A 113048-nucleotide genomic window follows, 5' to 3' on the forward strand; every position below is an offset into this window, starting at 1 on the left:
GAGGCGAAGGTACCCTGCGCCCAGCCGAGCAGCGCCGACAGCATCTGGCCGGTCTGGTTCGAATCGTCATCGATCGCCTGCTTGCCGACGATGATCAGGCCGGGCTGTTCGGCTTCCGCCACACCCTTGACGATCTTGGCAACCGCCAGCGGCTCGACCTGATCGTCGGTCTCGACGAGGATGGCGCGGTCGGCGCCCATGGCAAGGGCGGTGCGCAACGTCTCTTCGGCCTTGGCCGGACCGACGGAAACGACCACCACTTCCGAGGCCTTGCCGGTTTCCTTCAGCCGCAGCGCTTCCTCGACCGAAATCTCGTCGAACGGGTTCATCGACATCTTCACATTGGCAAGCTCCGGTTTCCTTCAGCCGCAGCGCTTCCTCGACCGAAATCTCGTCGAACGGGTTCATCGACATCTTCACATTGGCAAGCTCGACGCCCGAACCATCCGGCTTCACCCGGATCTTCACGTTGTAGTCGACAACACGTTTGACCGTTACAAGCAGTTTCATCGGAGATCCTCAGGCAAGCGTATAGGCGGTTTTGACGGTTGTGTAGAATTCGGCGGCGTAGCGGCCCTGTTCGCGCGGGCCGTAGGAGGAGCCCTTGCGGCCGCCGAAGGGCACGTGGAAATCGACGCCGGCCGTCGGCAGATTGACCATGACCATGCCGGCTTCCGAATTGCGTTTGAAATGGGTGGCGTGCTTGAGGCTCGTCGTGGCGATGCCCGACGAAAGGCCGAAGCTGGTGTCGTTGGCGACGGCCAGCGCCTCGTCATAATCCTTCACGCGGATGACGGCGGCGACGGGGCCGAAGATTTCCTCGCGGGCGATGCGCATGTCGTTCGTCGCCTCGGTGAAGAGGGCGGGGGAGAGGTAGAAGCCGGGGGCTTCCCGCTGCAGCCGTTCTCCGCCGAAGGCGAGCTTCGCACCTTCCGAGCGGCCGATGTCGATGTAATCGGCGTCCTGCTTCAGCTGGCTTTCGTCGACCACCGGGCCGATATGCGTGCCGGCCTTCAGCGCGTCGTCGATGACGAGGCCCTTCAGGCGCTCCGTCAGCGCGGCGACGAAACGGTCATGGATGCCTTCGGTGACGATCAGGCGCGAGGAGGCGGTGCAACGCTGGCCGGTCGAGAAGAAGGACGAATTGGCTGCCGCCTCGACGGCGACGGCAAGATCGGCATCGTCGAGCACGACGAAGGGGTTCTTGCCGCCCATTTCGAGCTGGAATTTGCGGTTGTGCTCGACCGAGGCGAGCGCCACACGCTTCCCGGTGCCGACCGAGCCTGTGAAGCTCAGAGCGTGGACATCGGGGCTGTCGAGCAGCGTCTGGCCGACGATGCTGCCGCGGCCCATGACGAGATTGACGACGCCGGCAGGCGTGCCGGCACGATGGAGGATATCGACGAGCGCCCAGGCGGAGCCCGGCACGAGATCGGCGGGCTTCAGGACGACGGTGTTGCCGTAGGCGAGCGCCGGCGCGATCTTCCAGGCGGGGATGGCGATCGGGAAATTCCACGGCGTGATGATGCCGACGACGCCGACGGCCTCACGAGTGATCTCGACGCCGATATTCGGGCGCACCGAAGGGAGCACCTCGCCGGAAAGACGCAAGGTTTCACCGGCGAAGAAATCGAAAATCTGGCCGGCGCGCGTCACCTCGCCGATCGCTTCCGGCAGCGTCTTGCCCTCTTCGCGGGCAAGCAGGCGTCCCAGCTCTTCCTTGCGGGCGATGATTTCGTCGCCGGTCTTCTTCAGGATCGCATGGCGCTCGAGGATGCCGGAGCGCGACCAGGCCGGAAAGGCGGCCTTGGCGGCGGCGATGGCGGACTGCGTGTCCTCAGCGCTTGCACGGGCATAGTCGCCGACGACGTCGTTGGTGTTGGAGGGATTGATGTTCGCCGAGGCGTCGCCGGAGATCCATTCTCCGGCAATCAGGTTTTTGTGCAGCATTGTCTTTTCCGTTCAGTGCAGGCCGAGATAGGCTTTGCGGACGTCTTCATTGTCGAGGAGGGCGGCACTTTCGCCGGAGAGGTGGATGCGGCCGTTGACCATCACGTAGGCGCGCTTCGACAGTTTCAGCGCGTGGTTGGCGTTCTGCTCGACGAGGAAGATCGTCTTGCCCATGGCAGCGATCTCTCGCAGCACCTCGAAGACACGCTTGACGACGAGCGGCGCGAGACCCAGCGATGGTTCGTCGAACAGGATCAGCTCCGGCCGGGCCATCATGGCGCGGGCGATGGCGAGCATCTGCTGTTCGCCGCCGGACATGGTACCGGCGGTCTGGTTGCGGCGCTCCTTCAGGCGCGGGAAGAGCTCGAACATGGTCGCCCGGTCTTCTTCGAAATGCGCCATGCCGATAGGCGTCGTGCCCATCATCATATTTTCCTCGACGCTCATCTCCTGAAAGATCTGCCGCCCTTCCGGTACCAGCGCGATCCCGCGGCGTGAAATCCGGTTGGTCGGCACGCGGGAAATATCCTCGCCGCGATGCAGAATCTTGCCCGAGGATGCCCGCGGCGAGCCGAAGATGGTGGACATCAGCGTCGTCTTGCCGGCGCCGTTGGCGCCGATCAGGCTGACGATCTCGCCCTTGAAGATATGGACGTTCACATCCTTCAGGGCCTCGACGGGGCCGTAATGGGCGCGAACGCCGGAAAATTCGAGCAGGGGTGCCTCGCTCATGCCTCAACCTCTTCTTCGCTGACGCCGAGATAGGCGGCGATGACGGCGGGGTCGTTCGCCACATGCTCGGGCGTGCCGTCGGAAATCACCTCGCCATGGTCGAGCACGACGACGTGGTTGGAAATGCGCATCACCAGCCCCATGTCGTGCTCGATGACGAGCACCGTCTGGCCGTGCTCGCTGCAGAGCCGCTGGATGACTTCGGAAAGCTCGCGCGTTTCCGACGGGTTGAGGCCGGCGGCCGGCTCGTCGAGGCAGATGAGCTTCGGTCCCGTGCACATGGCGCGGGCGATTTCTAGCCGCCGCTGGCGGCCATAGGGCAGTTCGCCCGCCAGCCGGTTGGCGTCCTCGACGAGGTTCATTTCGCCGAGCCAGTGATAGGCCCGGTCGATGGCTTCGCGCTCGGCCCGGCGGAAGGCGGGAGTGCGGAAGATGCCGCTGACGAGGTTGTTGGCCGTCACCAGATGCTGGGCGACCAGCAGGTTCTCGACGACTGACATTTCCTTGAACAGGCGGATGTTCTGGAAGGTGCGGGCAATGCCGGCGCGGGTGACGAGATGCGAGCCGCCGGTGATCGGCTTCGTCATCAGCGCGCCGATATCCTGCGGACCTTCGCGTCCGTTGAGCAGAATCTGGCCTTCGCTGGCGCGGTAGAAGCCGGTGATGCAGTTGAACATCGTCGTCTTGCCGGCGCCGTTCGGGCCGATCAGGGCCGTGACGCCGCCGCGTTCGACGCAGAAGCTGACATTGCGGTTGGCGACGATGCCGCCGAAGCGCATGGTGACATCGCGGACGTCGAGCAGGGGCGCGGTCATCGGGCTGCCTCCGGGCTTGCGGCAAGCGGAGCGGTATCGCTGTCCTTGACCGCAGTGCTCGGGAAGAAGGCCGGGCGCTGGATGCGAACGAGGCCGCGGGGTTTCCAGATCATCATCACCACCATCAGCACGCCGAAGATCAGCACGCGGTATTCGGCGAAATCGCGCAGCAACTCCGGCAGGATCGTCAGCACCAGCGCAGCGGCGATGACGCCGACGGTGGAGCCGAGGCCGCCGAGCACGACGATGGCGAGGATCAGGGCGGATTCGAAGAAGGTGAAGGAAGTCGGGTTCACGAAGCCCTGGTGGACGGCGAAAAACACGCCGGCCAACCCGCCGGTCGAGGCGCCGAGCATGAAGGCGGTGAGCTTGGTGAAGACATGGTTGACGCCGAGCGAGCGGCAGGCGATCTCGTCTTCGCGCAGCGCCTCCCACATGCGGCCGAGCGGCATGACGCGCAGGCGCTCGACGGCATAGACGACCAGGCAGACGACGAGGAACAGCACGGTATAGATGAACCAGAACTTGTAGTCGGCGCTGTAGGCGATGCCGAAATAGTCGTGCAGCGGCACGCCGCCCTGCTTGGCCGTGCGGGTGAATTCGAGGCCGAAAAAGGTCGGGGTGGGGACCGGCGCGCCGTTCGGCCCGCCGGTGAACTCCAGCCAGTTGTTGAGCACGAGGCGGATGATCTCGCCGAAGCCGAGCGTGACGATGGCAAGGTAGTCGCCATGCATCTTCAGAACCGGGAAGGCGAGCACCATGCCGCAGAGACCGGCGAGGAACGGGGCGATGACGAGCGCGCTCCAGAAACCGAGACCGAGATATTGCGCGCCGAGCGCCAACAGATAGGCCCCGACCGCATAGAAGGCGACGAAGCCCAGATCGAGCAGGCCGGCAAGGCCGACGACGATGTTGAGCCCGAGGCCGAGCAGACAGTAGATCAGCGCCAGGATGGCGATGCCGAGGAAATATTTGTCGGCGAAGAAGGGCAGGGCAAGGCCGGCAACGAAGATCAGCGCGAGGATGAGGACGGGCGATTTTTCTCTGCCGGTCATGACGGTGACGCCGCTGCCGTTTCCGGCGGCCTTGCCGGCGATGCTGCGGCCGAAGGCCGTCATGCCGACCAGCGACAGCGCGATGCGGCCGGCGGTGACGATGGCGGCCAGCAGTACGGCGCGCGTCAGTTCGTTGCGGAAGGAGAAGCCGTCCAGCACCAGGCCGGAGATAGGGCCGAAGAGCACCAGCGAGACGGTGAAGGTGAGGAGCGCCTGCTTGAGAAGCGTCAGGAAGCGGTTCTGTTCCATGGGTCTCCTCCTCACACTTTCTGGATTTCCGGCCGGCCGAGCAGGCCGTAGGGGCGGAAGAACAGGAGGACGATGAGCAGCGCGAAGGCGAAGACGTCCTTGTAGTCGGTGCTGACATAGCCGGCGAACAGCGCTTCCGTCAGCCCGAGCAGCACGCCGCCAAGCACCGCTCCGGGCAGCGAGCCGATGCCGCCGAGCACGGCTGCGGTAAACGCCTTGATGCCCATGACGAAGCCGATGAAGAAGTTGAACGAACCGTAGTTGAAGGTGACGAGCGTGCCGCCGACGGCGGCCGTGGCGGCGCCGATGACGAAGACGGTCGAGATGATGCGGTCGGTGTTGACGCCGAGCACAGCCGAGATGCGGATGTTCTGCTGGGTCGCCCGGCACTCGCGGCCGATGCGCGTGTAGTTGATCACATAGGTCAGGATGCCCATGGCGATCAGCGAGGCGAACAGGATGACCGTCTGCATGTAGGTGATCTGCGCGAAATGGGTGTCGTTGCCGAAGCGGAAGGCGCCGCTGATGAGGGTCGGCACGCCCTGGTCGCGCGCCCCTTGCGAAATCTGCACATAGCTTTGCAGCATCAGCGAGATGCCGATGGCCGAGATCAGCGGGGCGAGCTTGGTCGAACCGCGCAAGGGCCGGTAGGCGACGCGCTCGATGGCCCAGCCATAGACGGCGGTGATGGCGCAGGTGATCACCAGCACCGAGATCAGCGCGAAGGGCACCGACTGGATGCCGAAGAAGCTGAGCACGGCAAGAGTGATCGCGGCGATATAGGCGGAGACCATGTAGACGTCGCCATGGGCGAAGTTGATCATGCGGATGACACCGTAGACCATGGTGTAGCCGACGGCGATCAGGCCGTAGATCGTGCCGAGCGTGATGCCGTTGAACAGCTGCTGGATGAGGATGTAGACATCCATACGAGAACCCCCTGACGTTCAGGCCCCGGAATTCGGGCAAGGTGAGGCCAGCCGGACGACGGCCCGGCTGGCTTGGGCGGATTGCCCTTACTTCACGAGAACGGGGGTTCCCTTGTCGTCGAAGTTATAGAAGACGAACTTGAAGTCCTTGATGTCGCCCTTCTCATCCCAGGTGATCTTGCCGATGGCGGAATCGACCGTGTTGCCGCGCAGCCAGGCGGCCTGCGCATCGAGGTCTTCGCCGGCCTTCAGCGCCGCGACGACCGCCTGCGCATTGGCATAGCCGTAGAGGACGTAGTTGGCCGGGGTGATGTTGGCCTTGGTCAGCGTGTCCTGAACGCCCTTGGTCGAGGGGTCTGCGAGCGGATCGGGCGTTGCGGAGTAGTAGACGTCCTTCAGGTTGGCAGCGCCGCCGGCAGCCGCGACGAGTTCGGCCTGGGCGAAGGAGTCACCCGAGACGAAGACCACGTCGACGCCCTGTTCCTTGAGCTGGCGGATAAGCGGGCCGCCTTCCGGAATGAGGCCGCCGAAATAGACGGCGTTGGCGCCGGTGCTCTTGATCTTGGTGACGAGCGCGTTGAAGTCGCGTTCGCCGCGCGTCAGGCCTTCATAGAGAACCGGCTGGACGCCGCGGGCTTCCATGGTCTTCTTGACGGCATCGACGAGGCCTTGGCCGTAGGTATCCTTGTCATGGATGAGGGCAATCTTGTCGCGCTTCAGCGTGTCGAGAATGAAGCCGGCGGCGACGACGGCCTGCTGGTCGTCACGGCCACAGCCGCGGAACAGATTGTCGAAGCCGCGGTCGGTGACGGCCGGATTGGTGGAGGACGGCGTCATTTCGAGGATGCCGGCATCGTTGTAGATTTCGGACGCCGGGATCGTGCTCGACGAGCAGAAGTGACCGATCACCGCCTGAACCTTGTCCTGATCGACGAAGCGGTTGGCGACGGCCACAGCCTGCTTGGGTTCGCAGGCGTCGTCGCCCTTTACCAGCTCGACCTGCTTGCCGTTGATGCCGCCGGCCGCATTCACCTCGTTCACATAGGCGGAGACGCCGTTATAGACCTGCTCGCCGAAGGTGGCGTTTGCGCCGGTATAGGGGCCGGCGACGCCGATCTTGATCGTATCGGCGGCAAAGGCCGGCGCAAGAAGCAGGGAGGAGGTGAGTGCAGTCGCCGCCAGGAATTTCGAAATGTAGGTCATGTGGGCTTCCCTCTGGTTAAGCCATTAACGTTCTCAGCGGATGCGGTTTGGTCCGCATCTCTTGTCGTTGCAGGGGCAAGCGCGGTCATTTCGCTCTGCGCTGACCCTTGGAAGGACGGGAAAACAGGAAATCACGACGTTTCCGTCCGATTTGCGCCCCACACGCGCGGTGTGGGATCGCCTCCAAGTCTTGTCGCCACTGAAAGGAGTATATGGGCTGGCCAGTCACGGACCTGCGTAAGAAATTCAGTCGATCGACAAGCTATCCTTGACAGATCGACGATCTCGAAAGGGCTTGAACGATGGGGAAAAGCGCGGCAGATCCCACGGCCGACGGGCGCGCAGGAGCGCGGCGCATCCGGCGGATACACGGACGCTTTGTCAAAGGGCGCCTTGTCCTTCAACCGGCAACGAAAGGGTCAGGCTTTCGCTTTGCTGCCTGCCGGCTCGGCCAGCGTGGTGCGGTAGCGGTTGAGGCTTTCTTCCAGATGGGCGGAGAGCGCCTGTTTCGCGGCCTTGGCGTCGCCCTGGGTGATCGCCGCGAGGATGGCGGCGTGTTCCTTGTTGATCTTCTTCAGATAGGCATTGTAGGAGCGGCCGGACTGGCTGTGCTTCAGCACGAGATCGAAATTGATCTCGCCCATCACCGCTTCCAGAAAACGCGGGAAATGCGGATTGCGCGTCGCCTTGGCGATGGCGAGGTGGAATTCGAAATCGGCGCGCGCCTCGATCTCGGCGTCATCCGTGTCGAGGTTTTCGATATGATCGAAGGCACGGGCGATCTCGGCCAGCGCCTCGGGCGTGCGGCGCTGGGCGGCGAGTGCCACCGACTGCATCTCCACGCCAAGCCGCAGCTCCAGGATCTGCATGGCCGAGCGGATGTCGTCGATGCGGCTGATTTCGAAATTCAGCGTTCTGGCATCCTTTTCCGTCACGTAGACGCCGGCGCCCTGGCGGGTGATGACGCGGCCGGCGACCTTCAGCGAGGTCAGGGCCTCGCGGATGACGGTGCGGGAAACGCCGAATTCCTCGCAGAGCAGCGCGCTTGACGGGATTTTTTCGCCGGGCACGTAAAGCCCGTCGTCGATGCGTTCGGCCAGCTTGGCGACGACGATTTCAGCGAGATTGCCGCGCTGCGTTATGACCGACATTGCGATACAGCCTCTGGATCATACTTCAAATTCATCACATATCATACGTGGTATCCCTACCCAAGGGAAGCGCCGCGTTCTCTTGCAGGACGGCGCGGATCACCTGAAGCGGATGGGGAAGCCGGCGTCCCTCCATCAGCTTGGCCTGCGACCGGCAGGAATAGCCCGTCGCCATCACCACATCCGCCACGGTCGCGGCAAGCGCCGGCTGCCAGCTCATGGCGTAGAGCGTTTCGGACAGCCCGCGGTTGCGCACCTCGTGGCCGAAGGTACCCGCCATGCCGCAGCAGCCGGTTTCGCCGGTCGCGAGGTCCATGCCTAATCTGGCGAAAACGGCCTGCCACTGGCCGGTAGCGGCCGGCGCGTTGCTGCGCTCGGTGCAATGGGCCATGAGCAGGACGCGCTTTTGTTTTCCATTTTTGAGGGAGGGCAGGCGGTCGAGCATGGCGACCAGCCATTCCTGCGGCAGGAGGACACGGGTTTTCATTCCGGTGCCGGAATATTCGCTGCGGAAGGTGAGGGTCATCGACGGATCGATGCCGACCAGCGGTACGCCGGCTTCCGCCAGTCGATCGATGGCTGCGGCGGTGCGGCGGGCGGTTTTTTCGAAGCGGCCGAGATAGCCGTGCACATGCAGCGCCTTGCCGTTGACCAGCGGCGGCGCGATGAAGGGAGAAAGCCCGAGCAGCCGCGCCACCGCCACCGCATCGAGCAGCACCTGCGGATCGAAATGCTCGGTAAAGGCATCCGGCACGAAGACGACGGCTCTGGCCCGCGCCGCCGCATCGAGGCGCGACAGCTCCGCCGGCGTTGCGACGGGCACGTTCTGCCCGGCAAGCGTGCGGCGCAGGGACAGCGGCGGAAGAACGGGCATCGCCGTGAGGCCGGCCCGGCGCATCAAGGCCTGCCCCACCTGCGAACCGGCAACGACATTGTGGAGCGGCCGCATCCGCGCCATCAGCGGCAGGGTAGTTTCGATGGCGGCGACCAGCGGGTCCTTCAGCGGCCGCAGATAGCGCTGATAGTAGAGCGCGAGGAACTTGGCGCGGAAGGCTGGTACGCTGACCTTGACGGGACATTGCCCGGCGCAGGCCTTGCAGGCGAGGCAGCTGTCCATCGCCGCGCGCACCTCATGGGAAAAATCATCGCGATTGGCGGGGTTGAGGCTGTTCCACAGCTGGTACACCCATCTAAGCGGATGCTGCCGCGCGGCCTCGCGGCGCGGATCGATGCCCTTCTCCGCAAGCCGCCGCAACCATTCGCGCATCAGGGAGGCGCGGCCCTTCGGGGATTGGCGCCGGTCGCGCGTCGCCTTGTAGGAGGGACACATGAGGCTGTCGGCATCGAAATCGAAGCAGGCGCCGTTGCCGTTGCAATAGGCGGCATTGTCGAAGGCGGCGCGGATGTCGTTGCCGATCTGCCGGTCGAGCGTGCCGCGCAGCGGGATTTCGTCGATCTTCGGCAGCGCCTTGCCGGCGGGGGCGACGATCTTGCCGGGGTTGAGCTGGCCGAGCGGATCGAAGGCGGCCTTGATTTCCTGCAGGCGCGGGTAGAGCGGCCCGAAGAATTCCGGCACATATTCCGAACGCACGCCCTTGCCGTGTTCGCCCCAGAGCACGCCGCCATATTTGCGCGTCAACGACACAACGGCATCGCTGATGCGGCGGACCAATGCCGCATGCTCGAGACGGGTGAGATCGAGTGCCGGGCGCACATGCAGCACGCCGGCATCGACATGGCCGAACATGCCGTAGGTAAGGCCTTCCCCATCGAGAACCGCCCGGAACTCGCGGATATAGGTGGCAAGATTTTCCGGCGGAACGGCGGTATCCTCGACGAAGGGTACGGGCCGGACCGGGCCATCGACATTGCCGAGCAGGCCCACCGCGCGCTTGCGCATCGTCCAGACGGCCTCGATCTCCGCCTTGCCCAGCGTCGTCGTAAAACCCTTGCGGCCGGCAAAGGGGCTGCTTTGAAGCGCCACCGTTACGGCCGAAAGCTTTTCTGCCAGTTCCTGCGGCGTATCCGCCAGTATTTCGGTGATGTTGATGCCGTTTGCCGGACCATCGGCATCGTCGGGAAAAAAGGCAGCGATGCGGGGCCAGACGATATCGCCCTTGGCAAGCCGCAGCACCGTTTCGTCGATGGTCTCGACCGAGGCGACATCGAGCGCCACGAGATTGCGCGCGTCTTCGAGCGCGGCATTGAAGTTGTCGTAGCGGATGTTGACGAGCGCCGCGCAAGCCGGGATCGGCAGCAGGTTCAGCTCCGCCTCGGCAATCATCGCCAGTGTGCCCTCGGAGCCGCAGAGCACGGCGTTGAGGTCGAACCGGCCATCCTCGCGGACGAGGTGGGCAAGGTCGTAACCGGTCATGAAGCGGTTGAGTTTCGGGAAGATACGCTCGATATCGGCGCGGTCGTCCGTGGCGATGCGCGCGAGGGTGCGGTGGATCTCGCCGATCCGGTCGGGCCGGGTTTGCAGCGCCCGCAATTCCTCCTGGCACACCGGCCGGGAGGAGAAATCGGTGCCGTCGGTCAACACGACGCGCAGCCCCAGCACATGGTTGCTGGTCTTGCCGTAGAGGCACGAACCCTGGCCGCAGGCATCCGTCGAGATCATGCCGCCGATCGTCGCCCGGTTGGAGGTCGAAAGCTCGGGCGCGAAGAACAGGCCGTGCGGCGCCAGCGCCTTGTTGAGCTGGTCCTTGACAACGCCGGCCTCCACCCGCGCGATGCGGCGCACGGGGTCGATGTCGAGGATGCGGTTCATATGCCGCGAGCAATCGACGACGATGCCGGATGTCAGCGACTGGCCGTTGGTGCCGGTGCCGCCGCCGCGCGGCGCAAGCGCCACACCGGAAAATTCGGGCACGGCAAGCGCCTGCGCAATGCGCTTCAGATCGGCAACGTTCTTCGGAAAGACAATGCCGGCCGGCTCGACCTGATAAATGGAATTGTCGGTGGAAAAGACATGACGGTCCGCCGCCGACGTGCCGATGTCGCCTTCGAAGCCGAAGCCCGGCAGAGAGCGCAGGAAAGCCTCGTTTGGCGAGAGCGCGCGTGGTTCGGTTCCAAGGCGGGGGATCATGGCGAGGTCCAAAAAAGGGCTTGTGCTTCACTTAAGTTGGCATATAAGTGATAACATGCCAATATGGTGGCGCAACCGAAAATCGCGAGGTCGGAAACGTGAAGAACCAGTCTGTTGTCATCGTCGGCGGCGCGTCCGGCCTCGGGCTCACCACGGCGAAGCTGATGATCGCGCATGGCGCGACGAAGATCGGCCTCATCGACCGCAACGAGGCGCTGCTGGCCGCCTCCGCTGCGGAGCTTGAGGCGCTGGGGGCGCAGGTCGCGACCGCCGTTGCCGATATTTCCCGCGCCGAAACGGCCCATGGCGGCTTCGAGGCGGTGGCCGCCAGGCTCGGCCGCATCCATGCGCTGGTCAACAGCGCCGCGATCTATCCGCGGAAAGCCATCCTTGAGATTTCCGACGAGGACTGGGACCTCGAAAACGCCATCAACATCAAGGGCACCTATCACATGATGGTGGCGGCCGTGCGCCATATGCGCCAGTTCGTCAACGCGCCCGAAGTGACCGGCCGCATCGTCAACGTCACCTCCGTCGATGCCTTCAAGGCGCATCCGCAGAATGCCCATTATGCCGCCACCAAGGCCGCCGTCGTCAGCCTCACCAAGTCCTTCGCGCAGGAATGCGCCGCGGACCAGATTCTGGTGAATTCGGTCGCACCGGCCGGCTTTGCCACCGACCGCGCCAAGGAACTCGGCTTCCTTCCGGAGCTTGCCAAGGCAAGCGCGCTCGGCCGCGCCGCCGAGCCCGTCGAAATGGCCGAATGGATCGTGATGATGGCATCGAGCCGCAACACCTATGCCACAGGCGAGAATGTGGTGATCAGCGGGGGCTACATCTATGTCTGACGCCTATCGCATTGCCGTCGTCACCGGCGCCACCAGCGGCATCGGCAAGGCCATCGTGCCGACCCTGCGCGCGCGCGGCCTCACCGTTTATGCCGTCGGCCGCAACCAAGCGCAGCTTGCCGAGCTTGCGGACAAGACCGGCGCGATCCCGGTGCAGGCGGACGTGCGCGATACCGCTGTTATTGCGCAGGCGCTCGAGGGTGTCGAGGTCGACGTGCTCGTCAACAATGCCGGCATCCTCTCGACCCGCGCCGCGTTTCAGGAGATCGATCCGGCCGAAATCGACGCGATGATCGACGTCAATCTCAAGGCGCCGCTGCATCTGACGCGTGTCGTGCTGCCGGGCATGGTGGCGCGCAAGCGCGGCCACCTCATCTATATCGGCTCCAGCGGCGGTCAGGCGCCCTACCCGAACATGGGGGCCTATGGCGCCTCCAAGGCCGGCCTCAGCCTGTTCTGCGACAACCTGCGCTGCGATCTGCTCGGCACCTCGGTCCGCGTCAGCGAAATCGTGCCCGGCCGCGTGCAGACGGAGCTTTATCGCAGCTCCATCGCCAACAATCAGGCGCAGGCCGTGCTGTATGACGGCTATCGGCCGATCCAGCCGGAGCATATCGCCCGTATCGTCGATGACGTGATCGCACTGCCGGTCTATGTCGACATCGCCCGCGTCGAGGTTTTCCCGACCGATCAGGCGACAGGCGGCGGAACGATGGTGAAATTCGAAGCGGAGTGAGACACGGCGGGCCGCATTCGCTATACCGGACGGGAAGGGAGGGCGCGCCATGGACAAGGACGCTGAAAAGCAGAAACACGACGGTAAGCCGGATCTCCTGCGGCATTATCGTCCTGTCGGGATACGCTCCGTCGTTGCCGCCCAGGCGATGATCCCGCGGCCCCGGCCGGACGCCACCTTTGAGGAGACCGCGCCGGAGATGGGCTTTGCGCTTCCCGCCGGTTTCCATAGTCCACCGGAGGATTGAGATTTGACATTCGGCTTTGTCGGCACGGGCAATATTACCGAGGCGATCGTAGCGGGCATTCTTGCCGGCGAAGGGCAAGGCCCGGATATCGTCGTATCGCCGCGCTCGGCGGCGACGGCGGCGCGGCTTGCGGCGCTTTCTCCGAAGGTCCTCGTCGGCGAGGACAACCAGCATGTCGTCGATGCCGCCGACATGGTCTTCCTCGCCATCCGGCCCGATGTCGCGGAAGCGGTGGTGCGGGCGCTTCGATTCCGGCCGGGACAGCGGGTGGTGAGCCTCGTGGCAACCGTCGATCATGCCGCCCTGCGGTCGTGGATCGATGTCCCGGTCGAGGTTGTGAGGGCCATCCCGCTGCCATTCGTGGCGACGCGCAGTGGCGTGACCGCGATCTTCCCGCCCGACCCGGCGGTGGAAGCGCTGTTTTCCGATCTCGGCACGGCGGTCGCCTGCGAGACGATCGAGGAATACGACCTGCTGGCGACGGCGAGCGCGCTGATGGGCTCCTATTTCGGCATCATGGATCACGCCGTCGGCTGGCTCACGGCAAGGGGCATGCCGGAGACAAGCGCGCGGGCCTATCTCGCCTCGCTGTTTTCCAGCCTCTCGACGGTCGCGAAGCGTGATGCGTCAAGACCGCTGGAGGATTTGCGCCACGAATATTCGACCAAGGGCGGCCTCAACGAACAGATATTCACGCAGTTTCGCGAAGGTGGCGGTCTCGATGCCCTGACGCGGGGGCTGGACAGTGTCCTAGACCGTATTCGCACGAACGCGGCAAGGGCAAAGGAATAAGGCATGTCGCGCAAAAGCGTGCTGCGGTTTTGCGGTACGACGGGCGCGAAGCCGGATGAGGTGAAGTGCGCTAGGATTGCAAAGTGACCAACCAAAACGCTGTCGCCGTCGCCCGGTATGACGTATTGACCATGGTGGCAAAAACGAGAGCTTGAGGAGAAGGCCGCCATGGCAGAAGAGCAGGACCCCCGCCGCCTGGAAATGACCGTGCTGATGACGCCCGACATGGCCAATTTCAGCGGCAAGGTCCATGGCGGGGCGCTGCTCAACCTGCTCGACCGGGTGGCCTTTTCCTGCGCCTCGCGCTACTCGCAGCAATATGCGGTGACGCTGTCGGTGGATCAGGTGATGTTCAAGGAGCCGATCCATGTCGGCGAACTCGTCACCTTCCGCGCCTCGATCAACCACACCGGCCGTACCTCCATGGAGGTCGGCATCCATGTGGAGGCGGAGAATATCCGCTCCGGTTATCGCCGGCACACCAATTCCTGCTATTTCACCATGGTCGCCGTTGACGATGCCGGGCGTCCCGTGCGGGTGCCGGAACTGAAGCCGACCGGCCCGGTGGATATCCGCCGCTACAAGGCGGCCGAGCTTCGCCGGACGCTGCGGCGCGAGTTTGCCGAGCGGCTGGAAACGGTGGCTGCGACGGGGAAGGATGTCGAGAGGGATGGGGAGTAAGTGGCTGGTTGCTCCCGATTTCGAGCATCTTCACCCTCCGTCGTCATCCTCCGGCCTGACCCGAGGACTTCACAGCCTCTCGCCAAAATGGGAGGGTGACGGATGCTCGGGTCAGAGCGTTCGCTTGACGGCATTGTCGATCCCGGCGCGGAGGCGGTGGTGCGGATGTTCGAAGCGCTCGCCGCGCGGTAGGCTTCTCAAATATCGGGATCGTCGAGCACGCGGGCGAGCGTGCTCCTGCCAAGCATGGCCATCGCCGGGTTGCTGAGGCGGTAGTACCAGACCAGTCCCATGGCCTGCTGGAAGGCCCAGGCGGCGCCACGGCTCCACTCGACATCGCCCGCGCCGAGCAGGGTGCGGATCATGCCGCGGCGCGTGCGGTCGAAGAGGTGCCAGGCCGCGACGAGATCGAGCGCCGGGTCTGCCGGCGCAAAGCCGCCGGTGTCGAGCACGCCGACAAGGGTTTCTCCGCGCACCAGCAGGTTTGCCGGGATGAGGTCGCCGTGGGTCATGCAGTCCGGACCGGCGCGCGGCAAGGTGCGCAGGCGGCTCCACAGCGCGCGAAGGCGCGGCACGTCAAGGAGGTCTCCGCTCTTCTGGAAACAGGTTTCCATCCAGGCATCGTGATCGGGAAGGTGGCCGCCCCGGCCTTTTCCCGAAAAGCGCAGGCTCCCGGTATCGACGCGGCGCAGATGCGCGATCAGGCTGGCGATATCCCGCGCGAAGACATCCGAAGAGCAAAGGCCGTCCGGCGTCGCGACGTCGCCCTCCAGCCAGCTCTGTAGCGACCAGGGCAGCGGGTAGCGAAGCCCCGGCGCGCCGATGCCGAGCGGCAGCGGAGCGGCGAAGGGAGAATGTCGCGCAAACGCGGCCATGGCCTCGGCCTCGCGGCGCAGGATCGCCGCGCAGGCTTCCGGCTCGGCGTCGCGCAGCGGAAACCGCGCCGCGACCTCCCGGCCGACCCGAAAAATGCCATTCGTGGTACCGCCCGAGGCAAGGTGAACCACCGGCGCGTCGGCATAGTGCGGAAACTGGTCGCGGATCATCGAACGCGCGATGTCGGCGTCTATGGGCAGCTGGTCGTCATGCATCTTAGGCGGGACATTCGACCACGCGGAGGCCGAATGCAAGCTGCAACCCGGCAGGCGCCTGCGGGGCATGGATAACGGCACCCAACAAGTTGTTTCTAATTTTAATGATTGCTTAAATGAAGCCTGCAACGCTGATGCCTTCTATCCTCCCGAACAGCAAGGCATTCCGATGCAGATATCGACGAAACTGGGTGCGGTCACGCTCTTCCTGACGCTGCTGCTCGCCGGCGCGATCCTGTCCACCTATCTCGTTCTCAACACCATGTCGGCCGCAATGGGCACCATCGTCGTTGACCGGCTGGTTCCCGCCGCAAGCCTCAAGAAGGTCGGCGATCTCTATGCGGTCAATATCGTCGATACCGCCCACAAGGTGCGCAGCGGCGCGGTTTCCTGGGAGGACGGCTACCGGCTGAACACCGAGGCCGTCGCCGAGATCCAGAAGATCTGGGACGCCTATGCTGCCACCTATCTCACGGATGAGGAGCGGGGCCTGGCAAAGCAGATGACGGAGGAAATGCACAAGCAGGCCGGTAGCATCAACGACCTGCTGGCGATCATGCAATCGAAGGATCAGGCGGCGCTCGATACCTATGTGCGGACGCGGCTCTATCCGACGATCGATCCCATCGGCGCCCATGTCTCCGCGCTGGTCGATCTGCAGATCCGCGTCGGCGAGGAGAAATTCGCCGATGCCAGCGCCGCGAAGGAACAGAACCTCATCCTGCTCATGATTTTCGGCGCCGTGGCGCTCACCATGGCCGGCATCTCCTTCTGGATCATCATTGCCGGCGTGTCGCGGCCGCTCCAGGCCATTACCCGGATCATGCAGACGCTGGCCGAGGGCGCCACGAATTTCGAGGTGCCGTTCCGCAGCCGCAAGGATGAGATCGGTCGGATCGCCGGAACGGTGGAAGTGTTCCGCCAGTCGGAAATCGCCAAGGTGAGGCTGCAGCAGGAGGCTGAGGCCGCCCGTCTGCAGGCCGAGAAGGACCGCGTACGCCTGCAGGAAGAGGCCGAAGCAGCCGCCCAGAAACGCCTGCTGCAGGCAACCTCCGGTCTTGCCGGCGGCCTGCGCCGCCTTGCCAATGGCGAGCTGAGCTTCGAGCTGACCGAACCCTTCGCGCCCGATTTCGAGCAGCTGCGCAGCGACCTGAACTCCGCCGTGGCCGAGCTTGGCCAGACGTTGCGCGCCGTCTCGCAGGCGGTCGACGAGATGGATACCGGCACCCGCGAAATCAGCATCGGCGCAGACCAGCTTTCCAAGCGCACGGAACAGCAGGCCGCCTCGCTGGAAGAGACCGCCGCCGCCCTCGACCAGATCACCGCCAACGTCGCCAACTCGACGCGCCGCGCCGAAGAGGCCCGCTCGGTCGCCGTCGAGGCGAACGGCAGCACGGTCCATTCCGGCAGCGTCGTCGCCAATGCCGTCGATGCCATGCAGCGCATCGAGCAATCGTCCAGCCAGATTTCGTCGATCATCGGCGTCATCGACGAAATTGCCTTCCAGACCAACCTGCTTGCGCTCAATGCCGGCGTCGAGGCGGCGCGGGCAGGGGAGGCTGGCAAAGGCTTTGCGGTCGTCGCGCAGGAGGTGCGTGAACTTGCCCAGCGCTCGGCGAAGGCCGCGAAGGAAATCAAGGACCTGATCCGCAATTCGGAGATCGAGGTGAAGAGCGGCGTCAAGCTCGTCCGCGAGACCGGCGAGGCCTTGCAGGCGATCGGCGGCCATGTCGCGACGATCAACCAGCACATGGAAGCGATTGCCGTCTCGGCCCGCGAACAATCCGTCGGGCTCTCGGAAATCAACACCGCCGTCAACCAGATGGACCAGACGACCCAGCAGAACGCCGCGATGGTGGAGGAAACCAATGCCGCCTCCGCCACGCTCGTCACCCAGGCCGACCGGCTGCGCGCTCTGATCGATCGCTTCTCGCTCGGCCAGGCCCCGCGCCAGCAACAGGCCCACGCCGCCGCGCCGCGTCCGGCGCAATCCCGCCCGCGCGTGGTGGGCAACACGGCGCTGAAGATGGAGAACTGGGAGGAGTTCTGAACCCAGATTACGCAATGAACACAGGCCGCCCGGAGCGATCCGGGCGGCTTTTGCGTGCGTGCGGAGGAAACGCCCATTCTCGTTTCGGCAACGCATCGTTGCGAAATCGGTCATGGACGGCAATGTCGGAAAATATAATCATGCGCGAAGGATGAGGGGCAGGACGCGACATGCGTGTGGCCAAAAGGGAGGACGAGCATGAAAACGACCCGGCGTGACATCTTCAAGGCCATCGGCGGCGTTGCCGTTCTGGCCACGGCGGCTTCGCCGCTTCTGGCCAAGACCGCGGCTGCGGCGGCCAAGAAGGATGGCGATCTGCTGAAAGTCAAGCTGCTGCTGAACGGCGGCATCTCCGGCCCGCATGCTTTCTTCTGCCTTGCCCATGAGCGCGGTTATTTCAAGGAAGCGGGGCTGGATGTTGAGTTCTCGCCCGGCGACGGCGCGGCTTCCGTGGTGACGCTGATTGCCCAGCAGGGCTTCGACGGCGGCTATGGCGACATGAACGCGCTGATCAAGCTTGCGGCTCTGCGGCCGAACGGCTGCCCGAAGGCGGTATTTGTCGCTTTCAACACCACGCCGCTGACGATCGGCGTGCGCAAGGGCGGGCCGATCAAGACGGCGGCCGACCTCAAGGACAAGGTGATCATCGGCCATCCGATCGATGCGGCGATCGAGGCGTTTCCGCCCTATGCCAAGCTCGGCGGCATCGATCCCGACGATGTCCACATCCTGCGCTCCAATGCCAGCATGGCGGCCAATGCGAAGGAAGTTGTGGACGGTGATGTCGACGGCGTCTTCGGCTTCGTCAACACCATCATCGCCGCCCTGCGCGGCATCGATATCGACGGGCGCGACAAGCTGGACTTCCTCGAATATCAGGACCTCGTGCCGGAATTCTACGGCAACGCCCTGATGATGAGCCCCGATTTCATCGCCAAGCATCCCGATGCGGTGAAGGGGCTGGTCGCGGCCGTCAATCGCGGCATCATCGAAACCTTCAAGGACCCGGATGCCGCCCTCGATGCGGTCGCGAAGATGGCGCCGAAATTCCGCCGCGAGGTCGATGGGCCGCGCATGATGGGCACGCTGAAGGTGGAGATGGGGCACCCGGAAGGGGCGGTCCACGGCATCGGCGATGTCGATGACAACAGGATCGACCGCTCGATCAGCCTGATGGTCGATGCCTGCCGGCTGCCGCGCACGCCGAAGCCGGAAGACATCTTCACCCGCGAATTCCTCCCGCCGCTCGACGAGCGCGCCAAACCCGTCAAGCTGTAGCGAGCGGGCTACGGCAAACTGGGCCGCGCAAGGGGAAACCCTTGCGCGGCTTTTTTATGTCCGGTTTGCGAGGACGACGCCGAGGGTGATGGCGCCGACGCCGAGTGCGATCGCCGGGGTGAGGATTTCGCCGAGCAGCGGAACCGCGCCGAGGCTGGCGAGCACCGGGGCAAGCGAGCCGATGACGGCACTGCGGGCCGGCCCGAGCTTGGCGATGGCGGTCGCATAAGAGAGCGTCGAGACGACGCCGACACCCAGACCCTGCACCAGCAGGAAGGGCATGGCCTCGTGCACGCCGAAATGGGTGGTCACCAGCCCGCAGGCGAAAAGTACCGACAGGATGACGAAGGACGGCAGCGTCACCAGCAGGGTGCAGCCGATGGCATCGAGCCCGGTGCGGCGCAGGCCGATCGTGTAGGCGCCCCACAGCAGGCTTGCGGTGAGCAGCATCGTCACGCCCCAGCCGATGCTGCCGTGGCCCGTCTGCGACTGGGCAAAGCCGAGCACGGCGACGCCCGCAACGATGACGGCGAGACCGCCCATGCGCCGCAGGGGAATGCGGGTGCCGGTCAGCAGGAAGCCGACCAGCGCGACGGAAATCGGCACGGTGCCGGCGATCAGGGCGCTGACATGGGCGGTGGAGGTGGCGGCCCCGCCGGCCGCGGCGATCCAGAAGAAGGGAAGCCCCGCGCCGGCAAACACCATCAGCGCGTCGGTGAGGCTCACCCGGCGCAGCATGGCCCAGCGCGACGGGATGAAGGGCGCGAGCAACAGCGCGGGCGTGCCGTAGCGGATGAGCGCGACATCGGCCGTAGAGAGCCCGGAAGCCCCCATCGCCCGGATCGACAGGGCAAAGCCCGCCCAGATGGTGACGGCCACCGCGATGGCCGCATAGCCGGTGAGCTTGCTCGACGAGGCCGGGGAGAAAAGGCCGGCGCCGGTTTCGGTGATCGTAGACATCGTGACATCCTCTGTTGTAAGCAAGATGACACGGGCAAAGAGGCAGGTTCTTGCGAAGATTGCCACTCGCCGCTTCAAAATTGGCAGAATCTACCAATCGGCGTGACAATGGATGACAAAGACAGGCAGATCGTCGCGGCGTTGCAGGACAATGGCCGGCTGACGAACCAGGAGCTTTCCGAGCGGGTGAATCTCTCGCCATCACCCTGCCTGCGGCGGATGCGGCTGCTGGAGGAAAGCGGCGTCATCAAGGGCTATACCGCCGTCGTCGACGAGGCGACCTACGGGCTGCCGATCACCGCCTTCGTGCGCATCCGGCTGGAGCGCCACAGCCAGGCCGCCATCGCGGCCTTCGAGCGCAAGGTGCGCGATATCGATGCGATCATCGATTGCTATGTGATGACCGGGGATGCCGACTATCTGCTGCGGGTGCTCGTGGAAAGCCTGCAGGATTACGAGGTTTTCGTGCGCTCGCGGCTGCACATGATCGAGGGCATCGCCTCGATCGACACCAGCTTCGCCTATGGCACGGTCAAGCGGGCGACCCGCTTTCCGAAAGTGTGAGATCGGCGGCGGCCGCTTTTCCGGCCGTTATCCGCCGCGCATCTCCGTCAGCACGTCGGCCATGGTGCGGGCAAGGGCGCGGGCGGCGAGCGTCGGCTGTTTGTCGGCGTGGCGAATGGTCAGCGACGAGCCGGGGAGCGGCGGCAGGAAGCCGCCGGCCGGGGCGGCGCGGACGCCGCTGCCGATATCGCCTTCCGTCACCACAGCCACGGCAAGCCCGGCGCGCACCACGGCAAAGACGCCCTGCAGGCTGGTGCAGGTGACGATGCATTTCCAGGGCATGCCGTTCTGCTCAAGTGCTGCAAGGGCAGCACCCCGATAGGCGCAGGGGCCGCGCACCAGCGCCAGCGGCACGATACCGTCCTCCGGCGGCACCCAGTTCGGCGCGGTGATCCAGACGAGGTTTTCGGTGCAGAGCACGTCGCTGTCCTGCGCCGCCGGCACGTCGCGGATGACGGCAAGATCGATGTTGCGCTGGCGCAGGTCACGCATCAGGTCGCTCGACAGACCGCCGCGGATCTCGACGCCGACGCGGGGCTTTTCCGACATGAATTTCTTCAGCGCCACGGTCAGCGGCACGAAGAGATAATGATCGTCCGGCACGCCGACGACCAGCGTGCCGCTCAGGAGATCGGGCTTGAAGCTCTGCTCCATCTCCTCGACGGAACGGACCACGCGGGTCGCATGCTCGATCAGCTCACGCCCGTCCGAGGTCAGGGTGCAGGTGCGGGTGGTGCGCTCGAACAGCTGCTTGCCGAGATGGGTTTCCAGCCGGGCGATCTTGTGGCTGACGGTCGATTGCGTGAGGTTCAGCCGTCCGGCAGCCTCCGAGAAGCTTTGCGTATCCGCAACCGTGAGAAAGCAGGTGAGCAGCGACGTATCCATGCCGCCGACGATATATGAAGTTTATCGTTCAATCCATGGTCAAATATCGCTTCCATCGATTAGCCTTTTCGGTCAACCTGTCTGCAAGGGAGAAGATGAATGACGGATTCTGGATGGACGCGGCTCGACTGTGCGCTCGATGGCGGGCCGGCGGCCCGCGCCGCCATCGGCCTCGTCGTGTTGGCCAACGACACGGTCATCGAACCCGAGGTCCGGCGGTTTCTGCCGATGTCCGGCGTCGAGGTCTATTCCAGCCGCATTCCGATGGCGCGGGATGTCTCGCCGGAAAGCCTTGCGGCGATGGCCGAGGCGCTGCCGCGGGCGGTGGAACTGCTGCTGCCGGACGACCGGCTCGATGTCGTCGCCTTCGGCTGTACCTCGGGCTCGATGATCATCGGGCCGGAGCGGATCGCCGGGATTATCGAGACGGTGCGGCCGGGGGTGAAGGTGTGCGATCCGGTCTCGGCCAGCCTTACCGCCTTCGCAGCGCTCGGCGTGCGGCGCATCGGCCTCGTCACGCCCTATCGCGCCGAGGTCAATGCCCGCGTCGAGCGGTTCTTTTCCGGGAACGGCCTCGATATCGCCGCCCGCGCCAGCTTCGACCAGCAGAGCGATGTTTCCATCGCCCGCATTCGGGAGGACGATATCCTGCGGGCGGCCGTGGAGATCGGCCGGCAGGATGTCGAGGCGGTGTTTCTGTCCTGCACGGCGCTGCGCTGCTTCGGCATCATAGATGCCGTGGAGGCGGCGACGGGCAAGCCGGTGGTGACCAGCAATCAGGCGCTTGCCTGGCATGCGCTGCGCAAGGCGGGCGTGATGCAAACCGTGCCCGGTGCCGGGCGCCTTTGGATGCAACAGGAGAAACAGTCATGACGGATACCAGCGAACAGCCCGATTCCAGCGCCGCGATGGACGGCGAAATCGGCATTCTCGCCCGCCGCAAGATCGAGGCCGGCATTATTGCGCCGATCTATGAGGAGATGCGCCGGCAGGTCGGCGAGGAGAAGGCGCAATCCATCCTCGATACCGCCATCCGCAAGGCGGCGATCAAGGCCGGCCAGGATTTCGCCGCCAAGACGCCCGGCGGCACGATGCTGCGCACCTTCCAGGAGTTGCAGGACCTCTGGACGCAGGACGACGCCCTCGTCATCGAGGTTACCAAGGCGACCGACGAGGAATTTCATTACAACGTCAAGCGCTGTCGATACGCCGAGACCTATCGCGAGATGGGTCTCGGCCATATCGGCCACCTGCTGTCGTGCAATCGCGACGGCGTGTTCTGCACCGGCTACGATCCGCGCATCACGCTGGAGCGCACCCAGACGGTGATGGAGGGCGCGTCCCATTGCGACTTCAAATACCGCTTCCACGAGACCCCGCAGGAGAGCGTGGAATGACGGCGACCCCGCTTTCGGTCGATGGCGACCGGCTGTGGGCCGACATCCTGTCGACCGCCCGCATCGGCGCCTATGGCGAAACCGGCATGAACCGGCTGGCGCTCAGTGCCTCCGACGGCGAGGTGCGCGGCTGGTTTGAGGCGGAATGCCGGGCGCTCGGCTGCACCGTCGAGGTCGATGCCATCGGCAATATGTTTGCGATCTTGCCCGGCACCGAGCCCGGCCTTGCCGCCATCGCCGTCGGCAGCCATCTCGATACCCAGCCGGCCGGCGGGCGTTTCGATGGCATTCTGGGCGTGCTGGCGGGGGTGGAAATCCTGCGGGTGCTGCATGCGTCCGGGGAGAGGCTGCGCCATCCGTTCACGGTGATCAACTGGACCAATGAGGAGGGCTCCCGCTTCTCACCGGCGATGATGGGTTCCGGGGTCTTCTGCGGCGTGCACGATATCGAGACCATTTATGCCCGCGCCGACAAGGAGGGCGTGACGGTGGGCGAGGCGCTGGAGGCGATCGGCTATCGCGGCCCGCATGCGCCGGGGCATCTGCCGATGGCGGCCTATCTGGAACTCCATATCGAGCAGGGGCCGGTGCTGGAGGCGGATGGCAGCGCGGTCGGCGTCCTCAGCGGCGTGCAGGGGCTGCGTTGGCTCGATGTCCGCATCCGCGGCACGGAGGCCCATGCGGGCGCTTTCCCGATGAACCTGCGCGAGGATGCGCTGGTTTCGGCGGCAAAGGTCGTGCTGGCTACGCAAGCCGTTGCGCTGAACCATCCGCCGGGCGTCGCCACGGTGGGCTATATCCATGCGGGGCCGAATTCGCGCAATGTCGTGCCGGGCGAGGTGCGCCTCGAAATCGACATGCGCCATCCCGAGGAGGAGGGGCTTGCGGCGATGGAGACGAAACTGACCGCCGAGATCGGCCGGCTCGTGCCGGGGGCGGAGGTTTCCGTCGTCTGGCGCAAGGCGCCGGTCGCCTTCGATGCAGCCCTGCGCGGGGCGATCCGGCAGGAAGCGGAGGGGCTTTCGCTGTCCGCTATCGACATGGTCTCGGGCGCTGGCCACGATGCAGCCCATGTAGCCGGCAAGGTGCCGACGGCGATGATCTTCATCCCCTCGCGCGAAGGCCTGTCGCACAATGAGCGCGAATATTCCTCCCCGCAGCAATGCGCAGATGGCGCGAACCTGCTATTGCGAAGTGTGCTTCGCGCCGACCAACTTTCCTGATCAACAACGGACCCGAACGATGGCTTCCTCTTCCGACACCAAGACCGGCCTCAGCGCCGTCACGACCACCGATGCGCCGGCCGCCATCGGCCCCTATTCGCAGGCGATTGCGGTCAACGGACTGCTCTTCGTCTCCGGCCAGTTGCCGATCGATCCCGCCACCGGCGCTTTCGCCTCCGAAGATCCGGTCGAGCAGGCGCGCCAATGCCTGCGCAACATCGCGGCCATCGCCCGCGCCGCCGGCACGGATATCGCCCGCACCGTCAAGACCACCGTGCTGGTGCGCGACCTCTCGCGTTTTGCCGAGATCAACGCCGCTTACGGCGAATTCTTCTCCGCGCCCTATCCGGCTCGCGCCACCTTCGAGGTTTCCGGCCTGCCGAAGGATGCGCAGGTGGAGATCGAAGCCGTCATCGCGCTCGGTGAGGATTGAGCATGTCTGCTGCCCCGTTTCCCGCGCCCGATTGCGCCGACCGCGCCTGGGCGCGCCATGCCATCGGTATTCTGGAAGGCGACGCCCGCCGCTCGGCCGATACGCATCTCGTCAATCCCGTCTTCAAGGGGCTGAAGGGCATCTCGGTCTATCTCAAGGATGAGAGCACCCACCCGACCGGCAGCCTCAAGCATCGCCTTGCCCGCTCCCTGTTCCTCTACGGCATCTGCAACGGGCGGATCAGCAAGGGCACGACGCTGGTGGAAGCCTCGTCCGGTTCCACCGCCGTCTCCGAAGCCTATTTCGCCAACCTGCTCGGCCTGCCCTTCATCGCGGTCATGACACGCAGCACCAGCAAGACGAAGATCGACGTGATCGAACGTTTTGGCGGCCGCTGTGCCTTCGTCGATCGCCCGGTCGAGGTCTACGAGACCGCCGCCCGCATCGCGGCGGAAACGAACGGCCATTACCTCGATCAGTTCACCAATGCCGAGCGGGCCACCGACTGGCGCGGCAACAACAACATCGCCGAAAGCATTTTTGGCCAACTGGAGCGCGAGGCGCATCCGGTGCCGAGCTGGGTGATCATGGGTGCCGGCACCGGCGGCACCTCGGCCACCATCGGCCGCTATATTCGCTACCGCAACCTTGCGACCCGGCTCTGCGTGACCGATGTCGAAAACTCGGTGTTTTACGACGCCTGGAAGAACGGCGATGCGGAAACGACCTGCACCACGCCGTCGCGCATCGAAGGCGTCGGCCGGCCGCGCGTCGAGCCGTCCTTCATCCCGACGGTCATCGATCACATGATCAAGGTGCCGGATGCGGCCTCGATTGCTGCAGCCCACGTGCTGTCCGACCGGCTGTTCCGCCGGGTCGGCGCGTCGACGGGCACGAATTTCTTCGGGCTGCTGTCGATTGCCGACAGCATGATGAAGGAAGGCCGCGAGGGTTCGCTGGTGACGCTGATCTGCGACAGCGGCGACCGCTATGCCGGCACCTATTTCAATCCGGACTGGCTGGCCCAGAACGGCATCGATATCGACCCCTGGCGCCGCACCATCGAGACGTTTTTGGATACGGGAACGTTCGAGCTGGCTTGATTTCGAGTGTGCTGCTTTTACCCCCCTCTGCCCTGTCGGGCATCTCCCCTCAAGGGGGGAGATCAGCAGGTGGCGGCCTCTCGGCCCAATCTCCCCCCTTGAGGGGGAGATGTCAGCGCAGCTGACAGAGGGGGGTGCGGCGGCAAACTCAGAGTATGCCTATAGGGCCGCTTTCGGTCCTACCCACCACGCGGCATGCGCACGCTCTTCGTGATCGCCTCGGCGAGCGTTTCCGCAGCCCGCGACGGTTTGTTGCGGGGGTAGGCGATGTGGAAGAGATCCTGGAAGATCATGCGTTCGGGGGCAAGCACGCGCAGCCGCCCGGTGCGGACCCATTCGTCGGCGTAGTGATCCGGCAGGAAGCCGATATAGGCGCCGGATAGCAGCAGCAGCAACGTGCCCTCCATGTGTGGCGTCGAGGCCGCCCAGGTGAAGTTCACGCCGCAGATCGTCTCGTTCAGCATATAGGTGCGGCCGGCGAAGGACTGGGTTTCGAGAAGCGCGTCGGTGATATCGGCATCGGGGCGGGCAAAGAGCGGGTGGCCCTCGGCGCAGTAGAGTTTCTGCACCTCGGAAAACACCGGCTGGCTGCGGAAATTCGGCATGACGCTGCCGACCGAGGGCATCAGCACCACCTGATAGGAGCCGTTCAACAGCCCCTGATGCAGCACCTGCGGCGCCGCGACATCGATTTCCAGATGCACGCGCGTCGCTTTCGCATGGAAGCTGGCGAGCGCGCCCTGAAGATCGAGGTCGCGATTGGTGATCATCGCATCGACGGTGCCGAAGCTCAGATTGCCCGTCAGCTCCCCCTGCGCCTCGCCTATGCGGCTCTGGAACTGCTCCATCGAGCCGAAGAGTTCCAGCGCCGCATTGTAGACGAGCCGACCCTCGTCCGTCAGCAGGAAGCCGCCGCGGCCCCGGCTGCACAGGCGAAGCGCTAGCCGCTCCTCCAGATGCCGCATATGGGTGGAAATCGTCGCCTGCGTCATGCCGAGCGCCGATTGCGCGGCGGAAAAGCCGCCATGCTGCACCACCGACGCGAAGACGCGCAGCAGCCGAAGCTCGGCATCGCCGAGCGACAGATTGAGGACGCGATGCCGGACCTTGTTGATCATTCATTGATTAATGCATAAGTGAACATGCAATCATAGATGCTTTTAAATGTTTTGGTCTTTGGCACACTTCCTTCCACTTTTGGAGGAGGGCACATGACCAGCAATTCCTATGAAACCGGACGTTTGAACCTGCCGTTCGTCGGCATCTGCACCTTCGGCAAATATCCCTACCAGCCGGATTGGGACAAGATCGACGCCGACGTGGCGATCCTCGGCGCGCCCTTCGACTGCGGCACCCAGTGGCGCGCCGGCACCCGCTTCGGGCCGCGCTCGATCCGCGAGGCCTCCACCCTGTTCTCCTTCGGCCACGGCGGCGCTTACGACCACGAGGACGACGTCACCTATCTGCCGAGCGGCGAGGTCTCCATTGTCGATATCGGCGATGCCGACATCGTTCATACCGACACGATGAAGAGCCATGCCAATATCGAATTCGGCGTGCGCAAGATATTGGAAGCCGGCGCCTTGCCGGTGGTGCTCGGCGGCGACCATTCCGTCAACATCCCCTGCGTCAACGCCTTTGCCGAGGATTGCGAAAAGAACGGCCCGATCCACATCGTCCAGATCGACGCCCATCTCGATTTCGTCGACGAGCGCCATGGCGTGCGCTACGGCCACGGCAACCCGATGCGCCGTGCGGCGGAAAAGCCCTATGTCAGCGGCCTGTCGCAACTCGGTATCCGCAACGTCTCCTCGACCGCCAAGGAAGGTTATGAGGACGCCCGCCGCATGGGCTCCGACATTCTCTCCGTCCGCCAGATCCGGGCGCTGGGCACCGAAGGCGTGGTGGACCGCATTCCCGCCGGCGCACGCTATTACGTCACCATCGACATCGACGGTTTCGATCCGTCGATTGCGCCGGGCACCGGCACGCCGTCGCATGGCGGCTTCATCTATTACGAGGTGCTGGAAATCCTGGCGGCGCTGGCCAAACGTGGCGATATCGTCGGCATCGATCTGGTCGAGGTCGCACCGGATTACGACCACACCGGCGGCACCGCGATTCTGGCAGCGCAGGTTCTGATGAACCTCATCGGCCGCGTCATCGATGCGAGAGCCGAAAAGCGCTGATCGAAGACCCCGCAAGGGCCGGTACGCCTGCGGCGGCCGACGAGGAGGAAACACCATGGACGCAACCGTCCGCAATTATCTCGATCAATACGGCGTCAGCGATGCGACCCGGCGGTTTCTGCAAAAGCCGCAAAAGATGTTCATCGGCGGTAACTGGGTCGATAGCAGCAACGGCGCGACCTTCGACATTTTCGAGCCCTCCACCGGCGGCCTGATCACCCGTGGCCCTTCCGGCACGACGGACGATCTCGACCGGGCCGTTGCGGCCGCTCGTGCCCAATTCGACGGCGGTGAATGGCGTCGCCTGAAGCCGCTTGAGCGTGAGCGCATGCTGCATCGCCTTGCCGATCTCCTCGAAACCCATGCCGACGAGCTGGCCGAGATCGAAGCGATCGATATGGGCAAGTCGGTGACCTTTGCCCGTGAGATCGATATCCAGGGCACGATCGATACCTTCCGCTATTTCGCGGGCTGGCCGACCAAGCTGCACGGCCGCACCGTCGAGCCGTCCATCCCCGGCAATTATCTCGCCTATACCCGCAAGGAACCGCTCGGCGTCGTCGCCGCCATCGTGCCGTGGAATTTTCCGCTGCAGACCATGGCATGGAAGCTTGCGGCGGCACTGGCAGCCGGCTGTACCGTTATCGTCAAGCCGGCGGAACTGACCTCGCTTTCCACCCTGCGCTTTGCCGAACTGGTCGAGGAAGCCGGCATTCCCGCCGGCGTCGTCAATATCGTCACCGGCAAGGGCAGCGTCATCGGCGCGGCCATGTCGACCCACCCCGGCATCAACAAGGTCACCTTCACCGGCTCGACGCCGGTCGGGCAGGAAGTCGGCCGCACGGCCGTCAGCAATCTGAAGCACGTGACGCTGGAACTCGGCGGCAAATCGCCGGTGCTGGTGCTCGACGACGCCGATCTGACGAGCGCTGCCCGCGCCGTGGCAAACGGCGTGTTCTTCAATTCGGGGCAGGTCTGCGATGCCGGCACCCGCGTCTATATCCAGCGCTCGGTGCATGACGCCTTCCTCGAAGAGCTGATCGCCGTCACCCGCGAACTGAAGATGGCGCCGGGCCTCGACCGCGATTGCTACATCGGCCCGATGGTCTCGGCCCAGCAGAAGAAGGTCGTCGCCGGCTATATCGAGTCCGGTGTGCGCGAGGGTGCGAAGCTCGTCCATGGGGGGAAAAATCTCGAAGGTCCGGGCCATTTCATCGAGCCCGCGATCTTCGCCCATTGCACGCCGGACATGAGCATCGTGCGCGAGGAAATCTTCGGGCCGGTGCTGGTCACCAGCCCCTTCGATACGCTTGAGGAAGCGGTTGCGCTGGCAAACGACACGCCCTTCGGCCTCGCTGCCGCGATCTATTCCAACGATCTCGCCCGCGTGCACACGCTGATCCCGCAGCTGCACGCGGGCTCCGTCTACGTCAATGCGCACAGCACCATCGATCCCTCCATGCCCTTCGGCGGCTTCAAGGATTCCGGCTTCGGCAAGGACCTAGGGCCAGAACAGCTCGATTATCTGATGGAGACCAAGGCGGTGTGGATCACGCTGCCGTAAGCCCTGCCGGCCGCCGCCCATGGGCGGCCGCGTCACGACCACCGGCGGCCGATGGAGCCGCCTTTCGTCGCGGAAAGACGCCGAAGGCGCGACGCGACAGGGGAACCGAACATGGAAAACGATATCGCCTGGCAGAACGAACTGGGACGCCGCGCCCGCATCTATGAAGACATCGAGACGGGTCACCGCTTCGAAGGCACGATGACCGTCATCGACTATGCCGGCATGGCCGCGCTGATGCTCGTGCTGGTCCTCGGCTTCTGGATCTGGGGGGCTTGAGATGACCGATCACGTCGCCACCGGCGGGCTTGCCGCCGCAGAAATCCAGGGGCAGGAAGCCTCCGCCAATCGCGCCGCCGCCGAACGCGGCGATGCGCCGCTTTTGCCCTCCGAACGCCTCTGGGGCTTCTGGGAATTCACCTATGCCAATTCGGCGCTTGCCATCGCCACCTGGGCCTTTCTCATCGGCGGCGCCGTCGGCCTGTTCGTCGGGCCGAAGGAAGGCATCGCCGCCATCATCATCGGCAATATCGTCGGCGTCGTGCTGACGGCGCTATCCACCACGCCGCTTGCCGGCCGCTACGGCATCGAGCAGTTCGTCGCCCTGCGCAGCCAGTTCGGCTATAACGGCAGCCGCCTCGTCTATATCCTGGCCGTGGTGGTGCTCACCATGGGCTGGCTTGCCGTCCTGGCCATGATGTTCGGCCGCTCGATCGATGGGCTCACGGCGCTCAGCGCCGGCGAGGCCGCCAATCCGACAGGCATCAAGATGATCATCGCCGCCGTCGGCGCCATCCTCGTCACCTGGTTCATCGTCGCCAAGGGGCCGACCTCGATCAAGTTCTTCAACATGGTCGTGTCGCCGGCGCTGGTGATCCTGATGATCGTCATGCTCTACCTCATCCTCCAGCACCGCTCCTTCTCCGAGCTGCTGGCGATGCCGGCGCTTTCCCCGCCGTTCGAGGACAACACGCTCAATTTCATCATCGCCATCGAAGTGAACCTTGCCGCCGGCTTCTCCTGGTGGCCCTATATCGGCAACCTCGCCCGCCTGACCAAGAACGAGCGCACCGCCTTCTGGCCGAATGTCGTCGGCATCTTCGGCGCCGCAGCTCTCGGCGAAATCGTCGGCCTGCTCGCCGCCGTCGCACTCGGCGACAGCGACCCGACGATCTGGATGACCAAGATCGCCGGTCCGATCATCGGCATCATCGCGCTGCTCTTCGTCGCCTTCGCCAACATGACCTCGATGGCCAACATCCTCTACACCTCCATCGTGGGCTTGAGGCAGGTGGGAACGGCGTCGATCCGGGCCATTTCCTGGGGGGCGATCCTGTTCCTGTTCTGCGTCATCCCGCTCGGCCTCGTTGTTTTCTATCCGCAGATGTATGACGGCTTCTTCATCTTCCTCGTCTGGACTTCGGCGCTCAATTCCGCGCTCGCCGGCATCGGCATTGCCGATTACTTCTTCCTGCGCGGCCAGAAGCTCGACATGCGCAGCCTACATGCCCCGCAGGAAAACGGTCCCTACCGTTTCTGGGGCGGCTTCAATCCCATCGGCCTCTTCGCGCTGGCTGTCGGCTTCGGCGTCTACGTGCTGGTCTTCAATCCGCAGACGCTCGAGAGCCTACCGATCTTCAAATACATCACCGCCTCCGTGCCGTCCTGCCTTGCGGCCGGCACGGTCCACTATGTCCTGACCCGGTTGTTCGCCCGCGGGCGCGGCTGGGGCCTTTATCCGTAACATCGGGATATCAGCCATGAGCGAGACCTACGACTACATCATCATCGGTGCCGGATCGGCCGGCTGCGTGCTTGCCAACCGTCTTTCGGAAGATCCGGCGACCAAGGTCCTGGTGCTCGAATATGGCGGCAGCGACAAGTCGATCTTCATCCAGATGCCGACGGCGCTGTCCATTCCGATGAACGGCACCAAGTACAATTGGAAATACATGACCCTGCCGGAGCCGGGCCTCGACGGCCGGCAGGTCCATTGCCCGCGCGGCAAGGTCATCGGCGGTTCCTCCTCGATCAACGGGCTCGTCTATATGCGTGGCCATGCCCGCGATTTCGACGAGTGGGAGGAGCTGGGCGCACGCGGCTGGCGCTATGCCAATTGCCTGCCCTATTTCCAGCGCGCCGAAAGCTGGCAGGACGGCGGCGACGCCTATCGCGGATCGACCGGCCCGCTCGCCACCAATGCCGGCAACAAGATGAAGAACCCGCTTTACGGGGCCTTCGTCGATGCCGGCCGCGAGGCGGGCTATATCACTACCGAAGACCCGAACGGTCATATGCAGGAGGGTTTCGGCCCGATGCACATGACCGTCAAGGACGGGGTGCGCTGGTCGACGGCCAATGCCTACCTGAAGCCGGCGATGAGCCGGCCGAACCTCACCGTCATCACCCACGCCATGACGCGGCGGGTGGTGCTGGAAGGCAAGCGCGCCGTCGGTGTCGAATATGAACTCGGCGGCGAACGCATCGTGGCGAAGGCGAGCCGCGAGGTGTTGATCTCCTCCGGCCCGATCGGCTCGCCGCACCTGCTGCAGCGCTCCGGCATCGGCCCTGCCGCCGTTTTGAAGAAGGCCGGCGTCGAGGTGCTTCACGACCTGCCCGGCGTCGGGGAGAACCTGCAGGATCACTCCGAGGTCTATATCCAGTACGCCTGCAAGGAGCCGATCACGCTCAACGGCAAAATGGGCCTCCTCAGCCGCGCTTTGATCGGGGCGGAATGGCTGTTCTTCAAGAAGGGGCTTTCGGTCTCCAACCATTTCGAGAGCGGTGGTTTCATCCGTTCCGACGCCTCGCTGCAATGGCCGGATATCCAGTTCCACTTCCTGCCGGCGGCGATGCGCTATGACGGCAAGAAGCCGCTCGACGGCCATGGCTTCATGGTGCTGACCGGGCCGAACAAGCCCAAGAGCCGCGGCTATGTGCGCCTGCGCTCGCCGGAGGCGCATGAGCAGCCGGATATCCTGTTCAACTATCTCGACCGCGAAGAGGATCGCGAAGGCTTCCGCCGCTGCCTGCGGCTCACCCGCGAAATCGTCGCCCAGCCGGCCTTCGACCGCTTCCGCGGCGACGAGATCGCGCCGGGCAAGGATGTGCGCAGCAATGACGAGATCGATGCCTGGGTGCGCGAGACCATGGAAAGCACCTATCACCCCTGCGGCTCCTGCCGCATGGGCGAGGATGACATGGCCGTCGTCGACAGCGAACTGAAGGTGCGCGGCATCGGTGGCCTCAGGGTCATCGACAGCTCGGTCTTCCCGGCCGAGCCCAACGCCAACCTCAACGCCCCGACGATCATGCTGGCCGAACGTGGCTCCGACATGGTGCGCGGCAAGCCGCTGCTCGCCGCGTCCAATGCCGAAGTCGGCACTGCCCCCGGCGTCGGCACGACCCAGCGCAGCGGCAAGCCGCTGCGGGCCTTCCAGCACTGAGGCCGCGATGCTGCGCACGATCGGCTACGTGATTGCCCGGCGGGATCTGGATGGTCCCGATGGGCGGCAGGATTGGGCTCTCCTCATCGAGAGCCTTTTCCGCCGGCTGGCAGTCGGCCTCGGGCAGGAGCTTCAGACCTCCCGGCTGTCGAAAAGATACATCTGAAAGCCGGAGCCATCCGGCGCAAACAGCCGGCGGTCGGCGGCGGCCGCTTGCCCCTCGGGACTTGCGAAGGCCGTCCTGATCGCCGCGAGATCGTCGAAATGCAGCGTGCCGATCCGGTGGATATCGGGAAAGCCGGCCGGGGTGGCGATCGGGCCGCGGCTGATCTCGTATTTGCGCAGGCCCGGCAGCGTTTTCGCCAGCGGCACGTGGATGTCGAAATAATGCCGGTCGAATGCCTCGATATCCTGCGGCGTGCGATAGATCACCATCATTCTGGCCATGGTCGTTCTCCTCGTTTCAGATACGCCAAGGACGATGCGGCGGGCGCAAACGGATCGCGGCCGTCACGTTTTTTTCGGGAAGGGCGTTCAGGCCGGTGTCAGCCGGGCTTTTTATCCGGGACCGGGGGTTTATCAGAAAGGAATCGATATGCCTTACGTCCGCAATACGCTTGCAGCCCTTGCCCTGATCTGCGTCGCTTCGCCCGCCTTCGCCTCCACCGTCAAGGTGGTGGAAGGCGGCGAGGGCGGCGGGCCGATGACGCTGACGCTCGACCAGCCGACGGTCAAGGCCGGCGAGACGACGTTTCTCGTGCACAACGATGCGATGACCGAGGAGCACGAGATGGTGCTGGTCAAGCTGAAATCCGCCGACCAGAAGATCGATGTCGTCACCGGCAAGCACCGGGTCGATGAAAAACAGCTGAAGAGCCTCGGTGAGGTTTCCGAACTGAAACCCGGCATGGACGGTCAGCTGAAGGCAAAGCTGAAACCCGGCTCCTACCTTCTCCTCTGCAACATCAAGGGCCACTTCGAGGCCGGCATGCACGCCATGCTGACGGTGACGGATTAATCGATACGGACGCCTTCCGGAGAGAAGGCTCAATGCTGTGGCGATGGCGCGCCTCGGGGCACGCCATCGCCCATCTGTATTAACTTTAAATTGTTTTTTTTGGTGATTCATCCTATGGGAGTGCTGCGTCGATCCGGTTGCGACGCCGGCTGCACAGGATCAGGTCGCCGTAATGAAGATTGCCTACCTCACCAATATCCCGTCGCCCTATCGCACCGTCATGATGGAGGCGTGGGCAGCGCGGCTGGGGCGGGAGCTTTCGGTGGAGCTTGCCGTCTATTTCACCGATGAGGACGACCAGGGGCGCGGCTGGAGCACCGCCGCCGCCCGCGACGTGCGCGAGGAGCGGTTGCCGACGATCGTCCGGGTTCCCGGCTATGGCCGGTTGAACCGTGGGCTATGGCGCATGGTAAGGGATAACGACATCGTCATGATCGGCGGTTTCGAGCAGGCGAGCTATATCGCCGCCGCCTGTCTGGCGCGGTTGATGGGCCGCAAGGTCATCCTGCTATTCGATGGTTTCAGCCCGAAGCGGATCGGCCGGGACGCGGTGCCTGTGAAGTTTGTCAAATGGCTGACGGGCAAGCTCTCCCACGCCTGTTTCGCCAATGGTCGCGTCGGCCGCGACGTCATGCTGCGCATGGCCGGGGCGCGCGACGAGATGATCTTCAACCAGTATCTCAGCGTTTCCAGTTGTCATATCGACCGCGAGCGGCAGCTTCAGCCGGATAAGGACCGGTTGCGGGCGGAGCTTGGCCTGCCGGCTGGGAGGCCGGTCGCTGTCTTCTGCGGCTACCTCATCGCCCGCAAGCGGCCGGAACTGATCCTTGAGGCGGTGGCGGGGCTCGATGCACGTCCGGTCATGCTGTTCATCGGCCGCGGGCCATTGCAGGATGCGCTGGAGCGGCAGGCAAGGGCGCTCGGCGTTGAGACGGTCTTTTGCGGTTTTCGCGAAGGGGCCGATCTGGCGCGGCATTATCTCGTCTCGGATTTCCTCATCCTGCCTTCCGACGATGATCCCTGGGGGCTGGTCGTCAACGAGGGCATGGCGGCGGGATTGCCGGTCATCGCCAGCGATGCCTGCGGTGCGACCCCCGATCTGGTGATCGACGGCATCACCGGCTTTTCCTTCGCGGCCGGCGACGCGGCCGATCTGCGCCGGGCGATATCGGCCATGCTCTCGGCCGACCGGCCGGCGATGGGCGAGACCGCGCGCGCCCGCATCGCCGAATGGACGCCGGAGCATTCGGCGCGCTCGCTCACGGCCTGCGTGCGATACGTGCTGGAAGGCTGACGGCCTCGCCGGGATTTTTGAGTTTCAACCTTAAATGGATATTTCCCTAAAGGCGCCGCCGAAATGCCGGCAACTTTGGCGTGTGCATATCTTTGCGAAGTGTATCGGCTCCAGAAGCGCTGTTCCGCAGCGATTTGGCGAAAATAGTTCATTCTTTTCCATGAATACATTGGTTAACGCCATGTTTATTTATACAGATCGCAATTGAATAAAACTTTAGCGATTAACCGATTTTTAAAGATAGATTTGTCATCATGCAACTTAAATGAGAATAACTAAAGCACGTGATAACCCTGAGTTAGGAAACGTTATGCGTGTAGCAGTTATTCATGATTGGCTTTACGTGGTGGGCGGCGCGGAGCTGGTCTTAAAGGAAATTCTCGCCTGTTATCCGCAAGCGGACGTGTTCACCCTGTTCGATTTCCTGAGCCCGGCGGACCGCCGGAAAATCGGGCTGGGAACCACGACGACGAGCTTTCTGCAGAAGTTGCCCTTCATGAAGACGCATCACCGTTCCTTCCTGCCGCTGATGCCGATCGCCATCGAGCAGTTCGATCTTTCCGGCTACGATCTCGTCATTTCCAGCAGCTGCGCGGTGGCCAAGGGCGTGCTGACCGGGCCGGATCAGGTGCACGTCTCCTATGTGCACTCGCCGATGCGCTATGCCTGGGACCTGCAGCACAGCTATCTCGACCAGAGCGGCTTCAAGGGCCTGAAGGCCGCCGCCGCCCGCTATCTGCTGCATCGGCTGCGCATCTGGGACAGTCGCACGGCGGCCGGGCCGAATGTGATGCTGGCCAATTCCGCCTTCATCGCCCGGCGCATCCGCAAGGTCTATTCGCGCGAGGCAAGCGTCGTCTGCCCGCCGGTGACGCTCTCCACCCGCGATCCCGTCACGTCGCGGGGCAACCACTTCCTCGCCGCAAGCCGGCTGGTGCCTTACAAGAATATCGAGCAGATCGTCCGCGCCTTCGCGCTGTTGCCGGACCAGCAGCTGATCGTCGCCGGCGACGGGCCGGAGGCGGCGCGGCTCCGGGCCATTGCCGGGCCGAACGTCTCCTTTGCCGGCTATGTCGGCAATGAGGAGCTGCGCCGGCTGATGGCGACGGCCCGCGCCTTCGTCTTTGCGGCCGAAGAGGATTTCGGCATCATCACGGTCGAGGCGCAATCGGAGGGAACGCCGGTCCTGGCGCTCGGCCGGGGCGGCTCGCGCGAAACCGTGATCGAGGGCAGCACTGGGCTGTTCTTCGACGAACCGACGCCGCAGGCGATCGCCCGCTGCGTCTCCGATTTCATCGAGATCGAGCAGGGTTTTTCGCCGCATGACTGCCGCCGCAATGCCAGCCGGTTTTCGGCCCGGCGTTTTCGCCGCGAATTCACCGAGGCGGTGCAGCAGGCCGTTCGGCAGGGGGCGAAGGAACGGGGCGAGGTCGCCTTGCCCGTCGCCTTCGCCGGCCTGATCGGGGCAGGTGGCCTATGAACAGCGCGGTCTTTGCCGAAAGCCCGGCGGGCACCGGGCGGCTCGCGGGCGGCAATCCGCTGGTGATCGTCTGGCGCCGCCGCGGGTTGTTTATCCTGGCCGCGGCCGTGGTTTTTGCCGCTGCGATGCTGGCGCTGGTGACGCTGCCGGTGCGCTATCTCGCCTCCGGCTCGATCATCGTCGCGGAGCCGGAAACCGGGCTTTCCTATCCGCCGGCCGGCTGGGCGCAAAAGGTCGGCGATCCCGCCGATCTCGAAAGCCAGCTGTTGATGGTGCGCTCGCCACGCATCCTGCGCAAGGTGATGGACGCACCCGGCGTCGCCGATCTGGTCGCGACCGAATGTGCCCACAGCTTCAAAATCCCCTTCGTCGGCACGCCCTGCAGCGCCTTGCAGCCGGGCAGTGCGGAGCTGCTGGATTACCTGCAGGCGCGCTATTCCTTCATCGGCGCCGGCCGCTCGCGGGTGATAACTATCGGTTATTCCTCCTTCGATCCCGATATCGCGCGGGATATGGCCAATGTGCTGATCAACGTCTTTCTCGAAGACCATCGCCGCGGCCTGATGGAAAATCGCAGCACCGCCGCCAAGAGCTTGGAAGAGGAAATGCTGCGGCTCGATGGCGAGATCGCCAGGGCCGATGCCGAAATCCAGGCCTATCGCAGCGAAAAGGGCCTGATGCAGGGCGCCAATGCCTCCGTGACCTCGGAGCGGCTGACGACCATCAGCCAGCAGCTTGCCAGCGCCGAGACGGCACGGGATGCGGTTGAAGCCATTCTTTCGACCGTGAAATCGGGAGGCAATGTCGCGGCGCTACCGGCGGTGCTTGAAAGCCGCGCGGTCGCCGATATCAAGCAGCGGCTCGCCATGGCGAGCGAAGAGGCCGAGGCCGCCGCCGTCGTGCTCGGGCCGCGCCATCCGCGCCTGCGCTCGCTGCAGGGGCAGGTGGCGACGCTGAAACACGGGCTCGATGCGGAAATCCGTATCGTCGTCGCCAGCGCCGAAAAGCGTTTCGATGCCGCGAGCGAAACCGCAAAGGCCCTGCGCACGCAGATGGACAAGGCGAAAACCGATGTCTCCGCCTCCCTCGGCGACGAAACCGCCATCGAGCAGATGGTTCGCGATGTCGGGGTCAAGCGCGCGCAATATGCGGCGCTCTACGACAAGCGCAAGGGGCTGGAATCCGAAGAGCGCGCCATGCTCGGCAGCACCCGTCTCGTCAGCCTTGCCGAACGCCCGCTGAAGCGCTTCTTCCCCAAAACCGCGCCCTTCGTCGCCGGCGGCGCGGCGCTGGCGCTGATGGCAGGCGTTGGCGCGGCGCTGCTGCGCGACCGCTGGCAGCCGGCCGCGCCCGACGGCACGCGCCCGGTCGGGCCCGCGATCATCGCCCGCTTTCCGAAAACCGCCGGTACGGGCGATCTGCGCTACGATCTCGCCGCCGCAGCCGATAATCCCACCGTGCAAGTGGCGCTGAAGCGGCTGCTGGCGGATATCGAAGGGCGCTGCCGCTCCGTGCTGCTGCTCTCGGCCTTTGCCGGGCAGGGGCGCAGCTTCACGGCCATGGCGCTTGCCACCGCTGCCGCCGATGCCGGCCGCCGCGTGCTGCTGGTCGAGGGCGATATGCGCGCCCCGCAGCTTGGCGATGCCTTTGGCGTCCACCCGCGGGTGGTGTTGCAGGATGTGCTCGAAGGCCGCGCCGTGCCGCAGGCGGCGTTGATCCGGCTCGATGCACCCGGTGTCGACGTGATCGCCGCCGGCCCAGCCGCGACCGATCCGGCGGACCTGCTGGCAGGCCCCGGCATGGCCGGCCTGCTGGACTGGGCGAAAAGCTATGACCTCGTCGTCTTCGATAGCCCGGCGCTCGACCGCCACATGGATGCCGGCCTCATCGCCGTCCGTGTCGATGGCGTTCTCTGCTGCACCGGCGAAGACGACCTGCGTTCGGCCGAAATGATCGTGCGCCGGCTCGGAAATCTCGGCGCCAACATGCTCGGGCTGGTCTCGACACAGGCGCGGCTTGCCGAACGTGAAATTCCCCAATCGATGGAAACCGGCCACAGGAGGCGGATGTGAAAATGCCAAGCGTCTTGTTCACCAGTCATTCGCCGGCGATCTCGGGGGCCGAGGTCGTGTTGCTCGAACTTCTCGAACAGGGGGCAGGGGCTTCGGCCTTCGTCTTCCAGCAGGGGCCGCTTGCCGATGCGTTGACGGCCCGCGGTGTCAGCGTCACCGCCTCGCGCTGGGGCGGGCGGCTGGGTGCGGTCAAGCGCGACCGGTCGCTGCTGCGCGCCCTGCCGTTGGCATGGCCGATTGCGGCAATCGTCGTCGAACTGGCCCGCCTCGTGCCGCGCTACGATATCGTCTATGCCAATTCGCAGAAGGCCTTCATCCTCTCTGCCATCGCAACAGCCGTCTCGAAGCGGCCGCTGATCTGGCATCTGCACGATATTCCCGACCGCAGCCATTTTGGCGCAACGCAACTGAAGTTGCAGGTGGGGCTTGCCAACCGGCGCGCGGCCCGCGTCGTTGTGCCGTCGCGGGCGGTGGCGGATGGGTTCATTGCCGCCGGTGGCCGGGCGGATCTGGTCCGTATCGTGCCGAACGGCGTGACCGCCTCTGAGGCGGGCGATATCGCCTCGGGGGCGGCGTTGCGGGCGATGCTCGGGCTCAGGCCGGGGCCGGTGATCGGCGTCTTCAGCCGGCTTGCCGCCTGGAAGGGGCAGCATGTGGTGCTGCGGGCGCTGGCGACCCTGCCTGATGTCTCACTGGTCATTGCCGGCGATGCGCTGTTCGGCGAGGAGGCCTATGCCGCGCATCTGAAGCGCCTCGCCGAAGAGCTTGGCGTTGCCGACCGCGTCTTCTTCCTCGGCCAGCGCAGCGATGTGGCGGAGCTGATGCGGGCCGTCGATATCGTCGTGCACCCCTCGACATCGCCCGAGCCGTTCGGGCTGACGATCGTCGAGAGCATGTTTGCGGGAACACCGGTCGTCGCGACCGATATCGGCGCCGCGCCGGATATTCTCGATGGCGGCGCGGCCGGCACCATGGTCGCGCCCGGCGACAGCGATGCGCTGGCGGACGCGATCGAGCATCTGTTGTCGCACCCGGCCGAGCGGCAGGCGAAAACCGCGTTGGCGCTGCAGCGGGCGCGGGATCACTACACCGCCAAGCGCATGCGCAGCATGATCTTCGGCCTGATCGGCGGCGTCGGCGTCGAGGCCCCATGAGAGGCGCGGCCGAAGCGAGGACGGGTTTTGCGCTTGCCGTGCCCGGCTGGCTGGCGGCGGGCCTGCTGTTTGCCGGCGTGCTGGCGATCGCGCCGGTGGCCGGGTCTCTGGCGCGTTTCGTCTTCATTCTCGGCTGTGCCGGTGTGGGCTGGCATGCGTGGCGGCAGGGGCGGGCGGCACACCTGCAAACCATGCTCGTGCTGTTTTCCTTCGCGCCCTTTGCCCGGCGTATCGTCGATTTTTTCAGCGGGTTCGATCAGGGCGGCATCATGCTGGTCGGGCCGCTTCTGGCGCTTCTTGCGGCGGTGCCGGCGCTTCTGCCGCTGCTCGATGGCCAATCCGATCCGCTCGGTGGGGGGCGTGCGCCGCTCACCATCGTTTTCGGCTGTGTGGTCTATGCGGCGCTGTTGTCGCTGTTTCAGGGCGGCTGGGGCGATGCCTCGGCCGGTGCGCTGAAATGGGCGGCGCCGCTTCTCTATGGGCTGGCGCTGATCGAGACGGGGGAGCGCGACCGGCTGGTGCAGGCAGCGACCTCGGCCTTCATGGTCATCCTGCCCGTCATCGGTCTTTATGGGGCCTTCCAGTATGTCGATCCGCCGGAATGGGATCGCTACTGGATGCAATTCGCCACCGCCGTCACCGCCGGTCTGCCGGAGCCCTATGAGGTCCGCGTCTACAGTATGCTGAACGGGCCGGCGAGCTTCGCCACCTTCACGGCGGCGGGGCTGCTGCTTGTGTCGTTCCTGCGGCCTTTGTGGGTGTCCTGCCTGGTCTGCGGCCCGGCGCTGCTGGCGCTGATGCTGTCGCAATATCGCACGGCGTGGATTTCGCTCGCGGTCGGGCTGCTGTTTTGCGTGTTCTTCGTGCGCACCCGGTTCCGGGCCGGCACGATCCTGTCCGCTATGGCCGCAGCAGGGGCCTTCGCCGCGACGATCCCGCCCTTCAGCGACGTGCTGGAGGAGCGGCTGGCGACGCTTGGGCAGGGTAGCGACGACGGCAGCTTTCAGGAGCGGCTGGCTCAATTCGTCACCCTCTGGAACCTGCCGGACAGTTCGCTGTTCGGCACCGGCTTCACCACGGCTGATGCCGGTGTCGCCGGCCAGATGCCGGTCGATGGCATGCTGATCGCCTGCTGGCTGATGATGGGCGTCTTCGTCGGGCTGATCTGCCTTGCCGCCTTCGTCTGGGCGGCGGGGCGGATGATCGCCGGTGCGGTTGCGGGCCAGACGCCGGAGGCAATCGTGCTGGGCGGACTGGGCTGCGGTGCGCTGTCGCAAATGCCGCTCGCCAGCCTCGCTTCGGGCGAACTCGGCTTCCTGTTCTGGAGCTTCGCCGCCATCGCCTGCCTGCCGGAAAAGGGGGGACGGCGATGGTAGATGCCCCGGCAGATCCCGTGGCGGGCCATTCCATCCTGCGGCTGATCGTCCGGCTGATGAGCGGCGCGCTCTTGAGCAAGATGCTCGGTTTCGTCCGCGAAATCGTCATGGCGCTGATCATCGGCACGGCGCTTGCGGCGGATTCGTTCCGCACCGCGATTACCGCGGTGCTGCTGCCGATCTCGTTTTTCCAGGCCGAAACCGTGCCTGCGATCCTCATTCCCATGCAGAAGGAGCGGCTTTGCCGCGGTGCAGCTCCGCAGGGGCTTGCGGCGCTGACGCTGGCGCTCGGCGGCATCAGCGTGCTGATCATGTTTGCAACGCAGCTTGCCGCAGCGCCGCTGGTGGATGTGCTGGTCGGCGGTTTCAGCCCGGAGGGCAAGGACCTCACGGTGCGGTTCGTCGAGATCATGGCGCTCGCCATGCCCGCTTCGGTGATCCTCAATTGCCTGGCGGCCGGCGAGATTGCGCTTGGCCGGGCGCGCGTCTCCAATGCGCGGGCGGCGATGCAGAACATGAGCGTGCTCATCGGCCTTGCAGCCGTCGCGCTCGGCGCGCCGGTGATCGTGCTCGCCTGGGCGTTCAGCCTGTCGTTCAATGCTCTGACGCTGGTGGCGATCCTGATGCTGCGGCGCGAGGGCAATATCGATTTCAATGCGGCCCGGCCGCACGACATCATCGCGACGATGCGGGAGTTCTTCCGGCGTCTCGGGCCGCTGCTGCCGCTGCCGATGGCCGAACAGCTCAATATCTGGCTGGAGCGGCTGCTCACCTCCCGTCTGCAGGGCGGCGCGGTTGCCTCGCTCGACTATGCCCGCACGCTGACGGAAAGCTTTCTGCTGCTGATCAGCCAGCCGGTCGGGCTTGCGGTGCTGTCGAGCGGGGGGGTAGGAGGGAGGCTGCACTTTCCATCTTCTCCCCAGCGGGGAGAAGATGCCCGAAGGGCAGATGAGGGGGTGTCTCCGCTTGCTCCGAGCGAGCCATCCCCCTCATCCGGCGCTGCGCGCCACCTTCTCCCCGCTGGGGAGAAGGGAGGGCAGGCACCCTCCGCGCAGGAAGCACAGGCCAGAACCATCGTGCGGGTGGTGCTAGCCTTCTCGCTGCCGGCCTCGGCTTTTCTGTTCCTCTTCGCGGAGGATATCGTCACCGTCGTCTTTCATCGCGGCGCTTTCGGCGCGACCGGCGTGATGCTGACCAGCCATGCGCTGGAAGGCATTTCGCTTGGCCTCTGGGCTTCCACCCTCGGCTGGATACTGCTGCGCCTGCTCAATGGCGCGGGCCGCAGCGGACGGGCCGCCTTTATCCTTGTTCTCGCCTATGCCGCTAATATGGCGTTCAACACCGGGGTCGCGCATTTTCATGGCGGTGAACTGCCGGGGCTGGCCTGGATCGGGTTCGGCGAAAGCGTGCGGGCACTGGTGCTGCTGGCCGGCGTGCTCCTGTCGCTACGGCTGAAGGTCGGCTTCTGGGCCGCCTTCTGCCTGGCGCTCATCCCCGCCGGTCTGGTGCTGGCCGGCGGGGATGTCCTCGAAGGTTATATCGACGGCGTGTTTGCGCGGCTGCTGGCCGGTGGCGCCGTGCTGGGTCTGGGCTGGCTGCTGGCGGCGGCGCTGCTGGTGCCCGGTCTTTTCCGGTTCGTGCTCAGGCGGCGTTTTCGGGTATCGCCGCGCGTTTGACCTTCCAGCGCGGCAGCCGCTCGTTGAGATAGCGATCGGCAAACCACGACAGGAAGACCAGAACGATCGACATCTCGATCAGCCCCAGCGTGGTTGCCGCAAGGCTCGACAGGATCAGCAGCGGGAAATGCAGCACGTAAAGCCCAAAGGAAATCGAGGCCACCACGGCGGCCGGTTTTTCGACCCGCCGTGCCTTTCCCGCAAGCCACGCGCCAAGCGGCCCGAAGCCGAGGATTACAGTGAAAAACGCCACGACGAAATGGCGCAGTTGCAGGAAGGGATAGACGCCCAGCCCCTGAAACCCCTGCCGCCAGACATCCACCGCCGCGACCGCGCAGAGCAGCGCGAGCCATGTGAGCGGCACCCGCAGCGCGGCAAGGCGACGCTTGCCCTCCAGATAGGCCTCGGCCGCCATCGCGCCGGTCCACCACACGCCGTAATAGGCCAGCACCAGAGTCCAGTCATTGGGCGCCAGCGTGAAGCTGAGATAGGAGAGGCAACTGACGAGGCCGACCAGATGGCTGGTCCGCGCGCCGAATTCGCGCCAGGCGATCGTCGCGAACGGATAGAGCAGGTAGAAGAAGATTTCGTAGGAGAGCGTCCACAGGGCCGCATTGCCGAGGAACGGATCGACGATCACCCCCGGCTTCAGGGCGGCGATGTCCTGCAGGGCAAACAGCGTTCCGAAAAGCTGCGCCATGCTGAAGGTCGAGGCGAGCCGGCCATCGATGAAGGCGACGGCGACTGAAACCAGCATGGCGAAGATCAGCGTCGGATAGATGCGCCGGATGCGGCGGAAAAAATAGCCGAACCCTTCCGTCGCGCGGTCCCGCTCATTGGCATGGATGACGAAGCCGCTCAGCAGGAAAAACAGGATCACCGCTTCCTGCCCGAAGCGGAAGAGGAGCCCGATCTCCCCCGTCCAGCCGCGCTCGACCGCGACATGATAGAGCACGACGTAAACCGCCGCCGCCGCTCGGGTCAGATCGAGCAAGGCGACGGTTTTCCTGCCGAGACGGTTTTGCATGAACGGGCTCCCATGGTCCGGGCGGGACACGCTATCACAATCTATAAGTTGTGTTCGTCGTGCCGGAACGATTCTCGGCGCCACGACTCACGCTCCAATATTGCGTATCATAGATTGTATATTCGGGGAAATATGCAAAAAAATACAAACTATGGGCGCGTACATTAGGGTTTTGGTAAATGCGCCGTGGTGAAGTGTACACGGAAAGATTGTCGATGGGCCGTTGCCGATCCGGTCCTTTAGAAGAGGTGATCCATGACGAAACAGACCTATACGAGTGATCTGCTCGCCGCGGCGAAACTCGCCGCTGCCAGGGAAAACGATCCTTTTCTCGTCTACCTCATCAACATGGCGATCGAACGCGCCAATGTCGCGCAGCCCGTGGAAGCCCAGAAGCCTAACTGACCCCCCGCTCATCATGGAGTTTTCCCGATGCCAGGCACCGCGCCCAAGCAGAGTATCGTCGGCCTGCATTATCTGAGGGCGCTGGCCACCGTGCTGGTCGTCGTCAATCACTCGATCGACACCGCCTCGTTCCCGAAATATTTCGGTCCGGGGGCGCTGACCTCTTTCTTCGAGGGCGGCGCCGGTGAGATCGATTTCTTCTTCATCATGAGCGGGCTGATCATGGTGTCGTCATCGACGGATAAGGTGACCGGCCGGCCGAAGCTGACGGCGGGCCAGTTCCTGCGCCGCCGGGCCGAGCGGGTCGTTCCGCTGCTCTGGTTTGCCGTCATCCTGTTCAATATCGCGCTGTTCAGCGCCTTCGGCCGGATCGATGTGATGGGCAGCCTCAGGACGATCAGCTTCTGGCCGGTCGGCGATGTCGTGCCCTTCGTCGCCTGGACGATCCGTTACGAGGTGGTGTTCTATCTCGTCTTCAGCCTTTGTTTTCTCTGGCAGCCGCGGCTCTGGCCGCTGATGCTGCTCTGGAGCGGGGCCTCGCTCGCCCGCCTTGTGCTGGGCGACGGCGTCTCCTTCGATGACGGCACCTTCGTCGGCTTCCTGTTCAGCCCCTACAATATCGAGTTCGGCTTCGGCATTCTGATCGGGCTTGCCATGCGGCGCTGGCGCGGCATGGTGGAACTGCCGGGCCAGCTGACGATCCTGATCGTGCTGGTGCTGGGGCTGCGCGCCATCGTGCAGTATTTCGACCTGAAGATGGGAAGCCTCGCCATGATCCTGTCGATCGCGCCGCTGACCATCGGCATCACGCTCATCGCCGCCTATACGACGCCGCCGCGGGTCTCGCGGCTGATGATGGCGTTGGGCGACGCTTCCTATTCGATCTTCCTGCTGCACCCGATCTTCATGTCGCCGATCCTGCTGCTCCTGACCAAGATCGCCCCCGGCCTGTCCACCAGCTATGCCGCGCTGATGACGGCGGCCATCTCGACGGCGCTCGGATACTGGGGCCATGTGGCGGTGGAAAAGCGGCTGGCGAAAATCCCGTGGTCGACGCTGCTGTCGCCGGCGGCGGCCTCGCGCGATCCTTCGGCGTGACAAAAAAACGGCCGGCCCCTTTCGGAGCCGGCCGCTGTTTTGGGCCGGAAGCGCTTACTTGGCCGGGTTCGGGCCGATGGTCTTGCCGTGGGTGACGCGTTCCTCGCCTTTGTGGACCATGGTGACGGCATAATCGATGCCCATGCCGTAGCCGCCAGAATGCTCCTTCACCAGGCCGGTGACGGCATTGTAGGTTTCCTTGTGCGCCCAGTCGCGCTGCCATTCGAGCAGCACCTGCTGCCAGGTGACCGGGATGACGCCGGCCTGAACCATGCGGTCCATGGCATACTTGTGCGCATCGACGGAGGTGCCGCCGGACGCATCGGCGACCATGTAGATTTCATAATCCGAAACGTCATGGAGTGCCGAAAGCGCGAAGGTGGTGTTGCACACTTCGGTCCAGAGGCCGGAGACGACGATCTTCTTGCGGCCGTTGGCGGCGTTCTTCGCCAGGGCGTCTCGAACGTTCTGGTCGTCCCAGGAGTTCATCGAGGTGCGCTCCAGAATGTCGTTTTCCGGGAAGACGGCGAGCAGTTCCGGGTAGGTGTGGCCGGAGAAGGACAGGGTTTCGACCGTGGTGATGGTGGTCGGGATGTTGAAGATCTTGGCGGCCTTGGCGAGGCCGACGACATTGTTCTTCAGCGTCTGGCGGTCGATCGACTGGACGCCGAAAGCCATCTGCGGCTGCTGGTCGATGAAGATGAGCTGGCTGTTCTTGGGGGTCAGGACTTCGAGCTTCGACATGGTCTTCTCCTCTCTCGGGTGGGGTGGCAGGGCGGGGTTTTTGGCCTCGTTCCTGCCGTTTCTGCGGTGATGTCTTCGATGGAGATAGGTGTAGCGGCTTCGAGCTTATTGCTGAATTGCAACAATATTGTCGATTGAATTGCGAATATCGAAATAATCGGCTGGCACCGTTTCTCCTCCATCATGGGTGGATCGATATTGCCCCTGCGCGGCTTCCGGCTCTTGTCGGAAATATCCGTCTTTTGAACAGTCTCTCATGTTTCCGGCCCTGACGCTCCTGCCTGCACGCCGGCCATGAAAAATTCATCATCGCTATGTTAGCAACCCTTGACAGACGCCGGTGGGTTGGGTATCTGAGTAAACGTTAACCCAAGTGGGAGAGGCAGGGGTCTTGGCAACATCGCTTTCCGACATCGCGGAACGGGCGGGCGTCTCGGTGAAGACGGTTTCCGGCGCGTTGCACGGCGGCTCTGCCCGCATGTCGGACGATACGCGCCTGAAGATCAAGACCATCGCGGAAGAACTCGGCTATGTCACCAATCTTGCGGCGCGCGGCGTGCGCCAGGGCTGGTTGCCGCTGGTGGGCGTCGTGTCCGATGGCCTGATCACCTCGCCGTTCGCGACCGAGATCGTCCGCGGTCTCGATGGCGCGGCGCGCAGTGCCGGCATGGCGGTGTTTGCGGTCAACCACAGCAGCGGCCAGTCGATCGGCGCGGTGCTGGACGAAGTGCAGCAGTTCCGTCCGCGGGCCGTGGCCTATGCGGCGATGTATCACAAGGATGTCGCCTTGCCGGGTAAGCTGACCGGCGCCGTCGGCGTCATGATCAACTGCCGCGAGACCGACGGCCGCGTCACGTCGCTGGTACCGGACGAAGAGGGTGGCGCCGAGGAAATCGTGCGCTATCTCCTTGCCGCCGGCCGCCGCCGCATCGCCTTCATCAACCTGCCGGGCATTCTGGCCGGCGAGCTGCGCGAGAAGGGCTTTCGCAAGGCATTGGGCGAGGCGGGCATCGCGCCCGTAGGCGTCTTTCCGGCCGTGCGCCGCAGCGTCTACAGCGACCGCGCGCCGACCCTTGTCGCCTCCCATATGGAGGCGCTCCTGAATTCCGGTCAAAAGCCGGATGCCATCCTGTGCGGCAACGACCGCGTGGCGATGGAAGTCTATGCGGCGCTGGCGCGTGCCGGTCTTCGCATACCCGACGATATCGCGGTGGCGAGCTTCGACAACCAGGTCGAGCTTGCCTCGCGGCTGGACCCGCCTTTGACGACGATGGCCCTGCCGCACCGCGCCATGGGCCGCCTTGCCATGGAGATCCTCCTGGCAGAGCAGCCCGAACCACCGCATCTGCGGAAACTGCCGTTCCATCTGGTCGAACGGGCATCCGTCTGAACATTTACTAGCGTCCCAACAGGAGGAGAATACCAATGAGGACAGCAATGGGTAATCGTTTACTTTCGACGCTCTTCGCGTCCGCCGCGCTTGTGGCGACCGCCGGTTTCGCTGAAGCGAAGACCGTCATCCACGTCATGCACCAGGGCGATCCCGGCTGGGTGAAGGCTTACGGCGACGTCGCCACCCGCTTCGAGGCCGCCAATCCCGATGTCGACATCGAGATGATCTACGCGCCGCATGACGCCTATAACGAAAAGTTCAGCGCCGCCGTCATGGCCAAGCAGCTGCCGGATATCATGGAACTGGACGCGCCGTTCCTGGCCAACTACGTCTGGTCGGGCTATTTGCAGCCGGTCAAGCCGCTCATCGACAAGGACCTGCTCGATGACATGACGGATTCCAACATCGCCCAGGGCACCTATCCGATCGACAAGGACCTCTATGCGATCGGCCTCACGGACTCCTCGGTCGTCCTCTACGGCAACAAGAAGTATCTCGAAGCCATCGGCGCCCGCATTCCGAAGTCGGTCGACGACGCCTGGACCCGCGAGGAATTCGAAGGCTATCTCGAAAAGCTCTCCAAGCTCGAAGGCGTGAAGTGGCCGATCGACACCTTCCGCGGCTACGGCATCAAGACCGAGTGGATCACTTACGCTTATGGCCCGCTGCTCGAAAGCGCCGGCTGCGACCTGATCGACCGCAAGACCTGGAAGGCCGGCGGCACGCTCGACGGCGAAGCCTGCGTCAAGGCGCTGACGATGATGCAGGATTGGGTGAAGAAGGGCTGGGTCGTGCCGACCTCGTCCGGTACCAACCAGTTCTACGCTGAAGGCCAGCCGGCAGCGCTCGCCATGGGCGGCCACTGGTTCTACGCGGAAGCATCGGCGGCCATGAAAGACAATATTGTCGTCATGCCGCTGCCGAAGATCGGCGAGAAGGGCGTGAGCCCGAACGGCACCTGGATCTGGGGCATTTCCGCGACCTCGGAAAACCCTGAGATTGCCGGCAAGTTCCTGAGCTTCCTGTTGAAGGACAAGGAATATCGCGACTACGCCAAGACCCAGTCCGCCTATCCGGGTCTGAAGAGCTTTGCCGCCGAATCTCCGCTTTATGCGGAAGGCGGCGCGCTCGCCATCGCCTTCGAGCAGGCATCGAAGACCGCCGTTGCCCGTCCGCCGCACCCGGCCTATCCGACGATCACCTCGGCCTTCATGCAGGCCGTCGACAAGATCTTCAACGGTGGCGACGCGCAGGAAGCCCTGACCGCCGCCGCCCAGAAGATCGACGAGGATATCGAAGACAACGCCGGCTACCCGCCCTTCGACGAACAGAAGTAAGGCGATGAGGAATGCGGCATGTTCGGACCATGCCGCACACCCCCTCTGTCAGCAAGGCTGACATCTCCTCCTCAAGGGGGAGATCGGGAAAGAGAGGCTGACCCCAGCCAATCTCCTCCCTTGAGGGGGATATGCCCGACCGGGCAGAGGGGGGTAGAGCGGCAATCTCCGAATGTGCCGAGAGACCCCCCTCATCCGGCCCTTCGGGCCAACTCTCCCCGGCGGGGAGAAGGAACCGAGCGGCGACCCCTACAAAAACGTTCCAATTCCATCCTGGGAGGATGACCGATGAGGAGGAGACAATGACTTTGCAACAGACCTCGGTGCCCGCTTTGCGGCGTCCGGCGAAACGCCGCGACAAGCAGCGGCTCTGGCAGGAAATGGCGATGATCGCCCCTGCCGTTCTGCTTCTGGCGATATTCCTGATCACGCCGTTCCTTCTGTCCTTCTGGACGGCGATGACCAACCAGCCGCTCGTGCCGCGCCCGACGCCGGTGCGCTTCGTCGGCCTTCTGAATTTCGAGCGTGTCTTCACCGATCCGCTGTTCTGGACGTCGCTGTGGAACGTCACCCGCTTCACCGTCTGGGTGCTGCCGGTGCAGTGCGGCCTCGCCTTCCTCACCGCGCTGCTGCTTCATCAGAAGCTGCCGATGCAGAACCTGCTGCGCGGCCTGTTCTTCCTGCCGGCGATCACCTCCATGGTGGTGGTCTGCGTCATCTGGGGCACGCTGTTCCAGTATCCGAGCGGGCCGCTCAACCAGATCGTCAGCTTCCTGTCCGGCGGCACCATCCAGCCGATCGACTGGCTCGGCGATCCCAACTGGGCGATGTTCTCCATCGTGCTGCTGTCGGCCTGGCAGGCCTACGGCTTCCAGATGATCATCTACCTCGCCGGCCTGCAGGGCATTCCGGAAGAACTCTACGATGCCGCCCGCATCGACGGGGCAAGCGCGCTGCGCCGCTTCTGGCACGTCACCATGCCCGGCCTTCGCCCCACCCATGTCTTCGTGCTGGTCATCACCACCATCCAGGCCTTCAAGCTCTATACCCAGGTGGCGATCCTCACCCAGGGCGGCCCGAAGGAAAGCACCGAAACCGTCGTCCACTACATGGTGCGCGCCGGCTTCGAGGAGCAGAAACTCGGCTATGCATCGGCCGTGTCCGTCATCCTCTTCGTCATCGTTCTTCTGATCGCGCTGTTGCAGCGCAAACTCCTGAGGCGCTTCGATGTCTGATCTCGCTTTGAGCCAGTCCGCCCCGCTGGCAATCCCTAGGGGCAATGGCAAGAAAACTCTGCGCATCGTGCAGAGCCTCTGCATCCTCGTCATAGCGCTGGTGATGATCTCGCCGCTGTTCATGCTGCTGATCGCCAGCCTGAAGGACGACCGCTTTCGCATCCTTGCCGACATGGGCAGCTTCCGCGCCTTCTGGGTCAGCGATCCGACGCTGTCGAACTATAAGGAGATCGCCCATTTCTCCGGCGAACTCGCCTACGGTCGCTATCTCTTCAACTCGCTGGTGATCCTGGTTTCCACCGTGCTCGGCGGCCTCGTCATCAATTCCATGGCCGGTTTCGTGCTGGCCTGGGGGTCGCTGCGCGGCAAGGCGGTGCTGCTCGCGCTGGTCGTCGCGCTCTATGTCATCCCGCAGGAAAGCATCATCATGCCGCTGGTCGTCATGATGTCGCGGGCTGGCCTCACCGATACGTTCGCGGTGCAGATCCTGCCCTGGGTGGCAAGCCCGCTCTATGTCTTCCTCTTCTACCAGTTCTTCGCGCAGCTGCCGAAGGAGCTTTATGAAGCGGCGGAAATGGACGGTGCGTCCGCCTTCCGCATCTACCGGTCGATCTATATGCCGCTCAGCCTGCCGGCGCTCGCCACCGTGTCGATCCTGATGGGCATCGAAAGCTGGAACCAGTACCTCTGGCCTACCCTCGTCACCCAGACCGACTATGCCCGGCCGATTGCGGTGGCCATCGCCACCTTCTTCGGACAGGACAGCATCTACTGGGACCGCGCCATGGCCGCCTCGGTGCTGATGATGATCCCCGTCCTCATCCTCTACCTGGCATTCCAGCGCTGGTTCGTCAGTTCGTTCGTCGGCTCCGCCGTGAAAGGTTGATCATGTCTCTGCAAGCAAAATCCGTAAACCAACAGCTTGAAACCATTCAAGCCGAGCTGCCTGCAGGCACGGTGCTGCATCTCTGGCTGAAGGCGCGCACCGCCGGCGGCCAGGCGAAGCTCTCCATCGCCGTCGATGGCGGCGATGCGGGCGAACCCTCCACCCGTCGTAGCGCCGAGTTCGAGTTCTTTGCCGTGACGCTGGCAAAGGGCGGTTCCGCCACGCTTTCCTATGATGCGGCCACCACTTCGCTCTCCGTCGCCTATGCATTCCGGCCGGAAACCGTGATGGAGGAGGGCATCCGCCTCCTGCACAGCGATGCCCGCACCGCCGCGCCCGAGGTGCCGGACAGCTACCACTTCCGCCCGCCGTTCGGCTGGATGAACGATCCGAACGGTTTCGGCCGCTTCGGTGGAAACGCCCATCTCTTCTACCAGCATTATCCGCACGAGTTGCGCTGGAACACCATGCACTGGGGCCATGCCGTCTCGAAGGATTTCCTCCGCTGGACGCACCTGCCGATGTTCCTCTTCCCGGCGGATCATCTGTCGGAGGATGACGACGGCCGTGGCGGCGCCTTCTCCGGCTCGGCCATTGCTGTCGGCGAGGACATCCGTGTCTTCTACACCGAGCATGTCCGCGACCGGCAGCCGGAAGAGCAGATCCAGCTTTCCGCCGTCAGCCGCGACGGCATCGTCGCCGGCCCGTCGGAAACCGTGCTGCCGCTGCGCCCGGAAGGCCTCGATCTCACCACCGATTTCCGCGACCCTTACGTCTTCAAGGGACCGGACGGCCGCTGGAAGATGCTGCTCGGCAGCCGTGACAAGACGGGTGGCGTCGTGCTGCTCTATGAAACCGCCGCCGCTGACGGCGCTGACGGCTGGACCTTCCTCGGGATCATCCACCGCGAGGACGGTTTCGGCATGACCGCGGCGGAATGCCCCTGCATGGTGCCGCTGACGGCCAGGAACGGGGAAACACGCTGGGCGCTGATTTTCGGCCTGCTGACGAGCCGCGATCCGGCCACCGGCCGCCGCAACCTCACCTCCGTCATCGTCGGCCGTTTCGATGGCCGCACGTTTACGGCGGAGTTCGAGCAGGAACTGGATTTCGGCTCGGATGCCTATGCGTTCCAGGCCTTCGTCGACGGTGACGAGCCGGTCGGCATCGCCTGGCTCGCCAACTGGACGGATTTCACCAAGAAGGACGATTTCCCGACCGCCATGACCCTGCCGCGCCGCGTGCTTCTGGAGGGCGACACGGTGCTGACACCGCCGGTCGCAGCCGCGGAAAGCCTGCGTCACCAGTTGCTCGACGACACTGCCCTTGCCGCCGGCAAGACCGTGCCGCTCGGCACCGGCGCCGTCGAGATCGTGCTCGATCTCACCGCACCGGGCGCGGCATTCGAGCTTGCCTTCGATCACCCGGATGTCGATCTCGGCGTGAAACTCGACGGGGACGGGCTTGCGATCGTCTTCGACGCCCGCACCGGCAAGACGCCGCCGCGCTACATCGCCGCCGGTGCGAAGCCTTCGAGCCTGCGCATCTTCCTCGATGCCGGCTCCATCGAGGTCTTCGCCGACAACGGCCGATGGGCGGGGTCGAAACGCATTCCGGGCTTTGCCGCCGCACGGTCGGCGACGCTCACCGGCACTGTCGCCAAGGCAAGCGTCTGGCAATTGAAACTTTGAGGGAGGAAAAACAATGGCATCGGTAGCAGTCGACAGGGTTCTGAAACAATACGGCGCGGCATCGGTCATCCACGGCGTTTCCGTGGATATCGAGGACGGCGAGTTCGTCACGCTCGTCGGGCCGTCCGGCTGCGGCAAGTCCACGCTTCTGCGCATGCTGGCGGGGCTGGAGGATATCAGCGGCGGCGAAATCCGCATCGACGGCCGCGTCGTCAACGACGTCGCGCCGAAGGAACGCGACATCGCCATGGTGTTCCAGTCCTACGCGCTCTATCCGCACATGACGGTGCGCGAAAACATGGGCTTTGCCCTGAAGCTGCAGGGGCGCGACAAGGCGACGATCGACAAGCTGGTGGGGGAGGCGGCCGGCATCCTCGCGCTCGAACCGCTGCTGGAGCGTCTGCCCAAGCAGCTTTCCGGCGGCCAGCGCCAGCGCGTCGCCATGGGCCGCGCCATCGTGCGGCACCCGAAGGTGTTCCTGTTCGACGAGCCGCTCTCCAACCTCGACGCCAAGCTGCGTGTGACCATGCGCAGCGAGATCAAGGAACTGCACCAGCGCCTCGGCACCACCATCGTCTACGTCACCCACGACCAGATCGAGGCGATGACCATGGCCGACAAGATCGTCGTCATGCGCGCCGGCCGCATCGAGCAGATCGGCAAGCCGCTCGATCTCTATGATCACCCGAACAATACCTTCGTCGCCACCTTCATCGGCTCGCCGTCGATGAACCTGTTCGAGGGCGGCGTCGGCGAGGGTGGTTTCCGTATCGAGGGCGATGTCGCGCTGCCGCTGCCGGCCGATACGGTCAAGGGCGAGGCCCGCACCTACGGCATCCGCCCGGAAGATCTCGACCTCTCCGACACGGGCATTCCCGCCACGGTGCTGACTGTCGAGCCGACGGGGGCGGAAACCCACCTTCTGGTGCGCGTCGGCACGCAGACGGCGGTCGTGGTTCTGCATCGGCGGGTGGACCTGAAGCCCGACCAGCAAATCCATCTTTCACCGAAAAACCGGAAAATCCATTTGTTCTCCGCCGAAGGCAACCGGATCAACTGATCCCGCCTTTGGCACCTCCCGCTGAACCGCGTCCGTCTTCATCGACGGGCGCGGTTCGGTTTTTGGGAGGGGGGTAGAGCGGCAAATTCCAAACCAACGATCCCTCACCCAATCCCCTCTTCCCAATAGGGTGGATCGCCAAAAGCCGTCTCCAGATGCTCGGCCAGCGCCCGCAGCTTGGCCGATGGCCGCCGTCCCTCGGGATGGGCGAGATAGATGAATTCCGCCGCCGGCTTCACCCCGACATCGATCATCCTTAACAGCCCGGCGCGCAAATCGGGCCCGGCGATGAACAATGGCAGCAGCGCAATGCCGAGGCCGGCAACCGCCGCATCGCGGATCATGTCGCCATTGTTGACCCGGAGCCCCACCCGCGCGCGGACGATCTCCACACCATCCGGGGTCGCGAAGCGCCAGTCGGTGGCACCCCGGTTGGTGTAGAAAATGCCCCGGTGTTCATCGAGTTCGGCCGTCGTCTTCGGCACGCCGTGTTCGGCGAGATAGGCTTCGGAGGCGACCAGCACGCGCCGGCTCTGCGCCAGCCGCCACACCATCAGCCGGTTGTCCTCGATGGCTCCGTGGCGCACCACCCCGTCATAGGCGCCCGAGGCGATATCGACGCGGCGGTCGTCGAGATCGAGCGCCATCTCGATCTTCGGATTGGCCTGCAGGAAAGGATAAAGCGCCGGCCCCAGATGCAACCGGCCGAAGGTGACGGGCGCTGAAAGCCGCATCGGTCCCGCCAGCGCGCCGCGCCGCTCGGCAAGATCGGTTGCCGCTTCCGAAACTTCGCGTAATATCCGCCGCGCCCGTTCCAGAAAGGCGGCGCCATCCTCCGTCACGGACATGCGCCGCGTGGTGCGATGAAGCAGCGTCGCGCCGAGACTGCGTTCCAATTCCGCCAGCCGCTCGCTGACAACCGATTTCGAAAGCCGCAACATGCGCGCGGCTTCGCTGATCGAGCCCGCCTCCGCCACCGCCACGAAACTTGCTATGCCGTCGAGTTTCATCGTTCGGATTTCCCGGAAAATAGGTTCACCTTAAGCATTATAGTGCGAACGAGAACTTTGCGCCATATTCCCTTTCAACAACTCAACCCGAAAGGAACACGATCATGGACAGGCTCAAGGACAAACGCGCCCTCATCACCGGCGGCACCAGCGGTATCGGACTGGAAACGGCCCGCCAGTTTCTGGCCGAAGGTGCCCGCGTCGCGGTGACCGGCACCAATCCCGAAACGCTGGAAGCCGCCCGCAAGGAACTCGGCGACGGCGTTCTGGTGATCAAGGCAGATGCCGCCGATGTCGCCGGCCAGAAAGAGGTCGCAGCCGCGATCGAAAAGGCCTTCGGCGGCCTCGATATCGTCTTCGTCAATGCCGGCATCGCGCTTTTGAAGCCTATCGATGCCTGGGATGAGCAGACCTTCGACCGGGTCTTCGACATCAATGTCAAGGGTCCGTATTTCCTGATCCAGGCGCTGCTGCCGATCCTCGCCAATCCGACCTCGATCGTCATGAACACTTCGGTCAACGCTCATATCGGCATGCCGAATTCCAGCGTCTACGGTGCCTCGAAGGCCGCGCTGCAATCGCTGATCCGCACACTGTCGGGCGAGTTGATCGGCCGCGGTATCCGCCTCAACGCCGTCAGCCCCGGCCCGGTCTCGACGCCGCTTTACGGCAAGCTCGGCTTCAGCGAAACCGACCTGAAGTCGGTCGCCGAAAGCATCAAGGGCCTGGTGCCCGCCGGTCGCTTCGGCACCCCGACGGAAGTCGCAAAGACCGTGGTCTTCCTCGCCTCCGACGAGGCCGCCTATATGGTCGGCAGCGAGATCATGATCGATGGCGGCATGGGCACGTTGTAGTCAGCGGATAAAAATAAGCCCCATGCCGATCACGACGAGGAGCGCGCCCGCCCAGGCACCGGCGGCGGGCCGCTCCCCGGTTCTCAGCCACAGCATCGGCAGGATCATCACCGGCGAGGTCGCCGACAGCGTCGAGACGATGCCGACCTTGCCGCCGGAAAGCGCAAAGAGCAGCAGCGTCATGCCGACGCCGAGCCCGAGGAAGCCGGTGAGACCGGTCATGAAGGCGATCTTCGGCGTCAACGGTCCGCGCGGCTTGATCGAGGGGATCGGCAGCTGCATGAACGCGGTCAGGCAGCAGGCGGCAATGCCGACGCGCAAGAGCGAGGCGACGATCGGGTCAATGCCGGTCTCCATCACCGGCCGCGCCAGGATAGCCCCGACGGCCTGACCGGTCGCCGCCCCGAGGCCGAGCAGCACGCCGACCGCCAGCGGTCCCTTGATCTTTTCCCATTCGTGCATCTGCGCCCGGCGCTTGCCGAAGACGATGGCAAGCAGCACGCCGCCGGCCGTCAGCGCGATGCCGGCGATGGCGGAGGTCGGCAGGTCCTCGCCCAGCACCAGCCAGCCGAGCAGAGCGGCGATCGGAGCGTTGAGCGCAAAGAGAATACCGGAGCGGCGTGGGCCGAGCCGGTTCAGCGTCGAAAACAACAGCGTATCGCCGATGAAGATGCCGATGAGGCCGGACAGCAGCAGCGGGCCGGCATTGTCGAGGTTCAGCTCCCGCCACGTGCCGGTCGCCAGTGCGTAGATCAAGAGCAGCGCGCTGACGAAGATCTGGCGCAGCCGGTTGAAGGCGGGCGCGCCGAGATGGCCGGCCGGTATGGCCGAGATCAGCCCTGTCAAGGCCCAGCAGGTCGCAGCGCCGAGGGCGGCTAGTTCGTGGATTGGCATGGTCTTCCGATCGGTCGGCTGGGGGGACGAGATTCGCCGCAGTGTCCCGTTAGAGCGCGATAGGGTGGGGGCGTCCAGAGTGGTTGGATGGCAATCAACTGTTTCTGTACGCGGGAAAAGACCCCTCCCCAACCCTCCCCACAAGGGGGAGGTGGCCTACTGAGCAAGGTTTGAACTCATAGGTTCGGCAAACGCGATAAACTCCCTCCCCCTTGTGGGGAGGGTCGGGGAGGGGCCTTTTCCTACTCGCACAGCCGATCGATCCCCGCCCGCACCCGCGTTATCCCCTCGGGAATATTGGCGCTCGGGATCGACGAATAGCCCATGCGGAAATAGCGGCAGGGCTCGTCGCTGCGCGGAAAGAACGGCGAGCCGGATTCGATCAGCACGCCGTCCTGCCGCAACTCCCGCACCAGTCGGTCGGCATCGAGCCCCGCCGGACCCTCCATCCAGAACGAGGTGCCGCCGAAGGCGGACGAGCCGGCGACCGTCAGCTTCGCCTCCTCCAGGGCCGCCGCCATCAGCACATGGCGCTTGTGGTATTCGCTGCGCATGCGGTGCAGTACTGCGTCGTAATGGCCGAGTGCCAGGAAATAGGCGGCGGTGCGCTGCAGGTGGCCCGGCGGGTGGCGCAGCATCAGCGAGCGCAGCGCCCGCGCCTCGCGGATGAAAGGCGCCGGCGCCACCAGATAGCCGAGCCGAAGGCCCGGAAACAGCGATTTCGAGAAACTGCCGATATAGAGCACCCGCCCCGTGGTATCGAAGGCCTTGAAGGAGGGCGAGGGCGGGGCAAGGAAGCTGATCTCGAATTCGTAGTCGTCCTCGACGATGACGAAATCCTTCTCCTGGGCCGCCTGCAGAAGCTGCATGCGGCGGTCGATCGGCATCGTCGCTCCGGTCGGGGAATGATGGCTTGGTGTGACGAAGACGGCATCGACCTTGCCCGGCAGCCGATCCGGCGGCAGGCCCTCGCCATCGACGTCGACGGGCGTCACCATGGCGCCGCTCAGGAGAAGCGAGGCGCTGATATCGGGATGGCAGGGGTTTTCGCAGACGGCGCTCGTGCCCTTTCCGAGGATCAGCCGGGTGACGATCCACAGCGCGTTCTGCGCCCCCACGGTCACCAATATCTCGTCGGGACTGGCATGGATGCCGCGGCGCGGCAGGGTGCGGGAGCAGATGTAGTTGACCAGCCGCACATCGTCGGCGGCGGCGAAATCGCTGGCCATCAGGATGAAATCCTCGCGCGCCAGCGCGCGGCGGGCGCAGTCGCGCCACGCATTGAGATCGAACAGCGACGGGTCCATCTGGCCGTAGAGGAAAGGGTAGGGGTAGCGTCGCCAGTCCAGCGGCTTGGCCACCTGCCGCACCACGTCGAAATTCATCCTGATCTTGCTCGACCAGTCGACGGTGTCCGTGCTCTGGGCCGGCCGGTCGCGTTCCAGCCGCCCGTCCGGCGGGCTGCCGGCGATGCGGTAGGAGCTGCGGTTGGCAACCTCGACATAGCCTTGCGACACGAGTTCCTGATAGGCGAGGCTGACGGTGATGCGGGAGATGTTGAGATATTCGGCCAGCTTGCGGGTGGAGGGCAGCTGCGCGCTCGGCTGGACACGGCCCGCGAGCACTGCCGAAACGACGGTTTCGCGCAGTTGCGCCTGCAGTCCCAGCCCGCGTTCCCGGTCGATGAAGAAGATGGTCTCCGAAACAGTCGTCTGCACGAAATCCGCCTCCTTTGTCACTATCTGGATTCATTCAACTTCCAAACTGGATATAACGCAAGGGACGCACCGGCATTATCACTTTGCGTCAAGAAGACCGGGAACAGCCGGCGCCAAGCAATTACATCGAGGAGGAGGAACGATGACAATTTTCACCCATTTCAAGAAATTCGCCGCTGCGGCCACCGTGCTCGCCAGCTTCACCGTTGCGGGCATCGCCCATGCCGAAACCAAGATCGTGGTCGGCTACCAGCAGATCGTCGGCCCGTTCATCGCCGCCATCGCCGACGGCCGCTTCGACGCCGCCGCCAAGGAGGCCGGCTATGAGATCGACTGGCGCCAGTTCAGCTCGGCCGGCGATATCACCACGGCGCTCGCTTCCGGCGACGTCCCGATCGGCGTGATCGGCTCGACCGGCACGGCAGCCGCCGCCACCCGCGGCGTCGACCTGCAGCTGTTCTGGATTCTCGACAATATCGGCAAGTCCGAAGCGCTCGTCGCCCGCAACGGTTCGGGCATCGAAAAGCCCGAAGACCTCAAGGGCAAGAAGGTTGCCGTTCCCTTCGTCTCCACCTCGCACTTCCATCTTCTGGTCGGCATGACCAAGGTGTGGAACATCGATCCGCGCGAAGTGGAAATCCTGAACCTGAAGCCGCCGCAGATCGTCGCCGCCTGGCAGCGTGGCGATATCGACGCCGCCTATGTCTGGCCGCCGGCGCTCTCCGAAATCCAGAAGACCGGCAAGACCATCTCCGATTCCGAAGTGATCGGCGCAGCCAGCGTCCCGACTTTCGACGGTCTCGTGGTCGACAAGGCCTGGGCCGCCGAAAACCCGAAGCTGATGGAAGCCTTCACCAAGGTTCTCGCCCAGTCCTATGCCGACTATAATGCCAACAAGGCGTCGTGGACGGTGGATTCGGCTCCGGTCAAGGACATCGTCAAGCTGATCGGCGGCGACGGCCCGAGCACGGTGGAGGCGCTCGGCCTGTTGTCCTTCCCGAATGCGGACGAGCAGGCTTCCGATACATGGCTCGGCGGCGGTGCCGTAAAGGCGCTGACCGAAAGCGCCAAGTTCCTCGTCGAGCAGAAGCAGATCAGCAAGTCGCTCGATGATTATGCGCCGTTTGTGAATGCAGACTTCGCCAAGGCGGTGAAGTAAACCGGCTCGCCGGTTTCACAGCAGAAAACCGGAAGCGCAGGTAGCGGTCCCTTAAAAGCCCGCGATGCGCCTCCGGCCGGCCGTTGGGAGCGGCCGGCCATCGCTCAACGACCCGTGACCGAGGTGCAGGGAGGCATTTCTCATGGAAACACTCAGTGTCAGAAACATCAGTCTGACCTATCCGGGCCTGTACTCGGATCAGGCGGTCATCGCCCTCAAGGGCGTCAACCTCACCATCAACAGCGGTGATTTCGTCGTGGCGCTCGGAGCTTCCGGCTGCGGCAAGACGACCCTGCTGAACCTGATGGCGGGTTTCATGGCCCCCTCGGAAGGCGACATCTCGCTTGGCAACCACCGGGTCAACGGGCCGGGCGCAGAGCGCGGCGTGGTCTTCCAGAAGCATGCGCTTCTGCCATGGCTGAATGTCATGGAAAACACCGAATTCGGCCTGAAGCTGCGCGGCGTCGACAAGGCCAAGCGCCGCGAGATCGCCACCAAGAACCTCGCCCTTGTCGGCCTGCAGGATTTCCACCGCCACATGATCTACCATTTGTCGGGCGGCATGCAGCAGCGCGTCGGCATCGCCCGCGCCCTCACATGCGATCCGGCCATGCTGCTGATGGACGAGCCGATGGCGGCGCTCGACGCGCTGACCCGCGAAACCATCCAGGAACTGCTGCTCAAGGTCTGGCAACTCACCGACAAGATGTTCTTCTTCATCACCCATAGCGTGGAGGAAGCGCTGTTCCTCGGCTCGCGGCTCATCGTCATGTCGCCGCGCCCCGGCCGCATCACCCACACCTACGAACTCGATTTCAACCGCCGTTTCCTTGCCGAAGGCAATGCCCGCGCGATCAAGTCGTCGCCGGAATTCATCCGCATGCGCGAGGAAGTGCTCGGCATCATCTACGGCGACGAACGTGCGTCCGGCAACCCGGAGGTGGCCCACCATGCTTGAGAGAGTGACACGCGCCAAGCCCGCCAAGGCCGGCAAGATTTTCGGCGCCCCCGGTGATGGCGCCAGCGGAATGATCAGCCTCCTCACGGCGCTCGTGCTCGTCGCGCTGTGGTTTACGGTCACCGAATCCGGCTGGGTCAAGCCGCTGTTCCTGCCGTCGCCGCTGGCGGTGTGGGACAAGTTCGTGATGGCGCTGACGGAGGGTGTTTCCAACTCGACGCTGTCGCAGCACACAGTCGCCAGTATCGGCCGCGTCTTCGGCGCCTTCACGCTGGCTCTGGTGACGGCGGTGCCGATCGGTATCCTGATGGGTGTCAACCGCGTGGTGCGCGGGCTGTTCGATCCGATCATCGAATTCTACCGGCCGCTGCCGCCGCTCGCCTACCTGCCGCTGGTCATCATCTGGCTCGGCATCGGCGAATTCCCGAAGGTGTTCCTCATCTATCTCGCGATCTTCGCGCCGATGGCGATTGCCGCAAGGGCAGGGGTTCGCTCGGTCTCGACGGAGCAGATCCATGCCGCCTATGCGATGGGCGCCACCCGTGGACAGGTCATCAGCCAGGTGATCATGAAGGCCGCCCTGCCGGAAATCTTCACCGGCATGCGCATCGGCATCGGTGTCGGCTGGACGACGCTGGTGGCCGCCGAAATGGTTGCGGCGAACCGCGGTCTCGGCTTCATGGTGCTCAACGCCGCCGAAAACCTCGAAAGCGACACCGTTATCATGGGCATCTTCATCATCGGCATCTTCGCCTTCGCCTTCGATCTTCTGATCCGCTACCTCGAAAAGGTGCTGATCCCCTGGAAGGGCCGCATCTAACCCTGCGGGACGCTGAATAGCGTCCCCGACCGGCAACCCAGAAACACCTTATCCGGCATGGCAGTCGCGAAGACGGCATCGACCGTCAACGGCGAAGCCATGCCCAGCCAAAGGACGAAAACGATGACACTGACTGCAACCGATCTTCAGGACCTGTTCGATGCCTTCAACCGGCATGACATTGACGGGATCATGCGCTTCTTCGCCGAGGACTGCGTCTTCAACGCGGTCGGCGGGCCGGAGGTCTACGGCACCCGCATCGAAGGCGCAAAGGCCATCGCCGAGGCCTTCAGCGGCGTCTGGAAATCCATGCCGGACGCCCAGTGGGGCAAGCACAGCCACTTCGTCGCCGGCGACCGCGGCGTCTCCGAATGGACGTTCTCCGGCACGGCGGCCGATGGCAGCCGCATCGAGGCGGAGGGGTGCGACCTCTTCACCTTCCGAGACGGCAAGATCGTCCGCAAGCAGGCCTTCCGCAAGAACCGCCCGGTTCTGCAACCCCGCTACTGAGGGCACAGCCATGCACCTGCACGTCAACCAGAAGACCAGACGGGAGCCCTTCGATCCCGCCTATGATCCGGAGCACGACCGCAGCCCCGGCCGGGGCAAGGACTACGCCCCCACCTACTGGATCGGCACCGCCGGCCAGGAACCGGAAGACGACGGCCCGGTGACCCATGACATGGATGTCGATGTCGCCATCATCGGCTCCGGCTATACCGGCCTCTCCTGCGCCATTCATCTGGCCCGCGAACACGGCATCAAGGCGACCGTGCTGGAAGCCAACGGCGTCGCCTGGGGCTGCTCCACCCGCAACGGCGGCCAGGCCCAGATCTCCGCCGGACGGCTGAAGCGCTCGCAATGGATCGCCCGCTGGGGCGTCGATGTCGCCCGCAAGATGCATGCCGAGATTTCGGAAGGCTTCGACCTGTTCCGCTCGCTGATCCGCGAGCCGGAAATCAACTGCGATCCGCAGGACGGCGGCCACCTCTACATCGCCCATCGCGACAAGATGATCCCGAACCTCGAAAGCGAAGTTCGCGTGCTGAACGACGTCTTCGGCTACAAGGCCCGCATGGTTTCGCGCGGCGAGATCCACAGCGATTTCGTCCGTGACGAGGAAGCCCGCGGCGCCCTGTACGAGCCCGACGGTATGGGCATCCACGCCGCCAAGCTCGCCTTCGGCTACCTGAATCTCGCCCGCAAACTCGGCGCAAAAGTGCATACCGCAAGCCCGGTGCTGTCCTGCACCTCCAAGGGCGGCATGCACTATCTCTCGACGCCCGGCGGCACGGTGCGCGCCCGCGCCGTGTGCATCGCGACGGCGGGCTATACCTCGCCGGACATGAACGCGCTGACCAGGCGCCGGCTGATGCCGATCCTGTCGAATTCGGTCGTGACCCGCGTGTTGACGGACAGCGAGCGGCAGGCGCTGAACTTCCAGACCCGCATTCCGCTGACGGATACCCGGACGCTCCGCCACTACTACCGGATGATGCCGGACGGGCGGGTGCAGATCGGCAGCCGCAGCGCCATCACCGGCCGCGATGCCTCCAATCCGAAGCATCTGGAGCTGCTGCTGAACGGCCTCTACCGCAAGTTCCCGAGCCTTCGCGGCATCGAGATCGATTACTCGTGGTGGGGCTGGGTCGATGTCAGCCACGACATGATGCCGCGCATCTTCCAGCCGGAAAAGGGCCAGCAGCTGTTCTACGCCATGGGTTATGGCGGCAATGGCGTCATGTATTCGGCGCAGGCCGGCCGCCGTATGGCGCAGCTTGTCGCGGGCAAAGGCGCCGGCCTCGATCTTCCCATCTTCACCTCGCCGCTGCCGAGCCACGGCGTGCTGACGCCGTTCCGGCGGCTTGGGCAGTGGGGCATGTACCGCTGGTACTACCTGCGCGACGAAATTCTCTAATCATCTGAAAAGAAAAGCCAATTCTGCAAAGAGAGGAACCAGCCATGAAAATGACCACCGAGGAAGCCTTCGTCAAAGTTCTGCAGATGCACGGCCTTGAACATGCCTTCGGCATCATCGGCTCGGCCATGATGCCGGTGTCGGACCTGTTCCCCAGGGCCGGCATCCGGTTCTGGGACTGCGCCCATGAAACCAATGCCGGCATCATGGCCGACGGCTTCAGCCGCGCCACCGGCAAGATGTCGATCGCCATCGGCCAGAACGGCCCCGGCGTCACCGGCTTCATCACCGCGATCAAGACCGCCTACTGGAACCACACGCCGCTTTTGATGGTCACCCCGCAGGCGGCCAACAAGACCATCGGCCAGGGCGGCTTCCAGGAAGTCGACCAGATGGCGATGTTCGAAGAGATGGTCTGCTATCAGGAAGAAGTGCGCGATCCCTCGCGTATCCCGGAAGTCCTGAACCGCGTCATCGAAAAGGCATGGCGCGGCTGCGCTCCGGCGCAGATCAACATCCCGCGCGACTACTGGACCCAGGTGATCGACGTCGACCTGCCGTCCATCGTGCGCTTCGAGCGCCCGGCCGGCGGACCGGCGGCGATCACGGAAGCGGCGAAGCTGCTTTCGGAAGCGAAGTTCCCGGTCATCCTCAACGGTGCCGGCGTCGTCATCGGCGGTGCGATCGAAGCCTCCATGGCGCTGGCCGAACGTCTCGATGCGCCGGTCTGCTGCGGCTACCAGCACAACGACGCTTTCCCCGGCAGCCACCGGCTTTCGGTCGGCCCGCTCGGCTATAACGGCTCGAAGGCGGCGATGGAGCTGATCTCGCAGGCCGACGTCGTGCTGGCGCTCGGCACCCGCCTCAACCCGTTCTCGACCCTGCCGGGCTACGGCATCGACTACTGGCCGAAAAACGCCTCGATCATTCAGGTCGATATCAATGCCGACCGCATCGGCCTCACCAAGAAGGTCTCCGTCGGCATCTGCGGCGATGCCACGCAGGTTGCGGCGCAGATCCTCGAGCAGCTTTCCCCGTCTGCCGGCGATGCCGGCCGCGAGGAGCGTAAGGCGAAGATCCACCAGACCCGCTCGGCGTGGCAGCAGCAGCTGTCGTCGATGGACCATGAAGACGACGATCCGGGCACGGAATGGAACGAGGGTGCCCGCAACCGCGAACCGGACCGCATGTCGCCGCGTCAGGCCTGGCGGGCCATTCAGGCAGCCCTGCCGAAGGACGCCATCGTCTCCACCGACATCGGTAACAACTGCGCCATCGGCAACGCCTATCCGACCTTCGAGCTTGGCCGCAAATACCTCGCACCGGGCATGTTCGGCCCCTGCGGCTACGGCTTCCCCTCGATCGTCGGCGCCAAGATCGGTTGCCCGGATGTGCCGGTGGTCGGCTTTGCCGGTGACGGTGCCTTCGGCATCTCGATGAACGAGATGGGCGCTATCGGCCGCGAAGGCTGGCCGGCGATCACCATGGTCATCTTCCGCAACTACCAGTGGGGTGCGGAAAAGCGCAACACGACGCTCTGGTACTCCAACAACTTCGTCGGCACCGAGCTGAACCCCAATCTCAGCTACGCCAAGGTGGCGGAAGGCTGCGGCCTGAAGGGTGTCGCCGTCGATACGCCGACGGCGCTGACCGAGGCGCTGGCCAAGGCGATCGAGGACCAGAAGAACGGCGTGACGACCTTCGTGGAAGTCATCCTCAACCAGGAACTGGGCGAGCCTTTCCGTCGCGATGCGATGAAGAAGCCGGTGCCGGTCGCCGGCATCGACCGCGCCGACATGCGCGCCCAGCACCCGCCGGTCTGAGCCTCCCAGGGCTGGACTGCAGACCCCTCCCACGGGAGCGGCAGGAGAGGTGGCGTTCTGTGTCGTCCCCTCTCCCCGCTCGCGGGGAGAGGGCTAGGGTGAGGGGCAGAAGCGACGGCATTTGCGGATGCCGCGGCTGCCCCTCATCCGGCCTGACGGCCACCTTCTCCCCGCAGGCGGGGAGAAGGGAGGTGCCGCACCTGCAGTCTCCCTCCCATGCTCTCGTGGGGAGGGGCCTTTCCGATCCACGTCCCGCCCGGCCGCCGGGCGGGCACAAGACTTCCCGCACCAGCGACCGGAACGACACCATGACCCTCGCCGCCACAGTCCAACAACGTTTCCGCAGTCTTCCCTCCGGATTTTCGAGCTACTGGCCGGGCTTCGCCGTCACCGCGGCGGTTGCCGTCGCCGCCCAGTTCCTGTCCGACCATTACGGCGCGCCCGCCATGCTGATGGCGCTGCTACTCGGCATCGCCTTCCACTTCCTCTCGGAAGAAGGGCGCTGCGCCGCCGGCATCGATTTCTGCGCCAAGAAGGTGCTGCGCCTCGGCGTCGCCCTGCTCGGCATGCGCATCAGCGTCGATCTGCTGATAGGCCTCGGGGCCGGCACCATCCTGCTGCTGGTCTGCGCCATCGCCTGCACCATCGGTTTCGGCCTTCTGGCGGCCAAGCTGCTCGGTCGCGGCTGGCGGCTGGCGCTGATCACCAGCGGTTCCGTCGCCATCTGCGGCGCTTCCGCCGCCATGGCGATCGCCGCCGTCCTGCCGAAGAACGAGTTTTCCGAGCGCAACCTGATCTTCACCGTGCTCTCCGTCACGGTGCTGTCGACGCTCGCCATGATCGGCTATCCGATCGTCGCCCAATATATGGGGCTCGATGCGCGGGCGACCGGCATCTTCTTCGGCGGCACCATCCATGATGTAGCGCAGGTCGTCGGCGCCGGCTTCTCCGTCTCGCCGGAAGCGGGCGAAACCGCGACGCTGGTCAAGCTCATCCGTGTGACCATGCTAGCGCCGGTGGTGCTGACCTATTCGATCGTGCTGCGCAACGTGCCGCAGGGCGAGGGCGAAGGCGGCAAGCGCCCGCCGCTGCTGCCCGGCTTCGTCGTCGCCTTCCTTATTCTCGCTGCGCTGAATTCCTTCGGCTTCGTCCCGGAAATGGTGGCGAAGGCGGGCATGGAGACATCGCGCTGGGCGCTGCTGGCCGGCATCGTCGCGGTCGGCATGCGCACCTCGCTGCGCCGGGTGTTGGATGTCGGCGGCGACGCCGTCGCCCTCATCGTCGCCGAAACCATCTTCATCGCCCTCTTCATCCTCGCCGGCATTCACTATCTGGGGCACGCCTGATGAAACCGCTCGACCGCATCCTTGAAACTGCCAAGGCCGCACCGCGCCATATCGTGCTGGCCGAAGGCGAAGACCCCCGCATCGTCGAGGGCGCGGTGCGCGCGGTGCGCGCCGGCATCGCCACCGTCACCCTGGTCGGCCGCCGGCCGGTCGTGGAAGAAAAGCTGGCGGCGGCGGGTTCCGCCCCCGGCGAAGTCCGCATCGAGGACCCGGCATCTTCGCCGCTGACGGAGCGCCTTGCCAACGCCTACCACGAACTGCGCCGCAGCAAGGGCGTCGATGCGGAGGCCGCCGCCGAAGCCGTCCGCTCTCCACTCGTCTTCGCCGCCATGATGGTGCGCGAAGGCGCGGCCGACGGCACGGTCGGCGGGGCGGTCGCGACGACGGCCGATACGGTGCGCGCCGCCCTCCAGACCATCGGCCGCGCGCCGGGGGTCGGGCTGGTGTCGAGCTTCTTCATGATGATGCTCTGCGCGCCGCATCACCAGAAGAAAGGCGCTTATGTCTTTGCCGATTGTGGTCTGGTGGTCGATCCCGATGCGGCCGGCCTTGCCGATATCGCCGTCATGTCGGCCCGCTCCTTCGAGGCGCTGGCCGGCAAGCCGCCGAAGGTGGCGATGCTGTCGTTCTCGACCGCCGGCAGCGCCGCCCATGAGCGGGTTTCGAAGGTGGTGGAGGCGACGCGGCTGGCGCGCACGGCCGCGCCCGATCTCGTCATCGATGGCGAATTGCAGTTCGACAGCGCCTTCGTCGAAGCCGTCAGCGCCGCCAAGGCCCCGGATTCGGTGCTGCATGGCGAGGCCAATGTCTTCGTCTTCCCCAATCTCGATGCCGCCAATATCGGCTACAAGATCGCCCAGCGCATCGGCGGGGCAACGGCGATCGGGCCGATTTTGCAGGGGCTCGCCAAGCCGGCCAACGATCTGTCCCGCGGCTGCGATGCGGATGATGTGTTCCACATGATCGCGGTGACGGTGATCCAGGCGCGGGCTTGATAGACGCCCACGTTCAGGCCGCGATCAGCGCGTTGCAATCAAACTCGCACCCTTCGCATCAAACAGATGCGGCGTGACGGGAAAGGTGAGCGGCAGCGCCCTCGGCCGGAGCCCGAGCGCGCTACCAGATGGTGTTCGACGGGGGCTGCCAGCCGAGCGAGGTGCCGGTCGTTGTTTTCGTGTGCCGATGAAAGGGCGGCTTGCTTTTTTTCCCTTCTTCCCACGGGGAGAAGGCAGAACCCGATCAGCCCCGCGCCCACTCCGGCAGCCATTCGCCGTGTGCCGCCGTCAGGCGATCGACCAGCGCCCAGATCTGGTCGAGATCCAGTTCGGCCGCCGTATGCGGGTCCATCATCGCGGCGTGATAGATGTGCTCGCGGTTTTCCGTCATCAGCGCCTTCACCGTCAGTTCCTGCACATTGATGTTGGTGCGCATCAGGGCGGTGAGTTGGGTGGGAAGTTCGCCGATATAGGTCGGCTGGATGCCGTTCTCATCGACGAGGCAGGGCACTTCGGCGGCGCAATTGGCCGGCAGGGAGGTGATGCAGCCGTTGTTGCGCAGGTTTCCGTAGATGACCGAGGGCTCGCCGGTCCACACCGAGTTCATGATCGACGACGCGTATTCATGGCTTTCCTTGACCTCGATCGTGTCGCTGCCGGTCAGCGACTGGCTTTCCTTCTTCCAGCGGGCGATCTGCTCGACGCATCGCTTCGGATATTCGTCGAGCGGAATGCCGAATTTCTCGATCAGGTCGTCGCGGCCCTCCTTGATGAACCACGGCGTATATTCGGCGAAATGCTCCGAGCTTTCGGTGACGAAATAGCCGAGACGGGCCAGCATCTCGTAGCGCACCTTGTTCGGGCAGCGCGGATTCCAGTGGCTGGGCTTGGGGAAGCGGCCGGCGCGATAACCGGCGAGCAGGTCCGGATAGAGATCGCGGTAGCTGCCGTCGGCCTGGCGATGTTCGAATTTCAGGTAGAAGGCCATGTGGTTGATGCCGGCGGCGCGGTAGCGGATTTCGCTGACGGGAATGTCGAGATCGCGCGCCAGCTCATAGGCCGTGCCCTGCACCGAGTGGCAAAGGCCGACCTGCCGGATCGCCGGAAACTTTTCCGCGATCGCCCAGGTGTTGATCGCCATCGGGTTGACGTATTGAAGCAGGATGGCGTTAGGGCACACCTCCATCATGTCGGCGCAGATTGCCCACAGATGCGGCACGGTGCGAAGCCCGCGCATGATGCCGCCGATGCCGAGCGTGTCTGCGATCGTCTGCCGCAGGCCGAATTGCTTCGGGATTTCGAAATCGGTGACGGTGCATGGCTCGTAGCCGCCGATCTGGAAGGCGACGACGACGAAATCCGTGTCGGTGAGCGCCGCGCGGCGGTCGGTGTGGGTCTCGATTGTGGCGCGGGCACCGAGCGTCTTCACCAGCTTGCCGGCGACGATCTCGCTTTCGGCGAGGCGCTCGGGGTTGATGTCCATCAGCGCGATGATGGCGTCCTTGAAGGCCGGACGGTGCAGCACATCGCCGATGATGTTCTTCATGAACACCGTGGAGCCGGCTCCGATGAAAGTGATTTTGGGGCGTCGCATGGGAAACTGATCCTTGGGAGCTTCGTGTTTGCGGTCTGGGAGATATGCCCGCCGGCATTCAGGGAGGAAAAATGCCGCCGGCTTGTCTCCCGCGTCAATGGGGCGCCGGAGACGAGGACATAGGGGGCATGGCATCATAACATGCCGTAGGCCTGAGGCATGCCGCAGATCCCGCGAACAGAAAGCCGGTCATGGCCTCCTTGCGCCACATGAGGACGCGGGATGCGCTGTTTTCCTCGGTGGTCATGCTCTTCCCCATTTCCGTTGCTGACACGTGTTAATTGCCGAAATGATTTTTACTAACACGTGTTAGCTTTGAATATCGAAACCACATTCCGATTGTCAAGAGGCGAAATCGGCTGTACCTGTTTCAGAGAACGAAGGGATTGAAGACGCTTGGAAAAAATTGGCGGAGGCGGATAGGCGCTTCCGCCTGTGTCGCATAGGAAGAGGGCTGGGTTTTCCCTTCTCCCCGAGGGGAGAAGTGGGAGATCGCCGGTAGGCGCAGTCGGGCGGCCGGCAGCTGCAAGAGGAGCAAATGGCAAGCAATCGCGTGACCAGCCATGATGTGGCCCGACGGGCCGGCGTCTCGCGCGCCACGGTCTCGCTCGTGCTCAACCGTTCCGAAAGCGTGACCCTGAGCAAGGATACGCGCGAGCGCGTGCTGCAGGCGGCCGCCGAACTCGGATACAAGCCGAATTCCGCCGGCCGCATGCTGGTGAGCGGCCTGACGGAAACGATCGGCCTGCTGGTTTCCGATCCGTCGATCCTGCTCGTCGATCAGTATATCCCACAGTTGCTCTACGGCATCGAGAAAGCCAATCGCGAGATGGGGTTCCACGTGCTGGTCGAGGGGCTGGAGGCGAACGGCAAGCCCGGCGCCTATGACAATCTGGTGGAATCCCGCCGCATCGACGGCCTGATCGTCGTCAACCCGCGCGCGGGCGACAAGCCGCTGGCCTCGCTGATCGAGAAGGGTTTTCCGCTGGTGCTGGTCGGCTCCGTGCGCCATCCGGACGAAGTGTCCGTCACCTTCACGACGCGCCGCGTCATCGGCGAGGCGGTCGATCACGTCGTCGGCCTCGGCCACCGCCGTATCGGCGCCATCACTTTCTCGCCGCGGGATTTCGTTTCGACCAATGCCCGGCTGACGGCGCTTTCCGATCGTCTGCAGAGCCACGGCCTTTCGCTGGACGAGGATGCCGTGGGCGACGGCAATTTCAGTCCCGAAAGCGGCTATCTCGCCGCCCGCGCCCTGCTTGCCCGACGCCCGGACCTGACGGCCATCTTCGCCGGCAACGACACGATCGCTATCGGCGCTCTGAATGCCGCCCACGAACTCGGCCGCCGGGTGCCGGACGATCTGTCCGTCGTCGGCTTCGATGACCTGCCTTTCGCCCGCTGGCTGACACCGCCCTTGACGACGATCCGCACCGATGGCGTGCGGCAAGGCATGATCGCCGCCGAAATGCTGTTCTCCCGTCTCAAGGACAAGCCGCTCGAAACGGCGCGTGTGCGCATGGAAGCGGAACTGGTGATCAGGGGTTCGACTGGCAAGGCGGGGTGAGGGTTGGGGAGGGGCCTCTTTATCCTGTCACCGTGACAAGAACGGGCGTTCACAATGCGGCAGCCAGCTTCTAATCATGCTCCTCCAGCAGACCGAAAGAGAGAGCCATGACCTCGATAGACATGATCACCGCCGCCCGCACGCGACTGAACGGCCGCGCCCGCCGCACGCCGCTGTTGTCGTCCCCGTTTCTGGACGAACTGGCGGGACGCCGGCTGTTCGTCAAGGCGGAATGCCTGCAGCATTCGGGCTCCTTCAAGTTTCGCGGCGGCTGGTCGGCCCTGTCGGGGCTGGAGCCTGCGGTGCGAAAGCGCGGCGTCATCGCCTTTTCCTCCGGCAATCATGCGCAGGGGGTTGCACTGGCGGCGAAACTGCACGGCGTGCCTTCGGTCATCGTCATGCCCTCCGATGCGCCGAAGCTGAAGATCGACAACACCCGCGCTTTCGGCGCCGAAGTCGTGCTGTATAACCGCGCCACCGAAGACCGCGATGCGATCGGCGCGAAACTGGCCGAAGCGCGCGGCCTGACCCTCATCCGCCCCTTCGATGAGCCGCTGGTCATCGCCGGGCAGGGCACCGTCGGGCTGGAAATCGCCGAACAGGCCCTGGAAGAGGGCATCGCCGCCGCCGACGTGCTGGTGCCCTGCGGCGGCGGTGGCCTCAGTTCCGGCGTTGCGCTGGCGCTCGAGGCAAAGGCTCCCGGTTTCCGCGTGCGCAGCTGCGAACCGGAGCGTTTCGACGACACCGCCCGCTCGCTGGCCTCGGGCACATTCGAGCGCAATGCGACGCTCTCCGGTTCGATCTGCGATGCGATCATCACGCCAGAGCCTGGCAAGCTCACCTTCCCGGTCTTGAAGCGGCTTGCCGGCCCCGGCCTCGTTGTCACCGATGATGAAGCGCTGCATGCGATGGCGCTCGCCTTCAAGCGACTGAAGATCGTCATCGAGCCGGGCGGTGCCGTGGCGCTGGCGGCGGCCCTGTTCCATGGCCGCGATATCGAAGGCGATCAGGTGATCGCGGTCGCCTCCGGCGGCAATGTCGATACCGAGGTTTTCGAAACGGCACTGTCGCGTTTCGGCGAAAGCTGATTTTTTCGGAACGATGTGTCGATTTCCGCTTTTGTCGTTCGTCGAGAACGGTGTGGCAGGGCAATCGGCCCTGCCCGAAAACCGCGAGAGGAGACATCGTCATGCAATATCTGGTCGCCATCCACCACCCCGATGATTACGACCCTGCCGCCCTGGAAGATGAGGCGATGCACCATGATATCGATGTGCTGAACGAGGAAATGCTCGCCGCCGGCGTCCGGCTTTTCGTCGGCGGGCTGATGCCGGTGGGCAATGCCCGGTCGCTCCGCGCCCAGCCCGATGGCAAGGTGCTGGTCACCGACGGCCCCTATCTCGAAACCAAGGAGCATATCGGCGGCTTCTGGGTGCTGGACGTCGACAGCCTCGAAGAGGCGCTGGCCTGGGGCCACAAGGCCACCATCGCCTGCCGCGCGCCGGTCGAGGTGCGGCCGTTTCATTGATGGGAGGGGTCGTTTTCGAGCATGCTGTGATAGCCTTCCGCTACCCCGCCCGCTATAAGCCGCGGGAACAACAGGGCGAAAGGACCAGGCGATGAAGACGGAACAGGGGCTGCTGCGCATCTCGATCCTGGTCACGATACTGCTCGCCGGCGTCGGCATCCTGTTCGGTATTCTTTCCGGCTCCTTCGCCATCGTCTTCGACGGCGTCTATGCGCTGACGGACGCCGTCATGACCATCGTCGCGCTGCTGGTGTCGAAGCTCATCGCCTCTTCGGCTTCCGGTGAGGGCAAGGGCCGTTTCGTCCAGCATTTCACCATGGGCTTCTGGCATCTGGAGCCGATGGTGCTCGGCCTCAACGGCATCCTCTTGACGGGAGCGGCGATCTACGCGCTGATCAATGCCGTCGGCAGTATCATGGCCGGCGGCCGCCACCTCGATTTCGACCGCGCGATCATTTACGCTGTCGTGACCCTCGTCATCACCGTCACGATGGCGATCATCGGGTTCCGGGCAAACCGCACGATCCGCTCGGATTTCGTGGCGCTCGATGCCAAGAGCTGGATGATGTCGGCGGGGCTCACCAGCGCCCTGCTCGTCGCCTTCGTCATCGGCTATCTCATTCAGGGAACGGCGCATGAATGGCTGTCGCCCTATATCGACCCGGTGGCGCTGACGCTCGTCTGCCTCGTCATCATCCCCATTCCGGCCGGCACGATCCGGCAGGCGCTGGCCGATATCATGCTCGTCACCCCCGGCGATCTCAAGAACCATGTCGATGTGGTGGCCGAAACCATCGTCCAGCGGCACGGTTTCCTGTCGCATCGCGCCTATGTCGCCCGTGTCGGCCGCGGCCGGCAGATCGAGCTTTATTTCATCGTGCCCGAGGATTTTCCGCCGCAGAAGCTGCAGGACTGGGACCGCATCCGCGATGAGATCGGCGACGCCATCGGCGGCGAAGGGCCGGATCGCTGGCTGACCATCGCCTTTACGACCGATCCGGAATGGGCTGTCTGAGGCCTTTGTCTGCCGCACGCCGCACGCAGCCGGCGATCTCCAAAAGTTGCTCGGCCAGCGGCGTGGAATTGCGCCAGATCATGCCGATTGTGCGCGACGGCGCGGGCGCGGGAAAACGCGAAATCGAGACATCGGCGGAGCGTGTCTCGAGTGGCACCGCCATCTGCGGGATCAGCGTCACGCCGATGCCGGCGCTGACCATCTGCACCAGCGTCGAAAGCGAGCTTCCCTCCATCACCTCGCGCACACGGCCGGAGCCGATATTGCAGAACGAAAGCGCCTGCTCGCGGAAACAATGGCCCTCTTCGAGCAGCAGCAGCCGCATCTCCTTCAGCGCCTCGCGGCCGGGCACCGGCTTGCCCTCATCCTCCGGCCGCCGCACCAGCACGAATTCCTCGGTAAACAGTTTCAGCTCGGTCAGCGACGGCTCGGAGACGGGCAGGGCGACGATCGCCATGTCGAGATTGCCCTGTGCCAGTTCCTGCACCAGTTTCGCCGTCTGGGTTTCGCGGATCTCGATCTGAATACCCTCGAACGTGGCGTTCAAATCCTTTATGATGGCCGGCAACAGATAAGGCGCGACCGTCGGGATGATGCCGATCCTCAGCCGTGTCAGGAACTGGTTGCGGGCAGCGCGGGCGAAATCGGCGATTTCGTCCACCGCCGCGAGAATCGCGCGAGCCCGGACGGCGAAGGTCTCGCCGAAGGCGGTCAGTTTCACCTCGCGCGCGCTGCGTTCGAAGAGGTCGCTGCCAAGCTCCTCTTCCAGCTCCTTGATCTGCATGGAAAGCGCCGGCTGCGAAATGGCGCAGGCTTCCGCCGCCCGCCGGAAACGCCCGTCGCGCGCCAAAGCCTCGAAATAGCGAAGCTGCTTGAGGGTGATGTTCTTCATAAGTTTATTTTATCGCCACTATCAAAAAATCCAACTTAAATTTATGGATGGGTTTCGATAGAAGGGTTCTAAAGAGGCTTCCTCCCACAACAACGACGACGTGAACCAAGGAGAACGACGATGGACCAGAAGACTGATACCGCGGGCAAATGTCCCGTTGCCCATTCGGTGGCCAAGGGCCGGTCGAACCGCGACTGGTGGCCGGATCAGCTGGACGTGCAGGTGCTGCATGGCCACTCCAGCCTCTCCGACCCGATGGGCAAGGATTTCGACTATGCCGAGGCGTTCAAGTCGCTCGATCTCGATGCCGTGAAGCGGGACCTGACCGCCCTGATGACCGATTCGCAGGAGTGGTGGCCGGCCGATTTCGGTCATTACGGCGGCCTCTTCATCCGCATGGCCTGGCACTCGGCCGGCACCTATCGCATCACCGACGGCCGCGGCGGCGCAGGCCAGGGCCAGCAGCGTTTCGCGCCGCTCAACTCGTGGCCGGATAACGTCAACCTCGACAAGGCCCGCCGCCTGCTGTGGCCGATCAAGCAGAAATACGGCAACAAGATCTCCTGGGCCGACCTGATGATCCTGACGGGCAACGTCGCGCTCGAATCCATGGGCTTCAAGACCTTCGGCTTCGCCGGCGGCCGCGCCGATGTCTGGGAGCCGGAAGAGCTGTATTGGGGGCCGGAAGGCACCTGGCTGGGCGACGAGCGCTACAGCGGCGAGCGCCAGCTGGCAGAACCGCTCGGCGCCGTGCAGATGGGTCTCATCTACGTCAACCCGGAAGGCCCGAACGGCAACCCGGACCGGCTGGCATCCGCCCGCGACATCCGCGAAACTTTCGCCCGCATGGCGATGAACGACGAAGAGACCGTGGCGCTGATCGCCGGCGGCCACACCTTCGGCAAGACCCATGGCGCAGGTGACGCCTCCTTCGTCGGCATCGACCCGGAAGGCGGCGAACTCGAAGCCCAGGGCCTCGGCTGGGCGAGCAAGTTCAACACCGGCGTCGGCAAAGATGCGATCGGCAGCGGCCTCGAAGTCACCTGGACCTCGACCCCGACCAAGTGGAGCAACAACTTCTTCTGGAACCTGTTCGGCTACGAGTGGGAGCTGGAAAAGAGCCCGGCCGGCGCGCATCAGTGGGTTGCCAAGGGCGCTGGCGCCACGATCCCGGATGCCTTCGACAGCACAAAGAAGCACCTACCGCGCATGCTCACCTCCGACCTCGCGCTGCGTTTCGACCCGGTCTATGAGGCGATCTCGCGCCGCTTCCTCGAAAACCCGGATCAGTTCGCTGACGCCTTCGCCCGCGCCTGGTTCAAGCTGACCCACCGCGACATGGGACCGAAGGCCCGTTACCTCGGCCCGGAAGTTCCGGCCGAAGACCTGATCTGGCAGGATGTCATCCCGGCCGTGGATCACCCGCTGGTCGATGACACGGATATCGCCAGCCTCAAGGCCAAGGTTCTGGCTTCGGGTCTGACCGTGCAGGAACTGGTCTCCACCGCTTGGGCCTCCGCCTCGACCTTCCGTGGCTCCGACAAGCGCGGCGGCGCCAATGGCGCGCGTATCCGTCTGGCTCCGCAGAAGGATTGGGAGGCCAACCAGCCGGCCCAGCTCGCCAAGGTTCTCGGCGTGCTCGAAGGCATCCAGAGCGATTTCAACGCGGCCCAGACGGGCGGCAAGAAAATTTCGCTCGCCGACCTCATCGTGCTTGCCGGTGCAGCCGGCGTCGAAAAGGCGGCGAAGGCTGCCGGCCACGACGTCACCGTGCCGGTCACGCCCGGCCGCATGGATGCCTCCGACGCCCAGACCGACGCTGCCTCCTTCGCAGCGCTGGAGCCGCGTGCCGATGGCTTCCGCAACTATGTGAACGCCAACCGCACGCAGTTCCTGAAGGCTGAGGAAGCCCTCATCGACAAGGCCCAGCTGCTGACGCTGACCGCGCCGGAACTGACGGTCCTGATCGGTGGCCTGCGCGTGCTGCAGGCCGGCCAGCCGGAACACGGTGTCCTCACGACCCGCCCGGAAACCCTGACCAACGACTTCTTCGTCAACCTGCTCGACATGGGCACGGTCTGGTCGCCGGTTGCCGACAAGAAGGGCGTCTATGAAGGCCGCGACCGCAAGACGGGCGAGGCCAAATGGACCGGCACCCGCGTCGACCTGATCTTCGGTTCGCACGCCCAGCTGCGCGCCTTCGCCGAAGTCTATGGTTCGGCCGATGCCGGCCGGAAGTTCGTCAAGGACTTCGTCGCCGCCTGGAACAAGGTGATGAATGCGGATCGTTTCGATCTGGTCTGAGTGATCGAATGAAATGAAAAGCCCAGGCGCGGTTTCCGCTGCGCCTGGGCTTTTTTGTTTTCGGGGCGTACCCCCGCGGCTTTGGAGTTTGCCGCTACACCCCCCTCTGTCAGCTGCGCTGACATCTCCCCCTCAAGGGGTGAGATTGGGCCGAGAGGTCGCTTCCTGCTATTCTCCCCCCTTGAGGGGGAGATGCCCGACAGGGCAGAGGGGGGTGAAGCGGCAAGTTCCAAACTTACTGATAACTGTACAGCTATTGACCACCCGCCTCCGATAACGGAGTTTGGCGGCAAACCGCTGAATGACCATGAAACGCGAATATCGTCTCCTCACCACCCTGTTTGCCGGGCTTGCGCTGGCTCTGCTCGCCCTCGTTGGCGCGGTCAATTACCGCTCCGGCGTCGAGGACCTGTCGCGCAGCCTGTCGGATGCCGGAACCCGGCTGGCGGAAAAGCTCGCCCAGCATGAGGCGCATCTGACCGCGCTCGCCGCCGTCGTCCGCATGGCTGGACCTTCCGACAGCGTGCATGGGTTGGCGCAGGCGATTGGCTCGTTCTACCCGCGCATCGTCGAGATCGCGACCATCCGCATCGAGGGCGACACGGCGACCAAGGTCCGCTACGACCGCCCGGTGCAGACGCAATCGGACTGGCCTGACATTACAAGCCTGCCGGCACTCGCCACCCCCGGCAGCACCGCCATCCGCAGCCGGCCGGACGATCCGCGCTACGATATCTACAAGCTGGTGTCGCCGGGCACCTATCTGTTCATGACCATCGATGCGGGACGGCTGATCGCCGACGATGTCGTGCCGGAAAATGACGGCTACCGCATCTCGCTCGGCGAAAACCGGCTGATCGACCACCCCGTCGAGGCCGGTGCCTTGCTGCATGCCACCCGCAGCCTCGCCGTCAACAGCACGAGCCAGCCACTGCGGCTGGAGATGAGCCGCGGCTTTCGCGTGAGCGAACTCTTGCCCCCGATCGTGGTGCTGCCGCTGCTGCTGGCCCTTGCCGGCGCCGTCCGTTTTCTGGGGGAATATCGCCGGGCGATCCGGGCTCGGCGGCAGGAGGAACTGCGCGCCGCCCTGCTGGAGCAGGAAACCAAGCTGGCGCACGCCGGCCGCGTCAATGCGCTCGGCGAAATGGCCTCCGGCATCGCCCATGAACTGGCGCAGCCGGTTGCGGCGCTTCTCAGCCAGAGCCAGGCCGCCAAGCGCGCCATGGGGCTCGACCGTGCCGATATTCTGGAACAGGCGCTCGATGCCAATGTCCGCGAAGCCAAGCGGGCGGGCGATATTCTCGGCCGGATGCGCGCCTATATCGCCGGTGGTCCGGCGCAGATCGAGGCCGTGCCGCTGGAACGCGCCCTGACCGAGGCCCTGCGCCTTGCCGAACCCGATTTGACCCGCCGCGGCATCGGGCTCGAAACGGTCGTTTCTTCCGGCGAGCGCCTGCTGCGCATCGATGTGATCGGCTTCCAGCAGGTGATCCACAATATCCTGCGCAACGCCGCCGACGCGCTGGCAGCACAGGGCGACCCCCGCATTTCGATCCGCGCCGAAGCGGCCGGGAAACAGGCGGTGATTACCATCGCTGATAACGGCCCCGGTATTCCGGCCTCGGCATTGCCGCATATTTTCGAACCCTTCTTCACCACGAAGCCAGATGGCATGGGCCTTGGCCTGCCGCTTTCGGCGCGGCTGGTGGAAACCATGGAGGGCAGCATCGAGGCGGAAAATGCCGGCGGCGCCCGCTTCACCATCCGCCTGCCGCTGGAGGATACAAAATGATCTATCTGGTGGATGACGATGCCGCCGTGCGCGATGCGCTGTCGATGCTGCTCGCCACCTACGGCAAGGAGGTGATGACCTTCCCCGATGCCGCCCATCTGCTCGCCCATGTCGACCGGGCAAAGCCGGGCGTGCTGATCCTCGATCTCAGGCTCCCCGCCGTGTCTGGCCTGCAACTCCTCACGCAACTCTCGGCCAAGGGCGTTTCCTGGCCGGCGATCATGATCACCGGCCATGGCGATGTCGAAGCCTGCCGCCGCGCCTTCCGCGCCGGGGTGACGGATTTCCTCACCAAGCCGGTGGACGAGCATGTGCTGATGGAGGCGATCACCGCCTGCGAAGCCGCGCTTGCCGAACACCTCGCCCGCGCCGAAACGACGGCCCTGCTCGATCAGCTGACCGGCCGCGAGGCCGAGGTGATGGAGCTGGTATCGAAAGGCCTCGGCAGTAAGGAGATCGCGGCGGCGCTGACGGTTTCTGTGAGGACGGTCGACAGCCACCGCGCCGCCATCGCCGCCAAGCTCGGCACGCCCGCCGTGGCGGAGCAGACGCGGCTGTGGCTCGCCGCGCATCGGTAATCCTACCGAGACCGCTCGGTTAGCCTGCGAATACCGCCACCTGCGGCAAACCCCTATCTTGGCTTTCAGGAAATGGTTCCGCCCCTGGAGGTTTCAAATGAAGCACATCGTTCTCGCCGCCGCTCTTGCTCTCTCTGCCGCCCCGGCTTTCGCCGAAGACACCGTTTCGCTGCCGAGCATCGGCACCGATCTGGCCGTCGATCTCGCCAAGGCCGCCGTCGAAGCCTGCAAGGCTGACGGCTACAACGTCGCTGCTGCCGTCACCGACCGCTCGGGCGTCCTGATCGCGCTGGTTCGCGCTGAAAATGCCGGCGCCCACACCGCAAATGCCGCGACCGCCAAGGCCTACACCTCGGCTTCCTCGCGCAACCCGACCAGCGGCATGGCCAAGACCGTTGCCGAAAATCCGGGTGCTGCCGGCCTCGTCGATATCCCCGGCTTCCTCGTTCTGGCCGGCGGCGTGCCGGTCAAGGTCGGCAAGGCAACCATCGGCGCCATCGGCGTTGGCGGCGCTCCGGGCGGCCAGTTCGACGAAGCCTGCGCCAACAAGGCTCTTGAAGCCCAGGCCAAGCGTCTGAAATAATCCCGCAACCCACGGATATCCGTCTTGCCCGCGCGCTCCGAAGGATCGTGCGGGCTTTTCGCGTGGAGGTGACGATGAAGCGTTTTATTCTGGCAGGAGTTTTGATCATGGCGATTGGCGGCAACGGGCAGGCCTCTGTTCTGGCGGCGGTGGAGCGCGGCGATCACGCCGCCCTCGAACAGACAATCAAGGCCGGCAACAAAGTGGACGAGCGCAATGGCGACGGCCAGACGCCGTTGCTCGTCGCCGTCTGGAACGACGATATCGACGCCGCCCGCGCCCTGATTTCAGCCGGTGCCGATGTCAACGCCAAGGACAATATTCAGGACAGCCCCTATCTCGTGGCCGGCGCCCACGGCCGCATCGAAATCCTCAAGCTGATCCTCGCCAACGGCGCGGACCTCAAGAGCACCAATCGCTATGGCGGCACGGCGCTGATCCCGGCCGCCGAAAAGGGACACCCGGAAGCCGTGGACCTCTTGATCGCAGCCGGCGTCAAGCTCGATCACGTCAACCGTCTCGGCTGGACGGCGCTGCTCGAAGCCGCGATCCTCACCGATGGCGGACCGGCGGCGCAACACAGCGTGCGTTCGCTGCTGAAGGCCGGCGCCGATGCCAATATCAAGGATTTCGACGGCAAGACCGCGCTCTTCCACGCTCGCGCCCGCCGGTTGACGGAGATCGTCGCGTTGCTCGAAGCAGCCGGCGCCCGCGAATAGACGCGCTGCCATTTACAGGATCGCTAAATAAGGATATGAATTGTCCTTATTTAGCGGAAGACGTTCATGATCCTCAAAAGCCAAGTCGAATGGGCGCTGCACTGTTGCGCCGTCCTTGCCGGTCTCCCGGAGGGGCGCTATCTCTCGACCAAGGCGCTCGCCGAATTCCACGGATTGCCGAAGGAATACCTGTCGAAGGCGCTGCAGAGCCTGTCGCAGGCCAAGCTCGTCGAATCGACGCTCGGCCCGAGCGGCGGTTACCGGCTCGCCCGCCCCGCGAGCGAGGTGAGCTTCCTGGATGTGGTGGAGGCCGTCGAGGGCAAGGAGCGCAGCTTCGTCTGCAGCAATATCCGCGCCAACAATCCCTGCCGCCCGGAAGGTTTTTGCGATACCGGCCCCTGCGCCATCGCCCGCATCATGTGGGAAGCGGATGCGGCATGGCGGGCAAAGCTAAGGGGCGTGAGCCTTGCCGCCCTCATCCAGACGCTGGAACAGGAAGTCCCGCCGGCGCTCTGGCGGAGCAGCGGCGAGTGGGTGAAAAGACGGGCGGGGTGAGGATCACTTTCTCTTCTCCCCAGCGGGGAGAAGGTGGCCCGTCGGGCCGGATGAGGGGGTGTATCGGTACATTCGGAATAAGCCGCTTTACCCTCTGTCAGCTCAGCCGACATCTCCCCCTCAAGGGGAAAGATCGGGAGCAAGAGGCCAACCCCAGCCAATCTCCCCCCTTGAGGGGGAGATGCCCGACAGGGCAGAGGGGGGTAAAGCGGCTGGCTCGGAATTCTCGGAGAAGCCTTGCCTCCGCCTCGCATCACTTCAGCGGATGCACCAGCTGCTTCTCATCCGTATCGACCACGAACACCGCAAGCAGCTTTGCCGGTTCGGTCTTGCTGGCATTGGCGCTCACGGCATGCCGGTCGCCGGGCATTTCGGAAAAATTCTCCCCGGCCTTGTAGATGGCGACCGGGCCGTCGTTCACTTGGCTGCGGATCGCGCCTTCGAGCACGGTCGCATAGATGAAGGCGGAGTTCGGGTGGGTATGACCTTCGGAAAAACCGCCCGGCCCGTATTCGACCAGCACGCCCCGGATGCTCTTGCCGGGAACGTTGGGAAGCGCGTGCTCATAGACGAGCGTGACTTTGGCCGCTTCGGCGGCATGGGAGGCGCCCGCGGCGAGAAGGGATGCCGCAAACGCGGCGGCGGCGATGGCAGATATCCTGATCATGTCACGGTTCCTGTGTTTCGACGCGGCCGGCCATCCACGGGGAGGGAGGCCGCCGCGCAAGGGTTGTCGGCTACTTCAAGCCGGCCTTGTCGAGGCCGTAGAGCTTGTCGGCGGAGCCGGGCACGGACTTGAAGGAGATGGAAGCGCGGTTCCAGGCGTTGATCGCCATGATCGAGAAGGTCAGGTCGGAAATTTCCTTGTCCGAAAGCACGCTGCGCACGCGCTCGAAAAGCGCATCGGGAATGCCGCCTTCCGGCAGCTTCGTCACCGCTTCGGTCCAGGCGAGGGCGGCGCGCTCGCGCGGCTCGAACAGGTTGGATTCGTGCCAGATGGCAACGTGGTAGAGGCGCAGTTCGCTTTCGCCGTGGATCTTGGCTTCCTTGACATGCATGTCGAGGCAGAAGGCGCAGCCGTTGAGCTGCGAAGCCCGGATGTTCACGAGGTCGCGGGTCTTCACGTCGATGACGCTGTTGTTCAGGGCGGCGGCGAGTTCGGACATCTTTCTGAAAAGTTCGGGGGAAAGCTGGGCGTAGTTCAGGCGCTGGGTCATGGCTGTTCTCCGTTAATTAAGGATATTTATTATCCTTATGGATATTTAATATCCTTAATCGGAAAAATGTAAAGCCCCTTTGTCGGCGATCGTACGTTCCTGGATCTCGGGGTGGTTTTCGATGGAACCGGTCGAATACGGAAGCCGCCTGCCGTCGCTCGCCTCCGTGTTCGATGCATGGGCAGGCGCTTGGGACATCATTCTTCCAGAAAGGCCGCGATCTTTGCCAGATCGGAAACGAAGGCGGCGCGCTGGGTTCTGGCATCGTCCTTGTCGCGGATGCGCAGCAGATAGGAAGGATGGATGGTGACCAGAACGGAAGTGCCGTCTACGGCCTTCAGGATATGTCCGCGCTTTTCCATGAGGCCGATGCCGCGGCCCATCAGGGTATAGAGGGCGGTGGCGCCAAGGGCGACGATCATTTTTGGCTTCTGCAGGGCCAGTTCCCCGCCGAGCCACCACGCGCACCGCTGCACTTCGCCGGCATCGGGCCGCGCATGCAGCCGCCGCTTTCAGCGGCGCTCGAATTTGAAGTGCTTCACGGCATTGGTGATATAGCAGGCCGACCGGTCGATGCCGGCCTCTTCAAGGCATTCGTCCAGGACCCGTCCGGCAGGCCCGACAAAGGGATGTCCAGCCACATCCTCCCGGTCTCCCGGCTGCTCGCCGACGAGCATCGCCGGCGCGTGCGGCCGGCCTTCGCCGAAGACGACCTGCGTCGCCTTCCGGTAAAGGTCGCAACGCCGGCACGCCTGCGCCTCGGCATGGAACGCCGCCACCGAACCGGCGTCGGCATGTTCCTCGCGAAAGGCGGGCGGGATCTTGGCCGGCGCTGTCATGTTTCGCCGCCGGCTTGTTCCGTTCGGGGATCATTTTTGCCGGGCGAGCAGGGTGTGGTCATCTTCGATGATCTCGCGCAGCGTTTGCGTCACTTCGCTGCGACTCCAGCCGGCGCGCATGCCTTCCTCGATCAGCTGCTGGATCTTGCCTTCCAGCGCCTCGCGGCAATCGGCGGCGCGGCCGTCATAGTGGTTTTCCTGTTGCGGCGATTTTACCGGTTGCATGGGCATCTCCTCGTCAGGCCCGGAAGGGCGAGTGCGACGAAGGCTTACGAATGAAACGCCGATTTGTTCCCGAAGGCCGACGATTCACCCGATGACGGAACCATCGCTACCGCCTGCCGTTTCCTCACGAACAGGAAGGAAGAGGCCATGTCGATCAAAGATGATGCGCAATCCCCGCTGACGGAAGCCGATGCGGCGCCGTCAAAGCCGGGCCAGAAGGCAGCCAAGCCCGCCGGCTCGAAGGGTGGAAAGCCCGGCAAGCACCGCCCGCAGCCCAACAAACCCGATCCGGAAGAAGTGCAGTATCCCGGTTATTTCAAAGGCCAAGGCAGCCTTTAACCGGCCTTGAGGACAAGAGTTATACAGGCTTTCGCCTAAGTTCCATATACAACTTAACGCTCCACCGGCCTGCCGCTGCCGCTTTCAAGGCGATAGCGGCTGCCGGGATAGACGAGCCGGGCGATCGAGACGATGCCGTGCGCCGACCAGGTGCGGCGGCGGATCGTCAGGCACGGCTCGGTCTTCTGGATCGTCAGCAGCTTGCATTCCCAGGCCTGCGGCAGCGCGGCCTCGACCACATGCTCCGAACCGGTCAGCGGCGCGACGGCCGAGAGATAGGCATTGGGCGTGATCGCCATGAAATCCTGGGCAAGATAATCGGGTGCGGCATCGGGGTGCACGTGCCGGTCCTCGATCTGCACCGGCACGCCGTTTTCGCTGTGCACGACCAGAGAATGGAAAACCGGCGCACCGAGGTCGAGTTCCAGCGCATCGGCAATCTCCGGCGGCGCCGTGATTTGCGCCAGCACCACCACGGTTGCCTCGTGAATATGGCCGCGCTCGGCGATTTCGTCGGCGATGTTGCGCACCTCGAACAGGGTGGAAGCCCCCTTGCGCTCGGCTACGAACGAGCCGACACCCTGAATGCGCACCAGTTCGCCCTCGCTGGCAAGCTCGCGCAGCGCCCGGTTGGCGGTCATCTTGCTGACGCCAAGCTCCAGCACCAGCTCGTTTTCGGAGGGAACGCGGTATTTGGGCGGCCATTCGCCGCTATGAATGCGATCGAGGATCACCTGCTTGACGCCGGCATAAAGGGGGCTTGCGTCGTTTTGCGCCAGTTCACGTCGCATCTCGCCGGAACGCTTCATTGCTTGCCCCTTATTCGTCGATTAACTTATGTTGGAAACCAACTTCCTCTTGCATATCACAAATTTTTTCATATGGTACCCTATACAACTTCCCGATCACGCTTCTCATAAGAACGGACGGGCAAGCCGGCGCAGATCGGCAGGGGTAATACATCGTTTTCAAAACTGAGAGGACCAACCATGAAATTCAATGCACTTCTCCTGACGGGAGCGCTTTCGCTTGCCGCCTTTGCCGCACCGGCCGCCGCCAAGGACTGGACATCGGCGACGATCACGCTGGAAGGCGCCTATGCGCCGTGGAACATGACCAATGCCGACGGCACGCTCGGCGGCTTCGAGCCCGAGCTGGCCAAGGTGCTCTGCGAGCGCGCCAAGATCGAATGCACGCTGGTCGCTTCCGACTGGGACGGCATGATCCCGGCGCTCAACGCCGGCAAGTTCGACGTGATCATGGATGCGCTGTCGATCACCGAAGAGCGCAAGCAGATCATCGATTTCACCATTCCCTATGCCGCGACCCCGGCCGCCTTCGCAACCGCCAAGGATAGCCCGCTGGCCAACGCTGCCGGCACCGGCGCCATCGTCAAGATGACGCCCGGCCAGACCGGCGTATCCGAAATCGACGCGCTGAAGGAAGCCTTCAAGGGCAAGACCATCGGTATCCAGGCGGCGACCGTCTACGCCAAGTTCATCTACGACAATTTCGGCTCGATCGCCGAAATCCGCGAATACAAGACCGGCGCCGACCGCGACCTCGACCTGCAGAACGGTCGTATCGACCTCGGCTTCGACGATGCCGTCTATTTCAACAACGCCTTCGCATCCGCCAACGACACGCTGGCCTTCACCGGTCCGGAAATCGTAGGCCCGATCTGGGGCGCGGGCGAAGGCCTCGGTGTCCGCAAGGCCGATCCGGAACTGCGCGACAAGCTCAGCGAAGCGATCAAGTCGGCGCTTGCCGACGGAACCGTCAAGGAACTCTCCATGAAGTGGTTCAAGGTCGACGTCAGCCCGCAGGAATAAGGACTACCGTTTGGGCAGCTGCCGGCTAATCGCCGGCGGCTGCGTTCGGCTATTCCTGGCGATCGGAAAGACCCCTCCCCAACCCTCCCCACAAGGGGGAGGAAGCCCTGCGGAGCAAGCTTTGACCCCGAAGGTCCGGCACCCTCGATAAGCTCCCTCCCCCTTGTGGGGAGGGTTGGGGAGGGGTCTTTCCGCCCACGCATTCACATCCTGACGTCACAACATCCGCCACGACGGGGAACGGACGCAATGGCAACCTTGGAACTCCTGGGCTTCGGCTCGACCGGATGGGGAGCGCTGCTCCTGGTGGCGACGCTGATGACGCTGGCCGTCACGGCAACGGCGCTGGCAATCGGCGCCGTCTTCGGCGCGATCGTCGCGTCGGCAAAGCTTTCCGGCAATCTCATTCTGGTCACGCTCGGCAATATCTACACGACCGTCTTTCGCGGCGTGCCGGAACTGCTGATCATCTATCTCATCTATTTCGGCGGCTCCTCCGCCATCACCTCGATCGGTAACTGGATGGGCTATGAGGGCTTCCTCGGCCTACCGTCCTTCGCCTCCGGCGCGCTCGCCGTCGGCATCATCTCCGGTGCCTATCAGGCGGAAGTCTATCGCGGCGCCTATCTCGCCATCGCCAAGGGCGAGCTGGAGGCGGCCTCCGCCATCGGCATGTCGCGGGCGATGCGCGTGCGACGGATCATCATGCCGCAGGTGCTGCGCTTCGCCATTCCCGGCCTCGGCAACGTCTGGCAGCTCAGCCTCAAGGATTCGGCGCTGATCTCCGTCACCGGCCTTGCCGAGCTGATGCGCACCAGCCAGGTCGCAGCCGGCTCGACGCGGCAATATTTTCTGTTCTTCATCGTCGGCGGCCTGCTCTACCTCATCCTGACCAGCCTGTCGGATCGCATCTTTAACCGCGCCGAGCGGCGCGCAAACCGCAGCATGCCGGCTTCGGCCATGGGCCAGGCATAGGAGCGCCGGATGGATTTCGCCTTTCTCTTCTCCAGCATGGCAACGCTGCTTGCGGCGGTGCCGACGACGCTGATCCTGTTTTCGCTGTCGGTGCTGTGCGGCGGCCTGCTGGGGCTGTTGATCGTCACCATGCGCGTCAGCGGCAATCCGGTCCTTCGCAACTTCGCCAAGGGCTATATTTTCGTCTTCCGCGGCTCGCCGCTGATGATCCAGATGTTCCTGGTGTTTTACGGCCTCGGCCAGTTCGGCTTCATCCGCTATTCCTTCCTCTGGCCGTTCCTGCGCGAGCCGATGGTCTGCGCCATCCTGTCCTTGGCGCTCTGCACGGCGGGCTATAGTGCGGAAATCTTCCGCAGCGGCATCCGCGCGGTGTCGCCGAAGGAAATCGAAGCGGGCCGCGCCATCGGCATGTCCGGCTTCCTGCTGGTGCGCCGCATCATCGCGCCCATCGCCTTCCGTCATGCGCTGCCGGCCTATTCGACCGAAATCGTGCTGATGATGAAGTCGACGGCGCTCGCCAGCCTCGTTACCGTCTGGGAAGTGACCGGCGTCGCCCAGCGGCTGATCTCCCAGACCTATCGCACCATGGAAGTCTTCCTCTGTGCGGCGGTCATCTATCTCGTTTTGAATTTCATCATCCTGCAGGCCATGGCCCTGCTTGAATATTCGCTTTCCCGCCATCGCCGCCCCGCCCCCTCGGCCGCTTAAGGATTGGAGCACCCATGCCCGGCGTTACACGACTTTCGGTTCGCAATATCCGCAAGAGCTTTGGCACCCACGAGGTTCTGCGCGGCATCTCGCTCGATGCGCAGGATGGTGATGTCATCTCGCTGCTCGGGGCCTCCGGCTCCGGCAAGTCCACCTTCCTGCGCTGCATCAATCTGCTGGAAACCGCGACCGACGGCGATATCTTCGTCGATGGCGAGCAGATCCGTATGGTCCACAAGAACGGCAGGAGCCATCCTGCCAGCCAGAAGCAGGTCGATCATATCCGCTCCGAACTCGGCATGGTGTTTCAGAGTTTCAATCTCTGGTCCCACATGACCATCCTCGAAAACATCATCGAGGGGCCGATGCACGTACTGAAGCGCCCGAAGGCGGAGTGCATCGCCGAAGCCGAAGCGCTGCTTGAAAAGGTCGGCATCGCCGGCAAGCGTGATGCCTATCCCGCCCATCTGTCCGGCGGCCAGCAGCAGCGCGTGGCGATTGCCCGCGCGCTCGCCATGAAACCGAAGGTGATGTTGTTCGACGAGCCAACCTCGGCGCTCGACCCGGAACTGGTCGGCGAAGTGCTGCGCGTCATGCGGGCGCTCGCCGAAGAAGGCATGACCATGCTGGTCGTCACCCACGAAATGAGCTTTGCCCGCAATGTCTCCAACCGGGTGGTCTTCATGAAAGAAGGTCTGGTCGAAAGCAGCGGCGCGCCGGAAGATATGTTCGGCAGCGGCGCAAGCCCGGCCTTCCGCCAGTTCATCGGAAATTTCGGAAACGGCCAATGAGCATCACTCTTGAAAAAGGCCTTTCCTGGCGAGACGTCGCCGATGTCGGGAAAGGGGAGGCGCTTGCGCTTTCGGATGCCGCCTGGTCGCGGGTCGAGACGGCAAGCCGCATCGTCGAACGCCTCGTCGAGACCGGCGTTCGGGCCTACGGCATCAACACCGGCGTCGGCGCGCTGTCGGATACGGTCATCGACCGCGCCTCCCAGAGCCGGCTGTCGCGCAATATCATCCTCAGCCACGCCTGCGGCGTCGGCCCGCTCTTGCCGGCCGGCTCCGTGCGCTCGATCATCGCCGCCCAGATCGCCAATTTCGCCCACGGCCATTCCGGCGTGCGGCCGCAGATCATCCGTCATCTCACCGCCTTTCTGGAGCAGGATTGCATCCCGGATGTGCCCTCGCGCGGCTCGGCCGGCTATCTCACCCACAATGCCCACACGGCGCTGGTGCTGATCGGCGAAGGCAGCGCCACGGTGAAGGGCAAGCGCATGACCGGCCGCGAGGCGCTGGCCGCCATCGGCCTTGAACCGCTGGTGCTCGGCGCCAAGGAGGGCTTGAGCCTCGTTAACGGCACCGCCTGCGCCACCGGCCTTTCCGCCCTTGCTTTGGCACGGGCTGAACGCATCCTCGACTGGGCCGATGCCATCGCGCCTCTGACGCTGGAAGCTGTTGGCTGCCAGATGGCCGCGTTCGACGAAGCCGTGCTGGCGCTGCGCCCATCACCGGGCATCGCCAAGGTCGGCGCGCGGCTGCGCGCCCGCTTGCAGGGCAGCGGCCTGATCGCTGCCGCCATCGGCAAGCGCACGCAGGATGCGCTCAGCCTGCGCTCCGTTCCCCACGCCCATGGCGCGGCCTGGGATGTATTCGAACAATCCGCCGTCGTTGTCGACCGCGAGCTTGCCTCCGTCACCGACAACCCCGCCGTCTCCGGCACGCCGGAAGCGCCTGTCGTGTCTTCGGAAGCCCACGCGGTTGCCCCGGCGCTGGCCTTGGCAGTCGATAGCCTCGCCATCGCCATCGCCCAGATCGCGGCCATGAGCGAACGGCGCATGGACCGGCTGGTCAACCCGCTGGTCAGCGGCCTGCCGCCGTTCCTTGCCAGCGATGCCGGCAGCCATTCCGGCTTCATGATCGCGCAGTACACCGCAGCCGCCCTTGCCAACGACAACCGCCGCCTTGCCGCACCGGCTTCGCTCGATGGCGGCGTCACCTCGGGTCTGCAGGAGGATTTCCTCGCCCATCCGACGGCCGCGGCCAACAAGCTGCTGTCGATCCTCGACAATGCCGAATACATCCTCGCCATCGAGCTGATGGCGGCGGCGCAGGCGCAGGATGTGATCGCCGCCTCCGCCACAAGGGCGCGCGGCACGGACGCCATCCAGAGACTGGTGCGCTCGCGGGTTTCCCATTATGACGATGACCGGCCGCTTCATGCGGATATGGAAACCTTGCGCCGGCTGATCGCCGAACACGCGCCACCGGAAATCGATCATGTCTGAAACCTTCGATCTTGCCGTCATCGGCCTCGGCGCCATGGGTAGTGCTGCGCTCTCTTTCGCCGCCGCCCGCGGCGTCAAGGCGATCGGCATCGAAGCCCACTACCCCGCCCATGCCCTTAGTTCGTCCCATGGCGACAGCCGGCTGATCCGGCTCGGCTACTTCGAAGACCCGTCCTATGTGCCGCTGTTGCAGCGCGCCTATGAAAACTGGCGCAGGCTGGAGGCCCGGCTGCGCGCTGATATCCTGACGGTGACCGGCGTGCTGCAGATCGGCTCCCCCGACAGCAAGATCGTCAGCGGCACCCGCGCCTCCTGCGATCTACATGGCCTCGCCCACGAAATCCTCGACCCGGAAGCGATGGCACGGCGTTACCCGGCCTTCGTGCTGGATGAGGATGAGATCGGCCTGCTCGATCCGCAGGGCGGTTATATCCGGCCGGAAGCTGCGGTCATGGGCTACCTGAAGCTCGCCGCGGAAGAGGGTGCCGCCCTGCATTTCGGCGAGAAGGTCACGGCTATCGAGCCCGACGATGCCGGCGTGACGGTCGTATCCGACACCGGCCGCTACCGGGCGAAGAAGGTGATCGTCGCCACCGGCGCCTGGGTGGCGGAGCTGGTGCCGCAACTCGTGCCTTACGCCGTGCCGATCCGTCAGGTGGTGGCGTGGTATCAGCCGCAGGATGGCTTTGTCGCCCAGCCGCAGCGCATGCCCTGCTTCATCCGGGACAATCGCGAAGGCGGTTCCTTCTTCGGCTTTCCGGCCATCGGCATCGATGGCGTCAAGATCGGCCGCCACGCCCATTTCCGCGAGCCGATCGATCCGAAATTGCCAAACCCGCCGGTCAATGACGCCGACACGGCGCTGCTCGACGATTTCGCCCGCCGCCGCCTGCCGCTGGCCGCATGGCAGCGGGCGCGGGCGACGACCTGCCGCTACACCATGCTGCCGAGCGAGGACTTTTTGCTCGATTTCATGCCGGGTGCTGCAAATGTCGTGGTGTCTTCGGCCTGCTCCGGCCACGGTTTCAAGTTCACCAGCGTCATCGGCGAAATCCTCTCCGATCTGGCGCTTGACGGCGGCAGCCGCCTGCCGACAGGATTGTTTTCCTTCGAGCGGCATTTCGGAGCGGGAGCGGCGGGCTGAAGACGTCACAAAAGCTTCATAGAGCCTTCCTATACGCTTTGATGAGGAAAATCGCCCGGCCGGGCGCAGCGACGGATGGGGCCGATGTTTGACGACAATCACCTGAACCGCATCAAGGCGGAGATCGCCGACAGCTTCGACGAGGAGCTGGAGTTGCAGATCGAGGAGGAGCGGCTGGACGACCTCATCGCCGAGGGCATGTCCGGCCCCGCGCCGCAGACGCTGGAGCGCCGCGTCTATTTCCGCGAGCTGTTCCGCCTGCAGCACGAGTTGGTCAAGCTGCAGGACTGGGTGCAGTACAAGAAGCTGAAGGTGGTGGTGCTGTTCGAGGGCCGCGATTCCGCCGGCAAGGGCGGCGCCATCAAGCGCGTCACCCAGCGGCTCAATCCGCGCGTCTGCCGCGTCGTGGCGCTGCCGGCGCCGACCGAGCGCGAGCGCAATCAATGGTATTTCCAGCGCTACACGCCGCATCTGCCGACGGCGGGCGAAATGGTGCTGTTCGACCGCTCCTGGTACAACCGCGCCGGTGTCGAGCGCGTCATGGGCTTTTGCACCAAGGACGAGCTGGAGGAGTTCTTCCGCTCGGTGCCGGAATTCGAGCGCATGCTGGTGCGCTCCGGCATCATCCTGATCAAATACTGGTTCTCGATCACCGACGAGGAGCAGGAATTTCGCTTTCGCATGCGCATCCACGATCCGCTGAAGCAGTGGAAGCTTTCGCCGATGGACCTCGAAAGCCGGGTGCATTGGGAAGACTATACCAAGGCCAAGGAAGACATGCTGGCCCGCACCCACATCCCGGAAGCGCCGTGGTGGATCGTCGAGGCCGTCGACAAGAAGAAGGCGCGGCTGAACTGCATCGCCCATCTGCTGGCGCAGGTGCCCTATGAGGATGTGCCGAAGGAAGCGATAGACCTGCCGCAGCGCGTGCGCCACGACGATTATATCCGTCATGAGCCGCCGGACGAGATGTATGTGCCGGAAGTGTATTGAGGGCTGTTGAAGACCCCTCAGCGCCCCCGTCGCCCATCGAAAAACAGCAGCATCCCGATCCCCGTCAGCCCGGCCACCGCGCCAATGATCGCCGTGCCCGAATAGCTGCTGACCGCCGTTCCGAGCGCAAACAGAAGCGCACTCAAGCCGGCGCTGACGAAGATGTTGATCGAAATCAGCGAGCTGCCGAGCCCCGGCCGGTCGGCGATGAGATCCTGCAGGTAGGTGATCGGAATGCTGATCAGCGCCGCCGCCCCAAGCCCGCTGATCACCGTCAGCGCATAAAGATGCCAGGGCGCCGAGGCGAAGCCGAGCAGCAGCAGGTAGATCACATAGAGGATGGTGCCGGCGGCCAGCGCCGCGATGGGGGGCATGGATTTCTGCAGCCAGCCCCAGAAAACGATGAAAATCACCTCCAACAACGCCACGATGCCGACGAGAACGCCGATATCGGAGACCGCGCCGTTTGCCGCGCCGGTGGTGATCAGCGGCAGCACGGCGGCGTTGACATGCAGCGTGCTGGTGATCAGCGCCACGGCCAGCACGCGCACGAAAACCTTTGGCGAGACGACCGCGCCGAGCGCGGCGAGATGGGAAAGATGCGGCGCGGCCGGCGCATCGGCCTTGGTCTGGCGCGGCAGATAGGCGGCGATCAGCGCCAGACAGGCAACGCAGGCGAGGCTTGCGAAGAGATAGGCCGGCAGCATGCTCGCCGAGCGGGCCAGCAACGCGCCGGTAATGCCGGGCACCAGCACCCAGGAGAGCGAGATCATCGCGCGGACGCCGGAATTGACATTGGCGATATCGTCGCGCGGCATGCCGCGGGTCACGGCGCGCACATTGGCAAACAGCAGCGAATTCAGTGCGCCATAGATCGGCAGGAAGAGCAGGATGGCGACGACGAAGGTCGCCTGCGCCGGAAAGATATAGACCGCGCCGTAGCCGACGATGCCGAAGAACGGCACGATCAGCAGCATGGTGCGGTAATTGCCGATCCGGTCGGCAACATTGCCGAGCAGCACGCTGACGACGACATTGACGCCGGCGGCCAGGAAGATCAGCGCCGAATAGACGATGTCGCTGAGCCCCAGTTCGCGAATGCCGACGACGGACTGATAGGGCGAGGTCGCAGCCCCGGCAAAACCGAAGGCGAAGATCGCGAACATGCTGACCCGGATCGTCGGGTCGCGGAAAACGTCGGGAATAAAACGGGTCATGGGACTATCGAAAAGCGACCGCTATCGCGGCGCGAGGGAATGCCTGCCAAAACGTGGGCACGATTGTTCGCGCCCACGCTTAAAGTTTGATGCTTGTCTCTGCCTGTCGCGCGTGCGCGGCAGGGCCTAGCGGTTTTGCCAGCGGGCCGAAAGGCGGGCTTGCGGCGTGTAGGCGAAATCGCGGTCGAAGGGGAAGGCTGGGCGCTGGCGGCGCTTGCTCACCAGCCCTTCGATATCCTGATCGACCACACCTTGCGTCAGCGCCATCAGGTTCGGATTGGCGATGGGCGCGAGGTCCGGCGAGAGATAGCCGGATTTGACGACGAGCAGCGGCACTGTGTGCGGATCGAGCCCGAGCCGGGTGAAATCCGGGATATTGTGATAGGGCCGGCGGCGCGCGGCGAGAACGACGGTGATGCCGCCGATCAGGATCACCGCCTGCCGTTCCGCCGCCGCGCCGGGATCGTCGAGCAGCAAAACCTCCGCCTCGCCCTTCGCCGGCGTGCTCGATGGATCGAGCGTGCCGCCGATGGAAAGCGAAAGTCGCGCGCCCTTGCCGGCGGCGAAGCAGGCTTCGACGGCCGGGCGGTCGGTGATGCCGGCGATCAGCGCGCTGGCGAAGCCGCCATGCGCAAGGAGCGCGTTCAGCACATCGGCGCGGTCGCCGACACCGCCGCCGGTCGGGTTGTCGGCGGAATCTGCGAGAATGACGGGCCGGGTTTCGGCCTTGGCCGCGATTACGAGCATATCGTCGAGCGGACCGGTCACCGGGCCGAAGGCGCAGGCTTCGCGGACATTCCAGTAGGAGAGGGCGATTTCCTCGGCGGCCTTGGCCGCGGCGGCCTTGTCCGTCCCGGTCACCACGGCGCAGGCCGTGGCGCGGGGCTCGTCGGCCCAGACGTAACCGATCATCAGGTTGGCATCGAGGACGCCGTCGCGGGCGTCGAAGCCGGGCAGCGCATCATAGAGGCCGCTGACGGGCTGGTCTTCCGTCGAGGTCTTTTCGCCCGGCAGCAGCACCGGGATCGGCGCCCAGGCGACGCCGGGAAGGGGTGCGCCCTTCAGCACCTCGACCAGCCGCGACCATGCCCGCACCATGGTTTCGCGCACGTCGATATGCGGCGCGGTGCGATAGCCGGCGAAGATATCGAGCTGGTCGATGATTTTCTGGCTGACATTGCCGTGCAGGTCGTAGCTGGCGGCAACCGGGCAATCCGGGCCGACGACGGCGCGGGCGGCGGAAATCCAGTCGCCCTCGGCATCGTCCATGCCCTCGACATTCATCGCGCCGTGCATGGCGAGATAAAGACCGTCGAAGGGCAGGGCGGCTTGCAGGCGTTCCAGAAATTCGGCCTTGAAGGCCTCATAGGCGGCGCGGGAGACCGGGCCGCCCGGCACGGCGCGGGCATGAAGCAGCGGAATGTGCTCGATACCGTCCGCCTTAAGGAAATCGAAATATTCGGCGGCAAGCAGGTCGTCGTCCCTGAGCACGCGAAAATCCTCGACGCTCATCAGCACCGGCGAATAGGTGCTGCATTCCGTATGGATACCACCGACGGCGATACGCATCGTCATTCTCCTAAAGAACGGGTGTCAGGCGGACGATGGCGGCGAAGCGCTGCCAGTCCTTGTTCGCCTTCGGGGTCCAGGCGGCTTCGGCAATCGCCGGCAGGCGCGGGAAGACGAGGCGGTTGAAGTAGCCACGCGACAGGAAGTGCTCGCACCAGATGCAGGCCTGCACGCCCTTCATGCGATCCTTGAGATCATCAGGGAAATCGCCTTCGGCATCGTAGGTATAGGTATGAACAGGCGGCACGGTGCCCGCCCAGCTCGCGCCCGGCTCCTGGAAGGCTTCGGCCTGCACCATGTCGAGATAATAGGCCTGTCCGGGGCTCATGACGACGTCATAGCCGCTGCGGGCCAGCTCCATGCCGACCTCGGGCTTCTCCCAGGCGATGAGCAGCGAATCCTTCGGATCGACGCCGCCGCCATGGGCGACCTCGTTCCAGCCGGCAAGCTTGCGGCCGCGCGCCGTCAGCATCGCCTTGATGCGCTTCAGGAAATAGGACTGCAGGGCGAAGGTGCCGGAAATGCCTTCCCTGTCCATCAGCTTCTTGGCGAGCGGCGAGGCAAGCCACGAACCGTTCGCCACCTCGTCGCCGCCGATGTGGATATAAGAGGAGGGGAACAGCTCGACCATCTCGTCGAACACCTTTTCGAGGAAGGTGTAGGTGAGTTCGATGGCCGGGTTCAGCGCGTTGTTGGGATAGCCCTGTACCGAGCGATAGCTTTCCGGGGCTTCCTGACCGTCCGACAGCTCCGGCAGGGCGGCAAGGGTCGCGGTGCTGTGGCCGGGAATGTCGATTTCCGGGATGACCTCGACGCCGAGGCTGTCGGCATGGGCGACGATGGCGCGCACGTCGTCCTGCGAATAGAAGCCGCCGACAGGCGTTGCGCCGTTGCCGAGCTGCGGCAGCAGCGGCTCGTCCGGGCCGCGCAGCACGCCGGTCGTCGTCAATTGCGGATAGGCCTTGATTTCCAGACGCCAGGCTTCGTCATCGGTCAGATGCCAGTGGAAGATGTTCATCTTGAACCAGGCGAGGATATCGATCAGCCTGTTGATGTCTGCAGCCGGGTAGAACTGGCGGGAAACATCGAGATGGCAGCCGCGCCAGCCGTAGCGCGGCTTGTCGGAGATCGAGCCGGAAACCGGGAAGCGGAACAGGTCCGGCTTGCTGCGCGCGCCTTCGAGAAGCTGGGCGAGCGAGGTCAGGCCATAGCGGCGGCCGGAGGCATCGGCGTAAGCGAGCACGATGGTCTCGCCGGAGAAATCCAGCCGGTAGCCTTCCTTGGCGATGCCTGCATCCTGCCGGAAGGTGATGGTGCGGCCCTGCGGCGAAGGCTTGAGGTTGAAGGGCGCGTGGCTGCTTTCGAACAGCCGGTGGAACAGGGCCAGCACGGTCGAGACCGCGCGGATATCCTCCGGCGAAGAGCCCGGAGCCGGCGAAAGCACGACGGGGAAACCTTCGCCGGGCTTGGCATCGATTTCGGCCGGCCAGGGCTGCAGCGCAAACGGCAGGTCGAGCTTGCCTTCCGGCAAAAGCACCGGCGGCGGCTCGTTGACGGCGCCTTCGAGCAGCAGGTCGGAAACCGCGACATCGACATGGCGGCCATCCGACAGCGTCAGATAGGCGGATTTGGCGCCATCGGTGCAGTGCTTGGCGGTGCGGTGCAGGCCGCTGACGGTGAAGGTCCAGCCTTCGCCCGGCTGTAGCACCAGCCCGGCCGGCGGGCCGAATTCATGGAAATTGGCGTTGCGGCGCAGGAACACCGCGTTTTCGCAGGCCTCGGGATCGATCACCCGCGTCAGTGAGGTATAGACCAGCTTGAAGCCGGAAAGGGCCGCATCCGAGACGTTGAACAGCGTGAAGGTGAAGCGGCCGAACGGCCCGCCATCCGGTTGCCAAGTGGTTTCCAGGCGATAGGGGGAGGTGGTCATGTCCGTATCCCTTAGTAGTCCGAGGATTGTGAGAAGGTGCGCGCCAGCTCCGCCTGACCGGCGGTGAGGCCGCAATCGACCGGCAGGCAGACGCCGCTGATGGCGGAGGCGAGCGGGCCTGCGAGAAAGCCGACGGCCTCGGCGATATCCTCGGGCTTTGCCACCCGCTGTAGCGGATACCAGCGGCGGGCTTCCTCGAAGACATTGGGATTGGCGGCGGCGCGCGCTTCCCAGGCCTGAGTGCGCACCGTACCGGGCGCCACCGCATTCGAGCGGATGCCGTATTTGCCGTATTCAACGGCGACGAGCTTGGTGAAATGCAGCATGCCGGCCTTGGCCGCGCTATAGGCCGGATGACCGAAGACGTTCATGCCGTTGACCGAGGCGATGTTGATGACGGAGCCCTGTGTTGCCTTCAGCTGATCTTCGACGGCGCGGAAGCAGAGGAAGGGGGCTTCGAGGTTCAGCGCAGTGTCGGCACGCCAGTCGTCCGGGCTGGTGCCGTGCAGGCTGACGGCGCGGGCGGCACCGGCATTGTTGACGAGGGTGCGCACGGTGCCGTGTTCCGCCGCCGCGCGCGCCATGGCCGCAACGCTCTCATCGCTGGTCACATCGCAGCCGAAGGCGACGAAGCGTTCGGCGGGGCCGAGGGACTGCGCTGCCTTTTCGGCGGCGGCAAGGTCGAGATCGACAAGCAGGATCACGTCGTGATCGTCCGCGAGGCGTTTGGCGATCGCCCGGCCGATATCGCCGGCCGCGCCAGTGACAACAGCTACCGACTTGGTCATGGGGTTTCCTTTCGTGGCACGGGAGGCTCAGTCTCCCAGAAGCTGGCGGTCGTCGCCGTCGCGGTGGGTGACGAGCTGCTGCTTGATGCGGCGCAGCGTCACGGTCGCCTCGGGCTGCATGTTGTAGGCGACGAGGCTGGCGAGGATATCGACGGCGGCGAGGTAGGCGATGCGCGTCGAGGTCGGGCGGAAGATGTTGTTGCCCTCGGCCAGGTCGATCGGGATGACGATATCGGCCGATTGCGCGACCGGGCTGTTCGACTGGGTGAGCGCGATGGTGGTGATCTTCATGCCGCGGGCGAGCGCGAAGCTGCGCACCAGCTCGGCATTGCGCCCGGAAAAGGAAGAGCCGATCAGCACGTCCGTCGGTTTCGCCGCCGCCGTCAGCATCAGTTGCATGCCGTGGTCGGAACTGGCGGTGACATGCAGGCCGAAGCGGAACAGCCGGTTCTGCAGCTCGTTGGCGATCATCGAGGAATTGCCGCCCGAGCCGAAGGCATAGATCATGCCGGCGCGGGCAAGCTTTGCGGCCGCCTGTTCGATCGCTGCAAGATCGAGCGAGCGATGCAGAAGAAACAGCGCATTCTGCGCCTTGGTGATGATGTCCTGCGCGACATCGCTGGGATTGCTGCTTTTCGGCTCCGGCTGCAGGTAGCGCATGCCGACATAGCTGGTGCGGGCGAGCTGCACCTTGAAATCGGAAAAGCTCTCGCAGCCCAGCCGCCGGCAGAAGCGCGTGACGGTCGGCGGCGAAACGTCGGCCTTTTCGGCCAGCTCGATGATCGAGGCGTTGACGGCGAATTCGAAATTGTTGAGCAGGATATCGGCGATCCGGTTTTCGGAGGGGGAAAGCCGGGCCTTTTCGTCCTGCAATGTCGAAAAAATATCCATGCGCCCCTCCTCCTGCGGCCGCCCGCTACTTGTCCTTGGGCTTGTAGGCGATGCAGTCGACTTCCACCTTGCAATCGACCATCATCGAAGCCTGCACGCAGGCGCGCGCCGGCGGATGTTCGCCGAAATATTGCTGGTAGATGCCGTTGAAGGTCCAGAAGTCGCGGGGGTCGTCGAGCCAGACGCCGCAACGCACGACATGCTCGACGCCGTAGCCGGCTTCGTCCAGAATGGCGATGACATTCTGCAGCGTCTTATGGGTCTGGGCGACGATGTTGCCGTCGATGATTTCGCCGTTTTCCATGGCGACCTGGCCGGAAACGTGCAGCCAGCCATCGGCCTCGACAGCGCGTGCGAAAGGCAGCGGCTTGCCGCCCGCGCCCTGTTGAACTGTGCCATAACGCTTGATGGACATCGGTCGCCTCGTTCTGCAAATTATTTTCGTGATGCGTTGACAAATGACCATACAAAGCAGAATTTGACCAGAGAAAAACGTCATTCATGAAAAGAATTTCAATAGGCGACCGAATGCGCGACCCCTTCCAGAATCCCTTCCCGACGTCTGATTCCGCCCAACACGCAATCTGGGAAATGCTTGTTTCCCGCGATATCGACGCCTTCCTCGCGGCCGACTGGTCGATGGTCGCCGGCGATTTCGTCGAGGACGGTTTCATCGGCATCGACGGCAAGAAATCGGCAAGCCCCGACGAATGGCGGCTCGCTTTTCCGACGCTGTCGGCCTATCGCGACGAATGGCTGCGGCAGGCGGAGGAATTCGCCAAGGAAAGCTTCAGTGAAGACCCCCGCACCGCGATCTTCACCACCACGACGCTGGAAGACATCGAAATCAACGGCGACATGGCACTCGTGCGCAAGAAATTCGACGGCAGCATCGGCAAGGCCGATGGCAGCCGTGATATCCTGCGCTGGCAGACGCTTTATTATTGCCGCCTGCACGAGGGGCGCTGGAAGATTTCCGGCTTTACCGGCTATCTGCCGAACCCGATGGGATAGGAATAGAGTTTGTCAGGGAAAAGTGGCAACCGGTTTTCCCGCAAGACAAACGAAAATAAGAGAATCGAGAGTCCGTCGGTTGAGGATGAACCTGACGGACCCGAGGGAGCGAGATCATGCGGATTTTCACGGCAGCCCTTGCCACCGAAACAAACACCTTTTCGCCCATCTGCATCGATCGCCGCGCCTTCGAGGCCTCGCTCTACGCACCGCCGGGCGAGCACCCGGAAACCCCGACCCTCTGCACCGCGCCGATCACCGTCGGTCGCAAGGTCTGTGCGGAGAAGGGCTGGGAGCTGATCGAGGGCACCGCCACCTGGGCCGACCCGGCCGGTCTCGTCAACCGCACCACCTATGAGACCCTGCGCGACGAAATCCTCGGCCAGCTGAAGGCGGCGCTGCCGGTGGATGCCGTGGTGCTCGGCCTGCACGGGGCGATGGTGGCCGATGGCTACGAGGATACCGAAGGCGACCTGCTCGCTGCCGTGCGCGATATCGTCGGGCCGGATATTCCGGTGTTTGCCGAGCTTGATCCGCACAGCCACCTGACCAAGAAGCGGCTTCATGCCGCCAATGCCTTCGTCTATTTCAAGGAATTCCCGCACACGGATTTCGTCGATCGCGCCGAAGACCTCTGGAAGATCGCCGTCGATACGCTGGAAGGCCGCATCAAGCCGGCCATGTCGGTGTTCGATTGCCGCATGATCGATGTCTACCCGACCTCGCGCGACCCGATGCGCTCCTTCGTCGACAAGATCATGGAGATGGAACGCGAGGATGACGACATCCTCTCGATCTCGGTCATTCACGGCTTCATGGCCGGCGACGTGCCGGAAATGGGCACGAAGATGCTGGTCGTCACCAACAACAAGCCGTTGAAGGGCGCAGCGATTGCCCGCACGCTGGGGCTGGAGCTGTTCGAAAAGCGCGGCACCTTCATCATGCCGCAGATCGACGAGAAGCAGGCGGTTTCGCAGGCCATGGCCGCAACCGAAGGCCCGGTCGTCATCGCCGATCTCTGGGACAATCCCGGCGGCGGCACGGCGGGCGATGCCACGGTGCTGCTGAAAGAGCTTTTAGCGCGCGGCGCGACCGATACGGCGATCGGCACCATCTGGGACCCGATGGCGGTGCAGATCTGCATGGCGGCAGGCGAGGGGGCGGAGATCCCGCTGCGCTTCGGCGCGAAATCGGCGCCGGGCACCGGCAATCCGGTCGATGGCATCGTCAAGGTGGTGAAGATCGTTGAAAATGCCGAGATGCGCTTCGGCGAGAGCTTTGCTCCGTTCGGAGACAGCGCCCATATCGTCCTAAACGGCATCGATATCATTCTCAACTCCACCCGTGCGCAGAGCTTCGATCCCAGCCTGTTTTCGGTGATGGGCATCGACCCGACGCAAAAGAAAATTCTCGTCATCAAGTCGACGAACCACTTCTTCGCGTCCTTCTCGAAAATCGCCGCGCAAATTCTTTACTGCGCGGCCGGCACGCCCTATCCCAATAACCCTGCGAAGACGGCGTATCGTCGCGCCCGCAAGGATATCTGGCCGATGATCGACGATCCGCACGGCCTTGGAAAGGGAGCGGCCTGAGATGCGTGGATTTGCCGTGGTGCCGAAGGCCGGGGACCGGGTCGAGGATATTTCGACACCGCGCCCGATCATCGACGAGGACCGTCTGGCCGGCAATATCGCCCGCATCCAGTCCTATATGGACAGCCACGGCCTCGCCTTCCGTCCGCACATCAAGACCCACAAGATCCCGTCGCTCGCCGCCGCCCAGGTCGCGGCCGGCGCCAAGGGCATCAACTGCCAGAAGATCACCGAGGCCGAAGTTTTCGCCGACGCGGGCTTCGAGGATATCCTGATCACCTTCAACATCCTCGGACCTGAAAAGCTTGCGGAACTCGCCGCTCTCAACGAGCGCATTTCGGGCCTGAAGGTGGTGGCCGACAGCACCGTCACCGTCGACGGCCTTGCCGCCTTTTTCGCGGGCAGGAAGCCGCTGACGGTTCTGGTGGAATGCGATACCGGCGGCGGCCGCTGCGGCGTGCAGACGCCAGCGGAAGCTGTGACGCTCGCCAAGCGCATCCATGCTGCCGGAAGCCTCAACTTTGCCGGCCTGCTCACCTATCCGAAGATCGGCGCTGCCGAGGCCGTGCAAGCCTTCTTCGCTGCGGCGCTGGAAGGGCTGAAGGCCGAGGGCATCGACTGCCCGATCGTCAGCAACGGCGGCACGCCGAGCCTGTTCGACGCGCATCTGGTGACCTCAGCGACCGAGCACCGCGCCGGCACCTATATCTATAACGACCGCTCGATGGTCCGCGCCGGCCATTGCACCGAGGCCGATTGCGCCATGCATGTGCTGGCCACGGTGGTCTCGCGGCCGACGCCCGACCGGGCTGTCATCGACGCCGGCTCCAAGGCGCTGACCTCCGATCTGCTCGGCTTTTCGGATTTCGGCACCGTCGTCGGTTATCCCGAGGCTGTCATCACCGGGCTTTCAGAAGAACACGGCGTGATCGATCTGTCGAAATGCACGGGCGCACGGCCTCAGATCGGCGACAAGATCCGCATCATTCCGAACCACACCTGCGTCGTGTCGAACCTGTTCGATACGATGGTGTTCCATCGCGACGGCGTGGTGACACGGGTGGAGGATGTCGCGGCACGCGGGCTGGTCTGGTAAGGGTTATGTTGATAGCTTGACTGAGTGTGGCTTTGCCCCTCACCCTAACCCTCTCCCCGCTTGCGGGGAGAGGGGACGACAGCGTTTGGGGCGCTGTCTTTCCCCTTCAGATATTCTTTGAGATAAGCGCAAAGGTGCGGCATTTCCCTTCTCCCCGCTTGCGGGGAGAAGGTGGCCGACAGGCCGGATGAGGGGCTTTCTATGAAAGCCTGCTCAGCCCTTGGTCGATGCCGTGAACAGGTTCATGTCGATATCCGTCAGCGACACCCGACGTTCGAAGGCGATGCCTTGTCCGTCGAACAGATGGCAGTCGGCGGCGTTGATGCCGGCCTGCAGGGTCTGTTCCGGGCGCACGGCGACATTGCCCGGCAGCATGGCGCAGAAGTTTTCGCCCTCGCCATCCAGCGGCGCATAGGCGACCGTCTGGGCGCCGAGGCGTTCGATGACGCTGGGGGTGACCGGGAAGGAAATGTCGCCGGAGGCAAGCAGGATGTGCTCGGGACGGACGCCGAGCGTCAGCGCCTGGCCGACCACGCCGTCGCGCGGCTTGACCGGAACGGTCAGCGTCTTGCCCTTGTAATCGACGGTCACGCCGGCATCGCCGACTGCCGTGCAGGTCACGGGCAGAAAATTCATCTTGGGATTGCCGATGAAGCCGGCGACGAAGATGTTGGCGGGCTTGTGGTAAAGCTCCAGCGGCGCGCCGGTCTGGGAAATCTCGCCGGCATTCAGGACGACGATGCGGTCGGCCATGGTCATGGCCTCGATCTGGTCGTGGGTGACGTAGATCATCGTCGCCTTCAGCTGCCGGTGCAGCTTGGCAAGCTCGATGCGCATGTCGGCGCGCAGCGCCGCGTCGAGATTGGACAGCGGCTCGTCGAACAGGAAGATTTTCGGTTCGCGCACGATGGCGCGGCCGATGGCGACGCGCTGGCGCTGGCCGCCCGAAAGCATGCCGGGCTTCTGCTGCAGCCGCTGGTCGAGGTGCAGGATGCGGGCCGCATGCTCCACCTTGGCCTTCAGTTTCTGCTCTTCCATATTCTCGACGCGCAGCGGGAAGGCGATGTTTTCGAACACCGTCATGTGCGGGTAGAGCGCGTAGGACTGAAACACCATGGCAATGCCGCGCTTGACCGGCGGCAGGTCGTTGACCCTAAGGTCGTCGATCTTGATATCGCCGGAAGAGGTGGCGTCGAGGCCGGCGATCATGCGCAACAGCGTCGACTTTCCGCAGCCGGAAGGGCCGACGAAAACGACGAACTCACCGTTGCGGACTTCGAGATCGATGCCCTTGAGCACTTCGAAATTGCCGTAGAATTTCTTGACCTTGTTGAGAAGAAGCTGTCCCAAAATCCGTCTCCGTCCGCACCCTGCGATCCCCTCGCAGGCGATGGTAAGAAAAGGGGCCGCGGCCTTAAAACCGCGGCCCCCGAGAGATATTACTTGAAGGCCTCGATATCGGCGGCGGCCTTCTTCAGCGCGTCGGCCGGTTCGGCCTTGCCGGTCACCACGGACTGCACCATCTCGATCATCGAGTTCTGGAAGCCCTTGTAATCAGTGAACAGCGGCTCGGGACCACCGTAGTTGATGCCCTCGATGAACGGCTTCCAGAAGGGCTCCTTGGCGACGAATTCGTCAACCTTGGCGGACGGACGCATCGGGGTCAGACCAGCGCCGCCCTGCAGTTCGTATTCCGACTGGATATCCGGCGAGGTGATGTACTTGGCGAATTCCGTCGCCTTTTCCTCGACGCCCGAACCCTTGAAGATCGCCAGGCTGTCGGTGATCAGCAGCGTGCCGGGACCCTTGGCTTCCGGGCCGAGCGGCAGGGTTGCGACGCCCCAGTTGATCTTGGATTCCTTCAGGCGGTAGGCTGCGCCCGAGCCGGCGTGGATCATCGCGACCTTGCCGTCGAGGAAGATGGCGCGCACTTCGTTCTGCTCGTAGGCGGTCGGGCCTTCTTCGGAGTAAGGCACCATGTCCTTGTAGCCCTGGAGGGCCGCGAGGATTTCCGGGCTGTCGAGGGTGATCTTGCCGTCGGCGTCGATCACCTTGCCGTTGTTGGTGTAAACCCAGTGCATGAACTGGTGCATGGTGTTGTCGAAGGTCTTGGCGACCAGGCCGAAGCCGGCGATGCCGGTCTTTTCCTTGATGGTCTTGGCTGCCGCGATTTCTTCGGCCCAGGTCTTCGGCGGGGTTTCCGGGTCAAGGCCGGCCTGCTTGAACAGGTCCTTGTTCCAGTAAAGCGCCTTGGTGGAGAAGGCGATCGGAACGCCCCACTGGTTGCCGTCGAAGGTCACGGTATCGACGATGTGCGGATAATAGGCCTTCTTCTCGTCCTCGGTCATCGGGACCGGGACGATGAGGTCGTTCTGGGCGAATTCCTTCAGCGTGCGCGAGCCGACATAGGCCATGGCGACCGGGGTGCCGGCGGCAGCCAGCGTCGTTGCCTTATCCTGGCACTGGGCCCAGCCGACGACTTCCGGGGCGATCTTCCAGCCCGAATTCTTGGCTTCCCATTCGCCGATGTATTTCTTGTGGATCGGATCGAGCGTATCGCCGCAATAGATCCAGCTGATCTCGTTGTCGGCCGCATGCGCCGTCATGGTCGTCAGGGCCGTCGAGCCGAGCAGGGCGAGGCCCACGAGGCCGGTTTTGAGGACAGTGTTCACGTCATAACTCCCATTATTCTGTGTGTTTGCTGTTAGCTGTTCGTTGTTTTGTTATTGTTTCACCGCGCCGGCGGTCAGGCCGCCGACGAGATAACGTTGCAGGAAGAAGATGATGACCATCGCCGGCGCGATGCCGACGAAGGATGCGGCCATCAGCTCGTTCCAGATGACCTCCTGCTTACCGAAGTAAGCGAAGAGTCCCACCGGCAGAGGCATGTATTCGCTCTTCGAATTGAAGGTCAGTGCGAAGATGAACTGCTGCGCATAGGCGCCGATGAAAGTGGTGATGGCGACGACGATGATGCCGGGCATGGCAATCGGCAGGATCACCCGTCGCAGGGTATAGAAGTGGCTGGCGCCATCGGCATAGGCCGCCTCGTTCAGCTCCTGCGGAATGCGGATCATATAGGTGCGCAGAAGCCAGATGGCCGAGGGAATGAGGAAGGCGACACCCGGCACGATCATTGCGAAATAGGTGTTCAGAACACCCATCGAGCGCATCAGCCGGAAGAGCGGGATGAGCAGCACGGCGCCGGAGAACATGTTCACCGTCAGGAAGGCGCCGAGCAGGATGCCCATGCCGGGAAATTCGAACTTGGCGAAGGCATAGGATGCCGGAACCACCAGGCAGAGCACGATCACGGTGACGACGATCGAGATGAAGAACGAATTGAAGATATAGCGGGCAAAGCCGGGCACGCTGATCCACATCGTCCGGTAGGCTTCGAACGACGCGTTTTCCGGGAAGAACCGGTAGGGCGAGGAGAACAGCTGGCTGAGCGGCTTCAGCGACACCAGGAAGCCTTCGACGAAGGGCGACAGGATGAAGGTGAGGAACACCGCGATGCCGAGATAGATGAACACCATCTCCCACCAGCGGTAGCGGTCGATCATGGGCGTGTTCTTCATGCGCGCTTCTCCGGGTTGAGGCGTCGCGTGACGCGGAAGTAGGCAAAGCAGAAGGCCGACAGGAAGATGCAGATCAGCACCGCGCGGGCGGCACCCTCGCCGTATTTCTTCGAGCCGATGGCGGTCTGGTAGGTGTCGATGATCATCGTCGTCGTCTGGCCGCTCGGACCGCCCTGGGTCAGAATCCAGATGATGTCGAAGGAGTTGAAGGTGGCGATCAAGGACAGCATCGACATGGTGATGATCGACGGGACCATCAGCGGCAGGGTGATGCGGCGGAAGCGGTAGAAGCGGCCTGCGCCATCCGTCCAGGCGGCTTCATACAGGTCCTTCGGGATCGACTGGATGGCGGCGAGGAAATAGATGGTGACCAGCGGCACGCCGATCCAGACGTCGGTGATGATCGTCGCCCAGAAGGCGGTTCCGCCATAGGCGAGGAAGGCAACAGGCCCATCCACCAGCCCCAGACGCTGCAGCATGCCGGAGATCATGCCGAACTGGCCGTTATACATCCAGCCCCACATGAAGATGCCGATCGCCATAGGCACCACCCATGGCGGCATTGTGAGCAGCCGGAACAGCGAGCGGCCGGGAACGGCGGTGTTGAGCATCGCCGCGCCAAAGGTGCCGATGATCATCTTCAGGGCGACCGAGAAGAAGGTCCAGATGAAGGTGCGGATGATGACTTCCGCGAAGGTGGCGTTGAAGATCTTCTCGTAGTTTATCCAGCCGACCCAGTTCGTCACCTTCCTCAGCGAGGCATCGGTAAACGACAGGATGAATGTTTCGACCAGCGGATAAGCGACGATGACGGCGACATAGAGAACCGCCGGAAGAAGAAGAATCCATGCGAAGATGATATTGCTTCGTTGAACACCCACTGGCCGTACCCCCTCAAACAGACTTTGCGTTCAGCGCCTCGTCGAATTTATCCCAGATCGGCCTGAGATCGACAACCGTCCTTTTCATCCGCGCCTCGTCCATGGAAAGGGCGAGAATGCCGGCCTCGAGCGCGTTCAGCGTCGAGACGGGAAGCTGGGTTCCGGTGCGCACGCTTTCCAAAAGATCGGCGGCCATCTGCTCGTCGGCGCCGTAATGCTGCGACAGTTCGGTCGCGGCATAGCGGTTCTCGACGGTCTTCTTGCCGGTCAGCTGCTCGTGCACGTCGAGATAGCCGCGGACGAAATCGCCCTCGGCCATGCCGCGCGAGCCGACGATGGCGAAGCGGCGGAACTGGTCGGGCACGTTGAGGTTGGTGTGGAAGTTCATGCCGACGCCGTTGGCGTATTCGACGATCGCGACCTGGTAGTCGATGATGTCGGCGTCGCTATCGAAGACCTTGTCGGAGCCCAGCCAGCCGCTCGGCTTGCGGTGGAACAGTTCGAGGTCGTTGATGCCCTCGCGGGCCGGGTCGTTTTCAGGAATGAAGCTCTTGCGGCCGCCGAAGCTTGCCACCCGCTCCGGCCGGGCGCCGACGACGCCGTTGTAGAGGTCGAGGTCATGGCAGCATTTTTCCAGCATGAAGCTGCCGGAATAGCGCTCGTAACGGCGCCAGTCGCGCATGAAGAAAGCGCCGTGATAGGGCTCGATATGCTCGGAGGCCTCGATCGAGACGATATTGCCGAGCGTGCCGGACGCCTGGATGGCGCGCAGGTCCTTATAAAGGGGCGAATAGCGCAGCACGAGGCCGACCATCAGCCGCTCATGGCCGAATTTCGCCATCAGCCGCGCCAGCTCGATGCTCTCGGCGATGGTGGTGACAACAGGCTTTTCGCAGAAAATCTTCAGGCCGGATTCAAGGCCGAAGCGGATATGGTCGAGATGCAGGTGGTTCGGCGAACCGATCATCAGCCAGTCGAGTTTTTCGTTGGCGACCAGCTCTTCGGGGGTGGCATAGGCCTTGCCGGCCGAAATACCCTTTTCGAGAAGACCGGGAAGGCCGGCCGGGTCAGGATCGACGTAACCGGCGATCTCGAAGCTCTCATCGACGGCCTTGAAGACATGGCCAAGATAGCCGAGCCGGAAGCCCAGCCCGATAATTCCCACCCTCATACGCTCATTCCCCGAGTACGTAATTTATTTTCGTAAAACTGGTCCAAATTTTCATTCCCGTCAACAGGATTCCCAAGAAATATTGGTATGCATGAAATTGATTTTCATGATTTGCGATTGCGTGCGTGAGAAAAGCGACGGGCGGAAGGCGGGAATCCGGCAGGTTCAAGGCTTGTATATTAGGGATTTGCGCTGGATTCCGGCAGCCGGCGAGGGGCGTGAAGGCTGTGGATTTCGGTTTGAAAAACGGCGGCGGATTTTCGGGTTATTTACACGCCTTCGGGGTGTCCGCCTTCCGTCCTCCCTGTAGGGTCGCATTGGTCGCGTCGGAAAGGCCCTTTTATTTGCCCCCTTCTCCCCGCTGCGGAGACGGGAAGAACGGTGCCCTGTCTGTCTTCTGTATTCTATAGCCCCAGCGCGCCTCCCATCTTTCACCCTTCAGAATCCGCATCCCCACTCCGCATCTCTGCTTGACGCCATCCATCTCTCATAATAAGTTCGGTGACAGAACGAACTAAATGGATGACGATGACCGACGCTCCCCGCATATCCCGACAGTTCTCGCAGCGCTCCGTCATGGAGGCGATCGTTCAGGGCGGTCCCATTTCGCGCGCCTCCATCTCAAAGCTCACCGGCCTGTCGAAGCAGACGATCTCCGAAATCGTCCGCGATCTCGAAGACGATGGCTGGGTGCGTGAGACCGGCCGCACCAGCGGCCATATCGGCCGCTCCGCCGTGACCTATGAGCTGGTAGTCGATGCCGCCTATATCGTCGCCGTCGATCTCGGCGGCACCAAGGTCCGCGTCGCCGTCACCGATCTTGCCGGCCAGATCGTCGCCGAGGATACGGCGCCCACCGATCCGCGCGGCGGCCTGCCGCTGATCGCCGAAATCGCCGGCATGGCGCTTGCGGCCGCCGTCACTGCGAAGGTGCCGCGCGAAAAGCTGCGGCTCGCCGTCGTCGGCGTGCCCGGTGCGCCGGACAGCCGGTCGGGACGGGTGCTGCTTGCGCCCAATATCAAGGATTTCGACAGCATGGACGTGCTGGATGCCTTCAAGCAGGCATTCGGTTTCGATGTCGTGCTGGAAAACGACGTCAATCTCGCGGCGCTGGGCGAAAGCTGGCAGGGGCAGGGGCAGGGCATCGACAATCTTGCCTATGTTGCGCTCGGCACGGGTATCGGCAGCGGCCTGATCCTTGGCGGCAATCTCGTGCGCGGCGTGGCCAATGCTGCCGGCGAAATGGGCTTCCTGCCGATCGGCACCGATCCCTTCGCGCCGGAATCGCTACGGGTCGGCGCCTATGAGCGCACGGTCGCGACCCATGGCATCATCGATCGCTACGCCGCAGCTACCGGCGAGAGGATCGGCGTTCCCGCCATCTTCGAACGGGCGGCAGCGGGCGATGCGGCAGCCCTTTCCGTCATCGACGACACGGCGCGACAGGTGGCCTGCGGCATCGCCGCGATCTCAGCCATCGCCAACCCGCAACTCGTCATCCTCGGCGGCTCGATCGGCCTGCGCCCGGAAATTCTGGAGCGCGCCCGCCACTTCCTGCCGCAATGCTTTCCCTATCCGGTCGATGTCGTTTCCGGCGATCTCGGCGCGCGGGCGGCGCTGGTCGGGGCGACGGCAGTGGGCCTCAGCCAGTTGCACAATACGCTTTTCGGCGTGGCGGCGCCGAACACCGGGATTTCCCTTCCCCCCGCCGGGATGGTGGAGGAGGCGGCGCAATGACGGCGGACAACGATCTTCACGCGCGCCTGAAGGCGGCGCTCGACCGCGATGCGGCGCTTGCCCTGTTTCGCGGCGCGGTGCAGCGGGACAGCATCACCGGCAACGAGGCCAATGTCGTCGCCTACCTTGCCGACGAGATGCGCAAGCTTGATCTTTCCGGGCTGACGACGGCCGATTTCCTGCCCGGACGGCCGAATGTCTGGGGCGAACGCAAGGGTGCCGGCAGCGGCAAACGGCTGCTGTTCATCGGCCATACGGATGTCGTTCACGTCGAGGGCTGGCGGGAAGCCTGGGCCGGCACCGAACGCGAAAATCCTTTTGGCGCGGCGGTCGTCGATGGTGCTGTCTGGGGCCGGGGGTCGGGCGATCTGAAGGCCGGCATAACCGCGTCGCTTGCGGCACTGGCACTGCTTGATGCAGCCGGCATCAAGCTTGCCGGCGATGTCGCCTTCGCCTTTGTCGGCGATGAGGAAAGCGGCCAGCCCGGCACCGGCATCTCCGCCGGCGTCAAGGATTATGTCGGCCGCATCGAGGCCGGCGAAGTGGCGCGGCCCGATTTCACTGTCTATGTCGAGCCGACGCAGCTGGCCGTCTACCCGGCGCAGATCGGCTTCTTCATCACCGATATCACCATCACCGGCCGCTCCGCCTATTTTGGCGTGCCGGAGCTTGGCAAGGATGCGCTGCGCGCCGCCCATGCGGCGATGAGCGCATTGTGGGCACATTCGGACGCGGTTTCCGCGCGCGCCGAACACGGTCTCGTCGGGCGTGGTTTCCTGCTGATCACCGGGCTTACCGGCGGCGGCTACATCGCCGTGCCGGAAAAATGCGAGCTGTCGCTGATCCGCAAGCTGCTGCCGGGCGAAAGCCTCGATCAGGCGGCGGCCGAGATCGAAGCGGCCGTGCGCGGCGCCATCGCCGACCCGGAAATCCAGGTAGAGTTTTCCTATCCGGCCGGCCGCGACCATGCGCTCGGCGGCACGGCGGCGGAGATCGATGCTGCCCGGCCCGAGGTTGCGATGTTGGCGCAGGCTGTGGGCGGCGCACTTGCCGGTCGCGGCGCGATCAAGGGCGCGCCGTTCTGGTCGGAATCGCCGTTCTTCGTCAACCGGCTCGGCATTCCCGCCGTCTATTGCGCGCCGGGCGATATCCGCAACTGCCACACCATCAACGAGCATGTCGAGATTGAGGAGTTTCTCGCCGGCGTCGTCGGCTTCGCGGCCTTCATGGCGCGGTACTGCGGCACGGTCGATTGAAGCAGTCCATGAAAACCAAAAAAGAGGGAGTAACAACATGCAGATGACAAAATGGCTGACCGGGGCGCTGACCGCCGGTCTGGTGCTCGCAGCCTGCACCGCTTTCGCCCAGACCGTCGGCCCGTCCGGCGAGGCGGCGACCCCGAGCGCCGAAGTGACGCTCACCGACGCCGATATCGCGGCACTGAAGGACAAGGGCTACAAGGCGGCGCTCCTGTGGCACACCTCGTCGGATTTCACCAATGCGGTCGGCCAGGGCGCGACCGATGAATTCAAGCGCGCCGGCATCGATATCGCCGTGACCACGGACGCCCAGTTCGACGCCGCCCGCCAGCGCAGCGACATCGAAACCGCGCTTGCGGCCAAGCCGAACGTCATCCTGGCGCTGCCGCTCGATCCGGTCACCTCGGCGGAAGCCTTCCGTCAGGCCGTCACCGACGGCGCCAAACTGGTGTTCCTCTCCAACGTGCCGAAGGACTACAAGCACGGCGCGGATTACGCCGCCATCGTCACCGACGATCTCTTCCAGATGGGTAAGCAGGCGGCCGATGCGCTGGCGAAATCCATCGGCGGCAAAGGCAAGGTCGGCTATCTCTTCCACGACGCCACTTATTACGTCACCAACCAGCGCGACCAGGCCTTCAAGACGACCATCGAGAAGGACTATCCGGATATCAAGATCGTCGCCGAGCAGGGCATTTCCGATCCGGCCCGCGCCGAAGAGCTTGCCAATGCCATGCTGCTGCAGAACCCGGATCTCGACGGCATCTACGTGACCTGGGCGGAGCCGGCGGATGGCGTGCTCGCGGCGCTGCGCTCGGCCGGCAATACCAAGACCAAGATCGTCACCCTCGATCTCGCCGAGCCGGTGGCGCTCGACATGGTCAAGGGCGGCAATGTGACGGCGCTCGTCGCCGACAAGGCCTATGAGCTTGGCCGCGCCATGGCGGCTGCCGGCATGAAGTCGCTGCTCGGCCAGGAAACCCCGGCCTTCGTCGTCGCCCCGGCGCTGACCGTGACCAAGGACAACGTCTCCCAGGGCTGGAAAGACTCGCTGAACCGCGATGCGCCGCAATCGGTGCTCGACGCTGCGAAGTGACCGCCCGGCTGCGGCGGCTCCGTGCCGCCGCAGCCACACCATCATCGGACTTCAGGGAGTAAAACCATGCGTGTCGCAACCACACTCGCTTTGATGACCGGTCTGCTGGCCGGCTCCATCCTGACCAGCCACGCCTTCGCCGCCGACGGCGCCACCAAGGGGCCGAACGGCGAGACGCCGACGCCGGCCAGAACCGTGACGCTGACGGCCGACGAAGAACAGAAGATCAAGGACGGCAAGTTCACCGCCGCCCTCGTCTGGCACGAGATGAGCGAATACACCAATGCCGTGAATGCCGGCGCACAGGATGAATTCAAGCGCCTCGGCATCGAAGTGGTTGCCCAGACCGACGCCGGCTTCGATGCCGCGCGCCAGAAAGCCGATGTCGAGACGGTGCTGGCCAAGAAGCCGTCGATCATCGTTTCGCTGCCGGTCGATCCGGCGAGCGCCGCTCCGGTCTACGATCCCGCGCGTGCCGCCGGTGTCAAGCTCGCCTTCATCGACAACTCGCCGGCCGGATACAAGCATGGCACGGACTATGTGACGATCGTGTCCGACGACCTGTTCCAGATGGGCAACAAGGCTGGCATCGCCATGGCCGAAGCGCTCGGCAAGAAGGGCAAGGTCGGCTACATCTTCCACGACGCCGATTTCTACGTCACCAACCAGCGCGACCAGGCCTTCAAGAAGACCATCGAGCAGGATTACCCGGACATGCAGGTCGTCGCCGAGCAGGGCATGGCCGATCCCGCCCGCAGCGAGGAAATCGCGCAGGCGATGGTCACCCAGCATCCCGATCTCGACGGCATCTACGTCACCTGGGCGGAGCCGGCGCTGAGCGTGCTTTCGGCGCTGCGTTCGGCCGGCAACAGCCACACGAAGATCGTCACGCTCGACCTCAACGAACCGGCGGCGCTCGACATGGTCAAGGGCGGCAATGTCGCGGCCCTCGTTGCCGACGAAGCCTACAGCATCGGTGTGACGGCGGCGCGTTCGGCGGCCGGTTCGATGCTCGGCAAGGAAGCCGCACCCTTCCTCGTCGTGGATTCGCTCGCCGTCACCAAGGATACGGTGAAGGAAGGCTGGAAGACGTCGCTGAACAAGGACGTGCCCCAGTCCATCGCAGACGCATTGAAGTAATCGAAGGCCGGTCGGCTCTCAATCACGGAGGAAAATCATGTCCAGTACCAACAACGGTACCGCAGTCCGTGCGGCGGGGCTGGCCGGCCGCGTCAACCTGCAGCAATACGTCGTCTATTTCGGCTTTCTGGCGATATTCCTGTTCTTCGCCGTGGTGCTGAAGGACAGCGGCTTCCTGACGGTGCGTAACCTGTCGAACATCGTGCTGCAGACCGCGCCCGCCACGATCATGGCGATCGGCCTCGTCTTCGTCATGTCGGCCGGCGAGATCGATCTTTCGATCGGCTCCATCGTCGCGGTATCGGCCCTTGCCGCCGCCGTGACCATGCAGACCTACGGCATGGTGCCCGGCATTGCCGCCGGGCTCGGCTGCGGCCTGCTGATCGGCCTCGTCAACGGCGTGCTGGTCGCCTATGTCCGGCTGCCGTCCTTTCTGGTGACGCTCGCGACGCTCGGGCTGTTTGCCGGCGTCTCGCGCTCGATGACGGACCTGCGCAGCATACCCGTCACCAACGAATTCTTCACCGGCTTCTTCGGCTCGGGCTCTCTCCTCGGCATTCCCTCGCTCGTCTGGTGGACGGTCATTGCCGTGGCCCTCGGCCACATCATCTACCGCGAAACCCGTTTCGGCGCCCATGTATTGGCCGTCGGCGACAATGCGCGGGCGGCAAGCGTTTCCGGCATTTCCGTGCCGAAGATGCGGCTTGCGGTGCTGATGATCTCCGGCGGGCTCGCCGGCCTTGCGGGCCTGCTCTATGCCGGCCGCCTGCAGGCCGCGAAATATACGCTCGGCGAAACCGACCTGATGACGGTGATCGCCGCCGTCATCGTGGGCGGCACGCTGCTCAATGGCGGCAAGGGCTCGATCGTCGGCGCGCTGGTCGGCTCCCTGATGATGGGCATGCTCAACAACGGCCTGATTCTGATGGGCCTTTCCGTTTCCGACCAGATGATCGTTCGCGGTCTCATCATCCTTGCCGCAGTCGCCGTGTCGCTGCGCGAAAAATCCCGCTGAGGAGGTTTTCATGTTTCTCGACGTGCTGCGCCGGCGCAATCCCGGCTTCATCGAAGCGGCCCAGAGGCTGCACCGCGACGGCAAGATCCCGGCCAATGCCTATGTGATCGATCTCGACACCATCGAGCGCAATGCCCGCATCCTGAAGACCGAAGCCGACCGGCTCGGCCTGAAGATCTTCGCCATGACCAAGCAGTTCGGCCGCTCAAGCTCGGCCTGCCGGGCGATCATGCGCGGCGGTATCGAGGCTTCGGTCGCCGTCGATATGGCCTGCGCGCGGGCAAC

The 113048-nt window shown here is 64.2% G+C and carries 105 protein-coding genes and 2 pseudogenes (1 of these 107 running past the window's edge); 70 read left to right on the plus strand and 37 right to left on the minus strand.

Annotated features, from left to right (window positions below; genetic code table 11):
* The 9 genes and pseudogenes from ASC86_RS22395 to ASC86_RS22435 all read right to left on the minus strand — a co-directional run.
* Positions 1-510, minus strand: a pseudogene (locus ASC86_RS22395) (electron transfer flavoprotein subunit beta/FixA family protein); the annotation flags it as partial.
* A gap of 9 nt (positions 511-519) precedes the next feature.
* Positions 520-1950, minus strand: coding sequence for an aldehyde dehydrogenase family protein (locus ASC86_RS22400; RefSeq protein WP_056326600.1), 1431 nt, complete (start codon positions 1948-1950; stop codon positions 520-522).
* A gap of 12 nt (positions 1951-1962) precedes the next feature.
* On the minus strand, positions 1963-2682 hold the full coding sequence (locus ASC86_RS22405; RefSeq protein WP_056326603.1) for an ABC transporter ATP-binding protein: 720 nt from the start codon (positions 2680-2682) through the stop codon (positions 1963-1965).
* Positions 2679-3497 (minus strand): ATP-binding cassette domain-containing protein, encoded by an 819-nt coding sequence (locus tag ASC86_RS22410; RefSeq protein WP_056326605.1) that lies wholly within the window; start codon positions 3495-3497, stop codon positions 2679-2681. Before ASC86_RS22410 ends, ASC86_RS22405 begins: the two co-directional genes overlap by 4 nt.
* On the minus strand, positions 3494-4801 hold the full coding sequence (gene livM, locus ASC86_RS22415) for a high-affinity branched-chain amino acid ABC transporter permease LivM (protein WP_056326607.1): 1308 nt from the start codon (positions 4799-4801) through the stop codon (positions 3494-3496). Before livM ends, ASC86_RS22410 begins: the two co-directional genes overlap by 4 nt.
* Before the next feature lie 11 nt (positions 4802-4812).
* The gene (locus ASC86_RS22420) at positions 4813-5730 is read right to left on the minus strand and encodes a branched-chain amino acid ABC transporter permease (protein WP_056326608.1); all 918 of its coding nucleotides are present in this window, start codon (positions 5728-5730) and stop codon (positions 4813-4815) included.
* Positions 5731-5817: 87 nt separating this feature from the next.
* Positions 5818-6933, minus strand: coding sequence for a branched-chain amino acid ABC transporter substrate-binding protein (locus tag ASC86_RS22425; RefSeq protein WP_056326614.1), 1116 nt, complete (start codon positions 6931-6933; stop codon positions 5818-5820).
* Positions 6934-7352: 419 nt separating this feature from the next.
* Positions 7353-8084, minus strand: coding sequence for a FadR/GntR family transcriptional regulator (locus ASC86_RS22430; protein WP_056326616.1), 732 nt, complete (start codon positions 8082-8084; stop codon positions 7353-7355).
* Positions 8085-8118: 34 nt separating this feature from the next.
* Positions 8119-11172, minus strand: coding sequence for an FAD-binding and (Fe-S)-binding domain-containing protein (locus ASC86_RS22435; RefSeq protein ID WP_056326931.1), 3054 nt, complete (start codon positions 11170-11172; stop codon positions 8119-8121).
* A gap of 98 nt (positions 11173-11270) precedes the next feature.
* Here ASC86_RS22435 and ASC86_RS22440 point away from each other — a divergent pair, with 98 nt between their 5' ends.
* The 5 genes from ASC86_RS22440 (at position 11271) to ASC86_RS22460 (ending at position 14476) form a co-directional block, all read left to right on the plus strand.
* Positions 11271-12020 carry an SDR family oxidoreductase gene (locus tag ASC86_RS22440; protein ID WP_056326618.1) on the plus strand — a complete coding sequence of 250 codons (750 nt, stop codon included), beginning with the start codon at positions 11271-11273 and terminating at the stop codon, positions 12018-12020.
* A complete protein-coding gene (locus ASC86_RS22445; RefSeq protein WP_056326622.1) occupies positions 12013-12756 on the plus strand; it encodes an SDR family oxidoreductase in 744 nt (247 codons plus the stop codon). The genes ASC86_RS22440 and ASC86_RS22445 overlap by 8 nt, the downstream gene beginning before the upstream one ends.
* A 49-nt stretch (positions 12757-12805) precedes the next feature.
* A complete protein-coding gene (locus ASC86_RS22450) occupies positions 12806-13003 on the plus strand; it encodes a hypothetical protein (protein ID WP_056326623.1) in 198 nt (65 codons plus the stop codon).
* 3 nt (positions 13004-13006) lie between these two features.
* Positions 13007-13795, plus strand: a complete 789-nt coding sequence (locus ASC86_RS22455) for a pyrroline-5-carboxylate reductase (RefSeq protein ID WP_056326625.1) — start codon at positions 13007-13009, stop codon at positions 13793-13795.
* Positions 13796-13963: 168 nt separating this feature from the next.
* The gene (locus ASC86_RS22460) at positions 13964-14476 is read left to right on the plus strand and encodes an acyl-CoA thioesterase (RefSeq protein ID WP_056326627.1); all 513 of its coding nucleotides are present in this window, start codon (positions 13964-13966) and stop codon (positions 14474-14476) included.
* Positions 14477-14673: 197 nt separating this feature from the next.
* Here the strand turns inward: ASC86_RS22460 and ASC86_RS22465 are convergent, their stop codons facing one another.
* Positions 14674-15567, minus strand: coding sequence for an aminoglycoside phosphotransferase family protein (locus ASC86_RS22465; protein ID WP_056326629.1), 894 nt, complete (start codon positions 15565-15567; stop codon positions 14674-14676).
* A gap of 169 nt (positions 15568-15736) precedes the next feature.
* Here ASC86_RS22465 and ASC86_RS22470 point away from each other — a divergent pair, with 169 nt between their 5' ends.
* Entirely contained in the window at positions 15737-17617 is a 1881-nt protein-coding gene (locus tag ASC86_RS22470; protein ID WP_056326631.1) for a methyl-accepting chemotaxis protein, read from the plus strand.
* A gap of 198 nt (positions 17618-17815) precedes the next feature.
* Positions 17816-18895, plus strand: a complete 1080-nt coding sequence (locus ASC86_RS22475) for an ABC transporter substrate-binding protein (RefSeq protein ID WP_056326632.1) — start codon at positions 17816-17818, stop codon at positions 18893-18895.
* Positions 18896-18949: 54 nt separating this feature from the next.
* Here the strand turns inward: ASC86_RS22475 and ASC86_RS22480 are convergent, their stop codons facing one another.
* Positions 18950-19855 (minus strand): DMT family transporter, encoded by a 906-nt coding sequence (locus ASC86_RS22480; RefSeq protein WP_082510399.1) that lies wholly within the window; start codon positions 19853-19855, stop codon positions 18950-18952.
* 108 nt (positions 19856-19963) lie between these two features.
* On the opposite strand from ASC86_RS22480, the gene ASC86_RS22485 reads away from it, so the two are divergent.
* Positions 19964-20419 carry an Lrp/AsnC family transcriptional regulator gene (locus ASC86_RS22485; protein WP_056326633.1) on the plus strand — a complete coding sequence of 152 codons (456 nt, stop codon included), beginning with the start codon at positions 19964-19966 and terminating at the stop codon, positions 20417-20419.
* Positions 20420-20446: 27 nt separating this feature from the next.
* Here ASC86_RS22485 and ASC86_RS22490 read toward each other — a convergent pair whose 3' ends face one another.
* Positions 20447-21304, minus strand: coding sequence for a LysR family transcriptional regulator (locus tag ASC86_RS22490; protein ID WP_056326634.1), 858 nt, complete (start codon positions 21302-21304; stop codon positions 20447-20449).
* Between the two features lie 99 nt (positions 21305-21403).
* Between ASC86_RS22490 and ASC86_RS22495 the strand changes: the two genes are divergently transcribed.
* Genes ASC86_RS22495 through ASC86_RS22515 form a run of 5 tightly spaced genes read left to right on the plus strand, consistent with a single transcriptional unit; the run spans position 21404 to position 25460 of the window.
* Complete coding sequence (locus tag ASC86_RS22495; RefSeq protein WP_056326636.1) at positions 21404-22177, plus strand: aspartate/glutamate racemase family protein; 774 nt, start codon at positions 21404-21406, stop codon at positions 22175-22177.
* On the plus strand, positions 22174-22701 hold the full coding sequence (locus tag ASC86_RS22500; RefSeq protein ID WP_056326641.1) for an L-2-amino-thiazoline-4-carboxylic acid hydrolase: 528 nt from the start codon (positions 22174-22176) through the stop codon (positions 22699-22701). Before ASC86_RS22495 ends, ASC86_RS22500 begins: the two co-directional genes overlap by 4 nt.
* Entirely contained in the window at positions 22698-23924 is a 1227-nt protein-coding gene (locus tag ASC86_RS22505; RefSeq protein ID WP_056326643.1) for a M20 family metallo-hydrolase, read from the plus strand. Before ASC86_RS22500 ends, ASC86_RS22505 begins: the two co-directional genes overlap by 4 nt.
* A gap of 19 nt (positions 23925-23943) precedes the next feature.
* The gene (locus ASC86_RS22510) at positions 23944-24357 is read left to right on the plus strand and encodes a Rid family detoxifying hydrolase (protein WP_056326646.1); all 414 of its coding nucleotides are present in this window, start codon (positions 23944-23946) and stop codon (positions 24355-24357) included.
* 2 nt (positions 24358-24359) lie between these two features.
* Complete coding sequence (locus ASC86_RS22515; RefSeq protein WP_056326648.1) at positions 24360-25460, plus strand: PLP-dependent cysteine synthase family protein; 1101 nt, start codon at positions 24360-24362, stop codon at positions 25458-25460.
* Positions 25461-25639: 179 nt separating this feature from the next.
* Here the strand turns inward: ASC86_RS22515 and ASC86_RS22520 are convergent, their stop codons facing one another.
* Positions 25640-26578, minus strand: coding sequence for a LysR family transcriptional regulator (locus ASC86_RS22520; RefSeq protein WP_056326650.1), 939 nt, complete (start codon positions 26576-26578; stop codon positions 25640-25642).
* A gap of 93 nt (positions 26579-26671) precedes the next feature.
* Between ASC86_RS22520 and speB the strand changes: the two genes are divergently transcribed.
* The 6 genes from speB (at position 26672) to ASC86_RS26010 (ending at position 32825) form a co-directional block, all read left to right on the plus strand.
* Complete coding sequence (gene speB / locus ASC86_RS22525; RefSeq protein WP_056326657.1) at positions 26672-27649, plus strand: agmatinase; 978 nt, start codon at positions 26672-26674, stop codon at positions 27647-27649.
* A gap of 55 nt (positions 27650-27704) precedes the next feature.
* The gene (locus ASC86_RS22530; RefSeq protein ID WP_056326658.1) at positions 27705-29213 is read left to right on the plus strand and encodes an aldehyde dehydrogenase family protein; all 1509 of its coding nucleotides are present in this window, start codon (positions 27705-27707) and stop codon (positions 29211-29213) included.
* Positions 29214-29324: 111 nt separating this feature from the next.
* A complete protein-coding gene (locus ASC86_RS26325) occupies positions 29325-29492 on the plus strand; it encodes a hypothetical protein (RefSeq protein WP_156387165.1) in 168 nt (55 codons plus the stop codon).
* A 1-nt stretch (position 29493) separates the two neighbouring features.
* Positions 29494-30957: a cytosine permease gene (locus tag ASC86_RS22535; protein WP_082510401.1), complete on the plus strand. Its 1464-nt coding sequence runs from the start codon at positions 29494-29496 to the stop codon at positions 30955-30957.
* Between the two features lie 16 nt (positions 30958-30973).
* Entirely contained in the window at positions 30974-32659 is a 1686-nt protein-coding gene (gene betA / locus ASC86_RS22540) for a choline dehydrogenase (protein ID WP_056326659.1), read from the plus strand.
* A 7-nt stretch (positions 32660-32666) separates the two neighbouring features.
* Complete coding sequence (locus ASC86_RS26010; protein WP_156387166.1) at positions 32667-32825, plus strand: hypothetical protein; 159 nt, start codon at positions 32667-32669, stop codon at positions 32823-32825.
* Here the strand turns inward: ASC86_RS26010 and ASC86_RS22545 are convergent.
* Entirely contained in the window at positions 32792-33106 is a 315-nt protein-coding gene (locus ASC86_RS22545) for an EthD family reductase (RefSeq protein ID WP_056326662.1), read from the minus strand. The genes ASC86_RS26010 and ASC86_RS22545 overlap by 34 nt on opposite strands.
* 148 nt (positions 33107-33254) lie before the next feature.
* Here ASC86_RS22545 and ASC86_RS22550 point away from each other — a divergent pair, with 148 nt between their 5' ends.
* The 7 genes from ASC86_RS22550 to ASC86_RS22580 all read left to right on the plus strand — a co-directional run bounded on the left by ASC86_RS22550 (position 33255) and on the right by ASC86_RS22580 (position 42729).
* The gene (locus tag ASC86_RS22550; protein ID WP_056326938.1) at positions 33255-33677 is read left to right on the plus strand and encodes a plastocyanin/azurin family copper-binding protein; all 423 of its coding nucleotides are present in this window, start codon (positions 33255-33257) and stop codon (positions 33675-33677) included.
* Positions 33678-33849: 172 nt separating this feature from the next.
* The gene (locus tag ASC86_RS22555) at positions 33850-34971 is read left to right on the plus strand and encodes a glycosyltransferase family 4 protein (RefSeq protein WP_056326664.1); all 1122 of its coding nucleotides are present in this window, start codon (positions 33850-33852) and stop codon (positions 34969-34971) included.
* Positions 34972-35281: 310 nt separating this feature from the next.
* Positions 35282-36451: a glycosyltransferase gene (locus ASC86_RS22560; RefSeq protein ID WP_056326666.1), complete on the plus strand. Its 1170-nt coding sequence runs from the start codon at positions 35282-35284 to the stop codon at positions 36449-36451.
* Positions 36448-38523: a tyrosine-protein kinase domain-containing protein gene (locus ASC86_RS22565; RefSeq protein WP_056326668.1), complete on the plus strand. Its 2076-nt coding sequence runs from the start codon at positions 36448-36450 to the stop codon at positions 38521-38523. The genes ASC86_RS22560 and ASC86_RS22565 overlap by 4 nt, the downstream gene beginning before the upstream one ends.
* Before the next feature lie 2 nt (positions 38524-38525).
* Positions 38526-39677, plus strand: coding sequence for a glycosyltransferase family 4 protein (locus tag ASC86_RS22570; RefSeq protein WP_056326669.1), 1152 nt, complete (start codon positions 38526-38528; stop codon positions 39675-39677).
* Positions 39674-41053 (plus strand): O-antigen ligase family protein, encoded by a 1380-nt coding sequence (locus tag ASC86_RS22575; RefSeq protein WP_056326670.1) that lies wholly within the window; start codon positions 39674-39676, stop codon positions 41051-41053. Before ASC86_RS22570 ends, ASC86_RS22575 begins: the two co-directional genes overlap by 4 nt.
* On the plus strand, positions 41047-42729 hold the full coding sequence (locus ASC86_RS22580; RefSeq protein ID WP_056326676.1) for a lipid II flippase MurJ: 1683 nt from the start codon (positions 41047-41049) through the stop codon (positions 42727-42729). Before ASC86_RS22575 ends, ASC86_RS22580 begins: the two co-directional genes overlap by 7 nt.
* Here ASC86_RS22580 and ASC86_RS22585 read toward each other — a convergent pair.
* Entirely contained in the window at positions 42695-43756 is a 1062-nt protein-coding gene (locus ASC86_RS22585; protein WP_056326678.1) for an acyltransferase, read from the minus strand. The genes ASC86_RS22580 and ASC86_RS22585 overlap by 35 nt on opposite strands.
* Positions 43757-44011: 255 nt before the next feature.
* Between ASC86_RS22585 and ASC86_RS26015 the strand changes: the two genes are divergently transcribed.
* Together ASC86_RS26015 and ASC86_RS22590 are read left to right on the plus strand one after the other, a co-directional pair.
* Positions 44012-44161, plus strand: a complete 150-nt coding sequence (locus tag ASC86_RS26015; RefSeq protein WP_156387167.1) for a hypothetical protein — start codon at positions 44012-44014, stop codon at positions 44159-44161.
* Positions 44162-44188: 27 nt separating this feature from the next.
* Complete coding sequence (locus tag ASC86_RS22590; protein WP_056326680.1) at positions 44189-45259, plus strand: acyltransferase; 1071 nt, start codon at positions 44189-44191, stop codon at positions 45257-45259.
* 54 nt (positions 45260-45313) lie between these two features.
* Here the strand turns inward: ASC86_RS22590 and ASC86_RS22595 are convergent, their stop codons facing one another.
* Positions 45314-46003 (minus strand): hydrolase, encoded by a 690-nt coding sequence (locus tag ASC86_RS22595; RefSeq protein WP_056326681.1) that lies wholly within the window; start codon positions 46001-46003, stop codon positions 45314-45316.
* A gap of 391 nt (positions 46004-46394) precedes the next feature.
* On the opposite strand from ASC86_RS22595, the gene ASC86_RS22600 reads away from it, so the two are divergent.
* From ASC86_RS22600 to ugpC (ASC86_RS22625), 6 genes are all read left to right on the plus strand, one after another.
* Positions 46395-47393, plus strand: coding sequence for a LacI family DNA-binding transcriptional regulator (locus tag ASC86_RS22600; protein ID WP_056326682.1), 999 nt, complete (start codon positions 46395-46397; stop codon positions 47391-47393).
* Positions 47394-47440: 47 nt separating this feature from the next.
* Complete coding sequence (locus ASC86_RS22605) at positions 47441-48733, plus strand: sugar ABC transporter substrate-binding protein (protein ID WP_056326683.1); 1293 nt, start codon at positions 47441-47443, stop codon at positions 48731-48733.
* A gap of 302 nt (positions 48734-49035) precedes the next feature.
* On the plus strand, positions 49036-49968 hold the full coding sequence (locus ASC86_RS22610) for a sugar ABC transporter permease (RefSeq protein WP_056326685.1): 933 nt from the start codon (positions 49036-49038) through the stop codon (positions 49966-49968).
* Positions 49961-50854 carry a carbohydrate ABC transporter permease gene (locus ASC86_RS22615; RefSeq protein ID WP_056326687.1) on the plus strand — a complete coding sequence of 298 codons (894 nt, stop codon included), beginning with the start codon at positions 49961-49963 and terminating at the stop codon, positions 50852-50854. The genes ASC86_RS22610 and ASC86_RS22615 overlap by 8 nt, the downstream gene beginning before the upstream one ends.
* A gap of 2 nt (positions 50855-50856) precedes the next feature.
* Positions 50857-52545 carry a glycoside hydrolase family 32 protein gene (locus ASC86_RS22620; protein ID WP_056326688.1) on the plus strand — a complete coding sequence of 563 codons (1689 nt, stop codon included), beginning with the start codon at positions 50857-50859 and terminating at the stop codon, positions 52543-52545.
* A gap of 13 nt (positions 52546-52558) precedes the next feature.
* A complete protein-coding gene (ugpC, locus tag ASC86_RS22625; RefSeq protein ID WP_056326691.1) occupies positions 52559-53605 on the plus strand; it encodes a sn-glycerol-3-phosphate ABC transporter ATP-binding protein UgpC in 1047 nt (348 codons plus the stop codon).
* 104 nt (positions 53606-53709) lie between these two features.
* Here ugpC (ASC86_RS22625) and ASC86_RS22630 read toward each other — a convergent pair whose 3' ends face one another.
* Complete coding sequence (locus ASC86_RS22630) at positions 53710-54615, minus strand: LysR family transcriptional regulator (protein WP_056326693.1); 906 nt, start codon at positions 54613-54615, stop codon at positions 53710-53712.
* A gap of 104 nt (positions 54616-54719) precedes the next feature.
* Between ASC86_RS22630 and ASC86_RS22635 the strand changes: the two genes are divergently transcribed.
* On the plus strand, positions 54720-55469 hold the full coding sequence (locus ASC86_RS22635) for an SDR family oxidoreductase (protein ID WP_056326695.1): 750 nt from the start codon (positions 54720-54722) through the stop codon (positions 55467-55469).
* Here ASC86_RS22635 and ASC86_RS22640 read toward each other — a convergent pair whose 3' ends face one another.
* Both ASC86_RS22640 and ASC86_RS22645 read right to left on the minus strand, forming a co-directional pair.
* A complete protein-coding gene (locus ASC86_RS22640; RefSeq protein ID WP_056326698.1) occupies positions 55470-56363 on the minus strand; it encodes a DMT family transporter in 894 nt (297 codons plus the stop codon). It lies immediately after the preceding gene.
* Between the two features lie 242 nt (positions 56364-56605).
* The gene (locus ASC86_RS22645) at positions 56606-58081 is read right to left on the minus strand and encodes a PLP-dependent aminotransferase family protein (protein WP_056326940.1); all 1476 of its coding nucleotides are present in this window, start codon (positions 58079-58081) and stop codon (positions 56606-56608) included.
* 142 nt (positions 58082-58223) lie between these two features.
* Here ASC86_RS22645 and tauA point away from each other — a divergent pair, with 142 nt between their 5' ends.
* From tauA to pta, 8 genes are all read left to right on the plus strand, one after another.
* Positions 58224-59240, plus strand: a complete 1017-nt coding sequence (gene tauA / locus ASC86_RS22650) for a taurine ABC transporter substrate-binding protein (RefSeq protein WP_082510405.1) — start codon at positions 58224-58226, stop codon at positions 59238-59240.
* A gap of 142 nt (positions 59241-59382) precedes the next feature.
* Positions 59383-60198: a taurine ABC transporter ATP-binding protein gene (locus tag ASC86_RS22655; RefSeq protein ID WP_056326700.1), complete on the plus strand. Its 816-nt coding sequence runs from the start codon at positions 59383-59385 to the stop codon at positions 60196-60198.
* The gene (locus ASC86_RS22660; RefSeq protein WP_056326701.1) at positions 60191-61018 is read left to right on the plus strand and encodes an ABC transporter permease subunit; all 828 of its coding nucleotides are present in this window, start codon (positions 60191-60193) and stop codon (positions 61016-61018) included. Before ASC86_RS22655 ends, ASC86_RS22660 begins: the two co-directional genes overlap by 8 nt.
* A 129-nt stretch (positions 61019-61147) precedes the next feature.
* Entirely contained in the window at positions 61148-61528 is a 381-nt protein-coding gene (locus ASC86_RS22665) for a nuclear transport factor 2 family protein (RefSeq protein WP_156387170.1), read from the plus strand.
* Positions 61529-61538: 10 nt separating this feature from the next.
* Complete coding sequence (locus tag ASC86_RS22670) at positions 61539-62936, plus strand: FAD-binding oxidoreductase (protein WP_056326703.1); 1398 nt, start codon at positions 61539-61541, stop codon at positions 62934-62936.
* Between the two features lie 44 nt (positions 62937-62980).
* Positions 62981-64759, plus strand: a complete 1779-nt coding sequence (xsc, locus tag ASC86_RS22675; protein WP_056326705.1) for a sulfoacetaldehyde acetyltransferase — start codon at positions 62981-62983, stop codon at positions 64757-64759.
* A 308-nt stretch (positions 64760-65067) separates the two neighbouring features.
* Positions 65068-66105, plus strand: a complete 1038-nt coding sequence (locus ASC86_RS22680) for a YeiH family protein (protein WP_056326707.1) — start codon at positions 65068-65070, stop codon at positions 66103-66105.
* Positions 66105-67100, plus strand: coding sequence for a phosphate acetyltransferase (gene pta / locus ASC86_RS22685; protein WP_056326708.1), 996 nt, complete (start codon positions 66105-66107; stop codon positions 67098-67100). Before ASC86_RS22680 ends, pta begins: the two co-directional genes overlap by 1 nt.
* Before the next feature lie 244 nt (positions 67101-67344).
* Here pta and ASC86_RS22690 read toward each other — a convergent pair whose 3' ends face one another.
* A complete protein-coding gene (locus ASC86_RS22690; RefSeq protein ID WP_056326710.1) occupies positions 67345-68694 on the minus strand; it encodes an alpha-glucosidase/alpha-galactosidase in 1350 nt (449 codons plus the stop codon).
* Positions 68695-69232: 538 nt separating this feature from the next.
* Between ASC86_RS22690 and ASC86_RS22695 the strand changes: the two genes are divergently transcribed.
* The 4 genes from ASC86_RS22695 (at position 69233) to ASC86_RS22710 (ending at position 72804) form a co-directional block, all read left to right on the plus strand.
* Complete coding sequence (locus ASC86_RS22695; RefSeq protein ID WP_056326712.1) at positions 69233-70261, plus strand: LacI family DNA-binding transcriptional regulator; 1029 nt, start codon at positions 69233-69235, stop codon at positions 70259-70261.
* A gap of 107 nt (positions 70262-70368) precedes the next feature.
* Positions 70369-71349, plus strand: a complete 981-nt coding sequence (locus tag ASC86_RS22700) for a threonine/serine dehydratase (protein WP_056326714.1) — start codon at positions 70369-70371, stop codon at positions 71347-71349.
* 101 nt (positions 71350-71450) lie between these two features.
* Complete coding sequence (locus ASC86_RS22705; protein WP_056326716.1) at positions 71451-71789, plus strand: YciI family protein; 339 nt, start codon at positions 71451-71453, stop codon at positions 71787-71789.
* 91 nt (positions 71790-71880) lie between these two features.
* Positions 71881-72804 carry a cation transporter gene (locus ASC86_RS22710; RefSeq protein WP_056326718.1) on the plus strand — a complete coding sequence of 308 codons (924 nt, stop codon included), beginning with the start codon at positions 71881-71883 and terminating at the stop codon, positions 72802-72804.
* On the opposite strand, the gene ASC86_RS22715 is transcribed toward ASC86_RS22710, so the two are convergent.
* A complete protein-coding gene (locus tag ASC86_RS22715; RefSeq protein ID WP_056326720.1) occupies positions 72776-73696 on the minus strand; it encodes a hydrogen peroxide-inducible genes activator in 921 nt (306 codons plus the stop codon). The two genes, ASC86_RS22710 and ASC86_RS22715, sit on opposite strands and share 29 nt — an antisense overlap.
* Positions 73697-73816: 120 nt before the next feature.
* On the opposite strand from ASC86_RS22715, the gene katG reads away from it, so the two are divergent.
* The 6 genes from katG to ASC86_RS22745 all read left to right on the plus strand — a co-directional run bounded on the left by katG (position 73817) and on the right by ASC86_RS22745 (position 80227).
* Positions 73817-76000, plus strand: a complete 2184-nt coding sequence (katG, locus tag ASC86_RS22720; protein WP_056326722.1) for a catalase/peroxidase HPI — start codon at positions 73817-73819, stop codon at positions 75998-76000.
* A 301-nt stretch (positions 76001-76301) separates the two neighbouring features.
* Positions 76302-77792 (plus strand): ATP-binding protein, encoded by a 1491-nt coding sequence (locus tag ASC86_RS22725; protein ID WP_056326725.1) that lies wholly within the window; start codon positions 76302-76304, stop codon positions 77790-77792.
* The gene (locus tag ASC86_RS22730; protein WP_056326727.1) at positions 77789-78370 is read left to right on the plus strand and encodes a response regulator; all 582 of its coding nucleotides are present in this window, start codon (positions 77789-77791) and stop codon (positions 78368-78370) included. The genes ASC86_RS22725 and ASC86_RS22730 overlap by 4 nt, the downstream gene beginning before the upstream one ends.
* 97 nt (positions 78371-78467) lie before the next feature.
* The gene (locus ASC86_RS22735; RefSeq protein WP_056326729.1) at positions 78468-78953 is read left to right on the plus strand and encodes a heme-binding protein; all 486 of its coding nucleotides are present in this window, start codon (positions 78468-78470) and stop codon (positions 78951-78953) included.
* Positions 78954-79027: 74 nt separating this feature from the next.
* Positions 79028-79672, plus strand: coding sequence for an ankyrin repeat domain-containing protein (locus tag ASC86_RS22740; protein ID WP_056326731.1), 645 nt, complete (start codon positions 79028-79030; stop codon positions 79670-79672).
* A 66-nt stretch (positions 79673-79738) separates the two neighbouring features.
* Positions 79739-80227 (plus strand): Rrf2 family transcriptional regulator, encoded by a 489-nt coding sequence (locus ASC86_RS22745; RefSeq protein WP_056326733.1) that lies wholly within the window; start codon positions 79739-79741, stop codon positions 80225-80227.
* A 253-nt stretch (positions 80228-80480) separates the two neighbouring features.
* Here the strand turns inward: ASC86_RS22745 and ASC86_RS22750 are convergent, their stop codons facing one another.
* The 4 genes and pseudogenes from ASC86_RS22750 to ASC86_RS22765 form a co-directional block, all read right to left on the minus strand.
* On the minus strand, positions 80481-80894 hold the full coding sequence (locus ASC86_RS22750; protein WP_056326735.1) for a cupin domain-containing protein: 414 nt from the start codon (positions 80892-80894) through the stop codon (positions 80481-80483).
* A gap of 70 nt (positions 80895-80964) precedes the next feature.
* Positions 80965-81444 carry a carboxymuconolactone decarboxylase family protein gene (locus ASC86_RS22755; RefSeq protein WP_056326737.1) on the minus strand — a complete coding sequence of 160 codons (480 nt, stop codon included), beginning with the start codon at positions 81442-81444 and terminating at the stop codon, positions 80965-80967.
* A gap of 197 nt (positions 81445-81641) precedes the next feature.
* A pseudogene (locus ASC86_RS22760) lies at positions 81642-82283 on the minus strand (UdgX family uracil-DNA binding protein).
* 30 nt (positions 82284-82313) lie between these two features.
* Positions 82314-82508: a hypothetical protein gene (locus ASC86_RS22765; RefSeq protein ID WP_056326738.1), complete on the minus strand. Its 195-nt coding sequence runs from the start codon at positions 82506-82508 to the stop codon at positions 82314-82316.
* A 147-nt stretch (positions 82509-82655) separates the two neighbouring features.
* On the opposite strand from ASC86_RS22765, the gene ASC86_RS22770 reads away from it, so the two are divergent.
* The gene (locus ASC86_RS22770; protein WP_156387169.1) at positions 82656-82847 is read left to right on the plus strand and encodes a hypothetical protein; all 192 of its coding nucleotides are present in this window, start codon (positions 82656-82658) and stop codon (positions 82845-82847) included.
* 53 nt (positions 82848-82900) lie between these two features.
* Here ASC86_RS22770 and hutC read toward each other — a convergent pair whose 3' ends face one another.
* Positions 82901-83656, minus strand: coding sequence for a histidine utilization repressor (gene hutC / locus ASC86_RS22775; protein WP_056326742.1), 756 nt, complete (start codon positions 83654-83656; stop codon positions 82901-82903).
* A 180-nt stretch (positions 83657-83836) separates the two neighbouring features.
* On the opposite strand from hutC, the gene ASC86_RS22780 reads away from it, so the two are divergent.
* From ASC86_RS22780 to ppk2, 7 genes are all read left to right on the plus strand, one after another.
* Positions 83837-84679, plus strand: coding sequence for a transporter substrate-binding domain-containing protein (locus ASC86_RS22780; RefSeq protein WP_056326744.1), 843 nt, complete (start codon positions 83837-83839; stop codon positions 84677-84679).
* Between the two features lie 249 nt (positions 84680-84928).
* A complete protein-coding gene (locus tag ASC86_RS22785) occupies positions 84929-85654 on the plus strand; it encodes an ABC transporter permease subunit (RefSeq protein ID WP_056326746.1) in 726 nt (241 codons plus the stop codon).
* A gap of 9 nt (positions 85655-85663) precedes the next feature.
* On the plus strand, positions 85664-86362 hold the full coding sequence (locus ASC86_RS22790) for an ABC transporter permease subunit (protein WP_056326748.1): 699 nt from the start codon (positions 85664-85666) through the stop codon (positions 86360-86362).
* 14 nt (positions 86363-86376) lie between these two features.
* The gene (locus tag ASC86_RS22795) at positions 86377-87153 is read left to right on the plus strand and encodes an ATP-binding cassette domain-containing protein (RefSeq protein WP_056326751.1); all 777 of its coding nucleotides are present in this window, start codon (positions 86377-86379) and stop codon (positions 87151-87153) included.
* Complete coding sequence (gene hutH / locus ASC86_RS22800; RefSeq protein WP_056326753.1) at positions 87150-88649, plus strand: histidine ammonia-lyase; 1500 nt, start codon at positions 87150-87152, stop codon at positions 88647-88649. Before ASC86_RS22795 ends, hutH begins: the two co-directional genes overlap by 4 nt.
* A complete protein-coding gene (solA, locus tag ASC86_RS22805) occupies positions 88642-89793 on the plus strand; it encodes an N-methyl-L-tryptophan oxidase (protein WP_056326755.1) in 1152 nt (383 codons plus the stop codon). Before hutH ends, solA begins: the two co-directional genes overlap by 8 nt.
* Positions 89794-89877: 84 nt before the next feature.
* On the plus strand, positions 89878-90786 hold the full coding sequence (gene ppk2 / locus ASC86_RS22810; RefSeq protein WP_056326946.1) for a polyphosphate kinase 2: 909 nt from the start codon (positions 89878-89880) through the stop codon (positions 90784-90786).
* Positions 90787-90803: 17 nt separating this feature from the next.
* Here ppk2 and ASC86_RS22815 read toward each other — a convergent pair whose 3' ends face one another.
* The 6 genes from ASC86_RS22815 to ASC86_RS22840 all read right to left on the minus strand — a co-directional run bounded on the left by ASC86_RS22815 (position 90804) and on the right by ASC86_RS22840 (position 97596).
* Positions 90804-92003, minus strand: a complete 1200-nt coding sequence (locus ASC86_RS22815; protein WP_056326757.1) for an MFS transporter — start codon at positions 92001-92003, stop codon at positions 90804-90806.
* 126 nt (positions 92004-92129) lie between these two features.
* Positions 92130-93572, minus strand: coding sequence for a M81 family metallopeptidase (locus ASC86_RS22820; RefSeq protein WP_056326759.1), 1443 nt, complete (start codon positions 93570-93572; stop codon positions 92130-92132).
* 10 nt (positions 93573-93582) lie between these two features.
* Positions 93583-95502 (minus strand): beta-N-acetylhexosaminidase, encoded by a 1920-nt coding sequence (locus ASC86_RS22825; protein ID WP_056326761.1) that lies wholly within the window; start codon positions 95500-95502, stop codon positions 93583-93585.
* Positions 95503-95513: 11 nt separating this feature from the next.
* Positions 95514-96290 (minus strand): SDR family oxidoreductase, encoded by a 777-nt coding sequence (locus ASC86_RS22830; protein WP_056326763.1) that lies wholly within the window; start codon positions 96288-96290, stop codon positions 95514-95516.
* Between the two features lie 27 nt (positions 96291-96317).
* Positions 96318-97181, minus strand: a complete 864-nt coding sequence (locus ASC86_RS22835) for a MurR/RpiR family transcriptional regulator (protein WP_056326765.1) — start codon at positions 97179-97181, stop codon at positions 96318-96320.
* Positions 97182-97206: 25 nt separating this feature from the next.
* Positions 97207-97596 (minus strand): RidA family protein, encoded by a 390-nt coding sequence (locus ASC86_RS22840; protein WP_056326767.1) that lies wholly within the window; start codon positions 97594-97596, stop codon positions 97207-97209.
* 113 nt (positions 97597-97709) lie between these two features.
* Here ASC86_RS22840 and ASC86_RS22845 point away from each other — a divergent pair, with 113 nt between their 5' ends.
* The 3 genes from ASC86_RS22845 to ASC86_RS22855 all read left to right on the plus strand — a co-directional run bounded on the left by ASC86_RS22845 (position 97710) and on the right by ASC86_RS22855 (position 100883).
* Entirely contained in the window at positions 97710-98195 is a 486-nt protein-coding gene (locus tag ASC86_RS22845; protein WP_056326768.1) for a hypothetical protein, read from the plus strand.
* Positions 98196-98311: 116 nt separating this feature from the next.
* Positions 98312-99787 carry a M81 family metallopeptidase gene (locus ASC86_RS22850; protein ID WP_056326772.1) on the plus strand — a complete coding sequence of 492 codons (1476 nt, stop codon included), beginning with the start codon at positions 98312-98314 and terminating at the stop codon, positions 99785-99787.
* Between the two features lies 1 nt (position 99788).
* The gene (locus ASC86_RS22855) at positions 99789-100883 is read left to right on the plus strand and encodes a D-TA family PLP-dependent enzyme (protein WP_056326774.1); all 1095 of its coding nucleotides are present in this window, start codon (positions 99789-99791) and stop codon (positions 100881-100883) included.
* Positions 100884-101096: 213 nt separating this feature from the next.
* Here ASC86_RS22855 and ugpC (ASC86_RS22860) read toward each other — a convergent pair whose 3' ends face one another.
* The 5 genes from ugpC (ASC86_RS22860) to ASC86_RS22880 form a co-directional block, all read right to left on the minus strand.
* Complete coding sequence (ugpC, locus tag ASC86_RS22860; RefSeq protein WP_056326775.1) at positions 101097-102233, minus strand: sn-glycerol-3-phosphate ABC transporter ATP-binding protein UgpC; 1137 nt, start codon at positions 102231-102233, stop codon at positions 101097-101099.
* A gap of 89 nt (positions 102234-102322) precedes the next feature.
* A complete protein-coding gene (locus ASC86_RS22865) occupies positions 102323-103528 on the minus strand; it encodes an extracellular solute-binding protein (RefSeq protein WP_056326948.1) in 1206 nt (401 codons plus the stop codon).
* A gap of 78 nt (positions 103529-103606) precedes the next feature.
* Positions 103607-104464: a carbohydrate ABC transporter permease gene (locus ASC86_RS22870; protein WP_056326777.1), complete on the minus strand. Its 858-nt coding sequence runs from the start codon at positions 104462-104464 to the stop codon at positions 103607-103609.
* Positions 104461-105345, minus strand: a complete 885-nt coding sequence (locus ASC86_RS22875; RefSeq protein ID WP_056326779.1) for a sugar ABC transporter permease — start codon at positions 105343-105345, stop codon at positions 104461-104463. Before ASC86_RS22875 ends, ASC86_RS22870 begins: the two co-directional genes overlap by 4 nt.
* A 13-nt stretch (positions 105346-105358) precedes the next feature.
* Positions 105359-106516, minus strand: a complete 1158-nt coding sequence (locus tag ASC86_RS22880) for a Gfo/Idh/MocA family oxidoreductase (protein WP_056326780.1) — start codon at positions 106514-106516, stop codon at positions 105359-105361.
* A gap of 522 nt (positions 106517-107038) precedes the next feature.
* Here ASC86_RS22880 and ASC86_RS22885 point away from each other — a divergent pair.
* The 6 genes from ASC86_RS22885 to ASC86_RS22910 all read left to right on the plus strand — a co-directional run.
* Positions 107039-108253 (plus strand): ROK family transcriptional regulator, encoded by a 1215-nt coding sequence (locus ASC86_RS22885; protein WP_244477678.1) that lies wholly within the window; start codon positions 107039-107041, stop codon positions 108251-108253.
* Positions 108250-109509: a M20/M25/M40 family metallo-hydrolase gene (locus ASC86_RS22890; RefSeq protein ID WP_056326783.1), complete on the plus strand. Its 1260-nt coding sequence runs from the start codon at positions 108250-108252 to the stop codon at positions 109507-109509. Before ASC86_RS22885 ends, ASC86_RS22890 begins: the two co-directional genes overlap by 4 nt.
* A gap of 43 nt (positions 109510-109552) precedes the next feature.
* Positions 109553-110608 (plus strand): substrate-binding domain-containing protein, encoded by a 1056-nt coding sequence (locus ASC86_RS22895; RefSeq protein WP_156387172.1) that lies wholly within the window; start codon positions 109553-109555, stop codon positions 110606-110608.
* Between the two features lie 66 nt (positions 110609-110674).
* Positions 110675-111748: a substrate-binding domain-containing protein gene (locus tag ASC86_RS22900; RefSeq protein WP_056326787.1), complete on the plus strand. Its 1074-nt coding sequence runs from the start codon at positions 110675-110677 to the stop codon at positions 111746-111748.
* Between the two features lie 37 nt (positions 111749-111785).
* Positions 111786-112763 (plus strand): ABC transporter permease, encoded by a 978-nt coding sequence (locus ASC86_RS22905; protein ID WP_056326790.1) that lies wholly within the window; start codon positions 111786-111788, stop codon positions 112761-112763.
* A 10-nt stretch (positions 112764-112773) separates the two neighbouring features.
* On the plus strand, positions 112774-113048 hold the start of the coding sequence (locus ASC86_RS22910; protein WP_056326791.1) for an alanine racemase. Its footprint extends 925 nt past the window's final position; 275 of the gene's 1200 nt are visible here — the first part of the coding sequence; its start codon is at positions 112774-112776; its stop codon lies beyond the right edge, outside the window.

This window comes from Rhizobium sp. Root1212, assembly GCF_001424985.1.
Lineage (GTDB): Bacteria > Pseudomonadota > Alphaproteobacteria > Rhizobiales > Rhizobiaceae > Pararhizobium.

Bases quoted from the DNA above. Each gene is read 5' to 3' on its own strand.
- ASC86_RS22400 (WP_056326600.1), bottom strand. From the start codon at position 1,950: ATGCTGCACAAAAACCTGATTGCCGGAGAATGGATCTCCGGCGACGCC.
- ASC86_RS22405 (WP_056326603.1), bottom strand. From the start codon at position 2,682: ATGAGCGAGGCACCCCTGCTCGAATTTTCCGGCGTTCGCGCCCATTAC.
- ASC86_RS22410 (WP_056326605.1), bottom strand. From the start codon at position 3,497: ATGACCGCGCCCCTGCTCGACGTCCGCGATGTCACCATGCGCTTCGGC.
- livM (WP_056326607.1), bottom strand. From the start codon at position 4,801: ATGGAACAGAACCGCTTCCTGACGCTTCTCAAGCAGGCGCTCCTCACC.
- ASC86_RS22420 (WP_056326608.1), bottom strand. From the start codon at position 5,730: ATGGATGTCTACATCCTCATCCAGCAGCTGTTCAACGGCATCACGCTC.
- ASC86_RS22425 (WP_056326614.1), bottom strand. From the start codon at position 6,933: ATGACCTACATTTCGAAATTCCTGGCGGCGACTGCACTCACCTCCTCC.
- ASC86_RS22430 (WP_056326616.1), bottom strand. From the start codon at position 8,084: ATGTCGGTCATAACGCAGCGCGGCAATCTCGCTGAAATCGTCGTCGCC.
- ASC86_RS22435 (WP_056326931.1), bottom strand. From the start codon at position 11,172: ATGATCCCCCGCCTTGGAACCGAACCACGCGCGCTCTCGCCAAACGAG.
- ASC86_RS22445 (WP_056326622.1), top strand. From the start codon at position 12,013: ATGTCTGACGCCTATCGCATTGCCGTCGTCACCGGCGCCACCAGCGGC.
- ASC86_RS22450 (WP_056326623.1), top strand. From the start codon at position 12,806: ATGGACAAGGACGCTGAAAAGCAGAAACACGACGGTAAGCCGGATCTC.
- ASC86_RS22460 (WP_056326627.1), top strand. From the start codon at position 13,964: ATGGCAGAAGAGCAGGACCCCCGCCGCCTGGAAATGACCGTGCTGATG.
- ASC86_RS22465 (WP_056326629.1), bottom strand. From the start codon at position 15,567: ATGCATGACGACCAGCTGCCCATAGACGCCGACATCGCGCGTTCGATG.
- ASC86_RS22470 (WP_056326631.1), top strand. From the start codon at position 15,737: ATGCAGATATCGACGAAACTGGGTGCGGTCACGCTCTTCCTGACGCTG.
- ASC86_RS22475 (WP_056326632.1), top strand. From the start codon at position 17,816: ATGAAAACGACCCGGCGTGACATCTTCAAGGCCATCGGCGGCGTTGCC.
- ASC86_RS22480 (WP_082510399.1), bottom strand. From the start codon at position 19,855: ATGTCTACGATCACCGAAACCGGCGCCGGCCTTTTCTCCCCGGCCTCG.
- ASC86_RS22485 (WP_056326633.1), top strand. From the start codon at position 19,964: ATGGATGACAAAGACAGGCAGATCGTCGCGGCGTTGCAGGACAATGGC.
- ASC86_RS22490 (WP_056326634.1), bottom strand. From the start codon at position 21,304: ATGGATACGTCGCTGCTCACCTGCTTTCTCACGGTTGCGGATACGCAA.
- ASC86_RS22495 (WP_056326636.1), top strand. From the start codon at position 21,404: ATGACGGATTCTGGATGGACGCGGCTCGACTGTGCGCTCGATGGCGGG.
- ASC86_RS22500 (WP_056326641.1), top strand. From the start codon at position 22,174: ATGACGGATACCAGCGAACAGCCCGATTCCAGCGCCGCGATGGACGGC.
- ASC86_RS22505 (WP_056326643.1), top strand. From the start codon at position 22,698: ATGACGGCGACCCCGCTTTCGGTCGATGGCGACCGGCTGTGGGCCGAC.
- ASC86_RS22510 (WP_056326646.1), top strand. From the start codon at position 23,944: ATGGCTTCCTCTTCCGACACCAAGACCGGCCTCAGCGCCGTCACGACC.
- ASC86_RS22515 (WP_056326648.1), top strand. From the start codon at position 24,360: ATGTCTGCTGCCCCGTTTCCCGCGCCCGATTGCGCCGACCGCGCCTGG.
- ASC86_RS22520 (WP_056326650.1), bottom strand. From the start codon at position 26,578: ATGATCAACAAGGTCCGGCATCGCGTCCTCAATCTGTCGCTCGGCGAT.
- speB (WP_056326657.1), top strand. From the start codon at position 26,672: ATGACCAGCAATTCCTATGAAACCGGACGTTTGAACCTGCCGTTCGTC.
- ASC86_RS22530 (WP_056326658.1), top strand. From the start codon at position 27,705: ATGGACGCAACCGTCCGCAATTATCTCGATCAATACGGCGTCAGCGAT.
- ASC86_RS26325 (WP_156387165.1), top strand. From the start codon at position 29,325: ATGGAAAACGATATCGCCTGGCAGAACGAACTGGGACGCCGCGCCCGC.
- ASC86_RS22535 (WP_082510401.1), top strand. From the start codon at position 29,494: ATGACCGATCACGTCGCCACCGGCGGGCTTGCCGCCGCAGAAATCCAG.
- betA (WP_056326659.1), top strand. From the start codon at position 30,974: ATGAGCGAGACCTACGACTACATCATCATCGGTGCCGGATCGGCCGGC.
- ASC86_RS26010 (WP_156387166.1), top strand. From the start codon at position 32,667: ATGCTGCGCACGATCGGCTACGTGATTGCCCGGCGGGATCTGGATGGT.
- ASC86_RS22545 (WP_056326662.1), bottom strand. From the start codon at position 33,106: ATGGCCAGAATGATGGTGATCTATCGCACGCCGCAGGATATCGAGGCA.
- ASC86_RS22550 (WP_056326938.1), top strand. From the start codon at position 33,255: ATGCCTTACGTCCGCAATACGCTTGCAGCCCTTGCCCTGATCTGCGTC.
- ASC86_RS22555 (WP_056326664.1), top strand. From the start codon at position 33,850: ATGAAGATTGCCTACCTCACCAATATCCCGTCGCCCTATCGCACCGTC.
- ASC86_RS22560 (WP_056326666.1), top strand. From the start codon at position 35,282: ATGCGTGTAGCAGTTATTCATGATTGGCTTTACGTGGTGGGCGGCGCG.
- ASC86_RS22565 (WP_056326668.1), top strand. From the start codon at position 36,448: ATGAACAGCGCGGTCTTTGCCGAAAGCCCGGCGGGCACCGGGCGGCTC.
- ASC86_RS22570 (WP_056326669.1), top strand. From the start codon at position 38,526: ATGCCAAGCGTCTTGTTCACCAGTCATTCGCCGGCGATCTCGGGGGCC.
- ASC86_RS22575 (WP_056326670.1), top strand. From the start codon at position 39,674: ATGAGAGGCGCGGCCGAAGCGAGGACGGGTTTTGCGCTTGCCGTGCCC.
- ASC86_RS22580 (WP_056326676.1), top strand. From the start codon at position 41,047: ATGGTAGATGCCCCGGCAGATCCCGTGGCGGGCCATTCCATCCTGCGG.
- ASC86_RS22585 (WP_056326678.1), bottom strand. From the start codon at position 43,756: ATGCAAAACCGTCTCGGCAGGAAAACCGTCGCCTTGCTCGATCTGACC.
- ASC86_RS26015 (WP_156387167.1), top strand. From the start codon at position 44,012: ATGACGAAACAGACCTATACGAGTGATCTGCTCGCCGCGGCGAAACTC.
- ASC86_RS22590 (WP_056326680.1), top strand. From the start codon at position 44,189: ATGCCAGGCACCGCGCCCAAGCAGAGTATCGTCGGCCTGCATTATCTG.
- ASC86_RS22595 (WP_056326681.1), bottom strand. From the start codon at position 46,003: ATGTCGAAGCTCGAAGTCCTGACCCCCAAGAACAGCCAGCTCATCTTC.
- ASC86_RS22605 (WP_056326683.1), top strand. From the start codon at position 47,441: ATGGGTAATCGTTTACTTTCGACGCTCTTCGCGTCCGCCGCGCTTGTG.
- ASC86_RS22610 (WP_056326685.1), top strand. From the start codon at position 49,036: ATGACTTTGCAACAGACCTCGGTGCCCGCTTTGCGGCGTCCGGCGAAA.
- ASC86_RS22615 (WP_056326687.1), top strand. From the start codon at position 49,961: ATGTCTGATCTCGCTTTGAGCCAGTCCGCCCCGCTGGCAATCCCTAGG.
- ASC86_RS22620 (WP_056326688.1), top strand. From the start codon at position 50,857: ATGTCTCTGCAAGCAAAATCCGTAAACCAACAGCTTGAAACCATTCAA.
- ugpC (WP_056326691.1), top strand. From the start codon at position 52,559: ATGGCATCGGTAGCAGTCGACAGGGTTCTGAAACAATACGGCGCGGCA.
- ASC86_RS22630 (WP_056326693.1), bottom strand. From the start codon at position 54,615: ATGAAACTCGACGGCATAGCAAGTTTCGTGGCGGTGGCGGAGGCGGGC.
- ASC86_RS22635 (WP_056326695.1), top strand. From the start codon at position 54,720: ATGGACAGGCTCAAGGACAAACGCGCCCTCATCACCGGCGGCACCAGC.
- ASC86_RS22640 (WP_056326698.1), bottom strand. From the start codon at position 56,363: ATGCCAATCCACGAACTAGCCGCCCTCGGCGCTGCGACCTGCTGGGCC.
- tauA (WP_082510405.1), top strand. From the start codon at position 58,224: ATGACAATTTTCACCCATTTCAAGAAATTCGCCGCTGCGGCCACCGTG.
- ASC86_RS22655 (WP_056326700.1), top strand. From the start codon at position 59,383: ATGGAAACACTCAGTGTCAGAAACATCAGTCTGACCTATCCGGGCCTG.
- ASC86_RS22660 (WP_056326701.1), top strand. From the start codon at position 60,191: ATGCTTGAGAGAGTGACACGCGCCAAGCCCGCCAAGGCCGGCAAGATT.
- ASC86_RS22670 (WP_056326703.1), top strand. From the start codon at position 61,539: ATGCACCTGCACGTCAACCAGAAGACCAGACGGGAGCCCTTCGATCCC.
- xsc (WP_056326705.1), top strand. From the start codon at position 62,981: ATGAAAATGACCACCGAGGAAGCCTTCGTCAAAGTTCTGCAGATGCAC.
- ASC86_RS22680 (WP_056326707.1), top strand. From the start codon at position 65,068: ATGACCCTCGCCGCCACAGTCCAACAACGTTTCCGCAGTCTTCCCTCC.
- pta (WP_056326708.1), top strand. From the start codon at position 66,105: ATGAAACCGCTCGACCGCATCCTTGAAACTGCCAAGGCCGCACCGCGC.
- ASC86_RS22690 (WP_056326710.1), bottom strand. From the start codon at position 68,694: ATGCGACGCCCCAAAATCACTTTCATCGGAGCCGGCTCCACGGTGTTC.
- ASC86_RS22695 (WP_056326712.1), top strand. From the start codon at position 69,233: ATGGCAAGCAATCGCGTGACCAGCCATGATGTGGCCCGACGGGCCGGC.
- ASC86_RS22700 (WP_056326714.1), top strand. From the start codon at position 70,369: ATGACCTCGATAGACATGATCACCGCCGCCCGCACGCGACTGAACGGC.
- ASC86_RS22705 (WP_056326716.1), top strand. From the start codon at position 71,451: ATGCAATATCTGGTCGCCATCCACCACCCCGATGATTACGACCCTGCC.
- ASC86_RS22710 (WP_056326718.1), top strand. From the start codon at position 71,881: ATGAAGACGGAACAGGGGCTGCTGCGCATCTCGATCCTGGTCACGATA.
- ASC86_RS22715 (WP_056326720.1), bottom strand. From the start codon at position 73,696: ATGAAGAACATCACCCTCAAGCAGCTTCGCTATTTCGAGGCTTTGGCG.
- katG (WP_056326722.1), top strand. From the start codon at position 73,817: ATGGACCAGAAGACTGATACCGCGGGCAAATGTCCCGTTGCCCATTCG.
- ASC86_RS22725 (WP_056326725.1), top strand. From the start codon at position 76,302: ATGACCATGAAACGCGAATATCGTCTCCTCACCACCCTGTTTGCCGGG.
- ASC86_RS22730 (WP_056326727.1), top strand. From the start codon at position 77,789: ATGATCTATCTGGTGGATGACGATGCCGCCGTGCGCGATGCGCTGTCG.
- ASC86_RS22735 (WP_056326729.1), top strand. From the start codon at position 78,468: ATGAAGCACATCGTTCTCGCCGCCGCTCTTGCTCTCTCTGCCGCCCCG.
- ASC86_RS22740 (WP_056326731.1), top strand. From the start codon at position 79,028: ATGAAGCGTTTTATTCTGGCAGGAGTTTTGATCATGGCGATTGGCGGC.
- ASC86_RS22745 (WP_056326733.1), top strand. From the start codon at position 79,739: ATGATCCTCAAAAGCCAAGTCGAATGGGCGCTGCACTGTTGCGCCGTC.
- ASC86_RS22750 (WP_056326735.1), bottom strand. From the start codon at position 80,894: ATGATCAGGATATCTGCCATCGCCGCCGCCGCGTTTGCGGCATCCCTT.
- ASC86_RS22755 (WP_056326737.1), bottom strand. From the start codon at position 81,444: ATGACCCAGCGCCTGAACTACGCCCAGCTTTCCCCCGAACTTTTCAGA.
- ASC86_RS22765 (WP_056326738.1), bottom strand. From the start codon at position 82,508: ATGCAACCGGTAAAATCGCCGCAACAGGAAAACCACTATGACGGCCGC.
- ASC86_RS22770 (WP_156387169.1), top strand. From the start codon at position 82,656: ATGTCGATCAAAGATGATGCGCAATCCCCGCTGACGGAAGCCGATGCG.
- hutC (WP_056326742.1), bottom strand. From the start codon at position 83,656: ATGAAGCGTTCCGGCGAGATGCGACGTGAACTGGCGCAAAACGACGCA.
- ASC86_RS22780 (WP_056326744.1), top strand. From the start codon at position 83,837: ATGAAATTCAATGCACTTCTCCTGACGGGAGCGCTTTCGCTTGCCGCC.
- ASC86_RS22785 (WP_056326746.1), top strand. From the start codon at position 84,929: ATGGCAACCTTGGAACTCCTGGGCTTCGGCTCGACCGGATGGGGAGCG.
- ASC86_RS22790 (WP_056326748.1), top strand. From the start codon at position 85,664: ATGGATTTCGCCTTTCTCTTCTCCAGCATGGCAACGCTGCTTGCGGCG.
- ASC86_RS22795 (WP_056326751.1), top strand. From the start codon at position 86,377: ATGCCCGGCGTTACACGACTTTCGGTTCGCAATATCCGCAAGAGCTTT.
- hutH (WP_056326753.1), top strand. From the start codon at position 87,150: ATGAGCATCACTCTTGAAAAAGGCCTTTCCTGGCGAGACGTCGCCGAT.
- solA (WP_056326755.1), top strand. From the start codon at position 88,642: ATGTCTGAAACCTTCGATCTTGCCGTCATCGGCCTCGGCGCCATGGGT.
- ppk2 (WP_056326946.1), top strand. From the start codon at position 89,878: ATGTTTGACGACAATCACCTGAACCGCATCAAGGCGGAGATCGCCGAC.
- ASC86_RS22815 (WP_056326757.1), bottom strand. From the start codon at position 92,003: ATGACCCGTTTTATTCCCGACGTTTTCCGCGACCCGACGATCCGGGTC.
- ASC86_RS22820 (WP_056326759.1), bottom strand. From the start codon at position 93,572: ATGCGTATCGCCGTCGGTGGTATCCATACGGAATGCAGCACCTATTCG.
- ASC86_RS22825 (WP_056326761.1), bottom strand. From the start codon at position 95,502: ATGACCACCTCCCCCTATCGCCTGGAAACCACTTGGCAACCGGATGGC.
- ASC86_RS22830 (WP_056326763.1), bottom strand. From the start codon at position 96,290: ATGACCAAGTCGGTAGCTGTTGTCACTGGCGCGGCCGGCGATATCGGC.
- ASC86_RS22835 (WP_056326765.1), bottom strand. From the start codon at position 97,181: ATGGATATTTTTTCGACATTGCAGGACGAAAAGGCCCGGCTTTCCCCC.
- ASC86_RS22840 (WP_056326767.1), bottom strand. From the start codon at position 97,596: ATGTCCATCAAGCGTTATGGCACAGTTCAACAGGGCGCGGGCGGCAAG.
- ASC86_RS22845 (WP_056326768.1), top strand. From the start codon at position 97,710: ATGCGCGACCCCTTCCAGAATCCCTTCCCGACGTCTGATTCCGCCCAA.
- ASC86_RS22850 (WP_056326772.1), top strand. From the start codon at position 98,312: ATGCGGATTTTCACGGCAGCCCTTGCCACCGAAACAAACACCTTTTCG.
- ASC86_RS22855 (WP_056326774.1), top strand. From the start codon at position 99,789: ATGCGTGGATTTGCCGTGGTGCCGAAGGCCGGGGACCGGGTCGAGGAT.
- ASC86_RS22870 (WP_056326777.1), bottom strand. From the start codon at position 104,464: ATGAAGAACACGCCCATGATCGACCGCTACCGCTGGTGGGAGATGGTG.
- ASC86_RS22880 (WP_056326780.1), bottom strand. From the start codon at position 106,516: ATGAGGGTGGGAATTATCGGGCTGGGCTTCCGGCTCGGCTATCTTGGC.
- ASC86_RS22885 (WP_244477678.1), top strand. From the start codon at position 107,039: ATGACGATGACCGACGCTCCCCGCATATCCCGACAGTTCTCGCAGCGC.
- ASC86_RS22890 (WP_056326783.1), top strand. From the start codon at position 108,250: ATGACGGCGGACAACGATCTTCACGCGCGCCTGAAGGCGGCGCTCGAC.
- ASC86_RS22895 (WP_156387172.1), top strand. From the start codon at position 109,553: ATGACAAAATGGCTGACCGGGGCGCTGACCGCCGGTCTGGTGCTCGCA.
- ASC86_RS22900 (WP_056326787.1), top strand. From the start codon at position 110,675: ATGCGTGTCGCAACCACACTCGCTTTGATGACCGGTCTGCTGGCCGGC.
- ASC86_RS22905 (WP_056326790.1), top strand. From the start codon at position 111,786: ATGTCCAGTACCAACAACGGTACCGCAGTCCGTGCGGCGGGGCTGGCC.